At 59.1% G+C, this 113,183-nt stretch carries 107 protein-coding genes, 1 other RNA gene, 1 pseudogene and 1 riboswitch (2 of these 110 running past the window's edge); of the genes and pseudogenes, 49 read left to right on the top strand and 60 right to left on the bottom strand.

From position 1 onward, the window contains the following. Both yejK and KGB18_RS18240 read left to right on the top strand, forming a co-directional pair. A protein-coding gene (yejK, locus tag KGB18_RS18245; protein WP_038981666.1) for a nucleoid-associated protein YejK crosses the window boundary here: on the top strand, window positions 1-692 show its 3' portion. Its footprint begins 313 nt before the window's first position; 692 of the gene's 1,005 nt are visible here — the last part of the coding sequence; its start codon lies off the left edge, out of view; it ends in the stop codon at window positions 690-692. After that, window positions 692-1,042: a glutaredoxin family protein gene (locus tag KGB18_RS18240; RefSeq protein WP_123719445.1), complete on the top strand. Its 351-nt coding sequence runs from the start codon at window positions 692-694 to the stop codon at window positions 1,040-1,042. The genes yejK and KGB18_RS18240 overlap by 1 nt, the downstream gene beginning before the upstream one ends. 148 nt (window positions 1,043-1,190) lie before the next feature. Here the strand turns inward: KGB18_RS18240 and KGB18_RS18235 are convergent, their stop codons facing one another. The 5 genes from KGB18_RS18235 to KGB18_RS18215 all read right to left on the bottom strand — a co-directional run bounded on the left by KGB18_RS18235 (window position 1,191) and on the right by KGB18_RS18215 (window position 5,118). After that, entirely contained in the window at window positions 1,191-2,126 is a 936-nt protein-coding gene (locus KGB18_RS18235; protein ID WP_201062261.1) for a glutathione S-transferase family protein, read from the bottom strand. 88 nt (window positions 2,127-2,214) lie between these two features. Continuing rightward, window positions 2,215-2,535, bottom strand: a complete 321-nt coding sequence (locus KGB18_RS18230) for a GIY-YIG nuclease family protein (RefSeq protein ID WP_223570318.1) — start codon at window positions 2,533-2,535, stop codon at window positions 2,215-2,217. Between the two features lie 39 nt (window positions 2,536-2,574). Next, on the bottom strand, window positions 2,575-3,045 hold the full coding sequence (locus tag KGB18_RS18225) for a nuclear transport factor 2 family protein (protein WP_223570317.1): 471 nt from the start codon (window positions 3,043-3,045) through the stop codon (window positions 2,575-2,577). A gap of 113 nt (window positions 3,046-3,158) precedes the next feature. Further along, a complete protein-coding gene (locus KGB18_RS18220) occupies window positions 3,159-4,469 on the bottom strand; it encodes a CynX/NimT family MFS transporter (protein ID WP_123719448.1) in 1,311 nt (436 codons plus the stop codon). Beyond that, window positions 4,459-5,118 carry a FadR/GntR family transcriptional regulator gene (locus tag KGB18_RS18215; protein WP_038981661.1) on the bottom strand — a complete coding sequence of 220 codons (660 nt, stop codon included), beginning with the start codon at window positions 5,116-5,118 and terminating at the stop codon, window positions 4,459-4,461. The genes KGB18_RS18220 and KGB18_RS18215 overlap by 11 nt, the downstream gene beginning before the upstream one ends. Window positions 5,119-5,283: 165 nt before the next feature. Between KGB18_RS18215 and KGB18_RS18210 the strand changes: the two genes are divergently transcribed. Together KGB18_RS18210 and KGB18_RS18205 are read left to right on the top strand one after the other, a co-directional pair. Further along, window positions 5,284-5,595 carry a type II toxin-antitoxin system MqsR family toxin gene (locus tag KGB18_RS18210; RefSeq protein ID WP_223570316.1) on the top strand — a complete coding sequence of 104 codons (312 nt, stop codon included), beginning with the start codon at window positions 5,284-5,286 and terminating at the stop codon, window positions 5,593-5,595. Then, window positions 5,592-6,080, top strand: coding sequence for a type II toxin-antitoxin system MqsA family antitoxin (locus KGB18_RS18205; RefSeq protein WP_123719450.1), 489 nt, complete (start codon window positions 5,592-5,594; stop codon window positions 6,078-6,080). Before KGB18_RS18210 ends, KGB18_RS18205 begins: the two co-directional genes overlap by 4 nt. Window positions 6,081-6,138: 58 nt before the next feature. On the opposite strand, the gene KGB18_RS18200 is transcribed toward KGB18_RS18205, so the two are convergent. From KGB18_RS18200 to KGB18_RS18185, 4 genes are all read right to left on the bottom strand, one after another. Then, a complete protein-coding gene (locus KGB18_RS18200) occupies window positions 6,139-6,903 on the bottom strand; it encodes an amino acid ABC transporter ATP-binding protein (RefSeq protein ID WP_123719451.1) in 765 nt (254 codons plus the stop codon). Window positions 6,904-6,931: 28 nt separating this feature from the next. Continuing rightward, window positions 6,932-8,029 (bottom strand): amino acid ABC transporter permease, encoded by a 1,098-nt coding sequence (locus tag KGB18_RS18195; RefSeq protein ID WP_123719452.1) that lies wholly within the window; start codon window positions 8,027-8,029, stop codon window positions 6,932-6,934. Window positions 8,030-8,039: 10 nt separating this feature from the next. Beyond that, window positions 8,040-9,221, bottom strand: coding sequence for an amino acid ABC transporter permease (locus tag KGB18_RS18190; RefSeq protein ID WP_123719453.1), 1,182 nt, complete (start codon window positions 9,219-9,221; stop codon window positions 8,040-8,042). 65 nt (window positions 9,222-9,286) lie between these two features. Continuing rightward, complete coding sequence (locus KGB18_RS18185; protein WP_123719454.1) at window positions 9,287-10,318, bottom strand: amino acid ABC transporter substrate-binding protein; 1,032 nt, start codon at window positions 10,316-10,318, stop codon at window positions 9,287-9,289. Between the two features lie 469 nt (window positions 10,319-10,787). Between KGB18_RS18185 and KGB18_RS18180 the strand changes: the two genes are divergently transcribed. From KGB18_RS18180 to KGB18_RS18160, 5 genes are all read left to right on the top strand, one after another. Then, a complete protein-coding gene (locus KGB18_RS18180; RefSeq protein WP_123719455.1) occupies window positions 10,788-11,444 on the top strand; it encodes an alpha/beta hydrolase in 657 nt (218 codons plus the stop codon). An 85-nt stretch (window positions 11,445-11,529) separates the two neighbouring features. Beyond that, window positions 11,530-13,017 carry an ATP-dependent RNA helicase RhlB gene (gene rhlB / locus KGB18_RS18175; RefSeq protein WP_223570315.1) on the top strand — a complete coding sequence of 496 codons (1,488 nt, stop codon included), beginning with the start codon at window positions 11,530-11,532 and terminating at the stop codon, window positions 13,015-13,017. Between the two features lie 138 nt (window positions 13,018-13,155). Beyond that, entirely contained in the window at window positions 13,156-14,103 is a 948-nt protein-coding gene (locus tag KGB18_RS18170; RefSeq protein ID WP_223570314.1) for an ornithine cyclodeaminase family protein, read from the top strand. Window positions 14,104-14,255: 152 nt separating this feature from the next. Further along, window positions 14,256-15,383 (top strand): NAD(P)/FAD-dependent oxidoreductase, encoded by a 1,128-nt coding sequence (locus KGB18_RS18165; protein WP_123719457.1) that lies wholly within the window; start codon window positions 14,256-14,258, stop codon window positions 15,381-15,383. 99 nt (window positions 15,384-15,482) lie between these two features. Beyond that, window positions 15,483-16,124, top strand: coding sequence for a transcriptional regulator (locus KGB18_RS18160; protein WP_038981650.1), 642 nt, complete (start codon window positions 15,483-15,485; stop codon window positions 16,122-16,124). Window positions 16,125-16,248: 124 nt separating this feature from the next. Here the strand turns inward: KGB18_RS18160 and KGB18_RS18155 are convergent, their stop codons facing one another. Continuing rightward, window positions 16,249-17,025, bottom strand: a complete 777-nt coding sequence (locus KGB18_RS18155) for an ABC transporter substrate-binding protein (protein WP_201062264.1) — start codon at window positions 17,023-17,025, stop codon at window positions 16,249-16,251. A 234-nt stretch (window positions 17,026-17,259) separates the two neighbouring features. Further along, a complete protein-coding gene (hmpA, locus tag KGB18_RS18150; RefSeq protein ID WP_201062265.1) occupies window positions 17,260-18,441 on the bottom strand; it encodes an NO-inducible flavohemoprotein in 1,182 nt (393 codons plus the stop codon). 147 nt (window positions 18,442-18,588) lie between these two features. On the opposite strand from hmpA, the gene norR reads away from it, so the two are divergent. From norR to KGB18_RS18125, 5 genes are all read left to right on the top strand, one after another. Then, window positions 18,589-20,142 (top strand): nitric oxide reductase transcriptional regulator NorR, encoded by a 1,554-nt coding sequence (gene norR / locus KGB18_RS18145; RefSeq protein WP_201062266.1) that lies wholly within the window; start codon window positions 18,589-18,591, stop codon window positions 20,140-20,142. Window positions 20,143-20,344: 202 nt separating this feature from the next. Next, entirely contained in the window at window positions 20,345-21,247 is a 903-nt protein-coding gene (locus KGB18_RS18140; protein ID WP_007905472.1) for a chemotaxis protein CheV, read from the top strand. 27 nt (window positions 21,248-21,274) lie between these two features. Beyond that, window positions 21,275-21,733 carry a GNAT family N-acetyltransferase gene (locus KGB18_RS18135; RefSeq protein ID WP_123719461.1) on the top strand — a complete coding sequence of 153 codons (459 nt, stop codon included), beginning with the start codon at window positions 21,275-21,277 and terminating at the stop codon, window positions 21,731-21,733. Window positions 21,734-21,881: 148 nt separating this feature from the next. Further along, the gene (locus KGB18_RS18130) at window positions 21,882-22,208 is read left to right on the top strand and encodes a hypothetical protein (protein ID WP_123719462.1); all 327 of its coding nucleotides are present in this window, start codon (window positions 21,882-21,884) and stop codon (window positions 22,206-22,208) included. 83 nt (window positions 22,209-22,291) lie between these two features. Next, complete coding sequence (locus KGB18_RS18125; RefSeq protein WP_201087481.1) at window positions 22,292-23,041, top strand: YkgJ family cysteine cluster protein; 750 nt, start codon at window positions 22,292-22,294, stop codon at window positions 23,039-23,041. Window positions 23,042-23,196: 155 nt separating this feature from the next. Here KGB18_RS18125 and KGB18_RS18120 read toward each other — a convergent pair whose 3' ends face one another. Next, the gene (locus tag KGB18_RS18120) at window positions 23,197-23,454 is read right to left on the bottom strand and encodes a hypothetical protein (protein ID WP_007905458.1); all 258 of its coding nucleotides are present in this window, start codon (window positions 23,452-23,454) and stop codon (window positions 23,197-23,199) included. Window positions 23,455-23,823: 369 nt separating this feature from the next. Continuing rightward, complete coding sequence (locus tag KGB18_RS18115) at window positions 23,824-24,186, bottom strand: DUF6124 family protein (RefSeq protein WP_201062269.1); 363 nt, start codon at window positions 24,184-24,186, stop codon at window positions 23,824-23,826. A gap of 592 nt (window positions 24,187-24,778) precedes the next feature. Between KGB18_RS18115 and KGB18_RS18110 the strand changes: the two genes are divergently transcribed. From KGB18_RS18110 to KGB18_RS18085, 6 genes are all read left to right on the top strand, one after another. Continuing rightward, a complete protein-coding gene (locus KGB18_RS18110) occupies window positions 24,779-25,939 on the top strand; it encodes an efflux RND transporter periplasmic adaptor subunit (protein ID WP_223570313.1) in 1,161 nt (386 codons plus the stop codon). After that, complete coding sequence (locus tag KGB18_RS18105; RefSeq protein ID WP_223570312.1) at window positions 25,936-29,049, top strand: multidrug efflux RND transporter permease subunit; 3,114 nt, start codon at window positions 25,936-25,938, stop codon at window positions 29,047-29,049. Before KGB18_RS18110 ends, KGB18_RS18105 begins: the two co-directional genes overlap by 4 nt. A gap of 9 nt (window positions 29,050-29,058) precedes the next feature. Next, window positions 29,059-29,736, top strand: a complete 678-nt coding sequence (locus KGB18_RS18100) for a heavy metal response regulator transcription factor (protein WP_123719467.1) — start codon at window positions 29,059-29,061, stop codon at window positions 29,734-29,736. Then, a complete protein-coding gene (locus KGB18_RS18095; RefSeq protein ID WP_223570311.1) occupies window positions 29,726-31,108 on the top strand; it encodes a heavy metal sensor histidine kinase in 1,383 nt (460 codons plus the stop codon). The genes KGB18_RS18100 and KGB18_RS18095 overlap by 11 nt, the downstream gene beginning before the upstream one ends. A gap of 288 nt (window positions 31,109-31,396) precedes the next feature. Further along, window positions 31,397-31,621: a hypothetical protein gene (locus KGB18_RS18090; RefSeq protein WP_223570310.1), complete on the top strand. Its 225-nt coding sequence runs from the start codon at window positions 31,397-31,399 to the stop codon at window positions 31,619-31,621. A gap of 309 nt (window positions 31,622-31,930) precedes the next feature. Next, a complete protein-coding gene (locus KGB18_RS18085; protein WP_123719470.1) occupies window positions 31,931-33,424 on the top strand; it encodes a sensor domain-containing diguanylate cyclase in 1,494 nt (497 codons plus the stop codon). A 207-nt stretch (window positions 33,425-33,631) separates the two neighbouring features. Here KGB18_RS18085 and lpxC read toward each other — a convergent pair whose 3' ends face one another. From lpxC to rsmI, 18 genes are all read right to left on the bottom strand, one after another. After that, window positions 33,632-34,543, bottom strand: coding sequence for a UDP-3-O-acyl-N-acetylglucosamine deacetylase (lpxC, locus tag KGB18_RS18080; RefSeq protein WP_007939852.1), 912 nt, complete (start codon window positions 34,541-34,543; stop codon window positions 33,632-33,634). A gap of 112 nt (window positions 34,544-34,655) precedes the next feature. Beyond that, window positions 34,656-35,849: a cell division protein FtsZ gene (gene ftsZ / locus KGB18_RS18075; RefSeq protein WP_007904318.1), complete on the bottom strand. Its 1,194-nt coding sequence runs from the start codon at window positions 35,847-35,849 to the stop codon at window positions 34,656-34,658. A gap of 67 nt (window positions 35,850-35,916) precedes the next feature. Continuing rightward, window positions 35,917-37,176, bottom strand: coding sequence for a cell division protein FtsA (gene ftsA / locus KGB18_RS18070; RefSeq protein ID WP_007904319.1), 1,260 nt, complete (start codon window positions 37,174-37,176; stop codon window positions 35,917-35,919). A 15-nt stretch (window positions 37,177-37,191) separates the two neighbouring features. After that, window positions 37,192-38,058 (bottom strand): cell division protein FtsQ/DivIB, encoded by an 867-nt coding sequence (locus tag KGB18_RS18065; RefSeq protein WP_123719471.1) that lies wholly within the window; start codon window positions 38,056-38,058, stop codon window positions 37,192-37,194. A 4-nt stretch (window positions 38,059-38,062) separates the two neighbouring features. Next, window positions 38,063-39,031, bottom strand: a complete 969-nt coding sequence (locus KGB18_RS18060; RefSeq protein ID WP_223570309.1) for a D-alanine--D-alanine ligase — start codon at window positions 39,029-39,031, stop codon at window positions 38,063-38,065. Next, window positions 39,028-40,488: a UDP-N-acetylmuramate--L-alanine ligase gene (gene murC, locus KGB18_RS18055; RefSeq protein ID WP_123719473.1), complete on the bottom strand. Its 1,461-nt coding sequence runs from the start codon at window positions 40,486-40,488 to the stop codon at window positions 39,028-39,030. The genes KGB18_RS18060 and murC overlap by 4 nt, the downstream gene beginning before the upstream one ends. Beyond that, a complete protein-coding gene (murG, locus tag KGB18_RS18050; protein WP_052966285.1) occupies window positions 40,481-41,551 on the bottom strand; it encodes an undecaprenyldiphospho-muramoylpentapeptide beta-N-acetylglucosaminyltransferase in 1,071 nt (356 codons plus the stop codon). The genes murC and murG overlap by 8 nt, the downstream gene beginning before the upstream one ends. Continuing rightward, complete coding sequence (gene ftsW, locus KGB18_RS18045) at window positions 41,541-42,758, bottom strand: putative lipid II flippase FtsW (RefSeq protein ID WP_123719474.1); 1,218 nt, start codon at window positions 42,756-42,758, stop codon at window positions 41,541-41,543. Before ftsW ends, murG begins: the two co-directional genes overlap by 11 nt. Beyond that, window positions 42,755-44,101 carry a UDP-N-acetylmuramoyl-L-alanine--D-glutamate ligase gene (gene murD, locus KGB18_RS18040; protein ID WP_123719475.1) on the bottom strand — a complete coding sequence of 449 codons (1,347 nt, stop codon included), beginning with the start codon at window positions 44,099-44,101 and terminating at the stop codon, window positions 42,755-42,757. Before murD ends, ftsW begins: the two co-directional genes overlap by 4 nt. A gap of 5 nt (window positions 44,102-44,106) precedes the next feature. Further along, window positions 44,107-45,189 carry a phospho-N-acetylmuramoyl-pentapeptide-transferase gene (mraY, locus tag KGB18_RS18035; protein ID WP_008037292.1) on the bottom strand — a complete coding sequence of 361 codons (1,083 nt, stop codon included), beginning with the start codon at window positions 45,187-45,189 and terminating at the stop codon, window positions 44,107-44,109. Further along, a complete protein-coding gene (locus KGB18_RS18030) occupies window positions 45,189-46,556 on the bottom strand; it encodes a UDP-N-acetylmuramoyl-tripeptide--D-alanyl-D-alanine ligase (protein WP_223570308.1) in 1,368 nt (455 codons plus the stop codon). Before KGB18_RS18030 ends, mraY begins: the two co-directional genes overlap by 1 nt. Then, entirely contained in the window at window positions 46,549-48,012 is a 1,464-nt protein-coding gene (locus KGB18_RS18025) for a UDP-N-acetylmuramoyl-L-alanyl-D-glutamate--2,6-diaminopimelate ligase (RefSeq protein ID WP_123719477.1), read from the bottom strand. Before KGB18_RS18025 ends, KGB18_RS18030 begins: the two co-directional genes overlap by 8 nt. After that, a complete protein-coding gene (locus tag KGB18_RS18020) occupies window positions 48,012-49,751 on the bottom strand; it encodes a peptidoglycan D,D-transpeptidase FtsI family protein (RefSeq protein ID WP_187326384.1) in 1,740 nt (579 codons plus the stop codon). The genes KGB18_RS18025 and KGB18_RS18020 overlap by 1 nt, the downstream gene beginning before the upstream one ends. After that, a complete protein-coding gene (ftsL, locus tag KGB18_RS18015) occupies window positions 49,751-50,044 on the bottom strand; it encodes a cell division protein FtsL (protein ID WP_038981628.1) in 294 nt (97 codons plus the stop codon). The genes KGB18_RS18020 and ftsL overlap by 1 nt, the downstream gene beginning before the upstream one ends. Next, on the bottom strand, window positions 50,041-50,988 hold the full coding sequence (gene rsmH / locus KGB18_RS18010) for a 16S rRNA (cytosine(1402)-N(4))-methyltransferase RsmH (RefSeq protein WP_052966291.1): 948 nt from the start codon (window positions 50,986-50,988) through the stop codon (window positions 50,041-50,043). Before rsmH ends, ftsL begins: the two co-directional genes overlap by 4 nt. Then, window positions 50,985-51,440: a division/cell wall cluster transcriptional repressor MraZ gene (gene mraZ, locus KGB18_RS18005; RefSeq protein ID WP_003205355.1), complete on the bottom strand. Its 456-nt coding sequence runs from the start codon at window positions 51,438-51,440 to the stop codon at window positions 50,985-50,987. The genes rsmH and mraZ overlap by 4 nt, the downstream gene beginning before the upstream one ends. 354 nt (window positions 51,441-51,794) lie before the next feature. Beyond that, window positions 51,795-52,148, bottom strand: an RNA gene (gene rnpB / locus KGB18_RS18000) — RNase P RNA component class A. Between the two features lie 74 nt (window positions 52,149-52,222). Next, window positions 52,223-53,128 (bottom strand): 16S rRNA (cytidine(1402)-2'-O)-methyltransferase, encoded by a 906-nt coding sequence (rsmI, locus tag KGB18_RS17995; protein WP_162130595.1) that lies wholly within the window; start codon window positions 53,126-53,128, stop codon window positions 52,223-52,225. A 177-nt stretch (window positions 53,129-53,305) separates the two neighbouring features. Between rsmI and KGB18_RS17990 the strand changes: the two genes are divergently transcribed. The 4 genes from KGB18_RS17990 (at window position 53,306) to KGB18_RS17975 (ending at window position 56,752) form a co-directional block, all read left to right on the top strand. After that, window positions 53,306-55,117 carry a penicillin-binding protein activator gene (locus tag KGB18_RS17990; protein WP_123719479.1) on the top strand — a complete coding sequence of 604 codons (1,812 nt, stop codon included), beginning with the start codon at window positions 53,306-53,308 and terminating at the stop codon, window positions 55,115-55,117. Next, window positions 55,117-55,479: a YraN family protein gene (locus KGB18_RS17985; protein WP_007904371.1), complete on the top strand. Its 363-nt coding sequence runs from the start codon at window positions 55,117-55,119 to the stop codon at window positions 55,477-55,479. The genes KGB18_RS17990 and KGB18_RS17985 overlap by 1 nt, the downstream gene beginning before the upstream one ends. A gap of 104 nt (window positions 55,480-55,583) precedes the next feature. Next, window positions 55,584-56,177 (top strand): phosphoheptose isomerase, encoded by a 594-nt coding sequence (locus tag KGB18_RS17980; RefSeq protein ID WP_007904374.1) that lies wholly within the window; start codon window positions 55,584-55,586, stop codon window positions 56,175-56,177. Continuing rightward, entirely contained in the window at window positions 56,174-56,752 is a 579-nt protein-coding gene (locus KGB18_RS17975) for a BON domain-containing protein (protein ID WP_052966293.1), read from the top strand. Before KGB18_RS17980 ends, KGB18_RS17975 begins: the two co-directional genes overlap by 4 nt. Before the next feature lie 177 nt (window positions 56,753-56,929). Here the strand turns inward: KGB18_RS17975 and KGB18_RS17970 are convergent, their stop codons facing one another. The 7 genes from KGB18_RS17970 to rplM all read right to left on the bottom strand — a co-directional run bounded on the left by KGB18_RS17970 (window position 56,930) and on the right by rplM (window position 61,817). Further along, the gene (locus KGB18_RS17970) at window positions 56,930-57,343 is read right to left on the bottom strand and encodes a ClpXP protease specificity-enhancing factor (RefSeq protein WP_201062279.1); all 414 of its coding nucleotides are present in this window, start codon (window positions 57,341-57,343) and stop codon (window positions 56,930-56,932) included. A gap of 16 nt (window positions 57,344-57,359) precedes the next feature. Then, window positions 57,360-57,977: a glutathione S-transferase N-terminal domain-containing protein gene (locus KGB18_RS17965; protein WP_007905304.1), complete on the bottom strand. Its 618-nt coding sequence runs from the start codon at window positions 57,975-57,977 to the stop codon at window positions 57,360-57,362. Between the two features lie 150 nt (window positions 57,978-58,127). Beyond that, window positions 58,128-58,910 carry a cytochrome c1 gene (locus KGB18_RS17960; RefSeq protein WP_123719480.1) on the bottom strand — a complete coding sequence of 261 codons (783 nt, stop codon included), beginning with the start codon at window positions 58,908-58,910 and terminating at the stop codon, window positions 58,128-58,130. Beyond that, window positions 58,910-60,121: a cytochrome b gene (locus KGB18_RS17955; protein WP_030129766.1), complete on the bottom strand. Its 1,212-nt coding sequence runs from the start codon at window positions 60,119-60,121 to the stop codon at window positions 58,910-58,912. The genes KGB18_RS17960 and KGB18_RS17955 overlap by 1 nt, the downstream gene beginning before the upstream one ends. Beyond that, window positions 60,121-60,714 (bottom strand): ubiquinol-cytochrome c reductase iron-sulfur subunit, encoded by a 594-nt coding sequence (gene petA / locus KGB18_RS17950; protein ID WP_007905300.1) that lies wholly within the window; start codon window positions 60,712-60,714, stop codon window positions 60,121-60,123. Before petA ends, KGB18_RS17955 begins: the two co-directional genes overlap by 1 nt. Before the next feature lie 267 nt (window positions 60,715-60,981). Continuing rightward, entirely contained in the window at window positions 60,982-61,374 is a 393-nt protein-coding gene (gene rpsI, locus KGB18_RS17945; protein ID WP_002555064.1) for a 30S ribosomal protein S9, read from the bottom strand. Window positions 61,375-61,388: 14 nt separating this feature from the next. Continuing rightward, window positions 61,389-61,817: a 50S ribosomal protein L13 gene (gene rplM / locus KGB18_RS17940; RefSeq protein ID WP_007905295.1), complete on the bottom strand. Its 429-nt coding sequence runs from the start codon at window positions 61,815-61,817 to the stop codon at window positions 61,389-61,391. Window positions 61,818-62,062: 245 nt separating this feature from the next. Between rplM and KGB18_RS17935 the strand changes: the two genes are divergently transcribed. Beyond that, window positions 62,063-63,103, top strand: coding sequence for an NADP(H)-dependent aldo-keto reductase (locus tag KGB18_RS17935; protein WP_123719481.1), 1,041 nt, complete (start codon window positions 62,063-62,065; stop codon window positions 63,101-63,103). A 103-nt stretch (window positions 63,104-63,206) separates the two neighbouring features. Here the strand turns inward: KGB18_RS17935 and KGB18_RS17930 are convergent, their stop codons facing one another. Beyond that, on the bottom strand, window positions 63,207-64,343 hold the full coding sequence (locus tag KGB18_RS17930) for an acyl-CoA dehydrogenase family protein (protein WP_038981619.1): 1,137 nt from the start codon (window positions 64,341-64,343) through the stop codon (window positions 63,207-63,209). A gap of 244 nt (window positions 64,344-64,587) precedes the next feature. On the opposite strand from KGB18_RS17930, the gene KGB18_RS17925 reads away from it, so the two are divergent. The 5 genes from KGB18_RS17925 to KGB18_RS17905 all read left to right on the top strand — a co-directional run bounded on the left by KGB18_RS17925 (window position 64,588) and on the right by KGB18_RS17905 (window position 71,059). Beyond that, window positions 64,588-65,484 (top strand): GlxA family transcriptional regulator, encoded by an 897-nt coding sequence (locus KGB18_RS17925; protein ID WP_173667540.1) that lies wholly within the window; start codon window positions 64,588-64,590, stop codon window positions 65,482-65,484. A 263-nt stretch (window positions 65,485-65,747) separates the two neighbouring features. Further along, window positions 65,748-67,694, top strand: coding sequence for a flavin monoamine oxidase family protein (locus KGB18_RS17920; RefSeq protein WP_223570307.1), 1,947 nt, complete (start codon window positions 65,748-65,750; stop codon window positions 67,692-67,694). A 194-nt stretch (window positions 67,695-67,888) separates the two neighbouring features. Further along, window positions 67,889-68,776 (top strand): nitrilase family protein, encoded by an 888-nt coding sequence (locus KGB18_RS17915; protein ID WP_123719483.1) that lies wholly within the window; start codon window positions 67,889-67,891, stop codon window positions 68,774-68,776. A gap of 16 nt (window positions 68,777-68,792) precedes the next feature. After that, on the top strand, window positions 68,793-70,001 hold the full coding sequence (locus tag KGB18_RS17910; RefSeq protein ID WP_123719484.1) for a hypothetical protein: 1,209 nt from the start codon (window positions 68,793-68,795) through the stop codon (window positions 69,999-70,001). A 77-nt stretch (window positions 70,002-70,078) separates the two neighbouring features. Continuing rightward, window positions 70,079-71,059 (top strand): asparaginase, encoded by a 981-nt coding sequence (locus KGB18_RS17905; protein WP_223570306.1) that lies wholly within the window; start codon window positions 70,079-70,081, stop codon window positions 71,057-71,059. Window positions 71,060-71,138: 79 nt separating this feature from the next. Here the strand turns inward: KGB18_RS17905 and zapE are convergent, their stop codons facing one another. The 3 genes from zapE to KGB18_RS17890 form a co-directional block, all read right to left on the bottom strand. Beyond that, the gene (gene zapE / locus KGB18_RS17900) at window positions 71,139-72,233 is read right to left on the bottom strand and encodes a cell division protein ZapE (protein ID WP_008004987.1); all 1,095 of its coding nucleotides are present in this window, start codon (window positions 72,231-72,233) and stop codon (window positions 71,139-71,141) included. A gap of 90 nt (window positions 72,234-72,323) precedes the next feature. Further along, entirely contained in the window at window positions 72,324-73,679 is a 1,356-nt protein-coding gene (locus KGB18_RS17895) for a tryptophan--tRNA ligase (RefSeq protein ID WP_007905282.1), read from the bottom strand. A gap of 24 nt (window positions 73,680-73,703) precedes the next feature. Further along, complete coding sequence (locus KGB18_RS17890) at window positions 73,704-74,348, bottom strand: alpha/beta hydrolase (RefSeq protein WP_123719486.1); 645 nt, start codon at window positions 74,346-74,348, stop codon at window positions 73,704-73,706. Between the two features lie 144 nt (window positions 74,349-74,492). Between KGB18_RS17890 and KGB18_RS17885 the strand changes: the two genes are divergently transcribed. Then, entirely contained in the window at window positions 74,493-74,927 is a 435-nt protein-coding gene (locus KGB18_RS17885; RefSeq protein ID WP_030129754.1) for a YhcB family protein, read from the top strand. Between the two features lie 268 nt (window positions 74,928-75,195). Here the strand turns inward: KGB18_RS17885 and KGB18_RS17880 are convergent, their stop codons facing one another. The 7 genes from KGB18_RS17880 to KGB18_RS17850 form a co-directional block, all read right to left on the bottom strand. After that, on the bottom strand, window positions 75,196-75,921 hold the full coding sequence (locus KGB18_RS17880) for an OmpA family protein (protein ID WP_123719487.1): 726 nt from the start codon (window positions 75,919-75,921) through the stop codon (window positions 75,196-75,198). Between the two features lie 118 nt (window positions 75,922-76,039). Continuing rightward, on the bottom strand, window positions 76,040-76,681 hold the full coding sequence (locus tag KGB18_RS17875) for an MBL fold metallo-hydrolase (protein ID WP_123719488.1): 642 nt from the start codon (window positions 76,679-76,681) through the stop codon (window positions 76,040-76,042). Between the two features lie 85 nt (window positions 76,682-76,766). Continuing rightward, window positions 76,767-79,505, bottom strand: coding sequence for a LuxR C-terminal-related transcriptional regulator (locus tag KGB18_RS17870; RefSeq protein WP_123719489.1), 2,739 nt, complete (start codon window positions 79,503-79,505; stop codon window positions 76,767-76,769). 375 nt (window positions 79,506-79,880) lie between these two features. Further along, the gene (locus KGB18_RS17865; RefSeq protein ID WP_123719490.1) at window positions 79,881-81,245 is read right to left on the bottom strand and encodes a DUF1329 domain-containing protein; all 1,365 of its coding nucleotides are present in this window, start codon (window positions 81,243-81,245) and stop codon (window positions 79,881-79,883) included. Between the two features lie 28 nt (window positions 81,246-81,273). After that, the gene (locus KGB18_RS17860; protein WP_123719491.1) at window positions 81,274-83,163 is read right to left on the bottom strand and encodes a DUF1302 domain-containing protein; all 1,890 of its coding nucleotides are present in this window, start codon (window positions 83,161-83,163) and stop codon (window positions 81,274-81,276) included. 334 nt (window positions 83,164-83,497) lie between these two features. Continuing rightward, window positions 83,498-85,180 carry a fatty acid--CoA ligase gene (locus tag KGB18_RS17855; RefSeq protein WP_123719492.1) on the bottom strand — a complete coding sequence of 561 codons (1,683 nt, stop codon included), beginning with the start codon at window positions 85,178-85,180 and terminating at the stop codon, window positions 83,498-83,500. 297 nt (window positions 85,181-85,477) lie between these two features. After that, complete coding sequence (locus tag KGB18_RS17850) at window positions 85,478-86,107, bottom strand: LysE family translocator (RefSeq protein WP_123719494.1); 630 nt, start codon at window positions 86,105-86,107, stop codon at window positions 85,478-85,480. A 337-nt stretch (window positions 86,108-86,444) separates the two neighbouring features. Here KGB18_RS17850 and KGB18_RS17845 point away from each other — a divergent pair, with 337 nt between their 5' ends. From KGB18_RS17845 to KGB18_RS17835, 3 genes are all read left to right on the top strand, one after another. Next, complete coding sequence (locus KGB18_RS17845) at window positions 86,445-87,410, top strand: 2-hydroxyacid dehydrogenase (RefSeq protein WP_123719496.1); 966 nt, start codon at window positions 86,445-86,447, stop codon at window positions 87,408-87,410. Window positions 87,411-87,443: 33 nt separating this feature from the next. Further along, window positions 87,444-88,442 carry a class I SAM-dependent methyltransferase gene (locus tag KGB18_RS17840; RefSeq protein ID WP_123719497.1) on the top strand — a complete coding sequence of 333 codons (999 nt, stop codon included), beginning with the start codon at window positions 87,444-87,446 and terminating at the stop codon, window positions 88,440-88,442. A gap of 195 nt (window positions 88,443-88,637) precedes the next feature. Next, window positions 88,638-88,760: riboswitch (yybP-ykoY riboswitch) on the top strand. Window positions 88,761-88,852: 92 nt separating this feature from the next. After that, window positions 88,853-89,437, top strand: coding sequence for a TMEM165/GDT1 family protein (locus KGB18_RS17835; RefSeq protein WP_032836242.1), 585 nt, complete (start codon window positions 88,853-88,855; stop codon window positions 89,435-89,437). 148 nt (window positions 89,438-89,585) lie between these two features. Here the strand turns inward: KGB18_RS17835 and KGB18_RS17830 are convergent, their stop codons facing one another. Beyond that, entirely contained in the window at window positions 89,586-90,404 is an 819-nt protein-coding gene (locus KGB18_RS17830) for a M48 family metallopeptidase (protein WP_223570305.1), read from the bottom strand. A gap of 274 nt (window positions 90,405-90,678) precedes the next feature. On the opposite strand from KGB18_RS17830, the pseudogene KGB18_RS30130 reads away from it, so the two are divergent. Continuing rightward, window positions 90,679-91,965 (top strand): annotated as a pseudogene (locus KGB18_RS30130) (HAMP domain-containing protein); the annotation flags it as partial. Window positions 91,966-91,977: 12 nt separating this feature from the next. Continuing rightward, window positions 91,978-92,820 carry a methyl-accepting chemotaxis protein gene (locus KGB18_RS30125; RefSeq protein WP_411736824.1) on the top strand — a complete coding sequence of 281 codons (843 nt, stop codon included), beginning with the start codon at window positions 91,978-91,980 and terminating at the stop codon, window positions 92,818-92,820. Window positions 92,821-92,925: 105 nt separating this feature from the next. Here KGB18_RS30125 and KGB18_RS17820 read toward each other — a convergent pair whose 3' ends face one another. The 3 genes from KGB18_RS17820 to KGB18_RS17810 are packed head-to-tail and all read right to left on the bottom strand — an operon-like array spanning window position 92,926 to window position 94,040. After that, on the bottom strand, window positions 92,926-93,549 hold the full coding sequence (locus tag KGB18_RS17820; protein ID WP_038981601.1) for an SOS response-associated peptidase: 624 nt from the start codon (window positions 93,547-93,549) through the stop codon (window positions 92,926-92,928). 35 nt (window positions 93,550-93,584) lie between these two features. After that, window positions 93,585-93,845, bottom strand: coding sequence for a putative signal transducing protein (locus KGB18_RS17815; RefSeq protein ID WP_123719500.1), 261 nt, complete (start codon window positions 93,843-93,845; stop codon window positions 93,585-93,587). 12 nt (window positions 93,846-93,857) lie between these two features. After that, complete coding sequence (locus KGB18_RS17810) at window positions 93,858-94,040, bottom strand: CPXCG motif-containing cysteine-rich protein (RefSeq protein ID WP_123501273.1); 183 nt, start codon at window positions 94,038-94,040, stop codon at window positions 93,858-93,860. 142 nt (window positions 94,041-94,182) lie between these two features. Here KGB18_RS17810 and KGB18_RS17805 point away from each other — a divergent pair, with 142 nt between their 5' ends. Beyond that, complete coding sequence (locus KGB18_RS17805) at window positions 94,183-95,346, top strand: 1-acyl-sn-glycerol-3-phosphate acyltransferase (protein ID WP_187326381.1); 1,164 nt, start codon at window positions 94,183-94,185, stop codon at window positions 95,344-95,346. A 165-nt stretch (window positions 95,347-95,511) separates the two neighbouring features. On the opposite strand, the gene KGB18_RS17800 is transcribed toward KGB18_RS17805, so the two are convergent. Further along, window positions 95,512-95,790 carry a hypothetical protein gene (locus tag KGB18_RS17800; RefSeq protein WP_038981598.1) on the bottom strand — a complete coding sequence of 93 codons (279 nt, stop codon included), beginning with the start codon at window positions 95,788-95,790 and terminating at the stop codon, window positions 95,512-95,514. Window positions 95,791-95,983: 193 nt separating this feature from the next. Between KGB18_RS17800 and KGB18_RS17795 the strand changes: the two genes are divergently transcribed. Beyond that, window positions 95,984-96,190 (top strand): hypothetical protein, encoded by a 207-nt coding sequence (locus KGB18_RS17795; RefSeq protein ID WP_007939788.1) that lies wholly within the window; start codon window positions 95,984-95,986, stop codon window positions 96,188-96,190. A gap of 328 nt (window positions 96,191-96,518) precedes the next feature. Next, window positions 96,519-96,896 (top strand): DUF6124 family protein, encoded by a 378-nt coding sequence (locus KGB18_RS17790; RefSeq protein ID WP_223570304.1) that lies wholly within the window; start codon window positions 96,519-96,521, stop codon window positions 96,894-96,896. Window positions 96,897-97,061: 165 nt separating this feature from the next. Here the strand turns inward: KGB18_RS17790 and KGB18_RS17785 are convergent, their stop codons facing one another. Next, window positions 97,062-97,646 carry a YajG family lipoprotein gene (locus tag KGB18_RS17785; RefSeq protein WP_007905851.1) on the bottom strand — a complete coding sequence of 195 codons (585 nt, stop codon included), beginning with the start codon at window positions 97,644-97,646 and terminating at the stop codon, window positions 97,062-97,064. Between the two features lie 205 nt (window positions 97,647-97,851). Here KGB18_RS17785 and KGB18_RS17780 point away from each other — a divergent pair, with 205 nt between their 5' ends. Continuing rightward, window positions 97,852-98,085 carry a hypothetical protein gene (locus KGB18_RS17780; protein ID WP_123719503.1) on the top strand — a complete coding sequence of 78 codons (234 nt, stop codon included), beginning with the start codon at window positions 97,852-97,854 and terminating at the stop codon, window positions 98,083-98,085. A 739-nt stretch (window positions 98,086-98,824) separates the two neighbouring features. Then, window positions 98,825-100,333: a malate dehydrogenase (quinone) gene (gene mqo, locus KGB18_RS17775; RefSeq protein ID WP_123719504.1), complete on the top strand. Its 1,509-nt coding sequence runs from the start codon at window positions 98,825-98,827 to the stop codon at window positions 100,331-100,333. A gap of 153 nt (window positions 100,334-100,486) precedes the next feature. On the opposite strand, the gene KGB18_RS17770 is transcribed toward mqo, so the two are convergent. Both KGB18_RS17770 and KGB18_RS17765 read right to left on the bottom strand, forming a co-directional pair. Continuing rightward, window positions 100,487-100,774, bottom strand: a complete 288-nt coding sequence (locus KGB18_RS17770; protein ID WP_123719505.1) for a PA4642 family protein — start codon at window positions 100,772-100,774, stop codon at window positions 100,487-100,489. 63 nt (window positions 100,775-100,837) lie between these two features. Then, complete coding sequence (locus KGB18_RS17765; protein WP_123719506.1) at window positions 100,838-101,323, bottom strand: hypothetical protein; 486 nt, start codon at window positions 101,321-101,323, stop codon at window positions 100,838-100,840. A gap of 151 nt (window positions 101,324-101,474) precedes the next feature. On the opposite strand from KGB18_RS17765, the gene dauA reads away from it, so the two are divergent. Then, window positions 101,475-103,196, top strand: coding sequence for a C4-dicarboxylic acid transporter DauA (dauA, locus tag KGB18_RS17760; RefSeq protein WP_223570303.1), 1,722 nt, complete (start codon window positions 101,475-101,477; stop codon window positions 103,194-103,196). A 100-nt stretch (window positions 103,197-103,296) separates the two neighbouring features. On the opposite strand, the gene KGB18_RS17755 is transcribed toward dauA, so the two are convergent. Beyond that, the gene (locus KGB18_RS17755; RefSeq protein ID WP_052965782.1) at window positions 103,297-103,854 is read right to left on the bottom strand and encodes a hypoxanthine-guanine phosphoribosyltransferase; all 558 of its coding nucleotides are present in this window, start codon (window positions 103,852-103,854) and stop codon (window positions 103,297-103,299) included. 175 nt (window positions 103,855-104,029) lie between these two features. On the opposite strand from KGB18_RS17755, the gene upp reads away from it, so the two are divergent. Continuing rightward, window positions 104,030-104,668, top strand: a complete 639-nt coding sequence (gene upp, locus KGB18_RS17750; protein ID WP_008011992.1) for a uracil phosphoribosyltransferase — start codon at window positions 104,030-104,032, stop codon at window positions 104,666-104,668. Between the two features lie 2 nt (window positions 104,669-104,670). Continuing rightward, the gene (locus KGB18_RS17745; RefSeq protein WP_123719508.1) at window positions 104,671-105,945 is read left to right on the top strand and encodes a uracil-xanthine permease family protein; all 1,275 of its coding nucleotides are present in this window, start codon (window positions 104,671-104,673) and stop codon (window positions 105,943-105,945) included. 161 nt (window positions 105,946-106,106) lie between these two features. Here the strand turns inward: KGB18_RS17745 and hemH are convergent, their stop codons facing one another. Together hemH and KGB18_RS17735 are read right to left on the bottom strand one after the other, a co-directional pair. Continuing rightward, on the bottom strand, window positions 106,107-107,132 hold the full coding sequence (gene hemH, locus KGB18_RS17740) for a ferrochelatase (RefSeq protein ID WP_223570302.1): 1,026 nt from the start codon (window positions 107,130-107,132) through the stop codon (window positions 106,107-106,109). 8 nt (window positions 107,133-107,140) lie between these two features. After that, window positions 107,141-108,049 (bottom strand): TIGR01777 family oxidoreductase, encoded by a 909-nt coding sequence (locus KGB18_RS17735; RefSeq protein ID WP_223570301.1) that lies wholly within the window; start codon window positions 108,047-108,049, stop codon window positions 107,141-107,143. A 196-nt stretch (window positions 108,050-108,245) separates the two neighbouring features. Between KGB18_RS17735 and KGB18_RS17730 the strand changes: the two genes are divergently transcribed. The 5 genes from KGB18_RS17730 to KGB18_RS17710 form a co-directional block, all read left to right on the top strand. Beyond that, window positions 108,246-109,232, top strand: a complete 987-nt coding sequence (locus KGB18_RS17730; protein WP_123719511.1) for an NAD(P)/FAD-dependent oxidoreductase — start codon at window positions 108,246-108,248, stop codon at window positions 109,230-109,232. Between the two features lie 154 nt (window positions 109,233-109,386). Next, a complete protein-coding gene (locus tag KGB18_RS17725) occupies window positions 109,387-110,346 on the top strand; it encodes a YbgA family protein (RefSeq protein ID WP_201062291.1) in 960 nt (319 codons plus the stop codon). Continuing rightward, on the top strand, window positions 110,346-111,287 hold the full coding sequence (locus KGB18_RS17720; protein ID WP_201062292.1) for a MerR family transcriptional regulator: 942 nt from the start codon (window positions 110,346-110,348) through the stop codon (window positions 111,285-111,287). Before KGB18_RS17725 ends, KGB18_RS17720 begins: the two co-directional genes overlap by 1 nt. 33 nt (window positions 111,288-111,320) lie before the next feature. Next, the gene (gene phrB / locus KGB18_RS17715) at window positions 111,321-112,769 is read left to right on the top strand and encodes a deoxyribodipyrimidine photo-lyase (RefSeq protein ID WP_223570300.1); all 1,449 of its coding nucleotides are present in this window, start codon (window positions 111,321-111,323) and stop codon (window positions 112,767-112,769) included. A gap of 67 nt (window positions 112,770-112,836) precedes the next feature. Continuing rightward, window positions 112,837-113,183 carry the 5' portion of an SDR family NAD(P)-dependent oxidoreductase gene (locus KGB18_RS17710; protein WP_123719514.1) on the top strand. Its footprint extends 430 nt past the window's final position, so the window shows 347 of its 777 coding nt (coding positions 1-347); its start codon is at window positions 112,837-112,839; its stop codon lies beyond the right edge, outside the window.

The following is a 113,183-nucleotide window of genomic DNA, read 5'->3' as shown; positions in this document are numbered from 1 at the left end:
ACGTGCTGTTCGCGCATTACCAGCAGGGCATGACCGATTACCTCGCCATCGCCCTGCTGCACCACAGTGAAGGCGTGGCAGTGACCGATCAGCTGGACGTGACCCCTTCGCGACACCTGGACCTTGGCCAGTTGCACCTGGCAGCGCGGATCAACGTCTCCGAGTGGCAGAACAACAAGCAGTCCAAGCAGTACATCTCGTTCATCAAAGGCAAGAACGGCAAAAAGGTTTCGGAGTACTTCCGCGACTTCATCGGCTGCCAGGAAGGCGTCGACGGCCCCGGCGAAACCCGCACCCTGCTCAAGGCCTTCAGTGACTTCGTCGAAAGCGAAGACCTGCCGGAAGAGTCCGCACGCGAGAAGACCAAGACCCTGGTGGATTACGCCAGCAGCCAGGCAAAAATGGGCGAGCCCATGGGCCTGGAAGAACTGTCCGAACTGATCGACGAAGAGCGCCCGAAAGCTTTCTACGATCACATCCGCAACAAGGACTACGGCCTGTCGCCTGAGATCCCTGCGGATAAGCGCACCCTGAACCAGTTCCGCCGCTTTACCGGCCGCGCCGAGGGCTTGTCCATCAGCTTCGAAGCGCACCTGCTGGGCTCGAAGATCGAATATGACGAAGAAGCCGGTACGCTGATCATCAAAGGCCTGCCGACCCAATTGACCGACCAGCTCAAGCGACGCAACTGATGCTCGGCGGCGTATTGAAGAAATGCCTGCTGATCTTGCTGGTGGTCGTGGTTTACCAGAACTGGGGCAAGATCGAGCGCGTGTTTCACCCCTCGCAAGTGGTGTCCGAGCAGACTCAGGCCAAGGCCAATGTCGTGCTCTACGCCACCGATTGGTGCGGCTACTGCAAGCTGACCCGGCGCTTTCTCGACCAGAAGGGCATTCCGTACAAGGAATTCGATATCGAGAAAGATGCGCAGGCGCGCACGGCCTATGAGGCGCTGGGAGGACGCGGGATTCCGCTGATCGATGTCAACGGAACGTTGATACGCGGGTATGACCCGGACAAGGTTCTTGCGGCGCTGGAATAGCTCTTCAGGCCCGACCCCGTCCCTTGTGGGAGCTGGCTTGCCTGCGATAGCGCAGTGTCAGGCAACATCAATATTGCTGGGCTGACCTCATCGCAGGCAAGCCAGCTCCCACAGGTTAGTGCATGGCCAGAAAATCAGTGGTTAGCACCTAGAGCGCTTCGATGCGAAACCCGAACCGCGGAAAGTGCACATGCACCACGCCGGCCCGCTCGTCCTCGCGACGCAAAATCAATTCTTCGCTACCCGCAAACAACAATTCACCCGCCACCGGATCAACCCCATAATCAGTCGCGGCAATCACCACCTGCTGACCAACCTCGAACCCGTTCGGCTCCTCAAACTGCTCATCCGGCAACGCAGCCGGTGTGGCGTTGCGCGCGACTTCAAGCGCTTCCTCAGAAGTCATCTCGCTGAACGCGCCATGACCAAACCCCATCACACGGCCAAACCACGCCAAAACCGCCGGATAAGCATCCACCAACGGTGATGTCACGTGCGTCGCTTTGAGGAACCACAACGAGTGGGCCAGGGCAAAGTCGGCAATCGATGGCTCACCGAACAGGAAGTCCCCCTGCTCACGCTGAAGTTGCTGCTCCAGACGCGCCATGATCGTTGGCCATTGATGCCGAGCCTGTTCGGCAGACGGCCGTGTGGCACTGCCACCGCTGAATAATCCGGCGCGATCGGCCAGGAAGGCCTTGATCGCTTCCGGTGACAACTTGCCAAAGCGCACCGCCACCGACGCCGGCTGGAACACCAGGCTGACCGCATGCTGGAACACCACCGAATCGGCCCACGCCGCGAAGGTTGCGGTAATCATTTCCTGACCTTCCGGGAAGAACGCCGGCAAGGCTTTTTCCTGCTCCAGACGACGAGCCATCAGCGCGGTGTCGCAATAGACATCAGCACCAATCTGCAACACCGGCGTCTTGCGGTAGCCGCCGGTCAGGGCAGTCAGATCGGGTTTTGGCATCACTGGCGAGATGTTCACCGAGCGCCAGGACAGCCCCTTGAAGCCCAGCAGCAAGCGGGCCTTTTCGGCGAAAGGGGACGTCGGGTAGTGATGAAGAATCAACTCGGACATGCTCGGCTCCGCCGCTCGGATAAGGAGCTCGCAGCTTAACGCGCAATCCACAAGCAGCCTACCCATCTGCCTGATGGGCGCTTATCAGTCAGATTGATAAGCCCGTAGCCGCGCTCGCGACCAGACATTCCTTGGCGCTTTTCTTGAGTTTTTTGATCAGTCGTTCCTGGCGCAGTGCTTCGCTTTTATCGCGACAGACTTCGGTGTAGACCAGTGCCACAGCCGGGCTGGACAGGAAGAAGCGTGCGCCTTTGCCACTTTGGTGGGTGGCGAAACGGCGGACGGGATCGTCGCTGATCCCGCAGTAGAGCGAACCATTGGCCGCGCGAACGAGGTAGACGAACCAGGGTTTGCTGACGGGCAGCGGCGGTTCGGCGGCAATGACGGAAGATTCGCTCGAGGTGTTCACGTGACGATCAAGGCTTGTAGGAAACAAGCCGCGATCTTATCAGCGACTGGCCTGAAATGCCTTCAGCCCCTTCAAGGCCTGAGCGCGCACGGCGTTTTTCACCACCGGCGTCCAGCCCAACAACAGCCCTTTGAGACCCAGCGCCTGACGCGACCAGTGCCACAGATCAAAGCTGTCGTGATGCTCGCAGATCTTGCCGTCGCGAAACACGAAACGCGCCTGGATATCGTTGACCACGGTATTGCCGGTCTGGCTGAACAGGTACGTCGCCACCCAATGGGCACCGCCGGTGCGCTCATCACTGCGCACGTTATCGAAGGTCAGGGAGAAGTCCTTGGCGCGGGTGGTGAGCATGCGCCACATGTCGCCGGCATCGCGCCCGCGCAGTTCGCCGAACGCCGGATCACTGAACACCACGTCGTCGGTGTAGCAGGCACTCATGGCCTCGGCGTCCAGTCGTTGGAAGGCTTGGTAGAACCGGGTGATCAAGGCGTTGTGGGCATCACTCATGGGCAGGCTCTCTGGGTTGCAAAGTGGCGTCGAAAGATTGCCTGCACGATAGTCAACAAATGCGCAGAACACTATCGGCATTCGTGGCCCGAATACCGACAGTGCGCAGAACGTCAGACTCTCTCGCTTTGAACCTGAACGTACAACGAACGCCCGGCACCGAGGCCGGCGATGATCGCGCCGAGGCCGATGACGCCGAAGATCCAGCCCAGGGAACTCCAGCCGCCGGTCCAGTCATGCACCACGCCGACCGCGAACGGCCCCATGGACGCCAGGGTGTAACCGAAGCCCTGAGCCATGCTCGACAGATTGGCCGCGACATGAGCATCCCGCGAGCGCAGCACGATCAGGGTCAACGCCAGGCTGAACGTGGCGCCCTGCCCCAACCCCAGCAGGATCGCCCAGCCCCACAAGCCATCAATCGGCGCATAAAGGCAACCGAACAAACCGCCGAGGGTCATTGCCATGACGATCACGATTGCCAGCCGCTGATCCTTGCCGCGCGTCGCCAGCCAGGGTGCTGCCAGCGAGCTGATCAACTGGACAATCACCGAACCCGACAACACCAGCCCAGCCTGGGTTGGCGTCAGACCGCGGCCGATCAGAATCGACGGCAGCCAGCCAAACACGATGTAGGCCAAAGACGATTGCAGACCCATGTACAAGGTCACTTGCCAGGCCAGCGAATCACGCAGCAGGCCTCGGACCCGATAGGCAACATGATGCGCGCCGTGCTTCTGACCGACTTGCGGCAGCCAGAAAATCGCCGCGACCAACGCTGGAACCACCCAGAAGCCGAGACCCAAGGGCCAGCTTTTGTCGAAATGTTCGCTCAACGGCACGGTTGCCCCTGCCGCCATGGCCGCGCCCAGGCACAGTGCCATGGTGTAGACACCGGTCATGGTGCCGGCCTGTTTCGGGAAGTCGCGTTTGACAATGCCGGGTAGCAACACGCCGATCACCCCGATGCTGGCGCCGGCCAGCACGCTGCCGGCGAACAGGCCGACCTCGCCGAATGAACTGCGCAAAATGATCCCGCCGGCCAGCATCAGAAGAATCCCCAACACCACTCGCTCGGCACCAAAACGTCGTGCCAGCACCGGCGCCAATGGCGCGAACAGACCGAGGCAGAGTACCGGCAAGGTCGTCAGCAACCCGGCTTGGGCGGCCGATAGCCCCAGCGTCTTCGAGATTTCGCTGAGCATCGGCGCCATGCTCGACAACGCCGGACGCAGGTTCAGCGCCACCAGAATCAGGCCGAGCAACAACAGCCATGGCCGCCGCAGGACCGGGTGAGTTTGCTGAACCTGTTCGTCATCGGCCTCGGCGTCGATCAACAGCTCTTCGAGCTCCGCCGTACGCTTGAGCTCAGTGATGCTGCTGACCTGCTGGGTGGACATGGGGTTCTCGGTTTCAAGGTTCATTGATCAACTGCCTCGACAGGGCTTTGGCCCGTTCCGGGTCGCGTTGCTCGACGGCATCGAGCAGTTCGACATGAAGGTCGAACACCGCTTGGCGTCGGGGTGAGATGTTCAGGGTCTGGCGCAAGTGCGCGCCGACGATGCTGGAGAAATAGCGATACAGCTCGCTGAGTGTCGGGTTGTGCGCCGCATCCACCAGTCGACGGTGAAACACCAGATCGCAGGCGATGTAGGTGTCGAGATCGCCGTGGTAATGACTGCCACTGACACCTAGCGCCTCGCGCAATGCCACCAGGTCTTCATCGGTGCGGCGTAACGCCGCGAGGCCGATGGCTTCGACTTCCAGAATGTGCCGGGTTTCCCGAGCCTGTTCCTGGGTGCAACGGGACAGCGCCTTCATGGTGTCCAGTGGATCAATCACCGCCCGCAGATAACTGCCGTCTCCCTGGCGAATTTCGATCAACCCGGAAAACGCTAACACGCGCATGGCTTCACGCACCGTGTTGCGGCTGATGCCCAGCTCAGTCGCCAGTTCCGGCTCGGTGGGCAAGCGCTGGCCGACCGTCCAGACCCCTTGATTGATGCGCAGACGTAACTGGTCCAGGGCCTGATCGACCAGGGATCGTTTAATTAATGGAGAAATGTCTGACATAGGATTCGCCCTTTCATCCAATCATAGGATGAATTTTCTGACATGTTAGTCAGCTTCGTCCGAGAGGACAACCGCCTAGGGTTAGAAGGCAGGAAACAAAGCGGGATTTTCGATTGTTAAAATTACCCTTTAAGGGTAATTTTCATCTCAGAGTTGAAGTGTCTTATGGAAAAGAACACGCCTCATTACGACTTGGCGGTGGTCAAGGCGGAGGTTGCCAGGATGGGGGTCCACGCTTTTACTAACCAAGCGTTGGAGACAGGCCGGAGCATGGGACTCAATTACCAGAACATGCAAAAGGTCATTTATGCATTGGAGGGAAGGATGCTCTACAAATCCATGACCACTTATTTGGATCACCGAACCTGGCAGGACGTCTACCACGCGCAACTTAATGATCAGGAGATTTACATTAAAGTGACCTACTGCCCCGGCGGTGGCGCCCCAGTGATCTCCTTTAAGGAGAAAAATCAATGAACATACGGCAATGCATGAGCTGTGGCGCCCACGACGGCATGCATCACTTCATCGATCGCAGTCTCACCGTCAATTACAAAAAAATGTCGCGACTGGTGCCTGATCTTGCTGGATGGGAGTGCAAGGTGTGCGGTGAAATCATCTTCGATGACACCACAGACAGCGCCCAGCGATATGTCGATACAGGCGACAAGCTGCTGGAAGACTGCTTTCAAATCATGGGGTCCGAGATAAAACGTATCCGCCGCAAATTGCACCTCACACAGAAAGAAGCGGTGAAGCTACTCTCCGGCGGTGGGCACAATGCTTTTTCCCGCTATGAGCGCGGCGAGTTAGCCCCGCCTCAGCCGCTGTTTACGCTGATGCGCTTGCTTGACCGTCACCCACACCTGATGGCCGAGGTGCACGCGCTCAGTGAGGGCGCCGATTTAAAGCAGCTGTTGGCGACACATCATCCGGAACAAGAAACCGTACTGACGCAATAACCCCAGACAAAAATAAACCCGGAACATAGTCCGGGTTTATTTCACTGCCTGGTGCCAATCAATGCAAAATCTGGCTCAGGAACAGCTTCGTACGCTCGTTCTGCGGGTTGTCGAAGAAGTCGTTCGGCGCCGCCTGTTCGACGATTTCACCCTTGTCCATGAAGATCACGCGGTTGGCCACGGTACGGGCGAAGCCCATTTCGTGGGTAACGCAGAGCATGGTCATGCCGTCTTCGGCCAGGCCGATCATGGTGTCCAGAACCTCTTTCACCATCTCTGGGTCGAGTGCCGAAGTAGGTTCGTCGAACAGCATGATTTTCGGTTTCATGCACAGGGCACGGGCAATCGCCACACGCTGTTGCTGACCGCCAGACAGTTGCCCCGGGTATTTATGCGCCTGCTCCGGAATGCGTACGCGCTCCAGGTAATGCATGGCGATTTCTTCGGCCTTGCGCTTGGGCATCTTGCGTACCCACATTGGCGCCAGGGTGCAGTTCTGCAGGATGGTCAGGTGCGGGAACAGGTTGAAGTGCTGGAACACCATGCCGACTTCACGGCGGATCGCTTCGATCTGCTTGAGGTCGTTGGTCAGTTCCACGCCATCGACCACGATGCGGCCTTGCTGGTGTTCTTCCAGACGATTGAGGCAGCGGATGGTGGTGGATTTGCCGGAACCCGACGGGCCGCACAAAACGATACGCTCGCCCTGCTTGACGTTCAGGTTGATGTCTTTCAACACGTGGAACTGGCCGTACCACTTGTTCACGCCCTGCATCTGAATAATGCCTTCGGGGCTCACTGTCTTTTTGATTGCTTCGCTCATCACAAAACTTCCTAAATTAGGTACTGCTTTAGCGCTTGTGGCCAGTGTCCAGCTTGCGTTCCAAATGCATGGAATAGCGGGACATACCAAAACAGAAAATCCAGAACACCAGGGCCGCGAACACATAGCCTTCAGTGGCCATGCCCAGCCATTTCGGGTCGGCGGCGGCTTGCTTGACGCTGTTGAGCAGGTCGAACAGGCCGATGATGATCACCAGGCTCGTGTCCTTGAACAGCGCAATGAAGGTGTTGACGATGCCAGGGATCACCAGCTTCAGGGCTTGCGGCAGAATCACCAGGCCCATGCTGCGCCAGTAACCGAGGCCCATCGCTGCAGCCGCTTCGTACTGACCTTTGGGGATCGCTTGCAGACCGCCACGCACCACTTCAGCGATGTAGGCCGACTGGAACAGGATCACTCCGATCAGCGCCCGCAGCAGTTTGTCGAAGTTCATGCCTTCGGGCAGGAACAACGGCAACATCACCGAAGACATGAACAGCACCGTGATCAACGGCACGCCGCGCCAGAATTCGATGAAGGTCACGCAGACCACACGAATCGCCGGCATGTTCGAACGCCGGCCCAGGGCCAGAACGATACCCAGCGGCAATGCGCCGACGATACCGACGGTAGCAATGACCAGGGTCAGCATCAGGCCGCCCCACTGGCTGGTCGGCACTTCGGTCAGACCAAACCAGCCACCGTGCAACAAGGTGTAGGAAATGATCGGATAGAGCACCAGAAAGCTCAGCCCGTAGACCGCCTTGCGCGGGAAGCGCGAAATGAACAACGGCGCCACACCAATCACTGCCAACCACACGGTCAGGTCCACGCGCCAGCGCAGGTCTGTCGGGTAGTAGCCATACATGAACTGGCCGAAGCGCTGCTGGATGAACACCCAGCAGGCGCCCTCCTTGGTGCAATCGGCGCGAGTGGTGCCGACCCAGTTGGCGTCGAGAATCGCCCAGCTCACGATAGGCGGAACTATCAGGTAAATCAGATAGAACGCGAACAGCGTCAGCAGGGTATTGATCCAGCTGGAGAACATGTGCGCCCGCATCCACGCCACGACACCGATGCTGCTGCTCGGTGGTGGCATGTCGGGTTTGAAAGTATGAGTCGTCATGCGCTTTTCCTCACCGCTCGATCAGCGCAATGCGCTTGTTGTACCAGTTCATCAGCAGGGAAATGCTGATACTGATCGCCAGGTACACGCTCATGGTGATGGCAATGACTTCGATCGCCTGCCCGGTCTGGTTCAGCACCGTACCGGCAAACAACGACACCATCTCCGGATAACCGATACCGGCCGCCAGCGAGGAGTTCTTCGCCAGGTTCAGGTATTGGCTGGTCAGCGGTGGAATGATCACGCGCAGGGCTTGCGGGATGATCACCTTGCGCAGGGTCGGACCGTTGCGCAGCCCCAACGAGTGGGCGGCTTCGGTCTGGCCGTGGCTGACCGACTTGATGCCCGAACGCACGATCTCGGCGATAAACGCAGCGGTGTACACCGTCAGTGCCAAGGTCAGCGCCAGCAGTTCCGGGATCAGCACCCAGCCGCCTACAAAGTTGAAACCTTGCAGCTGTGGCATTTCCCAATGCAACGGAGCGCCGAAGATCAATGCGCACAGCGCAGGGATTACCAGGAACAGCGCCAGGCCTACCCAGAATTTGTGGAACGGTACGCCGGTCGCTTCGAAACGCTTGTTGGCCCAGCGGCACATCAGCACGATCGCGACGATGGCCACGACGACACTCACCACAAACGGCCAGAAACCATCCGCCGCCAACGCTGCGGGCATGTTCAGGCCGCGGCTGCTGACAAAGAAGGTGTCGCCGAAGTTATGGCTGTTGCGCGGCCCTGGCATGGTCAGGAACACTGCGAAGTACCAGAACAGGATTTGCAGCAGCGGCGGAATGTTACGGAAGACCTCTACATACACCGTCGCCAGCTTGGCAATGATCCAGTTCTTCGACAGCCGTGCCACACCGACGATGAAACCGAGGATCGTCGCCAGGATCACACCAATAAAGGTGACCAGCAGGGTGTTGAGCAGGCCGATGACAAACACCCGGGCATAGCTGTCCGATTCGGTGTAGTCGATCAGGTGCTGAGCTATGCCGAAACCGGCACTGCGCTCAAGAAAGTCGAACCCCGAGGTGATGCCCCGGTGCTGGAGGTTGGTTTGAGTGTTGTCGAACAGAAACCAGCCCAGCGAGACCACCGCCACAATGGTGATGATCTGGAATACCCACGCACGCACTCGTGGATCGCTGAGGCTGAGCCTCTGCTTTGGTGCGCCGATTGAATTTTGCATGAAGTGCCCCGGAAATAATGGAACAGAACATCACCCGGTGGTTGGCCCACCGGGTGATAGAACCATCAGCGCACTGGTGGTGCGTATTGAATGCCGCCAGCGTTCCACAAGGCGTTCAGCCCGCGGTCGATTTCCAGCGGAGTGCCCTTGCCGAGGTTTTTCTCGAACACTTCACCGTAGTTACCGACTTGCTTGACGATTTGCACGACCCAGTCTTTCTTCACTTTCAGGTCTTTGCCGTATTCACCGTCAGTGCCGAGCATACGAGCCACATCAGGGTTCTTGGTGGCCTTGGCTTCGGCTTCGACGTTCTTCGAAGTGATGCCTGCTTCTTCAGCGTTGAGCATGGCGTAGCCAGTCCAGCGCACAATGGACAGCCACTCGTCGTCGCCATTACGCACGACCGGGCCCAGCGGTTCCTTGGAAATGGTTTCCGGCAGAACTACGTAGTCTTTCGGCGAGGCCAGCTTGCTGCGCTGGGCAAACAACTGGGACTTGTCGGAGGTCAGTACGTCGCAACGACCGGATTCCAGCGACTTGGCGCTTTCATCGGAGGTGTCGAAAGTGATCGGGGTGTATTTCAGACCATTGCCGCGGAAGTAGTCGGAAACGTTCAGCTCGGTGGTGGTACCGGCCTGGATGCAGATGGTCGCGCCATCCAGCTCTTTGGCGCTCTTGACACCCAGCTTGTTGTTCACCAGGAAGCCGATGCCGTCGTAGTAGGTGATGAAGCCAGGAAACTTCAGGCCCATGCCCGCGTCACGGGAACTGGTCATGGTGGTGTTTCGCGACAGAATGTCGATTTCACCGGACTGCAGCGCGGTGAAGCGCTCCTTGGCGTTCAACTGGCTGAATTTGACCTTGGTCGCATCGCCGAAAACGGCAGCGGCCACAGCGCGGCAGAAGTCAGCATCGATACCAACGATCTTGCCGGTAGAGTCCGGAACCGAGAAGCCCGGCAGACCGTCACTTACACCGCACTGTACGAAACCTTTCTTCTGCACTGCATCCAGGGTTGCACCCGCCTGAGCGAACCCACTGACACCGAGCACTGCGGCTGCAGTCACGATGGCCAGGGTGGATTTCAATAACTTCATTCAAACCTCCAGTTTTGCTCTTGTTGTGTCGGAGCTTGAGCCCTGTCGCACCCTTATGAGGCGTTGTTGACCCGTGTTGGCTTTTTTTAGGGTCAACCGACGCAGGACCGTCGCTATGAGTCTAGTAGGAGAAAATCCACATCATGGACAACTCCCTTCTCACCAATCGGCCGAACGGGCGGTAGCCCTTTCACGTTCGCGAAGCCCGTAGCGGCCTTTGGCGAACATCCATCACCGGATTCTTTGCTATCCCACGACCAGCCGTACACTGATAGTGTTACCGCCAGGCATGAGATTGGTTGCACAGGCTTCCCTATAGCAAACCCCGTACCAGACCGCTCGCCAAAGCGATTCAGCGGCAGGTCAATAGCAAAACTTGTAGCCTTGCGACATCTTCTTAACTGATCAACCCGTTGCGCACTCGAACCTCGCACTTAAATGAGAGCACACGCACAAATATGGAGCACCCATGACCGAGCCCTTGATTCTGCAACCCGTCAAGCCCGCAGACGCCTGCGTTATCTGGCTACACGGGCTGGGCGCCGACCGCTACGACTTCCTGCCGGTGGCTGAAGCGCTGCAGGAAAGCTTGCTGACCACTCGCTTCGTCCTGCCCCAGGCACCGACTCGCGCCGTCACCATTAATGGTGGCTACGAAATGCCGAGCTGGTACGACATATTGGCCATGAGCCCGGCGCGCGCGATCAGTCGCGAGCAGCTGGAAGCGTCCGCGCAACGTGTGTTTGATTTGATCGAAGAGCAGAAGGCCAGCGGAATAGACGCCTCGCGCATCTTTCTCGCCGGATTTTCCCAGGGAGGTGCAGTGGTGTTGCACACGGCCTTTCTGAAATGGCAGGGACCGCTGGGTGGCGTACTAGCTCTCTCTACTTACGCACCGACTTTCAGCGATGAACTGGAGCTTTCCGCCAGCCAGCAACGCATTCCGGTGCTGTCATTGCACGGCCAGTACGATGACGTGGTTCAAAACTCCATGGGCCGGACCGCCTACGAGTATTTAAAGCAACATGGTGTCACCGTGACATGGCAGGAATACCCAATGGGCCACGAAGTGTTACCCGAAGAAATCCGCGACATTGGCGTCTGGCTCGCCGAGCGTTTGCGTTAAAAGCTACCCATTGATCCATCCCACTACGCCGCGCCCGATTCTTGCATTACACTGGCCGGCGTATATTCCTTAATCAATTGATGAGATGACCGTGCTCAAAGCACTCAAGAAAATGTTCGGTAAAAGCGAGACTGAGCAGCTCGCGCCAGTCTCCAGCGCTCCTTCTCATACTCCCAGCCACCGCACCGACGGTAATCAGCCTGGCCGGACCGCAACCGTAGCGGCACCGAAACACGAGCCGGTGACCACACCGACCGCCCCCGCAGCCGAGGCCATCGCCTCTGAGCAGCCGCGCAGCGAAGCCCCGAAACCGGCAAAACCGCGTCGCGAACCAAAGCCAAAAGCGCCGGTTATTCCCTGGAAACTCGAAGACTTCGTCGTTGAGCCCCAGGAAGGCAAAACCCGCTTCCACGATTTCAAACTCGCCCCCGAACTGATGCACGCCATTCAGGACCTGGGCTTTCCGTATTGCACGCCGATCCAGGCGCAGGTGCTTGGCTTCACCCTCGCGGGCAAAGACGCCATCGGTCGCGCCCAGACCGGCACCGGTAAAACCGCCGCCTTCCTGATTTCGATCATCACTCAGCTGCTGCAAACCCCGCCGCCCAAAGAGCGCTACATGGGTGAACCGCGGGCACTGATCATCGCCCCGACCCGGGAACTGGTGGTGCAGATCGCCAAGGACGCAGCCGACCTGACCAAGTACACCGGCCTCAACGTCATGACATTTGTCGGCGGCATGGACTTCGACAAGCAACTCAAGCACCTCGAAGCCCGTCACTGCGACATCCTGGTGGCCACTCCGGGCCGCTTGCTCGACTTCAACCAGCGCGGCGATGTGCACCTGGACATGGTCGAAGTGATGGTGCTGGACGAAGCCGACCGGATGCTCGACATGGGTTTCATCCCACAAGTGCGTCAGATCATTCGCCAGACTCCGCCGAAGAACGAGCGTCAGACGCTGCTGTTCTCCGCGACCTTCACCGAAGACGTGATGAACCTCGCCAAGCAATGGACGACCGACCCGTCGATCGTCGAGATCGAAGCGCAGAACGTGGCCAGCGAAAACGTCGAGCAACACATCTACGCGGTGGCCGGTGCCGACAAATACAAATTGCTCTACAACCTGGTCAACGATAACGGCTGGGAACGGGTGATGGTCTTCGCCAACCGCAAGGATGAAGTGCGGCGCATCGAAGAACGCCTGGTACGCGATGGCGTCAACGCGGCACAACTGTCTGGCGATGTGCCGCAGCACAAGCGCATCAAGACCCTCGAAGGTTTCCGCGAAGGCAAAATCCGCGTGCTGGTGGCCACCGATGTGGCCGGTCGTGGCATTCACATCGATGGCATCAGCCATGTGATCAACTTCACCCTGCCGGAAGTCCCGGACGACTACGTGCACCGCATCGGTCGTACCGGCCGTGCCGGCGCGGATGGCGTGTCCATCAGTTTTGCCGGTGAAGACGACTCCTACCAGCTACCGTCCATCGAGGCGTTGCTGGGTCGCAAGATCAGTTGTGAAACGCCACCGACGCATCTGCTGCGGGCGGTTGAGCGCAAGCGCCCGTAACTCGGGCCTTTCAGAAAGAGGCGCAGCCGGCAACGGACTGCGCTTTTTTTTCGTCCGGCTTTTCAACAGGAGCTTGCTAGAGACGACTAAAAGTCCATAATGGACAAATTAGTTTACTTTCAGCGCCCGGAGCCGACCATGCCCAGCACGCCTTACGTGATCACCCAATCTCAAGCCCGCGAACTGCTGGCACAAGTTGACGTGCCGCAGATCCTGCGCAAGCTGTTCCGTGACCTGGCCGCCGGGCAAGCCGTGCAACCGGCGCAACAGTTGGTGGAATTCCCGCAGGGTGCCGGGGACTTCATCAACTACTTGGGTGTGCTGGGCGAAGACGGGGTATATGGCGTCAAGACCTCGCCTTACATCGTGCGCGAGCAAGGCCCGCTAGTAACCGCCTGGACGCTGCTGATGTCGATGCAGACCGGCCAGCCGCTGCTGCTCTGCGATGCCGGTGAACTGACCACCGCACGCACCGCCGCGACGACGGCGGTGGCGGTCGATGCCCTCGCGCCGCTGAAGGCCCAGCGCCTGGCGATCATCGGCAGCGGCAAGGTGGCCCAGGCGCACCTGCACTACGTCAAGGACCTGCGAGACTGGCAAAGCATCAGCCTCTACTCACCGAGCCTGAGCGACAAGAATCCCGAAGCGTTGGCACAGCTCAAAAGCCTCGATCCACGGCTGACCCTCGCCGACAGTTGCGAAGCTGCGATTCAGGATGCCGACGTGATCATGCTCTGCACTTCGTCTGCCGGTCCGGTGATCGACCCGTCGAACTTAAGCAAACCGGCGCTGATCACCTCCATCAGCACCAACGCCCCACGCGCCCACGAAGTGCCGCCGCAGAGCCTCAATGACATGCAGGTGTTCTGTGACTATCGTCAGACCACTCCGGGTTCGGCCGGTGAAATGCTGATCGCCGGAGAGCAGCATGGCTGGGACAAGCGTTCGATTGTCGGCGACCTGCCCGACTTGCTCAGCGAAAAAGTCCAGCGCCCCGAATACGATCGCACGGTGTTCTTCCGCTCCATCGGCCTGGGCCTGGAAGACATCGCACTGGCCAATGCCCTTTACCAACTACAGCGCTAACACCACAAACCCCTGTAGGAGCTGCCGAAGGCTGCGATCTTTTGATCTTGCCTTTAAAAAGCAAAGTCAAAAGATCGCAGCCTCGTTTCACTCGTCAGCTCCTACAGGGGAACTCCACAATTTCGGCATTTGCGCCCCCACAGGAGACGTTCATGAGCCAGGCAGATTTCATCATCATCGGCGGCGGGATTGCCGGCGCTTCCACCGGTTTCTGGCTGTCGCAGCACGGGCGGGTGATTGTGCTCGAACGCGAATCCCATCCGGCCTATCACTCCACCGGACGCTCGGCGGCGCTGTTCACCGCCGCCTATGGCACACCGCAGGTTCGGGCATTGACTCAGGCCAGCCGCGACTTCTTCGACGCACCGCCGCCCGGTTTCTGCGAACACCCGCTGCTGACCCCGCGCGGCGAGATGACCGTCGACTTCACCGGCGATCCGGCCGAGCTGAGCAATCAATACCTGAGCGCCAAAGCCACGGTGCCGGAAATGCAATGGCTCAGCGCCGACGAAGCCTGTGCGCGCCTACCAATCCTGCGTCGGGAAAAAGTCCATGGCGCGATCTACGATCCGACCGCCAGCGACATCGATACCGATGCTCTGCATCAGGGCTATCTGCGCGGTATCCGACGCAATAAAGGTGAGGTTCATACCGACAGCGAAGTGTTGAGCCTGAGCCGTGATGTCGAAGGGCAATGGCAGGTTCAAACCAACACTCAGACCTTCAGCGCCCCGATCATCATCAACGCCGCCGGTGCCTGGGCCGACAAGATTGGCGAGCTGGCCGGCGCCCAACCGCTGGGCTTGCAACCCAAGCGCCGGGCAGCCTTTATCTTTGCCGGCCCCGAGGGCCTGGATATCCATGACTGGCCAATGCTGGTCAGCCTCGATGAATCCTTCTACATGAAGCCTGACGCCGGCATGTTCCTCGGCTCACCGGCCAACGCCGACCCGGTAGAACCGCACGACGTGCAGCCCGAAGAGCTGGACATCGCCATGGGCATTTACCAGATCGAAGAAGCCACCACCCTGACCATCCGCCGCCCGACCCGCACTTGGGCCGGTCTGCGCAGTTTTGTGCGCGACGGGGATTTGCTGTCCGGCTTCGATCAGCAGGTGCCGGGGCTGTTCTGGGTCGCGGCGCAAGGCGGCTACGGCATCCAGACGTCGCCGGCCATGGGCCAGGCCAGCGCTGCACTGGTACGCGGTGAAGCCTTGCCCGAGCAGCTCACCCGTTTCGGCCTGGACGCCGAGATGCTCTCCCCCGCCCGCCTGAGCTGATCCTGATCCTGCCTCTCAGGTGACGTGTCCACACGATTGCGGCAAACTTCCAGCGCCCCCTTTTTTAACGGGCGCTGACGCTGCCTGGAGTTCCACTGTATGAACGCACCTGAAAAAGACTCGGCCCTGGACGCTACGTCCATGGACAACTTCCGCGCGATTGCCGATGCGATCGCCACGTTGTTCTTCCCTCATGCCGAGGTGGTGCTGCACGACCTGCGCACGCAAAAGGTCGATTACATCGCCAACAACCTGTCCAAACGGGAAATCGGCGACGACTCCTCGCTGGAAGACATGCTCAGCGAAGAGGTCAGCGAACGAAACATCGGGCCGTACGAAAAGCTCAACTGGGACGGCCAGAAGATTCGCAGCCTCAGCAGTGTGCTGCGCGACAGCGAGGGTCGTCCGCTGGCGGTGCTGTGCATCAACCTGAATATCTCGCTGTTCGAGAACGCGAAAGCGGCGCTGGATTTGTTCCTGTCGCCGACCAAGCTGATCCCGCAACCGGACTCACTGTTTCGCGATGACTGGCAGGAACGGATCAACACCTTTCTGCACGCCTGGCTGCGCGAGCGTCAGTTGAGCCTGAACGTGCTGACCCGCGACCACAAACGCGAACTGGTGCTGGCGCTGCACGCCGAAGGCGCCTTCAAAGGCAAAAGCGCCTCCAACTATGTGGCCAATGTGCTGAACATGGGGCGAGCGACGGTGTACAAGCATTTGAAGGAATTGAAGGGCTAAAGATTTGTAGTGAATGTTCCGGCCTCATCGCAGGCAAGCCCGCTCCCACAGTGTCCGTGTCGTGCACAAAACATGAGTACACCGCAGAACCTGTGGGAGCGGGCTTGCCCGCGATGGCGATCAATCAGTCACCGTAGATATCCGACTTGAAATACTTCTGCGAAATCTTCTGATACTCGCCATTGGCGCGAATCTCGTCGATCGCCTTGTTCAGATCCGCCACCAACTGCGTGTTGCCCTTGCGCACGGCAATCCCGGCGCCCTCGCCCACGTATTTCGGATCCTTGAGTTCCGGCCCGACAAACGCGTAACCGGCGCCACGAGGCATCGACAGGAAGTCACTCAACGGGATGGTGTCGGCAAAAATCGCATCGAGACGACCTGCGGCCAGATCCATGTAGATCTCTTCGTTGTTACCGTAGCGCTTGACGTTGATGCCCTTGGGTTCGAAAACCTCGGTGGCGTAACGGTCGGTGGTGGTTGCGCGCTGCACGCCGACATTCTTGCCCTTGAGGCTGGCGTACTGGTCATCCACCACTGCGCCGTCTTTCATCACCAGACGCGATGAGGTGAAGTAATACTTGTGAGTGAAATCCACCGATTTCTTGCGGTCTTCGTTGATGGTCATGGACGATAGCGCCATATCGATTTTCTTCACTTTCAGGGAAGGAATCAGACCGTCGAACTCGCCTTCGACCCACTCACACTTGACCTTCATCTGCGCGCACAGGGCATTGCCGATGTCGTAGTCGAAACCGACTATTTTGCCTTCTTGGGTTTTGGACGCGAACGGCGGATAAGCCGCTTCGATGCCGATGCGCAGGTTTTTCTCGGCGGCGAACAAGCTACTGCACGCCAACAGGCTCAGGGCCAGACCGGTGATGAGGGGGAATTTCTTCATATTCGTTCTCTCGCGGGTTGTTGTTGGTTTGGCAAGACAGAAGAAGCTGAAACAGGGGAAGCACTTTTTTGTACTTATAATTCCATACTGGACTTTTACGTATTATCCGTCAATCGGGCAGACAGCCTTATACCCGGCCTCTGGTCGGGTGCTAGCCAAATGCAAAAAAGGCCGGGTCGGTGCTTCGCAAAACAAGCGAAACACCGACCCGGCCCTCAGGAACCGCCCAGACAGTTATTCCAGCGCGGCAGCCGGCCCGAAGAACTCGTAACGGCTCTGCTTCTCTGGCACACCCAAAGCCTTGAGGTGACGCTTGATCGCCGCCATGAAGCCTTTAGGCCCCAGGAAGTAGGCATCCACATCGCGCTCTTCCGGCAACCACTCGCCAAGTTGCGCCTGGCTCAACAGGCCAACCTTGTCCGCCGCCGGGCTGACGCCATCGTCTTCGGCGTAGCAATAAAAACGCTTGAGCTGCGGATGACGCTCGGCCAGGCCATCGATCCAGTCACGGAAAGCATGCACGCTACCGTTGCGCGCGCAGTGGATAAAGTGCACCGGCCGCTCGGTCGCCAGCGCCGCTTCGAGCATCGCCAGCGTCGGGGTGATGCCGACGCCGCCACTGATCAGCACCAGCGGTTTGTCGCTGGCGGTCAGGGTGAAATCGCCCGCTGGCGGGAACAGCATGATGCTCGCGCCGACGTGCAGTTGATCGTGCAAATGGTTGGAAGCGCGGCCGCCGGTTTCGCGCTTGACGCTGATGCGGTACTGGCCCTTGTTGGCCAGCGCCGACAGCGAATAGTTACGTCGAATTTCTTCGCCATCGAGGATCAGTTTCATGCCGATGTACTGGCCAGGCTCTGCCGCGAGAATCGGGCCCTTGTCCGCCGGTTCGAAGTAGAACGAGGTGATTTCCGCGCTCTCCTCGACCTTGGCCGCCACGATGAACTCCCGCGCGCCACGCCAGCCGCCCGGCGCCTGCGCTTTTTGGTCGTAGATGCTGGCTTCGGCGCCGATCAGGATCTCGGCCAATTGACCGTAGGCCGCGCCCCAGGCACTCATCACTTCAGGCGTGGCAATCTCTTCGCCGAGCACTTCGGAGATCGCTCGCAACAGGCAGCTACCCACAATCGGGTAATGTTCCGGGAGGATTTGCAGTGCCACGTGCTTGTTGATGATCTTGGCCACCAGGTCGCCCAACTGATCGAGCTGGTCGATGTGCCGCGCATACATCAATACACCGTTGGCCAAGGCGCGAGGCTGATCGCCGCTGGCTTGGTGTGCCTGGTTGAACAGCGGGCGGACTTCCGGGTATTCGGAGAGCATCATGCGGTAGAAGTGAGTGATCAACGCTTCGCCGCCGCTTTCCAGCAACGGCACGGTGGACTTGACGATGGCACGGTCTTGAACGCTAAGCATAAGAGCAACCCCTGGGCTTTATATGAATAGCCTTTACGTATCAGTTTCCATGCCAACAGTTAAATCCTTATAAATCATATAGTTAATAACATAGTAGTCATATCGACACGCGACGCTTTATAGTCACACCGACTACACGGAGTCATTATGACTGCAAAATTACTGCTCACGACCCTGCTGCCCCTGGTCTCCGACCTGTCCCGCGAATTGCCTGAAGGCGAACGCTACCGACGCCTGCTCGAAGCCATGCGCGCCCTGCTCCCTTGCGACGCTGCGGCCCTGCTGCGACTCGATGGCGAATGGTTGGTGCCGCTGGCCGTGGACGGGTTGAGCACTGACACCCTCGGTCGACGTTTCAAGATCAGTGAACATCCGCGCTTCGAAGCGTTGCTCAGCAGTCCCGGCCCGACTCGCTTCGCCGCCGACAGCGATTTGCCCGATCCTTATGACGGCTTGATCGATGGCCTGCACGATCACCTGGAAGTCCACGACTGCATGGGCTGCCCGCTGTTTATAGACGAGCGCCCATGGGGTTTGCTGACCCTCGACGCGCTCGACCCTGAGCGTTTCGAACCGATCGAACTGGACGCCCTGCAAGCCTTCGCCAGCCTCGCCGCCGCCACGGTCAACGCCGCCGAGCGCATTGAGCGGCTGGCCAATCGCGTCGAGGACGAACATCAGCGCGCCGAGGTTTACCGTCAGGCCAGCGGCCAACAGAACCGCGAAATGATCGGCCAGAGCAAGACTTACAAACGACTGGTGGAAGAGATCAGCCTGGTGGGCGGCAGCGACCTGACGGTGCTGATCACCGGCGAAACCGGAGTCGGTAAAGAGCTGGTGGCCCAGGCCATCCACGCGGCATCCCCACGGGCCGACAAACCGATCATCAGCCTCAATTGCGCCGCCCTGCCAGACACGCTGGTGGAGAGCGAATTGTTCGGCCATGTGCGCGGTGCTTTCACCGGCGCAACGAATGATCGGCGCGGCAAGTTCGAACTGGCCAATGGCGGCACGCTGTTTCTCGATGAAGTCGGCGAACTGTCGCTGACGGTGCAAGCCAAATTATTGAGGGTGCTGCAGAGCGGGCAATTGCAGCGCTTGGGGTCGGACAAGGAGCATCAGGTCGACGTGCGATTGATCGCAGCGACCAACCGCGACCTGGCCGAAGAAGTGCGCAGCGGTCGCTACCGTGCCGACTTCTATCATCGCCTGAGCGTTTACCCGTTGCTGGTGCCCGCACTGCGCGATCGCGGTCGGGATGTGCTGCTGCTCAGCGGCTACTTCCTGGAACAAAACCGCTCACGAATGGGCCTCAACAGCCTGCGCCTGACCAGCGATGCGCAAGCGGCGCTATTGGCGTATGACTGGCCAGGGAACGTGCGGGAGCTGGAGCATTTGATTGGTCGCAGTGCGCTGAAGGCGTTGGGTAACTGCAAGCAACGGCCGAAGATTCTCAGCTTGAGCGCGGCGGATCTGGACTTGCCCAATGGCAGCGTTGAACCCGCGCCAGAACCGGCGGTTGCTGCGCCGGCGGTTGCATTAATTGCAGGGGATTTGCGTGAGGCCACCGAGCATTATCAGCGCCAACTGATCAGCGCATGCCTGGAACGGCACCAGAACAACTGGGCCAGCGCGGCGCGGGAGTTGGGTCTGGATCGGGCGAACCTTGGACGGATGGCCAAGCGGCTTGGCATGAAATAAGCCAAGATCGCAGCCTTCGGCAGCTCCTACAGGTTTACGCCAATCCCTTGTAGGAGCTGTCGAGCGAAGCGAGGCTGCGATCTTTTGATCTACCCAACATTCATTGGCACTAAAGCCTGCCCCCAACAAGTCGATAACCCGGCATCGATAGCTGTTGGCGATCTTCACAATCGCCCATCACCTTTTTCCACAGAAGGTTTTTATGTCCTCCAACAAAGCCCGCGCAGATTCACTTTCGCTTCTGCTGTTTACCTTGCGCAGCGGCAAGCTGATGGCGATCAACCTGCTGAAAGTCAGCGAAATCATCCCCTGCCCGCCGCTGACCAAGCTGCCGGAGTCGCACCCTCACGTCAAAGGCATCGCCACCCTGCGCGGGGCATCGCTGTCGGTAATCGACCTGAGCCGCGCCATCGGCGAGCGACCGCTGGAAGACCCGAACGGTGGCTGCCTGATCGTCACCGACGTCAGCCGCTCCAAGCAGGGCCTGCACGTTCAAGCGGTGAGCAAGATCGTCCATTGCCTGACCACCGACATCCGTCCACCACCCTTCGGCTCCGGCGGCGTGCGCTCGTACATCACCGGCGTGACGTCGGTCGACGGCACGCTGGTGCAAGTGCTGGACATCGAAAAGGTCATCCACGGCATCGCTCCGGCGCAGATCGAAACGGCCCCGACCGAACTGAGCATGGAAGACGCCGAAGTACTCGGCAACGCGCGGATTCTGGTGGTCGATGACAGCCAGGTCGCCCTGCAACAATCGGTGCACACCCTGCGCAACCTCGGCCTGCAATGCCACACTGCTCGCAGCGCCAAGGAAGCCATCGACTGCCTGCTGGACCTGCAAGGCACCGCCCAGCAGATCAACCTGATCGTCTCGGACATCGAAATGTCGGAAATGGACGGCTATGCCCTCACCCGCACATTGCGCGAAACGCCGGACTTCTCGCACCTCTATGTGTTGCTGCATACGTCGCTGGACAGCGCGATGAACAGCGAGAAGGCTCGACTGGCCGGGGCCAACGCGGTGCTGACCAAATTCTCCTCACCGGAGCTGACCAAATGCCTGATCGCGGCGGCCAGGGCCGTCGCCGAACAAGGTCACTGAGTTTTGGCTGAGGTTTTTTGTTTTCTGATGCGGCGCAACCTCGCTGAGGATGTGCCGCCTTTCACTTGGCCAAATGGCATTGAGTTGACCGAGTACCGTCCCGAACTCGCCGAAGCCGTTCATCACTTGATGGAACTCGGTTATCGGGAAGGTAGCGGTCGGGTACCGGCGCTGGAAGTCTGGCAACGGCGCTTCGAAACCGATCCTGAATACGATCCGTCCCTGTGCTTTATTGCCCTGGATGCCGAAGGAATCGTCGGCGTCGCCCAGTGCTGGACCAGCGCTTACATCAAGAGTCTGGTGGTGCACCCGCGCGCTCAAGGCCTCGGACTTGGTCGTGCGCTGCTGCTTAATGCATTCAACGTGTTTCGGCAACGCCGCGAAGGCTTTGTGGATCTGAAGGTGCTGGAAAACAACCTTCGGGCCCAGCGTTTGTATGAAAGTGCCGGGATGTATGTGGTCCGCCGGGAACCGGTTCCAACCTGACACCGCCTTCGCGGGCAAGCCTCACTCCCACAGGATTTAGGTGATCCCCGTGGGAGCGTGGCTTGCCCGCGAAGAGGCCCGCATAACCAATCCAAAACCATCAGGCATACTCCGACCTCGGCCACTACACGCCAAGGATGCCCAAACCATGAAAGCCACCACCCTGACCTTCCTCTGCCTCACCGCCCTCGCCACCCAAGCCCACGCCTCCAGCCCCGACGCCTGGGCCGCCTACGACAAAGCCGTGCTCGCCAGTTGCACCAAAACCAGCGGCCTGAAGAACGTCAAACCCGTCGGCAACGCCGCGCAATTCGATGACCGGGTCGGTTATACCGCGCTCCTGCTGCAAGGCCAGTACCCGCAAAAACACATGAAAGGCCAGCAAGGCACCGAGCTGTGCCTCTACAACAAGAAAAGCAAAACCGCCTACGTGACCGAATGGGACTCCATCCGCCCAACAGCAAAAGCGCAGTGAATGGCGCATAACTTGCTTCGGCACAGGCCTTTGCGGTGGCTTTTTGTCGCCATTTCATGCCCCCACAGGTGACTGGCCGTTCGATGAATACAACGTTTTCCTGCATAGGTTGTGGCAAATGCTGCAACGACCACCACGTGCCCCTGACACTGGCCGAAGCCCGGATGTGGGCGGCCGATGGCGGTCAGGTGATCGTGCTGGTGGAGGCCTTCCTCGCCAATGGCCTGGGCCTGCCCACGCAGCAACGCGAACACGCCGAACGCCGTTCGGTGGTAGTTCGAAGCGGCGCCTGCGAGGCACATGTGGCGATCACCTTCGCCGCCTATAACGTCGGTCGCTGCCGGAATCTTGACGAAGACAACCTCTGCCGCATCTACGAACGCCGACCGTTGGTGTGCCGCATCTACCCGATGGAAATCAATCCGCACATCCCGCTCAACCCGGCGATCAAAGAATGCCCGCCCGAGTCCTGGGAAACAGGGCCGGATTTGATCATTGGGGGTGAGCTGGTGGATCAGGAACTGGCAGGATTGATTCAGCGCTCGCGTCAGGCGGATCGTGATGAGATTCAGACCAAGGATGCGATTTGCGCGTTATTGGGGATTCGGACGACAGCGTTGAAGGGCGATGGATTTACTGCTTATCTGCCGGACATGACAGCGTTTGCCATGGTCATTGATCAGGTGGCGCAACAGCCGTTGGCGGGATCGGGCGGTGAATGGGTCTTTCATGTGTCAGGCGATGATATTGCCGGGCAAGTGCTGGCAGCCGGGGCGCAGGTGGCGACTGAAGCGCCAGTGAACTATGCGTTTATTTCGTTGAGGGTGGCCTGAGCCCGAGGTGTGTGCTGTATGTAATGGCCTCATCGCGAGCAGGCTCGCTCCCACAGTGGATTTCGTCGTACACAATATCTGTGTCTCATGAAGATCAAATGTGGGAGCGAGACTGCTCGCGATGACGATAGATCAGGCACCGCAGAGGCAAAAACTCAGCGTTTACCCATCGAACGACGAGTGCCAGGAGGCGCTGCACCCGGAGTCTTGGTGTGACCATTCTTGGCGCCGTTCTTGTACCAAGGCTGGCTGGCATTCTTCGCCGCGGCCAATTCACCCGGCTTGAACGGAAATTTGAACGCTGGAATCGCCGCTTTGGTTTCGCTGTCTGCGCTGGAGTCGACGCTGTCTGGCAGGTCTGCCTGGTCGTCGCTCAAAGCGTCGGCAACCGGCGGTTGTGTCGGGGAAGTCATGAAAGCTCCGGGTGATGCTCAAAGAGTCGGGCCCGGTAGGCGAGCCGCGAAAGGCGGCAGTATACCTGTGTCGGGGGCCGCAAGCTTCACGCCGCAAGCGAGTCCGTCGGGTTTTGTGCTGACCGACCTGCCGCCATCGCGGGCAAGCCCGCTCCCACAGGGACAGCGGTCATATACAAAATCTATGTATGACACAAATCCTGTGGGAGCGGGCTTGCCCGCGATAGCGGTGTGTCAGTCACAGGGATGTTGGATGTGCCGCCGTCATCGCGGGCAAGCCTCCCACAGGGGGCAGTGGTCATATACAAAATCTGTGTATGACACACATCCTGTGGGAGCGAGCCTGCTCGCGATGAACGATAACGCGGTCTACGCCGGATCGACGTTATCCAGCGCCCGATTCACCGCCAGCTCTGCCAGCATGATGACCTGCTGGATCGCCAACGCCGTATGGCGCTGCGGGCCGATCAGATTGTTGGCGAAATCGGTGGCCAGGACACTCGCTGAGGCCAACGATTCGTAGGCGTGGGCCAGCAGGCTTTCGGTGCCGGCACCCGGGGCGACCATGAACATGGTGCTGGGGCGACGGGGCTTTTCGGTGTATTGCGCCGGGGGATCGAGGTAGTAGTCGAGGGCGCGCTTTATGGCTTCGCGGTCTTTGAGTAATTCTTCAGTGCACAGGGTGTCGGGGTTGGCTTTGTTGAATTTCGAATCAGAATTATCGTTTTCCATTTGTAGCTCCTAATCTCAATTGGAGCCATCACTTGCCGTTATGGTCGTGAGGCTTTCGCCTACTCGTTTCGGGGATCTCACGCCCGGTCGCTGAATGTGCAGCGACAGCCAAAGACTAAAGAGCCTGCTTCCGACGGACAACCTGAAAAATGCGTGGGAAAGATCTGCGTTCCGACACATCGATTAAACATTCAAAAACAGCACTCACCCACCAATCCCACGTCTGACACTCATTGCTGTAGGAGCTGTCGAGTGAAACGAGGCTGCGATCTTTTGATCTTGAAAATCAACGTCAAAAGATCGCAGCCTTCGGCAGCTCCTACGTGGAGTTGTGTACACCCGCGATAGATTGGTCGGCTGCCGGGCCGCCTTCGCGGGCAAGCCCGCTCCCACAGTGGAGCGGTGTGCACCAGCCCCTCACCACTCATTACCCCACCTGCCGCTTTTGATCACGGGAATCAGCATCCCTCCAAAGAGGTCCAAACTGACAGCGCCGTCAGTTACCAGTCACTCTCCTGACGGGCTAACAGGTTTATAAAGGAAGGTATAAACCTGACAAAATTCCGACCACTCTGCCCGGCGCCCCGCTCGCATGCGAACTCAGAAAAAAACCGCCCTGTTCGCCGCCCTTCTGATCACCCTGGCAGCGCTGGGCGTGTGGTACGTCGCCAAACCCGCCACGACCAAACTGGCCACCTCCACCGCCATCCCCGTGCGAGTGGTCAGCGTCGCCGAAAAAGACGTGCCCCGCTACATCAGCGGCATCGGCTCGGTGCTGTCGTTGCACAGCGTGGTCGTGCGTCCGCAGATCGACGGCATCCTCACCAAGCTGCTGGTCAAGGAAGGCCAACTGGTGAACAAAGGTGATCTGCTGGCTACCATCGATGACCGCTCGATCCGCGCCAGCCTCGATCAGGCTCGCGCCCAACTCGGCGAAAGCCAGGCGCAACTGCAAGTGGCACAGGTCAACCTCAAACGCTACAAACTGCTGAGCGTCGACGACGGCGTGTCCAAGCAGACCTACGACCAGCAACAAGCGCTGGTCAACCAACTCAAAGCCACCGCGCAAGGCAATCAGGCATCGATCGACGCCGCTCTGGTGCAGCTTTCCTACACACAGATTCGCTCCCCGGTCACCGGTCGCGTCGGTATTCGCACAGTGGATGAAGGCAACTTCCTGCGCATGACTGACACTCAAGGCTTGTTCACAGTGACCCAGATCGACCCGATCGCCGTGGAGTTTTCCCTGCCGCAACAAATGCTGCCGACCCTGCAAGGCCTGATCAACGATCCACAGCACACGCCGGTCAAGGCTTACATCGGGGCCGACACAGACGGCGAAACCGGCAACCTGCTGGGCGAAGGTCATCTGACCCTGATCGACAACCAAATCAACGCCAACACCGGGACCATCCGCGCCAAGGCCGAGTTCGCTAACCCCGCACAGAAACTCTGGCCGGGCCTGCTGGTTACGGTAAAGATTCAGACAGCGTTGGATAAAAATGCGCTGGTGGTGCCGCCCACCGTCGTACAACGTGGCCTCGATCAACATTTCGTCTACCGGGTCAACGGCGACAAAGTCGAAGCCGTTCAGGTGCAGATGGTTTATCAAAGCAGCGGGCAGGACATCATCAAAGGCGTGAAACCGGGCGATGTGCTGGTCAGCGACGGCCAGTCGCGGCTCAAACCGGGTTCGACCGTGCAGGTAGTGACCGACCCGCCGCAAGTGGTGCAATCGGAGCCGAAACCATGAAGGGCCATGGCTCGATTTCCGCGTGGTGCATCGATCATCCGGTGGCGACGGCCCTGCTGACCTTTGCCCTGGTACTGCTGGGGGTGATCGCCTTTCCACGGCTGTCGATTGCGCCACTGCCGGAAGCGGAATTCCCGACCATCCAGGTGGCCGCGCAACTGCCTGGCGCCAATCCCGAAACCATGGCCTCGTCGGTGGCCACGCCGCTTGAAGTGCAATTCAGCGCCATCCCCGGCGTGACCCAGATGACCTCGAGCAGCGCCCTGGGCTCGACCATCCTGACCCTGCAATTCACCCTCGACAAAAGCATCGATACAGCCGCGCAGGAAGTCCAGGCCGCGATCAACACCGCCGCCGGCAAGCTGCCCAAAGACATGCCGAACCTGCCGAACTGGAGGAAGGTCAACCCGGCCGACAGTCCGGTGCTGATCCTCAGCATCAACTCGCCGCAAATGCCCGGCACCGAGGTCAGTGACCTGGTGGAAACCCTGCTCGCCCGTCAGATCAGCCAGATCGACGGCGTGGGCAATATCAACATCACCGGTCAGCAACGTCCGGCGATCCGCGTGCAGGCCTCGGCGGACAAACTCGCCGCCATTGGCCTGACGCTGGCGGACATTCGCCTGGCGATCCACCAGACCAGCCTCAACCTGGCCAAGGGTGCGTTGTATGGCGAGTCGAGCATTTCGACCTTGTCCACCAACGACCAATTGTTCCACCCCCAGGAATACGGTCAGCTGATTGTTTCCTACAAGGACGGCGCACCGGTTCATCTCAAGGATGTAGCCAAAGTCGTCAACGGTTCGGAAGACGCCTACATTCAGGCCTGGGCCGATGGTCAGCCGGGGGTGAACCTGGTGATTTTCCGCCAACCGGGGGCCAACATCGTCGAGACCGTCGACCGTATTCAAGCGGCCCTGCCGACGCTGGAGGCCATGCTGCCGGCCTCGGTGCAGGTCAAGGTGTTGATCGACCGCACCCAGACCATCCGCGCTTCGCTGCATGAAGTGGAAGTCACCCTGCTGATCGCGATCCTGCTGGTGGTGGCGGTGATGGCGCTGTTCCTGCGGCAGTTGTCGGCGACCCTGATCGTGGCGTCGGTGCTCGGTGTGTCGCTGATCGCCAGTTTTGCGCTGATGTACATCATGGGCTTCAGCCTGAATAACCTGACGCTGGTGGCGATCGTGGTGTCCGTCGGGTTTGTGGTGGACGATGCGATTGTGGTGGTGGAAAACATTCACCGCCATCTGGAGGCCGGCGACGGCATGCGTGAGGCGGCGATCAAGGGCGCCGGCGAGATCGGCTTTACCGTGGTTTCCATCAGTTTCTCGCTGGTGGCGGCGTTCATTCCGCTGCTGTTCATGGGTGGCGTGGTCGGGCGGCTGTTCAAGGAATTCGCGTTGACGGCCACCTCGACCATCATGATTTCCGTGGTGGTGTCCCTGACGCTGGCGCCGACCCTGGCCGCGCTATTCATGCGCGCGCCGGTACATCACGCCCACGGCAAACCGGGTTTCGGCGAACGCTTGCTGGCGCTGTATGAGAAAGGCCTGCGCCGCGCCCTCGCCCATCAAAAGTTGACGATTGGTGTGTTCGGTCTGTCGCTGGGGTTGGCCATCGCCGGTTACATCTTCATCCCCAAAGGCTTCTTCCCGGTGCAAGATACCGGTTTTGTCCTCGGCACCACCGAAGCTGCTGCGGACATTTCCTACGGCGACATGGTGAAAAAACACTTGGCGATGGCCGAAATCGTCGCCGCCGATCCTGCCGTCGAGACGTTCTCCCACTCGGTCGGTGTTTCGGGCAGCAACCAGACCATCGCCAACGGACGGTTCTGGATTTCGCTGAAAAAACGTGGCGACCGCGATGTGTCCGCCAGTCAATTCATCGACCGGATTCGCCCGCAACTGATGAAAGTCCCGGGCATCGTGCTGTACCTGCGCGCCGGGCAAGACATCAACCTCAGCTCCGGCCCGAGCCGTGCTCAGTACCAATACGTGCTCAAGAGCAACGACGGGGCACTCCTGAGCACCTGGACCCAGCGCCTGACGGAAAAACTGCGCAGCAACCCGGCGTTCCGCGACATTTCCAATGACCTGCAACTGGGCGGCAGCATCACCCACATCAGCATCGACCGTAGTGCTGCGGCGCGTTTCGGCCTGACCGCCAGCGATGTTGATGAAGCGTTGTACGACGCCTTCGGCCAGCGCCAGATCAACGAATTCCAGACCCAGACCAACCAGTACAACGTGATTCTGGAGCTGGACACCAAGCAGCGCGGCAAAGCCGAAAGCCTCAACTATTTCTACCTGCGCTCGCCGCTGAGCGGGGAAATGGTGCCGCTGTCGGCCCTGGCGAAATTCGATGCGCCAACTATCGGCCCGTTGTCTATCGCTCACGACGGGATGTTCCCGGCGGCCAACCTGTCGTTCAACTTGGCGCCCGGCGTCGCGTTGGGTGATGCGGTGATCATGCTCAATCAGGCCAAGACCGACATCGGCATGCCGGTAGCCATCAGCGGTAATTTCCAGGGCGCGGCCCAGGCCTTCCAGAGTTCACTGGCCAGCCAGCCGTGGCTGATTCTGGCGGCGCTGGTGGCGGTGTACATCATTCTTGGCGTTCTGTACGAAAGCTTCGTGCACCCGCTGACGATCATCTCGACCCTGCCCTCGGCGGGGCTCGGGGCGGTGATCATGCTGTGGATCTGCGGCCAGGACTTTTCGATCATGGCGCTGATCGGGCTGGTGTTGCTGATCGGCATCGTCAAGAAGAACGGCATTCTGATGATCGACTTCGCACTGGAAGCCCAGCGCAACCGTGGCTTGCCGCCGGAAGAGGCGATCTATGAGGCGTGTATGACGCGGTTCCGGCCAATCATCATGACCACCCTCGCCGCCCTGCTCGGCGCCCTGCCGCTGATGCTCGGCTACGGCACCGGCGCCGAACTGCGCCAGCCATTGGGCATCGCGGTGGTCGGCGGTTTGCTGGTGAGCCAGGCGCTGACACTGTTCACTACGCCGGTCATATACTTGTGGCTCGAGCGGCTGTTCCATCGACACTCTCTCCCACCAGCATCAGCACCGCTACCGGCGCTGGCGACCACAGACTGAGGCGGGGTCATGCGCGTTCTGATTATCGAAGACGAAGAAAAAACCGCGGACTATCTGCATCGCGGCCTGACGGAACAGGGTTACACCGTGGACGTGGCTGGCGATGGTGTCGAAGGCCTGCACCTGGCGCTGGAAAGCGACTACGCGGTGATTGTCCTCGACGTCATGCTGCCAGGCCTCGACGGCTTCGGTGTATTGCGTGCGCTGCGGGCACGCAAACAAACGCCGGTGATCATGCTCACCGCCCGCGAGCGGGTTGAAGACCGCATCAAAGGCTTGCGCGACGGTGCCGACGATTACCTCGGCAAACCGTTTTCCTTCCTCGAACTGGTGGCGCGTCTGCAAGCGCTGACCCGTCGCAGCGGTGGCCACGAACCGGTGCAGGTGAGCATCGCCGACCTGTGGATAGATTTGATCAGCCGCAAGGCCACTCGCGCCGGCACTCGCCTGGACCTGACCGCCAAGGAGTTTTCGTTGCTCAGCGTACTGGCGCGGCGACAAGGGGAAATCCTCTCGAAAACCGCCATCGCCGAGATGGTCTGGGACATCAATTTCGACAGCGACGCTAACGTGGTCGAAGTCGCGATCAAACGCCTGCGGGCCAAACTCGACGGGCCGTTCGAAGAGAAATTGCTGCACACCATTCGCGGCATGGGTTATGTGCTGGAGAGCCGTGGTGTCCAGTAATTCGATCGCGCTACGCCTGAGCGGGATGTTTACGCTGGTGGCACTACTAGTGTTCCTGTTGATCGGCGGTGCGCTGTATCAACAGGTCGACAAGGGTCTGGGCCTGCTGCCCGAAGCCGAACTCGATGCGCGTTACAGCGTGCTCGAATCGGCGCTCAACCGTTATGGCACGCCCGAGCATTGGGTGAAGATCAACGCCAAGCTCAAGCTGCTGAGCGAAGAAGACAAGCGCATCCGCTTTTGGGTAGTCAGTGGCAATCCCGGTTATGAATACGGCCAGCCCGACGCGCCGATCCGCACTTTCGCCCAAGGCCCGTTGGGTATGCGCGACATGGAATTGCCCGACCATCCGTACCCGCTGAAAGTGCTGGTCACTGAGTTGCCGGCCAAGGACCAACGCCCGCCGCTACGCTTCATGATCGGCATCGACACCGAAACCTTTTACGAGACGCAGCATCACTTGCTGATCGCCCTGATCAGCCTGGCGATCGTGGGTGTATTGCTGGCCTCGCTACTCGGTTACTGGGTGGCGCGGATCGGACTCAAGCCGCTGATCAAGTTGTCGCAGGAAGCCCAGCGACTGGCCCCACCAAGGTTGTCCGGACGACTGCAATTGTCACCATTGCCACCGGAACTGAATCAGTTTGTCAGCTCGTTCAACGCTACTCTGGAACGGGTCGAACAGGCCTACTCGCGGCTGGAATCGTTCAACGCCGACGTGGCCCATGAACTGCGCTCGCCGCTGACCAACCTGATCGGCCAGACCCAGGTTGCGCTGACACGCGGGCGTTCGGCCGAACACTATTTTGAAGTGCTGCAATCGAACCTCGAAGAACTCGAGCGGCTGCGCTCGATCATCAACGACATGCTGTTCCTCGCCAGCGCCGACCAGGGCAGCAAGGCCACTAAACTGACGTCCACCTCATTGGCCGACGAAGTGGCGACCACGTTGGAATATCTGGATTTCATTCTTGAGGATGCGCAGGTTCAGGTCGAGGTCAGTGGCGATGCGCAGGTACGAATCGAGATCGCCCATCTGCGCCGGGCATTGATCAACTTGCTGAGCAACGCGGTGCAGCACACCGAGCCCGGGCAAGTGATTCAGGTACGGATCGAAGTCGAAGAGCATCAGGTCAGCATCGGCGTCGCCAACCCGGGATCGCCGATTGCCAATGAGCATCTGCCGCGATTGTTCGAGCGCTTCTACCGGGTCGATGCATCGCGCAGCAACAGTGGCAACAGTGGCAACAGTGGCAACAATCACGGTCTGGGACTGGCAATCGTCAAGGCGATTGCGCTGATGCATGGCGGGGATGTGTTTGTGCGCAGTGATCATGGGATGAATACGTTCGGGATTCACCTCCCGGTTTAATCCCTCTGTGGCGAGGGGGCTTGCCCCCGTTGGGCTGCGAAGCGGCCCTTAAAACATCCAACCGCGTTACATCATTCACACCGCGCAAGCCGGTTTTACGACTGCTTCGCAGCCGAACGGGGCGATGCGGCGTTCCGACAAGCCCCCTCGCCACAGGTGTCCTTCTTCGCACTACCACTCTTACCTAAAGCGCAACAGTCCTTTCTGCAACCCGCTCTTTTTCCCCTCGCCCAAGCCCCTTATCGTTGCCCCATCAAACAGCACTTGCCAAGCAAGAAGGGTTTAAAGATGTCCAGCAGTATGGGTATTGCCAGCGCTTTTGTTTTGTCTTCCTTGTTTCTGTCTCCGTTCGCCATGGCTGAAGAGTCGCAGACATTCGTCGCGCAAAACGCGGTGCGAACCAAGGCTTACGAACAGTTTCAAAGCGAACTGACGGCCAAGACCCAGGAAGCTGCGCAAATCCCTCAAGCGTCGAGTACTCAAGCCCTGCCACAGGTTGAGAAAGACAGCTGATCCTTACGTATCGCCCTATTTCCCTCGACACTTTTCATCGGCTCTTCCCTTTGAAAAGTTGTTTTCAAAGCCGCTGCTATCAGCGGCTTTTTTTTGTTGTGGTGTTGAACCTGCTCCGTCGGTTTTCGGTAATTGTCGACGACCCGATGAATGTCTTCTAAGCTTCAATTAGCAAAAGGCCAGCATGTTTTGCTGGCCTTTTTTTTATCCGGCATTTATATAGGCGCTCTGGACGCGACCGGTTTCTGGGACTCTGCCCGATTCTTGTAAAAGAACTTTCATAACGCCTTATTTGCAGAAGTCAGAACCATGAGTGTGAGCAGTGCGAAATCTCAACATCCGATCCGTTCGACACGATCGGAGCGGCTTCTGGTTCTCGGTAGTTTGTTGTTGGTGATTGCGATACTCAGCATCGTGACCTTTCTGCTGATCCGTGAACGCGCCAATGCCGAATTGTCCGCTGCTCGCGCCGCCAACAATATCGTGCAATTGATCGATGCCGACGTGCTGCGCAATGTCGAACTCTATGATGTGTCCCTGCTGGGTTTGATCGCTGCCTCCCAGCGAGAAGACCTCAAGAGCGTTTCTCCAGCCGTTCGCCATCTGGCCTATTTCGACCGCGCCACTGCCGCGCCGTACAAGGGCAACATTTTGTTGCTCGACAACAAGGGCGACGTGATCGCCGACTCGGCCTCAGTGGAGCCCATGCAGGGCAACTATGCCGATCGCGAATACTTCCAGTCCCACGTGAATAACCCGGACCCGGGCATGTTCATCAGTCCCCCCTTCAGAGCCAGGTCGCCCGAACAGGATTGGCGGATCAGTTTCAGCCGCCGGGTGAACGGCTCCCAGGGTGAGTTCCTGGGCGTGGCCGAAGCTGCCATGCGGTTGAGTTACTTCGATCAGTTGTTCAACAGCTTGAACATCGGTCGTGATAGCACGGTCAATCTGATCAGCAAGGATGGGACTCTTCTGGCTCAGCAACCACGCCTTGCCGAAGAGCTGATCGGCAAGAACTTCAGTAACCGCCCCAATTTCCAGCGCATCGTCAAAGAAGGCAACGGCAGCTTCACAAGCATGTCCGATCGATACCAGGCCAAGCGTTTGTACACCTTCTCCAAGGTCGGGAACTTGCCGTTGATCGTCATCGTTGCGCTCTCGAGCGAAGAGGTCTTTGCGGCCTGGAAGCGCACTGCGGTGGTGGTCAGCTTTGCGACCATTGCCCTCTGCGTGAGCCTGTTGTGGCTGACCTGGTTGCTCTGCCGGGAATTGCGTCGGCGCCAAAGTGCCGAGCAGGAATTGGCGCAACTGGCCGCCACCGATCCCCTGACCGGTCTGGCCAACCGTCGAAGCCTGGATCAGGCCCTGCGCCATGAATGGTTTCGCGCCCAACGTTCCGGCCTGCCATTGTCGTTGCTGATGATCGATGTCGATCACTTCAAGGCGTTCAATGATCGCCATGGCCACCAGGGCGGCGACGATGCCTTGCGCTGGGTGGCCAAGGTGATCGGCACTCATGTTCGACGGCCGGCGGATCTGGTCGCCCGTTACGGTGGCGAGGAGTTTTCGGTGATCCTGGCCGAAACCGACAGCGCCGGCGCACAACAGATTGCCGACAACGTCCGCGCAGCGGTGGAGCAGTTGCCGTTGGTGGGGGGCGATACGTCGCCGATTACTGTCAGTATTGGTATCAGTACCTGGACGACGGCGGCCGATATCAGCCTGGAGCAGTTGCTGTTTGCGGCGGACAAGGCGCTGTATCAGGCCAAGGAAAATGGGCGCAATCGGGTGGTTGCTACGTAGTGAAATTTGCGTTGTGACGACTGGCCCTATCGCGGGCAAGCCCGGCTCCCACAGGTTGTGCGTCGTGCCCGAATCCGCGTCAACCGCACAACCTGTGGGAGCGGGCTTGCCCGCGATGGGGTCATAACAGACACCACACCACTTTCCCGAAGCCATAAAAAAAGGCCACCCGAAGGTAGCCTTTAAAAACTAGAGAGGTTTTTTTGCTTACACGGCCGCAACAGGACGCATGTAAGAGATCGGTGCAGTGCTGGCGTCTTCGAAAGTCACGACTTCCCAAGCATCTGTCTGCTCAATCAACTTGCGCAGCAGCTGGTTGTTCAATGCATGTCCGGACTTGAAGCCCTTGAACTCACCAATCAGGCTATTGCCCAGTAGGTAGAGATCACCAATTGCATCGAGGATCTTGTGCTTCACGAATTCGTCTTCATAGCGAAGGCCGTCTTCGTTCAGTACACCATCCGCGTCGACCACAATAGCGTTTTCAACGCTGCCGCCGAGTGCGAGGTTGTGCTTGCGCAGGTACTCGATATCACTCATGAAACCAAAGGTACGGGCGCGGCTGACTTCTTTTACGAACGAAGTGCTGGAAAAATCCACGCTTGCACTTTGTGTGCGGTCACGGAAAACCGGGTGATCGAAATCGATCTCGAAGCTCACTTTGAAACCTTCGAAAGGGACGAAAGTGGCGCGCTTGTCGCCGTCTTCCACTGTCACTTCCCGCAAGATCCGGATGAACTTCTTGGCGGCGTCCTGTTCTTCCAGGCCGGCCGATTGAATCAGGAATACGAAGGGTCCAGCGCTACCATCCATGATCGGGACTTCGGACGCGGAGAGCTCGACGTAGGCGTTATCGATGCCCAGGCCAGCCATGGCCGAGAGCAGGTGCTCCACCGTGTCCACTTTGACGTCACCGTTAACAAGCGTGGTCGACATAGTGGTTTCGCCAACGTTTTCCGCGCGGGCAGGAATCTGCACCACAGGGTCGAGGTCAGCACGACAAAACACAATGCCGGTGTCGACGGGCGCTGGCTTGAGGGTCAGATAGACCTTCTCCCCGGAGTGCAGGCCGACACCTGTGGCACGGATAATATTCTTCAGGGTGCGTTGTTTTATCATGGCATGGGCCGCTTCAGCGCAAATTGCGAACTGGTATCAACAAAGGCTGGCGATGATAGCAGACCAGACCTTTGCTGAACACCAATCACCCTAATACCCCTGATACATTTCATCAATCGGCCTGACGACGCAGGAAAGCCGGGATGTCCAGGTAGTCCAGGTCATCTTGCGGGTTCATCTTCGCGGCAGTCGCAGCACCGGCCTGAGCCTGGTTGCGCATGACGGTCGGACGATCCAGGTCACGGTAGTTCACCGCAGGCTGTTCTTGACGAACAGGGGCTTGTTGTTGTGGCTGGGAAGCCATCGAGGTGTGAACGGTATTGTCGATGACCTTCACAGGCTTCTCGATTTTAGCGCCTAAACCAGTGGCAACAACAGTCACGTGCAGCTCGTCGCGCATGTCCGGATCGATAACGGTACCGACCTTGACCATTGCGTGCTCGGAAGCGAAGGCTTCGATGATGCTACCCACGTCGGAGTACTCACCCAGGGACAGGTCAGGACCGGCGGTGATGTTCACCAGGATGCCGCGTGCGCCTTGCAGGTTCACGTCTTCGAGCAACGGGTTGCGAATGGCCGCTTCGGTGGCCTCACGTGCACGGTTCGGACCGCTGGCGCAGCCAGTGCCCATCATCGCCATGCCCATTTCGCTCATCACGGTACGCACGTCGGCAAAGTCGACGTTGATCATGCCCGGACGCTTGATGATGTCGGAGATACCGCGAACGGCACCGGCCAGTACATCGTCGGCCTTGGCGAAAGCCGACAGCAGGCTTGCGTCTTTACCGAGGATGGTCAGCAGCTTCTCGTTGGGAATGGTGATCAACGAGTCGACGCTTTCAGACAGCAGACGAATACCTTCGTCGGCGATCTGCATACGCTTGCGACCTTCGAACGGGAAAGGACGGGTCACCACCGCAACGGTGAGGATCCCCATTTCCTTGGCCACTTCGGCAATGATCGGCGCAGCACCGGTACCGGTACCACCGCCCATGCCGGTTGTGATGAACACCATATTGGTGCCCTGCAGGACTTCGGCAATGCGCTCACGGTCTTCGAGAGCGGCCTGACGACCTACTTCAGGGTTGGCGCCGGCGCCCAGGCCTTTGGTCACGCCGGTACCCAGTTGCAGGATGGTCCGCGCGCCGATGCTTTTCAGCGCTTGGGCATCAGTGTTGGCGCAGATGAATTCAACGCCTTCAATGTTGCTCTTGACCATGTGATTGACAGCGTTGCCGCCGCCACCGCCAACACCGATAACTTTAATTACCGGGCTTGCGGGGATGTTGTCTACGAGTTCGAACATTTTCCCTCTCCTTACATTCTCTAGTTTTTTCGCCTACTGCTGTTTGAAGCGGTGTTGCGGTAAAGCTTTAGAAATTGCCTTGTACCCAGCTCTTGAAGCGATCGAGCAAGGCGACTTTCGGTTCGTCATTGCTGTAGCTGTCGCGGCTGCCGATGCCCGAGAACGAAATCCCGTCGGACTGCTTCTGCAGGCCGTACATCAACAGGCCAACGCCGGTGGAATAAATCGGGTTGCGGACCACGTCGTCCAGGCCCTTGACGCCATGCGGCACGCCCAGGCGAACCGGCATGTGGAAGATCTCTTCGGCCAGTTCGACCGCGCCTTCCATCTTCGAGGTACCGCCGGTCAGCACGATGCCGGCCGGGATCAGGTCTTCGTAGCCACTGCGGCGCAGTTCAGCCTGGATCAGGGTGAACAGCTCGTCGTAACGCGGCTCGACCACTTCGGCCAGGGCCTGACGGGACAACTCGCGCGGTGGACGGTCGCCGACGCTCGGCACCTTGATGGTTTCACCGGCACCGGCCAGTTTGGCCAGGGCGCAGGCGTAGCGAATCTTGATTTCTTCGGCGTACTGGGTCGGGGTGCGCAGCGCCATGGCGATGTCGTTGGTCACCTGATCGCCCGCAATCGGGATCACCGCGGTGTGACGGATCGCACCTTCGGTGAAGATCGCGATGTCGGTGGTGCCGCCGCCGATGTCCACCAGGCACACGCCCAGCTCTTTCTCGTCGTCGGTCAGAACCGAGTAGGCCGAGGCCAACTGCTCGAGAATGATGTCGTCGATTTCCAGACCGCAGCGGCGCACGCATTTTTCAATGTTCTGTGCGGCGTTGACGGCGCAGGTGACCACGTGAACCTTGGCTTCCAGACGCACGCCGGACATGCCCAGCGGCTCACGAACGCCTTCCTGGTTATCGATCACGTAATCCTGCGGCAGGGTGTGCAGCACGCGCTGGTCAGCCGGAATCGCCACAGCCTGGGCGGCGTCGAGAACGCGCTCAAGGTCGGCGGAGCTGACTTCGCGATCACGAATCGCCACGATGCCGTGGGAGTTCAGGCTGCGGATGTGATTGCCGGCCACGCCGACAAACGCCGAGTGGATTCGGCAACCGGCCATCAGCTGCGCTTCTTCGATCGCGCGCTGGATCGACTGGACGGTGGACTCGATGTTCACCACCACGCCTTTTTTCAGGCCGCGGGACGGATGAGTACCGATCCCGACGATTTCGAGCGTGCCGTCGTCCGAGACCTCGCCGACCAGCGCCACCACCTTGGAGGTGCCGATATCGAGACCGACGATCATTTTGCCGCTTTGCACGTTTGCCATGGGTCCTGCCTCTTCTTAATTCTTCGCGACAGCGGGTTGGGCTGTCGTGGGCGCTACAGGTTCCCGCCAGCCAACAGCAAGGCCGTTGGCGTAGCGCAGATCGATGCGCGCAATGTTCGTAATCTGCTCTTTGAGCGTCTTGTCATAGATGGCAATGAAGCGGCGCATCTTTTCCACCAGGTTGCCGCGTCCCAGCAGCAGTTCGATTCCCGGGCCCGCGCTGCCGGCGCCGGTGGTCAGGAACCAGCTGCCTCGTTCACGCAACTCCAGGCGTGCAATCGAGAAGCCCAATGGCCTGAGCATCTGGCTCAGCACCTGGTATTGCTGCATCACTTGCTGCTGGGCCCGTTGTGGGCCGAACAGCTGTGGCAAGTGTTCGTAGTTCGCCAGCTCACGCGGGGTGAACGCCTGCCCCTGGTTGTTCAACAGCGACTCATCGCCCCAACGGGCCACCGGCAGTTGTTCTTCCAGGCGAATCACTACTTGATCCGGCCATACCCTGCGCACTTCGGCGTGGGCAATCCATGGCATCGTTTCAAGCTCGGTACGCATGCTCTCCAGGTCGATGGTGAAGAAGCTCGACGCCACGTAGGGGGCGATCCGCTGCTGCACCGCTTGCTGGCTGATGTAACTCAAGTCGCCCTGCACCGCTATTTTGGTGATCGGCCGATCGGCGTACGGCAGCAAACGCTGTGCGCCTTCATAAGTGCCGAACCCCAATGCAACCAGCAGCACGGGCCAGAACAGGCTTTTCAGAAAACCGAAGTTGGCTTTCGGCAGGCGCGCGGACATCGGCTCTTTGGCAACCATTCGGCTGGCACCCCGCGGCACCGGCTTGCGGCCGGGTGCGGAGGGCTGATGACGTAGCTGAGCGCCTTGCATGGTCTTAACCTCGCGGCTCGTTGTTGCCGGCAATGCTTGCAGCCAGAATCGCCAGAACCAGTTGCTGGAAATCCAGGCCAGCGGCACGGGCCGCCATCGGAACCAGACTGTGATCGGTCATGCCCGGTGCGGTATTGACTTCCAGGAACCAGAACTGCCCGTCGGCGTCCTGCATCACGTCTGCCCTTCCCCAACCGGCGATACCCAGCGCCTCACAGGCTTTGGCCGTGAGGTCCATGAGTTCTTTTTCTTTGTTGCTGTCCAGGCCACACGGAATCCGGTACTGGGTATCGGAAGCCACGTACTTGGCGTCGTAGTCGTAGAAAGTGTGTGGCGTGCCCAAGGCAATCGGAGGCAACACCTGGTCACGCAGGGTGGCGATGGTGAACTCCGGACCTTGAATCCATTGCTCGACCAACACTTGCGAATCGTAGGTACTGGCCGCTTTCCACGCGTCGATCAATTCAGACGCGCAAGTCACTTTGGCCATCCCGATACTGGAACCTTCATGGGCCGGTTTGACGATCAAAGGGAAGCCCAGTTCCGTGGCCGCCGAAATACAATCGGCCTCAGAGCTCAGTACCGCATGGCGTGGCGTCGGAATACCGAGGCTGTGCCAGACCTGCTTGGTGCGCAGTTTGTCCATGGCCAGTGCCGAGGCCAGAATGCCGCTGCCGGTGTATGGAATACCCAGGCATTCGAGCAGGCCCTGCATGCTGCCGTCTTCACCGCCACGACCGTGGAGGATGATGAAGGCGCGATCGATTTTTTCGCTCATCAGACGCTGCAGCAGGTCATCGCCCACATCAAGACCGAAGGCGTCCACACCGGCGCTTTGCAGTGCTTCGAGCACCGCGTTACCCGATTTCAGGGAGACCTCACGCTCGGCACTCTTGCCGCCGAACAGCACGGCGACGCGGCCGAAGTCTTTCGGCGCGATAGTGGAGACGAGGTTGGCGTAAGCAGCAGTCATTTCAACTTCCCCACGCTTGGCGCGGCAACCGCGCCAGCGAACAACGGACTATTCAACAATTTCGGTGCGAGACCGCCGATATCACCGGCGCCCTGGCACAGCAGAATGTCGCCGGCACGCAGCAGCGGCTTGACGATTGGCGCGAGGTCGATGCCGCGCTCGATGTAGATCGGGTCGAGCTGACCGCGCTGACGAATGCTGTTGCACAGCTTGCGGCTGTCGGCGCCCGGGATCGGCTCTTCGCCGGCCGGGTAAACTTCCATCAGCAACAGCACGTTGGCGTCGGCCAGTACATTGACGAAATCGTCGTACAGATCGCGGGTGCGGCTGTAACGGTGCGGCTGGTAAACCATCACCAGACGTCGCTCCGGCCAACCACCGCGCACGGCTTTGATCACGGCCGCGACTTCGGTCGGGTGGTGACCGTAGTCGTCCACCAGCATCACGTTGCCGCCTTCAACGGGCAGTTCGCCGTACACCTGGAAGCGACGACCGACACCCTGGAACCCGGACAGGCCCTGGACGATAGCTTCATCGCTGACGCCTTCGTCGGTGGCGATGCAAATGGTCGCCAGCGCGTTCAACACGTTGTGGTTGCCCGGCATGTTCACCGAGACATCCAGCGGCTCACGGTCCGGGCGCAGCACGGTAAAGAAGGTCTGCATGCCTTGTTGGCGCACATTGATCGCGCGCACGTCGGCATCGTCGCCAAAGCCATAAGTGACCGTCGGACGTTTCACCTGCGGGAGGATTTCACGCACCACCGGATCGTCCAGGCACACCACCGCCAGACCGTAGAACGGCAGGTTGTGCAGGAACTCGACGAAGGTTTTCTTCAGTTTGTTGAAGTCGCCGTCGTAGGTCGCCATGTGGTCGGCGTCAATGTTGGTGACCACGGCTACCAGCGGCTGCAAGTGCAGGAAACTGGCATCGCTTTCGTCGGCTTCAGCAATCAGGTAACGGCTGGTGCCGAGCTGGGCATTGGTGCCCGCGGCATTCAGACGACCACCGATCACGAATGTCGGGTCCAGGCCACCGGCGGCGAACACCGAGGCGATCAGGCTGGTGGTGGTGGTTTTGCCGTGGGTACCGGCGACGGCAATGCCGTGGCGGTAGCGCATCAGTTCGGCCAGCATCTCGGCACGCGGCACCACCGGAATCCGGCGTTCCAGGGCCGTGGCCACTTCCGGATTGGAAGTGTTCACGGCACTGGAGGTGACCAGCACATCGGCGTTCGCGGTGTTCTCGGCACGGTGGCCGATATAGATGTGGGCACCGAAGGATTCCAGGCGCTCGGTCACCGGCGATGCTTTCAGGTCGGAACCGGACACTTCATAGCCCAGGTTCAGCAACACTTCAGCAATGCCGCACATGCCCACGCCGCCGATACCGACGAAGTGGATGCGACGGATGCGGCGCATTTCCGGGTGCGGCATGGCTTTCTTGTTCTCAACCATGGGCCACCTCCAGGCAGGTATCGACCACATTACGAGTGGCATCGGGTTTGGCCAGGCGGCGTGCCGCGGTGGCCATGTCGTTGAGTCGTTGCGGTTGCATCAAGACCTCTGTCAGGCGAGCGGCAAGATCCGCTGCGCCAGTCGTTCTTTGCGGCATCAGGAAGGCAGCGCCTTCACGGGCCAAATAATCGGCGTTGCGGGTCTGGTGATCGTCGATCGCATGGGGCAAAGGCACCAGCATCGAGGGCAGACCGGCAGCCGCCAGTTCACTGATGGTCAGCGCGCCTGCGCGGCACACCACCAGGTCGGCCCAGCCATAGGCTTGGGCCATGTCTTTGATGAAAGGCTGCACTTGCGCCTCGACGCCAGCTGCGCGATAGCGCTCTGCAGTTACTTCATCGTGGTTTTTGCCGGCCTGATGAAACACGTCCGGACGCAGGTCGGGGGCGACTTGCGACAGGGCTTCAGGCAGCAACTTGTTCAACGGCTCTGCGCCCAGGCTTCCGCCCAGGATCAGCAAACGCGCCTTGCGACCGGCCAGGGCAGGTCGCGGTGTTTCGAGGAACAGCTCGGTGCGCACCGGGTTACCGGTGGTGCGACGGCTGTTCGACAGGGTAAAGGTGTCGGGGAACGCTTCACAGACTCGGGCGGCCAACGGCACCAGCAACCGATTGGCGGTACCCGCCACAGCGTTCTGTTCATGAACGATCACCGGTACGCCAGCCAGTTTGGCTGCAACGCCGCCGGGGCCGGTCACGTAACCACCGAAGCCGACCACGCACACCGGCCGCAGCTGACGAATAATCGCCCGCGCCTGCCAGATCGACTTGAGCAACATGAACGGTGCCTTGAGCAGGGACAATTTGCCCTTGCCGCGCAAACCGCTGGCGTTGATCCGATGCAATTCAAGACCGGCCGCCGGCACCAGATCGTTTTCGATCCCGCGCGGCGTGCCGAGCCAGTGCACGGTGTACCCGCGGGCCTGGAACTCCCGAGCGCAGGCCAGTGCCGGGAACACGTGGCCCCCGGTGCCGCCGGCCATGATCAATACGTTAGCGCCCATGGTTCGGCTCCTCGGCGAAGTCGCTCTCATGGAACTCCATCTCTTCACTGCCCAAGTGGGTTCGACTCTCCCACTCGATGCGCAGCAACAAGCCAAGACAGGCACAGCAGATCACCAACGAACTGCCGCCATAACTGAGGAATGGCAGGGTCAGACCCTTGGTTGGCAGCAGGCCGACGTTCACGCCGATGTTGATCAGGAACTGACCAATCCACAGGAACGACAAGCCGTACGCGATGTAGGCGGCGAAAAATTGCTTGGCTTTCTCGGCCCAATAACCGATGTACATGCCACGAATACAGACAAAGACGAACAGCGCTACGGTGCACAAAGAACCCACGGCACCCAGCTCTTCGGCCAGGACCGAGAACACGAAGTCAGTGTGGGCTTCCGGCAGGTAGAACTGTTTCTGCACGCTGTTGCCCAGGCCAACGCCCAGCCATTCGCCGCGACCGAAAGCGATCAAGGCTTGAGACAACTGATAGCCAGCGCCGAACTGGTCGGCCCACGGATCCGCAAAGTTGGTCAGTCGCGCCATTCGATACGGCTGCATTTGAATCAACAACACCACCGCACCGACAGCCAGGACGACCATCAAGGAGAAACGGAACAGCCCGACCCCGCCGAGGAACAGCATCGCCGCCGCAGCCCCCATCATCACGACGGTGGCACCGAAGTCCGGTTCCATCAGCAACAGTCCAGCCATCGGCAGCAGAACGATGAACGGCTTGAAGAAGCCCATCCAGCTTTCACGCACTTCTTTCTGGCGACGCACCAGATAACCGGCGAGGTAGATCACCACGAATACCTTGGCGATCTCGGAAGGCTGAACGTTGAAGAAACTGAAGCCGATCCAGCGCATCGAACCGTTCACTTCACGGCCGATCCCGGGGACGATCACCATCACCAGCAAACCGAACGCACCAATCAGCATCAGCCAGCCCAGGCGTTGCCAGGTAGCGATCGGAATCATCATGGTAACGATGCAGGCACCAAGGCCCAGCACCACATAGATAAGGTGGCGAATCATGTAATACAGGGCACTGCCCGACTGCACCGCCGCCACTTCGGTCGATGCCGATGCAATCATCACCAGCCCAAGACCCAGCAGCGCAAGGCAACCGGCGAGCATCGGGAAATCGAGGTCGATGCCGCGCCCGGTGATGATCGGCGACGGGTACGGCTTGATGATATTCAGGAGGCTCATGCCAAGTCCTCCACGGCGCGGACGAACTGGTGACCGCGATCTTCGTAGTTCTTGAACATGTCGAAACTGGCGCAGGCCGGTGACAGCAGCACCGCGTCGCCCGGTTCGGCGATGGCGCGGCATTGCGCGACGGCTTCGTCCAGCGAATTGACGCGAATCAGCGGTACGCCATCGCCGATGGCTTGGGCGATCAGCTCGGAATCCCGGCCCATCAGCACCACCGCACGGCAGTTGGCCGCGACCGGATCACGCAGGTCCTTGAACTCGGCACCCTTGCCATCGCCACCGGCGATCAGCACGAGTTTGCCGTCGATGTCTGCACCCAGACCTTCGATGGCGGCCAGTGCGGCACCTACGTTGGTGGCTTTGGAATCGTTGTAGTAGCTCACGCCGTTCAGGTCGCGAACCCATTGGCAGCGATGCTCGAGGCCGGCGAAAGTACGCAGGCTCGAGAGCATGGCGTCGAACGGCAGCCCCACGGCGTGGCCCAGCGCCAAGGCCGCCAGGGCGTTGGACTGGTTATGCGCGCCACGAATCTTCAACTCGCGCACTGGCATCAGGTTCTGGAATTCGAAGGCCAGGTATTTCTCGCCATTCTCTTCCCGGATACCAAAGGCCTTGAAGTCGGGTTTGCTCAAACCGAAGGTCCAGCACGGTTGGCCTTCGCCCATCAGCGGACGGCTCAGGGCGTCCTGACGGTTGACCACAAACTGCCTGGCGCCCCGGAAGATCCGGTGCTTGGCCAGGTGATAAGCCGGCAGACCGCTGTAGCGGTCCATGTGGTCTTCGCTGATGTTGAGCACGGTCGCCACTTCGGCGTTGAGTTGATCGGTGGTTTCGAGCTGGAAGCTCGACAGTTCCATCACGTACAACTCGACGTCGTCGCTGAGCAAATCCAGCGCCGGCGTACCGAGGTTGCCGCCGACGGCAACACGCTTGCCGGCCGCAGCCGCCATCTCGCCGACCAGGGTGGTAACGGTGCTTTTGGCGTTGGAACCGCTGATGGCGACAATCGGTGCCTTCGCGTTACGCGCGAACAGCTCGATGTCGCCGGACAACTTCACGCCACGGGCGGCAGCAGCCTGCAGGGCCGGGGTCGCCAGCGCCAGGCCGGGGCTCACGTAGAGCTCGTCGGCACGGCACAGGAATTCGACGTCCAGCTCGCCACAACGCACTTCCACGTGCGGATAGTCACGCTTGAGCGTGGCCAGTTCCGGTGGATTTTCCCGCGTATCGGCGACAGCAAACGACACGCCCCGGTTCGCCAGGAAGCGAACCAGGGACATGCCGCTCTTGCCGAGGCCGACAACGATGCGGAAGTGGTCAGAAGCGATCAGAGACACTCGTTCTACCTCAGCTTCAGGGTGGCAAGGCCGACCAGTACCAGAATCACGGTGATGATCCAGAAACGGACGATCACACGCGGCTCGGGCCAGCCCTTGAGTTCAAAGTGGTGGTGTATCGGTGCCATGCGGAACACACGGCGACCGGTCAACTTAAAGGAGGCAACCTGGATGACAACCGACAGGGTCTCCATCACGAACACGCCGCCCATGATGAACAGGACGATTTCCTGACGGACGATCACCGCGATGGTGCCCAAGGCCGCGCCCAGCGCCAGTGCGCCGACGTCGCCCATGAACACTTGGGCCGGATAGGTGTTGAACCAGAGGAAACCCAGGCCCGCGCCGATCAACGCGCCGCAGAACACGATCAACTCACCCGCGCCCGGTACGTAAGGAATCAGCAGGTATTCGGCGAATTTCACGTTACCCGACAGATAGCAGAAGATCCCCAAGCCGCCGCCGACCATCACGGTAGGCATGATCGCCAGACCGTCGAGGCCGTCGGTCAGGTTGACCGCGTTGCTCGAGCCAACGATTACGAAATAGGTCAGGACGATGAAACCCGCGCCCAGCGGGATGCTGTAGTCCTTGAGCATCGGCAGGATCAGGGTGGTTTCTACCGGCGTTGCCGCGGTCATATAAAGGAAGATCGCCGCGCCGAGGCCGAACACCGACTGCCAGAAATACTTCCAGCGGCTCGGAAGGCCTTTAGAGTTTTTCTCGATCACTTTGCGGTAGTCATCGACCCAGCCGATGGCGCCGAACAGCAACGTCACCAGCAACACGGTCCAGACATAACGGTTGCTCAGGTCGGCCCAAAGCAACGTACTGACGCCGATGGACGACAGAATCAGCGCGCCGCCCATGGTCGGGGTGCCGGATTTGGACAGGTGCGATTGCGGGCCGTCGTTGCGAACGGATTGACCGATCTGACGGTTCTGCAAGGTGCGGATCATCCAGGGGCCATAGCACAGCGACAAGACCAGCGCAGTCAGCACACCGAGAATCCCGCGCAGGGTCAGGTACTGAAAGACCGCGAAGCCTTTGTAGAACTGTTGCAGATACTCCGCTAGCAGCAGCAGCATTAATGTTTCTCCAGACGGGTCCCGCACAAAGCGGCGACGATGTTTTCCATCGCGGCGCTGCGCGAGCCCTTGATCAAAATGGTGGTGTTTGTGTCCTGCTCGGCTTCCAGGGCCTTGATCAGCTCAGCCTGAGTGCTGAAGTGAAAAGCCTGCTCGCCGAAAGCGTTTACGGCGTGGGTCATCATTGGCCCGACCGCGTAAAGCGCGGAAACCTTGCCGCGAGCGTACTCGCCCACATCGCGGTGCCCCTGCTCCGCCCAATCGCCCAACTCGCCGATATCTCCGAGCACCAAAACGGTGCGGCCGGAAAAGCCGGCGAGTATATCAACGGCGGCGCACATGGAGGTGGGGTTTGCGTTGTACGTGTCATCGATCACGCGCATACCGTTAGTTGCCAGTTGCGCGACGGTGCGACCCTTGACCGGTTGCACGGCGCCGAGACCGGTGGCGATGCCGAACAGCGACACGCCCAAGGCATGGGCTGCAGCGGCGGCGGCCATGGCATTGGCGACGTTATGGGTGCCGAGCAGGTTCAGCTGAACCCGTTCCACACCTTCAGGGCTGTGCAGGTTGAACGCCGGGCAACCGCGGGCATCGCGGTCCAGATCGCTGGCGTAGAAGTCGGCGCTGATGTTGCTCAGGGCAAACGTCAGCACTTTGCGACCGGCGGTTCGGGTTTTCCAGATTTCAAAAGCCTTGTCGTCGAGATTCAGCACGGCGACGCCATCGGCATCCAGCCCTTCGAGAATCTCGCCCTTGGCTTCAACGATTTTTTCCGGCCCGCCGAACTCGCCGACGTGGGCGGTCCCAGCGTTGTTGATAACAGCCACGCGGGGCTTGGTCATGCCGACGGTGTAGGCAATCTCGCCGAGCCGCGAAGCGCCGAGTTCGATCACGGCAGCGGTATGTTCCGGTGCCAATTCGAGCAGGGTCAGCGGAGCACCCAGGTCATTGTTCAGGTTGCCTCGGGTCGCCAACACCGGACCGCGCGTGCGCAGGATGCTCGCGAGCATTTCCTTGACCGTGGTCTTGCCGCTGGAACCGGTGATGGCCACGACCGGCTGAGTGAATGCCGCACGGTTCATCGCGCCCAATTGGCCGAGGGCCTGGCGGGTGTCCTTGACCAGCAGTTGCGGCAGCGCGCTGTCGGCAACTTCGCGCTCGACCAGGGCACCCACGGCGCCTTTGGCGGCGACGTCATTGAGGTAGTCATGGCCATCGAAACGCGGGCCGGCCAGAGCAATAAACAGCTGGCCGGGCTTGATTGCGCGGCTGTCGATGCTGACGCCGTCGAAGCTGGCGTCGCTGGCAATCAGACGGCCATTCAATGCGCTGGTCAGTTCGCTCAGTTTCAAGGCTTTAAGCATGGGCCACCTCCCACGCGGTCAGGGCGTGATCGGCCTCGACCAGATCGGAGAAAGCGTGGCGCTCGCCGTTGATTTCCTGATAGTCCTCGTGACCTTTACCGGCCAGGACAACCACATCATCCGCCGAAGCACTGCCGATCAATTGGGCAATCGCCTGGCCACGGCCGGCGACGAAGGCAACTTTATCCACAGCGGTGAAACCGGCGCGGATGTCGTCGAAAATCACGGTAGGGTCTTCGGTGCGCGGATTGTCATCGGTGACCAGTACGCCATCGGCCAGACGCTCGACCACTTCCGCCATCAGCGGACGCTTGCCACGATCGCGATCACCACCGCAACCGAACAGGCACAGCAACCGGCCTTTGGCGTGAGGACGCAGGGCCATCAAGACTTTTTCCAGCGCATCCGGTGTGTGGGCGTAATCGACCACCACCAACGGCTGGGTACCGCCGCCCAGGCGCTGCATGCGACCGGCCGGGCCTTCGAGTTTCGGCAGCACTTTGAGAATTTCATCCAGCGCGTAGTCCAGCCCGAGCAAGGCGCCGACCGCAGCCAACACGTTGCTCAAGTTGAAACGACCGAGCAAGGTGCTGCGCAAATGGTGCTCGCCTTGCGGCGTGACCAGCGTGGCGCGCACGCCTTCGTCATCGAACTGCGCTTCGCGGCAATACAGGTAGGCGCTGGAATCTTCCAGGCTGTAAGTGATCAGTCGCGACTCGCCTTTATCGGCAGCCAGTTGCCGACCGAAATCGTCGTCCAGGTTGACCACCCGGCACTTCAGATCATTCCAGGCAAACAACTTGGCCTTGGTTTCGCCATAGGCCTGCATGGTGCCGTGGTAATCCAGATGATCGCGCGACAGGTTGGTCATCACCGCCACATCGAATGCCAACGCAGTCACGCGGCCCTGATCCAGACCGTGGGAAGAGACTTCCATGGCCACGGCCTTGGCGCCGGCTTTTTTCAGGTCGGCGAGGGTCGCTTGCACCGCAATCGGGTTCGGTGTGGTGTGCAGACCGCTTTCCAGCGAGCCGTAGAAACCGGAGCCCAGGGTGCCGACAATGCCGCAGTGCTGACCAAGCAGGTCGAGCGCCTGGGCAACCAATTGGGTCACGCTGGTTTTACCGTTGGTGCCAGTCACGCCGATCAGGTTCAAATGACGGCTCGGGTCGCCATAAAAACGCCCGGCGATGTCCGACAGCTGCGCCGCCAGGCCTTTGACCGGAATCAATGGCACGTCGGTAATCGGCAGCACAGTCGCGCCTTCGACTTCATAAGCCACGGCAGCAGCGCCACGTTGCAAGGCGTCGGCGATGTGCGCACGCCCGTCGAACTTGCCACCAGGAACCGCGAGAAACAGATCGCCTGCCCGTACGTTACGGCTGTCCAGCGCCAATTCGCGGATCAACAGATCGCGGCCGGCGTGGGCGAAAATCTTGTTCAGGCTCAGCGACATCAGCCGCGCCCTCCATTAGCTTTCAGCGGAACGACCGGTGCGGCGTTCGCTTGTTGAGTGGCAGGCAGGTTGTCCGGGGTGACGTTCATCAGGCGCAGGGTCCCGGACATCACTTTGCTGAACACCGGCGCCGATACCAGACCACCGAAGTAACCGGCCTTGGTCGGTTCATCGATCACCACCACGATTGCGTAACGCGGATCGCTCATCGGGCCGAAGCCGGCGAACAGCGAGCGGTAGGAATTCTCGGCGTAGCCCTTGGTGCCGACCGACGTTTTACGTGCAGTACCCGACTTGCCGCCCACGTGATACGCCGGCACCTGCGCACGGAATACACCGCGCGGGGCTTCGATCACTTGTTGCAGCATGGTTTGCATGGTTTTCGCGACGGCTTCCGGCAACACCTGTGTGGTTTGCGGCGCCTTGTCGGTTTTGATCAGGGTCAGCGGCGCGAGGCGACCATTGTTGGCCAGGGCCGAGAAGGCGTGGACCAACTGGATCGCGGTCACGGAAATACCGTAGCCGTAGGACAGCGTCGCGGTTTCAGCTTTGCGCCATTCGCGGTAGTTCGGCAGGTTGCCAACGCGCTCGCCCGGGAAGCCGAGGCCGGTGTCCTGGCCGAGGCCGACTTTCTGCGCCAGGCGGAAAATCGTTTCGCCGCCAATATCGAACGCGACCTTACTCATGCCGACGTTACTGGAATTGATCAGAATACCGGTCAGGTCGAGTACCGGGCCTTCACTCTTGGATACGTCCTTGATGGTGTACTTACCAATCTGCAAGGTGCCTGGATACACCTCAACGGTATCGGTCGGCTTCCAGCGGCCGGTTTCAATCGCGGCGCTCATGGAAATCGCTTTCATGGTCGAACCCGGCTCGAACACGTCGATCATCGCGCGGTTACGCATCATCGCCGGCTGCAGGTTGCGACGGTTGTTCGGGTTGTAGGTCGGCTGGTTGACCATGGCCAGGATCTCGCCGGTCTTCACGTCCATGATCACCAGGCTGCCAGCCTTGGCGCCGTTCTCGATGATCGCGTTGCGCAGTTCACGGTTGGCCAGGTATTGCAGACGCAGGTCAATGGACAACGCCAAGGGCTTGCCGGCCTTGGCGTTTTTGGTGACCTGGACATCTTTGATCAGCCGGCCGCGCCGGTCCTTGATCACCTGTCGCTTGCCGGGCACGCCGGCCAGCCATTCGTCGTAGGCAAGCTCGACGCCTTCGCGTCCGTGGTCATCGATGTCGGTAAAGCCGACCATGTGAGCGGTGACTTCGCCGGCCGGGTAGAAACGCCGGAACTCTTCGATGCCATAAACGCCCGGCACTTTCAGATCGAGCACAGCCTGGCCTTGCTCGGGGGTCAGCCCGCGCACCAGATAAATGAATTCTTTATTGGCCTGGGCTTCGAGACGTTCGGCCAGGGCTTTCGGGTCCTGCCCCAGGGCAGCCGCCAGTGCCGGCCACTTCTCTTTGGCCGTTTGCATTTCCTTGGCGTTGGCCCACAGGGTGGTGACCGGGGTACTCACGGCCAACGGCTCGCCGTTACGGTCGGTGATCAGACCACGGTGAGCCGGAATTGGAATATGACGAACGCTGCGCGCATCGCCCTGACCTTTAAGGAAGGCACGGTCGACCACTTGCAAATCAATGATGCGCCAGGCAATCGCCGCCACCATGATGCCGAGCAACCCGACCACCAGACGGAACCGCCATGGAAAGAGCGCGCCTTCGAGTTTCATCATGGCGCCACCATCTGCACTTCAGCGGCGCCGGGAATGCGCATCTTCAGTTGCTCGGTGGCCAGGACTTCGATACGGCTATGGGCGGTCCAGGTGCTCTGCTCGAGAATCAACCGGCCCCACTCCGCCTGCGCCTTGTCGCGCACACTCAATTCGCCGTACAGAGAATTCAGCAACTGACGGTTCCAGTGCGCGCTATAGGACACGCCGATGGCCGACACGAGCACGCCGACAAACAGCAGCAGCATGAAAAAGCTTCCGCCCGGAAGTGGCTTGGCGAAAAGCTTGCTCACCGCAACTTCTCCGCGACACGCATGATGGCGCTACGGGAACGTGGGTTGGCTTTGAGTTCGGCCTCGGAGGCGGACTGCGCTTTGCCATGGATTTTGATTTTCGGTTCGAAAGCGACGTGACGGACCGGCAGGTTGCGCGGCAGGTTGTCGGCTTCGCCTTTCACCAGTTTGCGCATGAACAGTTTGACGATGCGGTCTTCCAGCGAGTGGAAGCTGATGACGACCAGACGGCCGCCCACTTCCAGGCATTCCAGCGCGGCTTCGAGGCCAGCTTCCAGATCGCCCAGTTCGTTGTTTACGTGGATACGCAGGCCCTGGAATGCACGGGTGGCCGGGTTCTTGCCCTTTTCCCATGCCGGGTTGGCGACTTTCAGCACTTCAGCCAGATCGCCAGTGCGCTCGAACGGCTTGATGTCGCGACGCTCGGCCACGGCACGTGCCATGCGACCGGAGAAACGCTCTTCGCCGTATTGCTTGAACACCCGGGCGATTTCTTCCACCGGCGCGGTGTTGACGAACTCGGCGGCGCTGATCCCGCGGGACGGGTCCATGCGCATGTCCAACGGACCGTCATTGAGGAAACTGAAACCGCGCTCAGGGTCGTCGAGCTGCGGCGAAGACACGCCGAGGTCGAGCAGAACGCCGCTGACCTTGCCGGCCAGACCGCGCTCGGCAACTTCCGAACCGAGCTCGGCAAAGCTGCGCTGCACAACGACAAAGCGGCCGTCTTCGGCCGCTAGCGTTTGCCCGGTGGCAATCGCTTGAGGATCTTTGTCGAATCCGAGCAACCGGCCATCAGGCCCGAGCTGGCTGAGGATCAACCGACTGTGTCCGCCACGTCCGAACGTACCGTCCAGATAGCAGCCATCAGGACGTACGGCGAGAGCCTCGACGGCTTCGTCAAGCAGTACGGTGATGTGGTTAAAGCCGCTATCAATAGTCACAGGATCAAATCACGCAGTTCATCAGGCATAGCGCCCGGTTGTTGAATAGCAGCCAGGTCAGCGGCAGAAACCGCATTCCAGGCATCCTCGTCCCACAATTGGAACTTGTTCAGTTGGCCTACCAACATTGCGCGCTTATCCAACTTGGCATATTCGCGAAGACGTGGTGGAACCAGAAAACGACCACTGCCATCGAGCTCGAGGTCGACGGCATTACCAATCAGTAAACGTTGCAGGCGGCGGTTCTCTTCGCGAAGCGAAGGCAGTGCGCGCAGTTTGGTTTCGATAATTTCCCACTCATCGAGGGGATAAACACACAAACACGGATCAACGGCATCGATGGTGACGATTAACTGACCGGAACTTCGCGAAACCAGCTCGTCACGGTACCGGCTCGGCATAGCGAGACGGCCCTTTGCATCGAGACTGATAGCGTTAGCTCCGCGAAACACGTCAGCGTTTCTCCAAATATTAGCGTTTTACGCTCAAAAAACCCACTTCATGCCACTTTCCGCCACTTGCGCACACTATAGGAATGCGCCCACCACACCGTCAAGGCGCGGATTAAAGGAAAAGCCTTACAGAACGGAGATTTAGGAGCGTAAAAGGAGGGTTAACGAGAATCTGACGGATGAATTCGCTCAATAACTTGAATCAGCACAGAAGGCTGCGTTCAGAAGTTAAAGTAGTTTGTTAAGAGTAAGATTTTTTCGGTATTACAAAAGCGCTTCTGCTATTGATTCAGCAGGGAGGGAAATTGCCATTACACACATCGCTGCCAATGACTCGGCAGAGAGGAAAAAAAGGTGGAGAGTCGATCTGTAAGCCGGGTTCTGTCTTGAACAGTCATTCGTCTACGATGGCCATCACTGGACATCTTTAGCAACCTACCCGGTCCCAGCGCGGGCCACGCCTTGGGACCCTATTTGGTCTTGCTCCAAGTGGGGTTTACCTAGCCACGAACTGTTGCCAGACGTGCGGTGCGCTCTTACCGCACCTTTTCACCCTTACCGGCGCCGAAGCGCTTAGGCGGTTATTTTCTGTGGCACTTTCCGTAGGCTCACGCCTCCCAGGCATTACCTGGCACTTCGCCCTATGGAGCCCGGACTTTCCTCCCCCCCCTAATTTTCATAGAGGGCAGCGACTGTCCGATCGACTCTCCGCCGCGAAGATTAACGGCAGAGCGGCCGAAGAACAAGCGCTAAAAGCCTCTGGCCGGCGCTGCATGTCGGTTTTACTCGCCCTTCTGTTTATCCAGCGCGACCTGATAAAGCACATTCTTGCGTTCGCCGGTAATTTGCGCGGCCAATGCCGCCGCACGCTTGAGCGGCATCTCTTCGAGTAACAGATTGAGAATGCGCATGGCCTCACTGCTGACAGCGTCTTCCGTCTCAGGGGCAGTCCAGCCCGCCACCAGCACCACACACTCGCCACGCTGTTGATTGCTGTCCGATTCGACGAACTCGCGCAACTCGGCCAACGGCAAGCCTTTAAGGGTTTCGAAGGTCTTGGTCAGTTCCCGCGCCAGCAATGCCGGACGCTCAGCACCAAATACCAGCTCCATGTCTTGCAGGCATTCAAGGATGCGATGCGGTGCTTCATAGAAAATCAGCGTGCGCGGTTCTTCTTTAACGAGTTCCAGACGAGCACGTCGGCCGACAGCCTTGGCCGGCAAAAACCCTTCGAAGATGAAACGGTCGGACGGCAGCCCCGCCGCCGACAACGCCGCAATCAATGCACATGCACCCGGAACCGGCACCACATTGATTCCTGCGGCACGGGCCTGACGCACCAAGTGATAACCCGGATCGGAAATCAGTGGCGTCCCGGCGTCGGAAATCAACGCCACATCGTCGCCCGCCAGCAGACGCGTGATAAAGCGGTTACCCTCCTCCCGCTCGTTGTGTTCATGGCAGGCCGCCAGCGGCGTGGGAATACCGAAATGCTGCATCAATCGCTGGGAATGGCGAGTATCTTCGGCCGCGATCAAGGCGACCTCGCGCAGGATCTTCAGCGCACGCGCACTGATATCGTCCAGGTTGCCGATGGGCGTCGCCACCACATAAAGCGAGCCAGCAGCGGAATTCAAAGCACCTGGAGCAGTCAAAGCGCACACCTCATGATCGGTAAAAGGCGACATTGTAGCGCGTAGCGGCGCTTGCGATACGCCTTGCCCTCCCCGGGTTTTCCAGCCTTTTGTGCAGCGCTGCAACATTTGCACGAGCTAAATTGATCGATTCACGCCAGTAACATCGCGCCCCGGCCAGTGCTTGGGTACAATTCCACGCTAATTTGATCGAGTATCAGGAACACTTACATGATCGCTTGCCTGCGGCTGTTCACTGCCCTCTGCCTCGCTGCCTTGCTGGCGGCTTGCGCCAGCTCGCCCTCTTCCAGCCTTGGCGAACTTCCACGGACCCCGGACGCCAGTATCGAGCAACTGCTCGAACAGGCCACTAAAAGTAAAGATCCGGAAAAAGCCGCTCTATTGCGCTTGAGCGCAGCAGACCTGGCTTATCGTCAGGGCAATGCCGGCCAGTCCGCGCAAATCCTGCAACAGGTCCCGGTGGAACAACTCAAGCCTGGCCAACAAGTCTTCGCCAGCACCCTGGCGGCTGAACTGGCCATGGCCCGCAATCAGCCCAAAGCGGCGCTGACTGCCCTGAGCCATCCGAGCCTGCAACGCCTGGGCGAACTGCCCGTCGAACAACAAGTTCGCACCGGCACCGTTCATGCTCGCGCCCTTGAGGCCGACGGCCAGACCCTGGCCGCCGCACGGGAGCGCATCTTTATTGCCCCGATGCTTGAAGGTGAAGCAGCCAGCAAAAACCACGAAGCGATCTGGACCCTGATCGCTTCGCTGCCGACCGATCAATTGCAGCCGACCACCGACGACGACCTCGGCGGCTGGATACGTCTGGCGCTGGCGGTGAAAACAGCCGGCACCCTGGAACAGCAGCAAGCTGCGATCGACAACTGGCGCGAACAGAATCCAAAGCACCCGGCTGCCATCCAGCTGCCGTTGCCACTGACCAAACTCAAGGAGCTGGCCAGCCAGCCCCTGAGCAAGATCGCCCTGCTGCTGCCGCAAGACGGCCCGCTGGGTTCAGTTGGCAAAGCACTACGCGAAGGCTTCATGGCCGCTCACTACCAGGCGCAACAAGCCGGGCAGAAGCCGCCAGCCATCGAGTTCTATGACAGCTCGCGCCTGACCTCCCTCGACGAGTTCTATCGCAAGGCCCAGGCTGATGGCGTGCAACTTGTAGTCGGCCCGCTGGAGAAGCCGCTGGTCAAACAGCTCAGCGCACGCCCACAACTGCCGATCACCACCCTGGCGCTGAACTACAGCGAAGGCGAACAAGGTCCGGCCCAACTGTTCCAGTTCGGCCTTGCTGCTGAAGACGAAGCCCGCGAAGTGTCCCGTCGTGCGCGCGCCGATGGCCTGCACCGCGCCGCCATCATGGTGCCGAAAGGCGAATGGGGTGATCGCGTACTCCGGGCGTTCAGCCAGGATTGGCAAGCCAACGGTGGCAGCATCGTCGCCACTGAACGCGTCGACCAGCCAGTGCAACTGGCCCAGCAGATTGCCGACATGTTCCAGCTGCGCCAGAGCGAAGGCCGCGCCAAGAGCCTGCAAAGCACCGTTGGCTCGCAGGTTGCCGCACAACCTTCGCGCCGCCAGGACATCGAGTTCATCTTCCTGGCCGCAACGCCGCAACAGGCTCAACAGATCAAACCGACCCTGAACTTCCAGTACGCGGGTGACGTGCCGGTTTACGCCACCTCCCACGTATTCAGCGCCAGCGGCGACCAGAACCAGTACAACGACATGAACGGTATTCGCTTCTGCGAAACCCCATGGCTGCTGGATGCCAACGACCCGCTGCGCAAACAAGTCACTGCACAATGGCCACAAGCCGGCGGCAGCTTGGGCCGCCTGTACGCGATGGGCGTGGACGCCTATCGCCTGGCACCGCGCCTGGGGCAACTCAAGGCCTTGCCGGACAGCCGCATCCAGGGCCAATCGGGTAGCCTGGGCATGACTCAGAATCAACGGGTCGAGCGTCAGTTGCCATGGGCAGAGTTCACCAACGGTCAGATTCAACGCCTGCCGGATACCTCGCGCTGATGCCTGACAGGTCACGCCAGCAAAGCGGTAAAGATGCCGAGCGTCATGCGCTCGAGCATCTTCAACAACAAGGTCTGCGCCTGCTGGCGCAGAACTGGTTGTGTAAACGCGGCGAGCTTGATCTGGTCATGCTTGATGGCGATACAGTAGTATTCGTCGAAGTCCGCTACAGAAAAAACACCCAATGGGGTGGCGCGCTCGATAGCATCGATGGGCGCAAACGGCAGAAACTGATTTTCGCCGCGCAGTATTTTCTTCAGCGCGAGTCGCGTTGGGCCAATTCCCCCTGCCGCTTCGACGTGGTTGCCATCGACAGCAACCTTGATCAGTTGAACTGGTTGCAGAATGCCTTCGACAGCTGATCGCGCGCACCCCAAACCGGACACCTTCACCCAACACTTTTGCTCTTTGCTTTGCGGGCTGCACATTCATGTGCCGAGTAGCCGCGCTAATTAAGGTCACACAGATGGACATGCAATCGCGAATTCGCCAGCTTTTTCAGGCCAGTATCGACACCAAGCAACAGGCGATGGACGTACTTGCACCGCACATCGAGCAAGCCAGCCAGGTCATGGTCAACGCCCTGCTCAACGAGGGCAAAATGCTGTCCTGCGGCAACGGCGGCTCCGCCGGTGACGCACAGCACTTCTCATCCGAGCTGCTCAACCGCTTCGAGCGCGAGCGCCCGAGCCTGCCCGCCATCGCGCTGACCACCGACAGCTCGACGATCACCTCGATCGCCAACGATTACAGCTACAACGAAATCTTCTCCAAACAGATTCGCGCCCTCGGCCAGCCGGGTGATGTTTTGCTGGCGATTTCCACCAGCGGCAACTCGGCAAACATAATTCAAGCGATCCAGGCCGCACATGATCGCGAAATGATTGTCGTAGCATTGACCGGTCGTGATGGCGGCGGCATGGCGTCACTGCTTTTGCCTGAGGACGTCGAGATTCGCGTACCGGCCAACGTCACCGCACGTATTCAGGAAGTCCACCTGCTGGCGATCCATTGCCTTTGCGATTTGATCGACAGCCAACTGTTCGGGAGTGAAGAATGACCCCTAATCGCCTAGGCCTTCTGGCCTTGACCCTGTGCCTTGGCATCAGCGGCTGCACCTCGGTGGTTAACGCCAGCCGTGAAGCACCGATCGATGATGACCGTGGCACCCGCACCTTCGGTAGCAAGATCGACGACTCCCTGATCGAAACCAAGGCCGGTGTAAACATCGCCAAGGCCGATCCAGACCTGGACAACAACTCGCACATCGTCGTCACCAGCTTCAATGGTGTGGTGCTGCTCGCCGGGCAAACCCCTCGCGCCGACCTCAAGGCCAAGGCCGAACAGGTTGCCTCGGCCGTTCAGCGGGTAAAGAAGGTGCACAACGAGCTGCAAGTACTGGCGCCCTCCTCGCTGCTGGCGCGCCAGAACGACACCTGGCTGACTACCAAGATCAAGACCCAGATGCTCACCGACGCTTCCATCCCGGGGTCGCGCATCAAGGTTGTGACGGAAAACGGCATCGTCTATCTGCTGGGTCTTCTGACCAAGCAGGAAGCAGCCCAGGCGACCAATCTGGTACAAGGCGTTTCCGGCGTGCAGAAGATCGTGAAGTTGTTTGAGTACATCGACTGATACTTGCTTACCGGCGATGGCATCCTCGAGATTGCCACCGCCCTGTAGGAGCTGCCAAAGGCTGCGATCTTTTGATCTTGAAAAACAAAGTCAAAAGATCGCAGCCTTCGGCAGCTCCTACCCGTTTGAAGGTGGTGAAGTAAAAAAAAAGGCGATCCATTCGGATCGCCTTTTTTTTTACTTCACCACCTTCAAACTCGGTCGACCGCTGGGACGCGGCGGCTCGCTGTCGGGTGGCGGAACATCATCATCCGCCTCGATATCTTCCTCGTCTTCCAGAGGCGATTCCATATCGAACACCATGCCCTGACCGTTCTCCCGAGCGTAAATGCCCAGGATCGATGCGATAGGCACGTACAGGGTGTGCGGAACGCCACCGAAGCGCCCCTCGAAACTGACTGCCTCGTTGTCCATGTGCAGATGACGCACGGCTGCCGGGGAAACGTTCAGGACAATCTGTCCGTCACTGGCAAAACCCTGAGGCACCTGCACCGATGGATACTCGGAATTAACCAGCATGTGCGGGGTGCAATCGTTGTCCACAATCCACTCGTAGAGCGCGCGGACCAGATAAGGTCGACTGGAGTTCATAGCGGCTCCTTAAGCCTTAGCGCATATCGCGTTCGACACCAGACAGACTCGCCTGGAAAGCCTCACGCGCAAACGAGCGCTCCATATAATCAAGCAGCGGCTTGGCAGGCCGCGGCAGTTCAATACCCAGAATCGGCAATCGCCAGAGTATTGGTAATAGGCAGCAATCCACCAGACTTTGTTCCTCACTGAGGAAAAACGGCTTGTCGGCAAACAACGGCGACACGCCTGTCAGGCTTTCGCGCAGCTCTTTACGAGCCACGACACGGGCTGCTTCCTTGGTCCGCGAATCCAGAATCAAATCCACCAGACCACACCAGTCACGCTGAATGCGATGAATCAGCAGACGACTGTTGGCACGCGCCACAGGATAAACCGGCAGCAATGGCGGGTGCGGGTAACGCTCATCCAGATACTCCATCACCACGGTCGACTCCCACAACGCCAGGTCACGATCGACCAGGGTGGGTAGACTTCCGTAAGGGTTCACCTCAATCAGTTTAGGCGGCTGGCGACCAGCTTCCACGTAAATGATCTCGGCGCTGACACCCTTCTCTGCAAGTACGATGCGCACTCGGTGGGAATAGTGGTCGGCGGGGTCGGAGTAACAGGCCAACCGATTGGTCACGCCCATGGCGGTCCTCCTCGCTTGTTGAAATTATCGGAAACGGAAAAACACGCGCGCCCAGAGGGCGCCTCCCGTAACGCCTGGATCACCAGACTCGTTACACCTTCAGAGACGCCCTTGGGCGCGCGCGATTAACAGCAATGGCTTACAGCTTTATCAATGGACGTCTTTCCAGTATTCACGCTTGAGCAAGTAAGCGAATACGAAGAAGAACGCCAGGTACAGCAACACATAGGTACCGATGCGCTGATGCTGCAGCTTCACCGGGTTGGCCGAGTAGGCCAGGAAGGTCACCAGGTTCTTGACCTTCTCGTCGAACTGCTCTTCGTTCAGCGTGCCGGTTTTCGGCAATACAGTCAGTTGATCGCAGGCTTCATGGGTCAAAGCGGTGCCGGTCAGCGGATCGTATTGCTTCTTGCCGTCTTCGACGATTTGAACTTGCTTACAGCCTACCACCTGACGACCCTGTAGGCCGACCAGAACGTTAGGCATGCCGACGTTCGGGAACACCTTGTTGTTCACGCCCCAAGGACGCGACGGGTCTTCATAGAAGGAACGCAGGTAGCCGTAGAGCCAGTCTGTGCCACGAACACGAGCCACCAGCGTCAGGTCGGGCGGCGCCGCACCGAACCAGGTCTTGGCATCAGCCGGCTGCATGCCGATGTTCATGTGATCGCCAATCTTGGCGCCGGTGAACACCAGCTTCTCGAGCATCAGCTCATGAGGAATGCCCAGGTCATCGGCAACACGCTCGTAGCGCTGGAACTTGGCGCTGTGGCAGCCCATGCAATAGTTGGCGAACGTACGTGCGCCGTCCTGCATGGCAGCCTTGTCAGAAACGTCGATATCGACCTTTTCCAGCTCCGGGCCACTCGATGTCGATGCGAAAGACAGTACAGGCATCGCCGCAAGAATCATTACAGCAAATAGCTTTTTCATCAGCCAGTCACCCTTTCCGGAACCGGTTTGGTCTTCTCGAGCCTGGTGTAGAACGGCATCAGAATGAAGTAGGCGAAGTACAGGAAGGTACATACCTGCGACAGCAACGTACGGCCTGGCGTTGGTGCCAGAACACCCAACACACCCAGGATCACGAACGAGATGCAGAACACCCAGAGCCAGATCTTGCTCAGCCAGCCTTTGTAGCGCATCGACTTGACCGGGCTGCGATCGAGCCACGGCAGGACGAACAGCACAGCGATGGCCGCGCCCATGGCGATTACGCCCAGGAGCTTGTCCGGAACCGCCCGCAGAATCGCGTAGAACGGTGTGAAGTACCAGACCGGAGCGATGTGCTCAGGGGTCTTGAAGGCGTTCGCCACTTCAAAGTTCGGCTTCTCGAGGAAGTAGCCGCCCATTTCCGGGAAGAAGAATACGATCGAGCAGAAGATGAACAGGAACACCACCACGCCGACGATATCTTTCACGGTGTAGTACGGGTGGAAGGCAATGCCGTCCAGCGGTACGCCGTTTTCGTCTTTGTGCTTCTTGATGTCGACGCCATCCGGATTGTTCGAACCGACTTCGTGCAGCGCCAGAATGTGCACCACCACCAGACCGAGGATCACGATCGGCAGCGCAACCACATGCAAGGCGAAGAAGCGGTTCAGGGTAATACCGGAAATCAGGTAGTCACCACGAATCCACTGGGTCAGGTCGTTACCGATGACCGGGATCGCACCGAACAGCGAGATGATCACCTGGGCGCCCCAGTAGGACATCTGGCCCCACGGCAGCAGATAACCCATGAAGGCCTCAGCCATCAACGCCAGGTAGATCAGCATGCCGAACACCCACACCAGCTCACGCGGCTTCTGGTACGAACCGTAAAGCAGACCACGGAACATGTGCAGATAGACCACGATAAAGAACGCCGAAGCGCCGGTGGAGTGCAGCAGACGCAGGATCGAGCCGTACTCGACGTCGCGCATGATGTATTCGACGGAAGCAAACGCTTCTTCCGCCGACGGGGTGTAGCTCATCGTCAGCCAGACACCGGTAACGATCTGGTTGACCAGAACGAGCAGTGCGAGGGAGCCAAAGAAATAGAAGAAGTTGAAGTTCTTCGGGGCGTAGTACTTGCTGAGATGGTCTTCCCACATTTTGGTCGCGGGGAAGCGCGCATCAACCCAATCCATGAACTTGCTCATCACGCTTTCTCCGTATCGACGCCAATGACAATGATGTCATCGGTCTCATAGGAATGCGGGGGAACTGGCAGGTTCAAAGGCGCAGGTTGCGACTTGTAGACGCGGCCAGCCAAATCGTAATGGGAACCGTGGCAAGGGCAGAAATAACCACCTACCCAATCCTTGCCCAGGTCGGCAGGTGCCACTTCTGGACGGAAGGTCGGAGAGCAACCCAGGTGAGTGCAGATACCGATCAGCAGCAGAACTTCTGGCTTGATCGAACGCGTCTCCGGGTCGACATAGGTCGGTTGCGTAGAGTTCTTGGAGGTCGGGTCAGACAGCTGGCCCTCGATCTTTTTCAGATTCCCCAGGATTTCCTCCGTACGGCGGACAATGAACACCGGCTGGCCGCGCCACTCAGCAATCATCTGCTGACCTGGCTCGATTTTGCTGACATTCACTTTCACCGGTGCACCTGCAGCTTTCGCCTTGGCACTGGGAAACCATGACCCCACGAACGGGACCGCAGCCCCCACCGCTCCTGCAGCACCCACCACGGATGTGGCTGCTACCAAGAAGCGACGCCGGCCTGCATTCACGCCGTCATTGCTCATTCAGTCCTCTCCCATCAGCTTTGTGGCCTGTTAAATCAGGCGTCTACTAAGTAAAAATCTGAACTTATAAAAATTTTGCCGAATGGTAATGAAAAGCCCCAATTCTGACAAGGTAATTACCGAGGGGCTCCACTGCCAAGCCTTGCAGTATAGGGCTTCTGCGGATGTGGCAAGTTGTCACAGCGCAATTCATTGATAAATCGCGCCCATAAAAAAACGCCCAGCTTCGCGAGGAAACTGGGCGTTCTTTTTGAACGCGAAAGCGAATTAACGCTTCGAGTACTGCGGACGCTTACGCGCTTTACGCAGACCAACTTTCTTACGTTCAACTTCACGAGCATCGCGAGTAACGAAGCCAGCTTTGCGCAGAGCGCCACGCAGGGTTTCGTCGTACTGCATCAGTGCGCGAGTGATACCGTGGCGGATTGCGCCAGCTTGACCACTTACACCACCGCCGATCACGGTGACGTAGATGTCGAACTTCTCGACAGTCTCAGTCAATTCCAGCGGCTGACGAACTACCATGCGGGCAGTTTCGCGGCCGAAGAAATTATCCAGCGAACGGTTGTTGATGGAGATGTTACCAGTACCCGGACGCAGGAAAACGCGTGCGGTTGCGGTCTTGCGACGGCCAGTGCCGTAATTTTGAGTCGCCGACATAATGAACTATTCCGTTAAAACTTCAGTTCTTGGGGCTGCTGAGCAGTATGAGGGTGTACAGCGCCCGCATAGACTTTCAGCTTACGATACATGTCGCGACCCAGCGGGTTCTTAGGCAGCATGCCTTTGACCGCGGTCTCGATCACGCGCTCAGGGGCTTTAGCGATCAGCTTTTCGAAGTTGATCGACTTGATGCCGCCCGGGAAACCGGAGTGGGAGTAGTAGATTTTGTCGGTGGTTTTAGCACCGGTTACACGAATCTGCTCGGCATTGATAACGACGATGTAATCGCCGGTGTCAACGTGAGGAGTGTACTCAGCTTTATGCTTGCCACGCAGACGGCTCGCGATTTCGGTGGCCAGACGACCCAGGGTCTGACCTGCAGCGTCGACGACAAACCAGTCGCGCTGTACTGTTTCCGGTTTAGCAGTAAAAGTTTTCATTCTTTATAGCCTCAGGGGCCGCCCTGTAAATTAGACGGCGGATCTTACTGAATAGTGCGTACTTTGACAAGTCAAAGGCAGCCGGATACAGACGCTTTCGGGGGCTCGGGTCGGCGCGTCCGTTCAACGGCAAGATTCTTCGGCGGCGGCGCATCACTTCCACTGCAGAAAGAGGTGCGCAATTATGCAGATTGCGAAAAATAATTCAACCTGCTTTTATGATTGTTTTGCCCAAGGAGCACCCGATGGACTATCGCCAGCTAGGCCGTACCAATCTGAACGTGAGTGCAATCTGCCTCGGCACCATGACCTGGGGCGAGCAAAACAGCGAGGCTGAAGCCTTCGCCCAGATCGAACGGGCCAAGAGCGCGGGCATCAATTTCATCGACACCGCCGAAATGTACCCGGTGCCGCCCAAGGCCGAAACCTATGCCACCACCGAGCGTTACATCGGCAATTACTTCAAAAGTCGCGGCGATCGCGCCGACTGGATCCTGGCAAGCAAGATCGCCGGCCCCGGAAATACCATCGACTACATCCGCGACAAAAACCTCAAGCACAACCGCGAGCACATCGTCCAGGCCGTGGATGCGAGCCTCAAGCGCTTGCAGACCGACTACATCGACCTCTATCAGTTGCACTGGCCGGAACGCAGCACCAATTTCTTCGGACAACTGGGCTACAAGCACACGAGCGAAGTCAACCTCACGCCATTGGAAGACACCCTCGAAGCACTGGACGAACAGGTCAAGGCCGGCAAGATCCGCCACATCGGCCTGTCCAACGAAACCCCATGGGGCACCATGCGTTTCCTCGCCCTCGCCGAAGCCCGTGGCTGGCCGCGCGCCGTATCGATCCAGAACCCCTACAACCTGCTCAATCGCAGCTTCGAAGTCGGCCTGGCGGAAATCGCCATCCGCGAACAGTGCGGCCTGCTCGCTTATTCACCACTGGCGTTCGGCTTCCTGTCGGGCAAATACGAAGGTGGCGCGCGTCCGCCCAAAGGTCGCCTGAGCCTCTACAGCCGCTTCAGCCGCTACTTCAATCCTCAGTCAGAGGCAGCGTGCAGCCGTTATGTGGCATTGGCTCGTGAACACGGTCTGGATCCGGCGCAGATGGCACTGGCATTCGTCACACAGCAACCGTTCGTCACCAGCAACATCATCGGCGCCACCACGCTCGAGCAACTGGACAGCAACATTGCCAGCTTCGAGCTCAAACTTTCCGACGAAGTGTTGGCTGGGATCGAGGCGATTCACCAGGATCATCCGAATCCTGCTCCTTGATTGATCTTTAGATCCAATCGCGGGCAAGCCCGCTCCCACAGGTGCAGCGCAATCCTTGTGGGAGCGGGCTTGCCCGCGATGGCGTCCGCCCAGTCACTGCAAATTACAGCGACCGCGCAATAATCTCCTTCATGATCTCATTGGTCCCGGCATAGATCCGCTGCACCCGCGCATCTGCCCACGCCCGGGCGATCGGGTATTCCCACATGAATCCGTAACCGCCATGCAACTGCACGCATTCATCGAGCACCTTGCATTGCAGGTCGGTGCCCCAGTACTTGGCCATTGCCGCTGTCGGCACGTCGAGTTTGCCTTGCAGATGCAGTTCCAGGCAGCGATCGACGAAAACCCGGCCGATCTGGATTTCGGTCGCCATTTCAGCGAGTTTGAAGCGGGTGTTCTGGAAGTCGGCGATGGCCTTGCCGAAAGCCTTGCGCTCACGGGTGTAATCCAGCGTCCATTGCAACGCCGCTTCGGCTGACGCCAAGCCACCCACCGCGACCGTCAGACGCTCCTGCGGCAGTTCCTGCATCAGGTAAGCGAAACCCATCCCGGCCTGGCCCAGCAGATTTTCCTTTGGCACCCGAACGTCCTGGAAGAACAGCTCCGAGGTGTCCTGAGCCTTCATGCCGACCTTTTCCAGACGCTTGCCCTTGGCGAAGCCCGGCGTATTGGCCTCCACCAGAAACAGACTGGTGCCCTTCGCCCCTGCCTTCGGATCGGTCTTGGCCACGACGATCACCAGGTCAGCCAGAAAGCCATTGGTGATGAACGTCTTCGAACCGTTGATCACGTATTCGTCGCCATCCAGCACAGCGGTGGTTTTCACTCCTTGCAGGTCGGAACCAGCACCCGGCTCGGTCATGGCAATCGCGGTGACCATCTCGCCAGACACCAGTTTGGGCAGGTATTTGTGTTTCAACGCTTCACTGCCGTAATGCAGGATGTAAGGCGCCACAATGTCCGAATGAAGAGAAAAGCCGATGCCGGTCAGACCCAGGCGACCGACCTCTTCGATCACCACCGCGCTGTAGAGAAAGTCCGCCCCCAGCCCGCCGTATTCTTCCGGCAAATGCGAACAGAGCATCCCCGCCTCCCCCGCCTTGTTCCAGAGTTTGCGGTCGATATAGCCTTGTTTTTCCCATTGTCCATGGAACGGCACGGCCTCTTTTTCGAGGAACGTTCGCACGCTATCGCGAAAAAGTTCGTGCTCGGAGCTGAACAAGGTTCTGGGGATCATGCGGCACCTGTGGTTATTGTTAGCCGGAATTGACCTCTAGAGACTAAGCCTCGCTTCCGATACAGGACACTGGACACATCCGACAAAAAATAAGACGATCCAGCCGTCTGGTGACCACTTTCCCCTATAAGAATAAAGTTGAATTATGTCTAACCAAGTCTCCACGCCCTTGCGGCGCGTCAGCATCCTGGCTATCGACCGGGTTTTCGCTTCCACCCTCATGCAAGCCAAGGATTTCTTCCATCTGGCCAGCCTGCGCTATGGCAAACAACTGGGCCACGGCCTGACACCGGCGTTTGAAACCCGGCTGGTCAGCCCCGACGGCAAACCGGTGAATAGCTTCAGCGACGTGATCATGCCGGTGGACGGCGGCCTGGAAAATGCCGACGTCATCATCCTTCCCGCCTTCTGGGACGATTTCGATACCCTCTGCAAACGTTATCCACAGGTCCTGCCGTGGCTGCGTCAGCAGCATGCACGCGGTGCCGTGTTGTGTGGCGAAGCGACCGGTGTGTTCTGGCTGGCCGAGGCCGGGCTGCTCGATGGCAAGGAAGCGACGACCTACTGGCGTTTCTTCAATGCGTTTGCCGAGCGCTTCCCGCAGGTCCAGCTCAATCAGGACAAACACCTGACTGACGCCGACAACCTGTATTGCGCCGGCGGCACCACCTCGGCCTGCGATCTCTACATTTACCTGATCGAGCGTTTTTGCGGCGCCAACGTGGCCCAGGCCGTGGCCCGCGACATTCTTTACGAAGTGCAGCGCAGCTATGCGCCGGGGCGGATCGGTTTCGGCGGGCAGAAGCTGCACCAGGACGTGATCATTCTGCAGATCCAGCATTGGCTCGAAGAACACTTCGCCGACAAGTTCCGCTTCGAAGACGTGGCCCGCGAACACGGCATGAGCATCCGCAATTTCATGCGTCGTTTCCAGACCGCTACCGGCGACAAACCGCTGCACTACCTGCAGCGACTGCGCATCGAGACGGCCAAGGGCTTGTTGTCCGGCAGCCGCAAGAGCATCAAGACCATCAGCTATGAAGTTGGTTACGATGATGCGAGCTTCTTCGCGCGACTGTTCCGCCAGCACACGGAGTTGTCCCCGAACCAGTATCGGCAGCAGTTTCAGCAAGCGGCGTAATACTCAAATCCAACACACATCCCAAGTAGGAGCGAGCCTGCTCGCGATAATGACGGCACATCCAGCATTGATGTGACTGACACATTGTTATCGCGAGCAAACTCGCCCCCACATCAAGTTTTGCGTGCGCAATTCTTTCGCTATGCATTTTCCTACGCAAAAAGCGGAATACAGAGCGCCAGAGCATTCGATTCTGCTCACAGACCCCGCCCCTTAAAAACTTCAACATCGTTCCCTAAAAACACCATCAGGGAAGATCAACAGTGACCATCGGATCAAGCTACAACTACCCGTCATTCGTAGCAAAGGAAGCCGCTCGAACCAAGCGCTCGGCTGAAAACAAATGGGCGACCCGCTTTCCGAATCCACCCGACTTGTGCTTCGACTATCGAGCTTTGGTTGAACAGGAAAACGGCATCGCCAAGGCAACTGACCCACAACATAAAATTTGCATTATTGGCGCCGGTGTCACCGGACTGACTGCTGCCAGAGAACTTTATCGTTGCGGGTTCACCCACATCACCCTCATAGAACAATCCAGACGCATCGGTGGCAGGCACCTGACCGTTCCTGGAAGCCCGCACTCGCCGATGAGCCATACACCGTTTGAAATGGGGGCCATGCGCATGCCCTTCTTCAACCGGGCGGGCGAGCCACCGACAGAGGGCCGGTCACTGATGGCTTACTACGCAAAGGCGTTCGACCTGGCGTTTTCGGATTTCGCCAATCCCGGAAGCCAGTGGGTCACCTCGACCGGCATCTATCTGCGAGAAGGCAGCATGTGCGGCGGACCGACTCCGCAGATGCTGATCTGGAAAAATGAAGATGGCCAGACACCACCTCCCGGTGAAGAACTGCAAAAAGTTTATGCAAAGTGGAAAGCCTTTGCCGATCGCATGACCCGGCACGTCGCAGAGGTTTACGCCAGCCAGGAATGGGAAGCCATGTGGGCCGCTATCGTTGAAAAATACGAGAGTGTTTCGTTTCGCGATCTGGTCAGCATGCCCGCTCTGCAAGCCTGGGATGAACGTTCACCGGGGGACTTTGGCGGAATGGGAATGTCCGCACAGGAGTCCGCGATTTTCTATGCCATTGGCATCGGCGACGGTAGCTGGGGTGCCTTTTACGATGTCTGCTCCCTTTACCCCCTGCGCACTGCCATTTTTGGATTCAGCAGCCAACTGCAATTGATCCATGGTCGGGTGGACTCAACTGGCGATCCGATAGATTCACCCTACCTGCACAACGAAGCCGTTTTTGACTCGATGGGGCTGAGTTTCGACAGACCCCGCTACATCGGGCTCTCTGCGCTGGACGAATGCCTGCTGTTCATGAAAACCGACGAAACCGGAAAGTCCTTCTACGAACACTGCCGGGAAAGGAACAACGGTTTGCTCACGGACTCCTCCGTTACAAAACTTCAAAAACTGACGAACCAGAAAACACGCGTCTACTACAACTGGAAACACAGCCAACCCGAGCAAATCCAGGAGCACTTCGATGACTTTGATTCGGTCATCATGACCCTTCCCTCGTGGCTGATAGAAACTCGCATCAAGCTTGAAAACTTCACGCCACAGATGCTGCCGTTCGAGACGATCAATGCCTACAAAACCGCGCATTGGGAAACCAGTTGCAAAGTCTTCGCACCGTTAAAAAAATCCTTCCTTTCAAAAAACAGCAAAATCCCGCAAGCCATCGTCACTGACAGTTTCATTCATGACGTCTACACCTATCGCTACAACGATAACTATAGCTATGACTGCATCCTTTTAAGTTACACATGGGAGGATGACGCCACCAAACTGGCCTCATTCACCGACAAGGAATTGGTGTACAAGTGTGCCAAAGAGCTGGACCGGATCCTCATGAATTCCGCCAACATCCAGGAGAAAATCTCTTCGTATATTGGCCTTGATCAAGCAGTGGTCCAACGTTGGATGACCGATAAAAATGCGTTGGGTTGCGCAAAGTTATACCGACCTGGCACCTACTACGACGCCGTGAGCCTGATGAAGTACAACCGGGACTTCGCGCATGTTTCAGGTCTGTATTTTTCCGGGGAGTCATTTTCAGTTGATGCCGGCTGGACCGAGCCATGCTTTCGGGGCGCCGTCGATGCGGTCATCCATATCTGCAACAAAACTGCCGCGGCCTTCCAAGGCGGTTTTTCCATGAGCGACTACCCGCACTATAACGTCGGAACCTGATCCCCCCTTCAGAGCCATGCACGGCGTGCATTGGCTCTGTCTTCGCCCCCACAAACCAAGCGCCTCGCCCTTTCATCTTGGGATACGGACTACACCCTAAACGGAAATGGCTGACTTACGCCCTCGCGCCGATTCGACTCTTATGAATACGCAATTAAACAGCGTGAATAACAATAAAAAAGAGGTCATCGGGAATGAGCGAGCCAACAAGCCCTGTTCGTGTAGCAGTCGTGCAATTCGATCCACAAGTCGGCATGAAAAATCACGAAACAAATCTGCGTCGTAGCCTGGAATTGGCTCTGGAAGCGGCAAATGATGGTGCGAATCTCATTGTCCTGCCTGAGCTTTCAAGCACAGGTTATTTCTTCAGCAGCCGACAGGATGCGTTCGAACATTCGGAGGAGGTTCCTGGCGGGCCGAGCGTGCAGAGCTGGATGGACTTTGCCCGTCAGCACAAGGTTTATCTGGTCGCCGGTTTGACAGAACGCGACGGCATGCGCCTGTTCAACACCGGCGTTCTGGTCGGACCGGACGGCTTTATCGGCAAATATCGAAAAGCTCATTTATGGAATATGGAGAAACTGTGGTTCACGCCGGGCGATCTGGGCTTCCCGGTTTTCGACACCCCAATCGGTCGCATAGGGTTGTTGATCTGCTGGGACATCTGGTTCCCGGAAGTACCGCGCATTTTGAGTCAGCAAGGCGCCGACATCATTTGCAGCCTGAACAACTGGGTCTGGACCCCGCCGCCTCTATTCGATGACGCCGGCAAGTGCATGGCGTCGTACCTGACGATGACGGCTGCTCACGTCAACAATGTATTTATTGCGGCCGCAAGCCGGATCGGCGAAGAGCGCGGTGCACGTTACCTGGGCTGCTCGCTGATCGCGGGCACCAACGGCTGGCCGATTGGCCAAGTAGCTTCAGCGGACAAGCAGGAAATCCTGTTTGCCGACATCGACCTGACCAGCTCGCGCAGCGCGCCCATCTGGAACAACCTGAACGATTTGCATCGCGATCGTCGAGCCGATCTCTACGATCAGATGCTCGGTTACACCCTGCACCCTTGTCTGCCGCGCTGATAAGGGGGCATGACTGATGGGAACCACAAATGAAAAACCGCAAAACCAGCTTGCCGCCAGATCGACGCTAGATATAACGATCATCTGGTTGATGCTCGGCACGACACTGTTAGTCATCTGGCTTTCATTCACCTACCGCATATCCTGGTCAGCCCATTGGCCAGACTACAGTCACATGGTATCGAGCCTTCCGGAGCCGAGCGCCTGGTTGCGCTGGGTCCTGGGAGACATCAGCGAGGTTGCGTTCTATAAACACGAATTCGCTTCGATCGGGCTGTTGGCAGGTGCCTATCTGGCCTACTGGGCGAATCGAACGGGAAAAGCCTGGCAAGGCTTTACCATTTGTTACGGCAGCGGATTATGGCCATGGCTCGTCACCAGTTCGTTACTGGGCCTGTTGCTGAGCAACCTGCTGTGGGGCTGGACGGTCACGGCCACCAGTTGGCAACCCACGTTTGCAGCCTTTGTTTCATTGCCGGCGGCAATGGTGCTGATGTTTGGCGGCGGCTGGAAGGTCACGATCAATGGCGCAATCATGGGCGCCGTCTTCGTCACTCCGATGTGCTTGCTGATCGTCAATTACGTCTGCAATCCCCTCGGATTGCCGGCTGTGATCGGCAATGTCACGGGCATGGCGGTCGCCAGTGTCGGCGCTTTTCTGCTCTGCCGTTACCTGCCGAGCCTGGTGAAGTCCGCCCCATCCAAGAAACCGTCCGCCCCTGTGCTCGCACCCGCCATCACCAAAACGCCTGATTATGGTGTCGTGTGGAGCCTTCGCCGGGTGTTGGCCGACTTTTCGGAAGCGCCGTTCTTTGGCAATGAATGGGCCAGTCTCGGCTTGATAGCGGGTGCCTTGCTGGCTTACACCTTGAACCCGACAAGCCCGGTGTACGGCACGGGCTTGCTGCCGCAACTGATCGCCGCGCAGGCGTTGACCTCGGCGCTAGGGGTGGTGATCTGGCGTCGGCAATGGATATTGCGCGGCTGGTATCCGACCTACGTTCCGTTGGTGTCAGTCGTGCCGGCGGCCGTTCTGACGTATGGGGGCAGTTGGCAGGTCATCGCCTCAAGCGCACTGCTGGGGGCCCTGATTGCGCCACCGCTGGCGTGCGCAATTGCCAAGCGGTTGCCGGCCGACATGCATGGTTTCATCGGCAATGTACTAGCCATGGCCATCAGTACGTTGCTGATCATTCCGTTCATAGGGCTGCTGATAGCCAGCTGAAGAGTGTCGCGATTGGGCTGTATCACGGACCAGCTCCGGATACAGCCACTTCTCATCACAAGCAAATGAGGTATCACATGGACCTGCCCAAACTCGCCATCGCGGCGCTCGGCGGCACCGTGAGCATGCAAGCCAGCAACGCCGCCGAAGGGGTGATCCCGACCGTCAGCGGCGAAATCCTGCTGGCCTCGGTACCAGAGTTGACGACGCTGGCACGGGTCACCGTAGAAACGCTCGGACTGTTGCCCAGCGCCTCGCTGGATTTCGAGTTCTTGTTGAGTGTTCTTGCTTGGGCGAATTTTCAGGTCAAGCAAGGCGCTGCAGGTGTTGTCATCACTCAGGGGACGGATACCCTGGAAGAAACGGCCACATTTTTCGATTACTTGTGGGATCACGACGAACCTTTGGTCCTGACCGGCGCCATGCGTTCGGCAAATCAGGTAGGGGCCGATGGTCCGGCGAATCTACTGGATGCTTGCCGGGTCGCACTGGCTGAAAACAGCCGTCAACGAGGCGTTCACGTGGTGATGAACGGGCAGATTCATTCAGCGAACGCCGTCCGCAAAACCGATTCATTGGCATTGCAGGCTTTTTCCTCCCCTATCGTTGGTCCTGCCGGCATGCTGATGGAAAACACCGTCAACTATCTGCGCTTGCCGGTTCAGCGCAGGGTTCTACCATTGCCTCAGCAGACCACACAGAAGATTGCCCTTCTGGAAGCGTCGCTTGGCGCCGATACCCTGTTACTCGAGAACATCCTCGAACTGGGCTACGACGGGCTAGTGATTGCGGGTTTCGGTGCAGGACACGTTTGCGCGAGCTGGTCGGAGGTGATTGAAACCATTGCCAGAAAAATCCCTGTCATCGTCGCCACCCGGACGGGTTCGGGCAGCACGGCTCAATCGACCTACGGGTTTATTGGCAGCGAGATGGACCTGATCCGTAAAGGTGCATCGATGGCTGGATTTCTCTGTCCACGCAAAACCAGAATCTTGCTGTGGCTGCTCATTGGCTGCCAGCAACAAGATGAACTGGCGCGCTTTCTCGTTCAGAACTGACAAAACAGCGCGCAAAAAAAGGGCCTGCATTGCAGGCCCTTTCTATTTTCCGAAAAGTTCTACTTATTTTTGAATAGCTCTACGGCTTATGCGCCCGAGACAGGAATTCGTGTGACTGCATTTCCAGCAAACGACTAAGCGTGCGCTGGAACTCAAAGTTCAGGCGACCGCCGGTGTAGAGGTCTTTGAGCTCGACTTCGGCAGAAATGATCAGCTTCACGTTACGGTCGTAGAACTCGTCGACCATGTTGATAAAGCGGCGGGCGATGTCGTCGGTGGTGACGCTCATCTGCTCGACGTTGCTGAGCAACACGGCGTGGAAGATTTTACCCAGTTCGATGTAATCGTTCTGGCTGCGTGGGCCGTCGCAGAGTTCGCGGAAGTCGAACCAGGCCACGTCATCGCAGGTGCGCACGGCACGGATTTCACGGTTCTCGATCACCAGCACGTCGTTCTCGATGGCTGCCGTGCATTCCGGCGTCAGGGCCCGGAAGCTCTTGCGCAGGCTTTCCTGGGCAGCGTCATCCAGCGGAAAGTGGAACAGCTCCGCTTGCTCGAGGTGGCGCAGACGGTAATCGACGCCGCTGTCGACGTTGACGATCTCGGTGTTCTGCTTGATCAGCGCAATGGCCGGCAGGAAACGCGCACGCTGCAGGCCGTCCTTGTACAGGCCGTCCGGCACGATGTTCGACGTCGCGACCAGGGTCACGCCGTTCTTGAACAACTCTTCCATCAACGTGCCAAGAATCATCGCGTCAGTGATGTCGGAGACGAAGAACTCATCGAAACAAATCACTCGCGACTCGTCGGAGAAACGCTTGGCGATGATGGTCAGCGGGTTTTTCTCGCCGCCGAGGGTCTTCATCTCTTCATGCACGCGCTTCATGAAGCGGTGGAAGTGAGTGCGAGTCTTTTCCTTGAACGGCAGCGCTTCGAAGAAGGTATCGACCAGGTAAGTCTTGCCGCGACCAACGCCGCCCCAGAAGTACAGGCCCTTGACCGGCACCTGGTCTTTCTTGCCAAACAGTTTGCCGAGCAGGCCCGGTTTGTTCTGCGAGGCCGCGACCAGATCGTCGTACAGACGCTGCAAATGACGCACCGCCGTTTCCTGGGCAGCATCGTGGAAGAATTCCGGGCGTTTCAGATCAGCTTGATATCGTTCTAGGGGCGTCATAATTCGTTAGCAAGGCAACAAAAACGGGCCGTCACTGTAGCGACGGCCCGTGGGAATGGCAATCGGCCCTTGGTCGGACCGAGCCGTTGATTATTCCTGAACCGGTGTCAGGGCAACGCGCAAAGCACCGATGGCAGCATCGCGAGCAGCGCTGTCGGCGAAGGCCGGACTGTCGGCAACGCACTCGCCTTCCAGCCAGACGCTGAAGCTCAGGTCTTCACTGCGCACGTCCAAGGCCTGACCGGATTGCAGTTGCTTGGTCACTTGCCCTGCGGTTTTACCATCGGCGAAGTTGCGCGACAGCAACAGTTGCTCGCCATCGGCCGCCAGCAGACGGAAGCGGAAACTGCCGTCGTCTTCACGGAAGCTGACGAAGCGCGCGGCTTTCGCAGCTTTCTTCTTGGTGGTCGCTGCGACTTGGGTCTGAGCGACGAAAGAACGCAGGCCGACCGCCTCACGCAGTTCGTGGAGGAACGGCGTCGCCACCGAACGGGCCTTTTTGGCGCCGATCTGCAGCATGTCTTCCAGATCCGCCGGGCGTTCGATCAGCTGGTGATAACGCTCGCGGGATTCGCCCAATTCGCTGTCGAGCAGTTGGAACAGACGATTCTTCGCCTCGCCCCAACCCAGCCCCTGAAGCAATTCGCTGCGGAATTCGTCGGATTGTGCCGGCGTAGCGAAGGCCTGGAACAAGGTGAACAGGTGCGAATTGTCCGGATCCTTGGCTTCACCCGGGGCACGGGAGTCGGTGACGATCCGCGAAATCGCGTCTTTCATCTCTTTGGCGCTGCTGAACAACGGAATGGTGTTGTCGTAGCTCTTCGACATCTTGCGACCGTCGAGCCCTGGCAAGGTGGCGACGCTCTCCTCGATCAGCGCTTCGGGCATGGTGAAGAACTCTTTGCCCTGGCCGAACAAGTGGTTGAAGCGCTGACCAATATCCCGCGCCATTTCCACGTGCTGGATCTGGTCACGACCGACCGGCACCTTGTGGGCGTTGAACATCAGAATGTCCGCCGCCATCAACACCGGGTAGCTGTACAAGCCCATGGTGATGCCGGCATCCGGGTCTTCACCGGTCTCGACGTTCTTGTCCACCGAGGCCTTGTAGGCATGGGCGCGGTTGAGCAGGCCCTTGGCGGCCACGCAGGTCAGCAGCCAGGTCAGTTCAGGGATTTCCGGGATGTCGGACTGGCGATAGAAAGTCACGCGGTCCACGTCCAGGCCACCGGCCAGCCAGGTCGCGGCGATTTCCAGACGCGAGCGCTGGATGCGCAGCGGGTCATCGCATTTGATCAGGGCGTGGTAGTCGGCCAGGAAGTAGAACGAATCGGCATTGCTGTCACGGCTGGCGACGATCGCCGGACGGATAGCGCCGGCGTAGTTGCCCAGGTGCGGCGTGCCGGTGGTGGTGATGCCGGTGAGGATACGGGTACGAGTCGTCATGGGTAATCGCTTGTCAGACTGCAATCAATTCGAAAGACGCGGCAGGATCAGATCCTTGAGATCGGTCAGCTTGCCATGAAAAAAGTGTCCGCATTCTGCCACTTTCAGCAGCTCATGGGGGCGATCGAGTGCGTCGGACCAGTCGTAAACGAGCTGTGGATCGATGACTTCGTCGGTTTCCGGCTGGATCAGGGTCAATGTACCTTGTTGCGGCAGTTGATCCTGATCGCCCAGACGCATGACGGCGGGCGCGACCATGAACAAATGCTTGAGTTGTTCGCCCTTGGCTTCCAGGCGTCCGCCGAGACTTGCTGCAACAAATCCGCCGAAGGAGAAACCGAACAGGGTCAGGGGTAAGTCAGGATGTTTGGCTCGCAGCCACTCGGCCGCTGCCTGGGCATCGTCGACTTCGCCAGTGCCCATGTCGTGCGAGCCTTGGCTGGTGCCGACGCCACGGTAGTTGAAACGCAAAGTAATCAAACCGGCGTCGCGCGCGGTGCGCTGCAAGGTCGAGACGACTTTGTTGAGCATGGTGCCGCCCTGCACCGGGTTCGGGTGGCAGATCAGCGCCAGGCCGCGGGGCTGCTCGTTATCCGGCCCCTCGCTATTTAAGTACAGGGCTTCCAGTTGGCCGACCGGGCCATCAATCACTACAGGGGTTTCGCGCATAAGCAAGGAAGGAACTCCGTGACCTCGAATCGGGTCGACTCGTCTAGCAAATTGTCTGTGCCAATCTATTGCGAGTGAATCGCGGTATACAGCGCAGGTTCGAGCCGTTAACGTAAAGCAAAGCCGTTTATAGAGGAAGGACTCGTGGAACACTCGCTCTTAGTTTGGTTGTTGCCGACTCTTGCCCTGGTTGTGGGTGTCGCCATTGGATTCCTGATCGCTCGCCTGGTGCCGAATGCCGCGCCTAACCGCACGCAACGTCAGCTGGATGATATTCAGGAACGTTTTGACAATTATCAGAACGAAGTGGTCACCCACTTCAACAGCACTGCAACACTGGTCAAGAAACTGACTCAGAGCTATCAGGAAGTGCAAGATCACCTCGCCGAGGGCGCCAACCGTCTGGCCCTGGACGAGCAGACTCGCCAACGCTTGCTGGCTGCCCTGCACGCCGACGCGGCACAGGCTCCACGGGAACGCCTGACGCCACCGCGCGATCAGGAACCGCCTCGCGACTACGCCCCTAAAATGCCGAACGCGCCGGGCATGCTTGATGAGCATTACGGCCTGAAGAAGTAATCAGGTTTCGCGCGACACAAAAAGCCCTCGGATGAGTGATCGTCCGAGGGCTTTTTTGTTTCTTATCCAATATCCCTGGTGTCTGTCAGGGCCTCTTCGCGGGTAAGCCCGCTCCCACAGGATTTGTGTTTGGCCACTATCTTGTGATCGACGAAGAACACTGTGGGAGCGGGCTTGCCCGCGAAGAGGCCGTGTCAGTCGAGATTAATGTCGACTGACACACCGCTTTCGCGAGCAGACTCGCTCCCACTTTTTTATTGCACAGGTGTTACTGATACTGCTGAACAGGCTGGCCCTGCTGCTGATATTCCTGACCCGGAATCGCCTTCAGGTTGACCTCGACGCGACGGTTCTGCGCCCGGCCATTCACATCACCATTGCTGGCAATCGGGTTATCCGGCCCGGCACCACGCGCCGACAGGTTGGCGCCGCTGACACCCTGGGAGGTCAGGTAAGTCGCCACACTCTGGGCGCGACGCTGGGACAGGTCCATGTTGTGCTGACGGCTGCCGGTGCTGTCGGTGTAGCCAACAATCTCGATCTGGTTCTGGTTGAACTCCTTGAGCGAGCCCGCCAGGTTGTTCAGCGGCTGGTAGAAGCCCGACGCGATGTTCGCCGAATCAGTGGCGAATGTGATGTTGCCCGGCATGATCAGCTTGATCTGATCGCCTTGGCGCTGCACTTCAACCCCAGTGTTAGCCATGCTGGCCCGCAGTTTTTTCTCCTGCTGGTCGGCGTAGTAACCGTAACCGGCGGCAGAAGCCCCCACCACGGCGGCGCCAATCAGCGCGCCCTTGCCACGGTTATCGTGACTGATGGCAGCACCGGCCAGTGCACCGGCCAAGGCGCCGAGGCCACCGTATTTGGCGGTTTTGCTCATGCCCGTAGAACCGCCATCAGCCTGACCCTGGTTGTCATAAGGGTTTTGCGATGCGCAACCGGACAACAAAGCCACAGCAGTAGCGACAATAATCAAACGACGCGAGGTGAACATGGAGAGCTCCTACTTTTTTTTGCATTCTGTGGTGCAGCGGACTTAAGCAATGAACCTTTGCGGGCGTTGGATCATGGCCAACGCCAAAAATTCCGTCGTGCCTTTCACAACTGCATCTTCAGGCTCGTACAAAGGGGTTACCGCGCATTTCATCGCCCAGACGAGTATCCGGACCATGACCGGTCACCACCGTCGCCTCTTCGTCGAGGGTATACAACCGTTGTTTGATCGACCGCACGAGAGTCGCCTGATCGCCTCCCCATAAATCCGTGCGCCCTACCCCACGCTTGAACAGCGTATCACCGGCAATCAGCAGCTTAGCCTCTGAAAACCAAAAGCTCATGGAACCTGGTGTATGACCCGGCGTGTGCAACGCCACCCCACACCCGCAAGCCAGCTCCTCGTCGTCGGCCAACCAGCGATCTGGCGATGGCACGGGGGTGTAAGGCACACCGAACATCTGGCACTGCATCTCCAGGTTGTCCCAGAGGAATTGATCTTCTTTATGCAGATGCAGCGTCGCGCCGGTTTTCTCCTTGAGCTGCCCGGAAGCCAGGAAATGATCCAGGTGCGCGTGGGTGTGAATGATGCTGACCACCTTCAGGCCCAACGCATCGAGGCGCGCGAGGATCAGTTCGTGGTTGCCGCCCGGGTCGACGACGATGGCTTTTTTGGTGATCGGGTCGCCGATGATTGTGCAGTTGCACTGCAACGGCCCGACGGGAAAGGTTTCGCGGATGAGAGTGGGTTGCTGGGACATCGGGGCACGCTCGGAAAACAGGAATGGCCAATTTTGGCACAGAATTGCCCTGAGCCATTTACCCCATATGCATCGTTAAAATGCGTTATGCCAACACCCCCAACTCCTTCGCCCGTGCCACCGCCTGCGTGCGCCGCTCAACCCCCAACTTACTGTTGATATGACTGGCATGGGTCTTCACCGTATGCAGCGAAATAAACAACTGCTCGCTGATTTCCTGGTTTGAACACCCTTGGGCGATCAGTCGCAGAACGGCCAGTTCACGCGCACTGAGTTGTTCGGCAGCAGGCGATGACTCCACCACCGGGCGGGAGGCCAGGGCCGGAAGTTTTTCCGAGAGACTCTGCGAAACAGCCGTCGGCGCACAGAGTTGAAGTTGCCCGCGCAGCCAGTCCGGGTGTTCGGTCAACAATGGGTCAAACGGTTGCAGGACACCACCGGCGGCCGCTTCCAGAGCCTGGGCCAATGCCTTGCGGGCCTCGGATTCGCGCCCACCCGCCAGCAACAGGATGATTTTCTGACTTAGCGCCATCACGCTGAGCATCTGCCGGCCGCTGTGCTGACCGTGTTCATGCAACGCGTTCAAGCGCCCTTCGGCAAGCATGGACTGGCCTTTCATCATGTCCAGCACCGCCTGTTGCAGTTCAATGTGCAATGGCAGTTGCGGATGGAATTCCGGGGGGGCTGCCGGATGCTCGCCGTTGTAGGTCTGACCCAATCGCGTGAGCCAGGCTTCGGCGAGGTCGGTGCGGCCCTGGGCCAGCCAGAGTTCGCATTTGACCAGGGTGATCATCGCCAGGTAGTAAATCGGCGGTACGTCCCAGATGTGCATCAGGCGCTCGGCCTCGGCGAGTTCGGCGAAGGCTTTGGCGAACTCGCCGCTGCTGCCCTCCAGACGGGCAATCACGCAGTGGCCGATCAGCACGCTGATGTCGCGACAGGCCCGCGCTTCACCCAAACCCGCGAGCAAACGTGCCCGCGCGGCCTGGGGTTGCAAACGCAGCGCCAGCAAAAAACCCTCGTATAAGGTCAGGCGCGCGCGCACCGCATACAGCCGTTGCGGGGATAAACCTTGCAGGCGTTGCAGCCCTTGGCGGACTTCATCCAGTGAGCGAAGAATCTCACCGCGCGCTTGCAGCACGCGAGCGCGGTCGTAATGGGCCAGCGCCTCGAACAGCGGATTGCCGACCCGTTGTGCCAGTTCAAGGGACTCACGATTCAACCCCCGTGCACGCCAAAGGTCGCTGTCGGCAATGGCCAGGTTAGACAATGTCGAGAGGCACATCAGGCGCTGCCCATAGCGTTTGGCCGGCAGGCTCTCCAGCGCTTCGGTGCAATAGAGCAACGTCAGCTCGCGATTGCCTCGCCCCCGGGCAATGATGCCGCTCAGGGCCAGCCATTGCGCCAGCATGGATTTTTGCGCAGTGGCCGACGGGGCCGGCAGGAAGCGGCTCAAGTGGCTGGCCAGTTCCTCGGCGGCGTCCAGTTGGCAGGCCAGCCCCAACGCCCAGCTGTAGAGCACGATCAGCCGAGGCGTGCTGATCAGCAGGCTGTCGGGCAAGTCCATTTTCCAGCGCAGCAGCATGCCGACGTTCTGCTCGGCCAGCAGCTGTTCTTCAGAGAGGTTTTGTACCAGATTCGCTGCAACGTCCAGATGCCCGGCACGCAACGCCTGCTCTACCGCCTCATCGAGTAACCCTTGGGCGTTGAACCAGCGGCAGGCACGCAGATGCAGGCTGGCCGTCGGTACCATCGCCTGGGCTGTGGGCCGGCTGCGCAGCAGGTCGGAAAACAGGTGGTGATAGCGGTACCAGTGACCGTGTTCGTCCAGCGGCACCAGAAACACCTGATGCGCCAGCAGGAAACGCAGGATCTCGGCACTGTCATGGGCTTCGCGCACGGCGTCGCACAACTCGCTGCAAAAGCGCTCTTGAGGCGCGGTCTCGTACAGGAATGACTGCACCTCGGCGGGCAGGCAATCGATGACTTCTTCGAGCAAGTAATCGCGAATCAGCCCTTCCCCACCGTACAGCGATTGGGGCAAGGCGCCCTCGCTGCCCGCCTCGGAGGCCGCCAGCAGCCAGAAACGCAGCCCTGCCACCCAGCCTTCGCTGCGCTGGATCAAACTCTCCAGCGCCTCGCCACGCAATGAAATGCTGTGCCGATCAAGCAGGCTCAGGGCTTCATCGTGGGTCAGTCGAAGATCCTGCTCATGCAATTCGAGCAGTTGCCGCGACAGTCGCAGGCGTGCCAGATGCCAGTCGGGACGTTGCCGACTGGTGACCATGACCAGCAGGCCATCGGGTAAATGATTGAGAAAAAATTGCAGGCAACGATCAAGCACCGGGCCCTGGGCCAGATGATAATCATCAAGTACCAGCAACAGCGGTGTAACGGGTGAAAGGTGCACAGCCAGTTCATCGAGCAAACCGTCCAGCCATTCTTCGAAAGCGAATGGCTGATGACGTTGGCGCATTTTCAGCAGCCCCAGCGCCTGGCTGCCCAGTTGCGGAAAATACTCTTGAAGTCCTTCAAGCAGGCGTTCAAGAAAACGACCGGGATCGCTGTCCCGAGGGCTCAACCCTAGCCACAGGCTTTGCCAGTGATCCGGCAACCCCTGGCAAAACTCCACCGCCAATGAACTCTTGCCGAACCCCGCTGGCGCGCTGACCAGCAACAGCCTGCCACCGAGGCCGGCGCTCAGGCGCTCGCACAAACGCGGCCGCAGCACATGGCCGTCGGGCAGCGGAGGCCGGAAAAAGCGCCCGTCCAATGCGGCGACGGCAACGCTTGCAGGGCCCGGAAGTGGGGACAGATCAGTCATGGCCGGCTCTTGTTTGAAAGGCTGATGGCGGCGTTACAGATGTCCGCAGCCTAGCGGTAAACGAAGAGCTATTGAAGGTTATTGCTACAAATGGCTACAAAAAGACTACAAGCAGAAGTGTCGGTAAACCGGACAGCCACACCAGCTCGTAGCAGCTGTCGAGCCTGCGAGGCTGCGTTCGGCTGCGAAGCAGTCGTAAAACCTGAATGCAATATTGTCCTGAAACACCGCAGCGCTTTATTTCACGACTGCTTCGCAGTCGAACGCAGCCTCGCAGGCTCGGCAGCTGCTACAACGATCTTTATGAACTTCCAAAAAAACGCCCCGAACCAGTCGGGGCGTTTTTTCGAGGATGCGGCCTCGATTTACAACGTATTAGCGAACGCCTTCCTGACGCAAGGCTGCCGGGGTGAAGTCTGCGGTGCTGGCAGTGAAGCCGAAGTTATAGGCCGACTTCTCTTCGTTCTTCATGCCTAGGGCCAGGTAGCGGCCCGATTGCAGGTCGTACAGGGTTTCGAGGGTGTACCACGGCACTTGCTTGTCGTAGTAGTTCTGGGAGTGAGCCTCGGCGACGCGCCACAGTTGCCCGCGACCGTCGTAGTGGTCGACCACCGCCGCCTGCCAGGTGTCTTCGTCGATGTAGAAGTCACGTTTGGCGTAGATGTGACGCTGACCTTCCTTCAGGGTCGCGACCACATGCCAGACCCGACGCAGTTCATAACGAGCCAGGTCCTGATTGATGTGACCGGCCTTGATGATGTCGGCGTACTTCAGTTGTGGCGAATCGAGCTTGTAGCTGTCGGAGGCGATGTACATCTCTTTCTTGCCTTCGAGCTTCCAGTCATAGCGATCCGGCGCACCGTTGTACATGTCCAGGTTGTCGGAGGTACGCAGGCCATCGGCAGCGGTACCCGGCCCGTCATAGGACACTTGCGGCGCACGACGTACACGGCGTTGCCCGGCGTTGTAGACCCACGCCGAACGCGGTTCTTTAACCTGGTCGAGGGTTTCGTGTACCAGCAGCACACCACCGGCCAGACGCGCCGGTGCGGTCACTTTCTGCTTGAAGTAGAACAGGATGTTGCCCGGATTTTTCGGGTCGTAATCCTTCATCTTGTCGCGGAACACGAACTGGTCCTCGAAGTACACGAGGCTGAACGAGCCGTTCGGCTGCGGTGTGGCCTGGGTTATCAGACGGGTCACACTGCCGCCGCGATAACGGGTGATGTGGTTCCAGATGACTTCAACGCCACTTTTCGGAATCGGGAACGGGATTGCGGTTTCGAAGTTCTCCAGACCGTTGCCGCCGGACACCAGGTTAGTGTTGGTGGCGTTCTTCTTGATGGAGGCGAACACGTCATCCGGCACGGTGGCACCGCGATGGGACGGGTAGACCGGCATCTTGAAGGTTTCCGGATAGCGCTTGAACATCGCGTACTGGCCCGGCGCGAGCTTGTCCTTGTACTGGTCGACGTTCTGCGCGGTGATGGTGAACTGCGGTTTTTCACTCGCGAACGGATCAGACAGAAAACCCTTGCTATCCACGCTACCGGCGTTTTTCGCCATGGGTTTCCAGGCAGGGATCGAGCCGTCGGCGTTGCCCGCCATCTCGGCGCCCATCGGGGTCAGGCTCTTGCCCAGCTTGTCCGCTTCGGCCGCAGGGACCGCCGCCATGACACCGGTTGCCAGCAGCGACAGCCCCAGAACGCCAACGTGGAACAGACTCTTTGTTATTTTCATAAATGTGTTCGTCCTGAAAATACAGTGCTTAGAAGTTCACGCCGAAGCTGAGCGCAACGAAGTCGCGATCATCCACGGTGGTGTACTTGCCGTCGAAGAAGTTGGTGTACGCCAGGCTCGCGGTGTAGGTGTTCTGGTATTCGGCATCGACACCCAGGCTCACCGCTTTACGACCTTCCTCGAAGTTGCCGCCAGGGCCAGGCGAGTAACCGCTCACGTCATGGGACCAGGCCACGTTCGGCTTGAGGTTCACACCGGCGAACACGTCGTTGTAATCCCAGATGGCGCGACCGCGATAACCCCACGACATCGATGTGGTAAAGCCATCGTCCTCGCAGTTGCGGCTGCGGTTGTTGGTAGCAGCACCCGCGCCGGCACCGTTGATGGTGCTGGTGTTAAGGATCGCCGAGCAGGTGTTGAGGCCGCCGGTAGCCGGCAGTTCACCAGGCCCGTAGACCGGGTCACGGCCGTAACGGACATCAGAGCTGCTTTCCAGGCCGCCAACATGGGTGACGCCCACTTCGCCCACCAGGGTCAGACGACTGGCGCCCATGACCTGATCGAAGAAGTGCGTCAGAGTTGTCTGGAACTGGGTGACTTCCTTGCGGCGATAGCCGTGCAGATCCTGACCCGGTACACCGGGGAGCAGCGAAGCATTGGTCAGGGCGCCACCCAATGGGCGTACGCCGGCAAACAGGATGTCGGTGGAGTTGAGTTGCACCGGCGCGTTCGGACGATAGCTGATCTCACCGCTCCACGCCGTACCGGTAGGCAGGGTAGTGGAGAAGCTCAAGCCGTAGAGGCGGATATCTTCCGGGTACTCGACGAAGTACTCGGAATTACCTGCGACCACCAACGGCGCCAGAGCGCGAAGCGCCCCTGGCAAAGCCGCTGCCCGGGCGTAGGCCGCCGCTGGAGCACCGGTGGCGCTGAAGATCGGCGCACGACTGTGATAATTCATGAAATAGGCACCGAACTCGGTGTCTAGCGGCTCGAACATGTATTTGAGGGACGCGCCCCACTGGCCGCTGTCCCGCGCATCGCGATCCGCCCCACGACGCACCAGCACACCTTCATCGTTCACGTCGACGCCCAGCCTGGTCAATGTAGGCAGGGCCGCGGCCGGAATGGTCGAGCGCTTGTTCAGCACGCGCAGGTTGTTGTCGCAACCGTCGGCAATGATGTCTGGCTGGGAGAAAAAGGTGCCGCAGTTATCGACAACCGTCTGGTCCCATTCCAGCTGATAGAAGGCTTCGGCCGACAGATTGTCGGTGAGGCTCTGGGACACGTAGAACATGTTGACCGGGATCAGACCTTCCTTGACCTCGGCACCGGGACGACGGAATGCGGACACATCGATCGGGTTGATCGAGTTGATGCCACCGCCGATGAAAGTACTTTCACCCCAGCTCACAACCTGTTTGCCCAGACGCACGGAACCCGGCTGATCGGCAATGGCGTAGTTGTGGTAGACGAAGGCATCGAGGATCTGGCCGCCGGCGGACTTGGCGCCTTCCTTGCGGTTGCTGTCACTGATGTCCTTGAACTCGCGGCTTTCATCCTTGAGTTCGAAGTCGTACCAGTATTTGCCCCGGACGAAGACACCGGTGTCGCCGTATTTCAATTCAAGGTCATGGATGCCCTTGAAGATCTTCGAAAAAGTTTCGCCGCTCTTGAAGTTGTTGTGACCGTCATCGGACGTCTGGGACAGGCCGTGGCCCCCGTTATTGACGCCGATAAGATTCTTGTTGGGGCTCTGAGTAGACCAACTGGCTCCGATCGACAGGGATGAGTCAAATTGACCTTCGATCTCACCGACGTTGAAACTGACGCCGAATGCAGGCCCGGCGAGCGAAGAGGCGAGACTGACCGCCAGGGGCAGTTTCGCCCGGCGCCAGAACTGGTTTACTGATGTCATCGACGCTACTCCATGTGCATTATTGTTATGGCTGAGTACTTTTAAAAACGTTGTGGGTGACCGGAAGCCAAGCGGTCCGAAGTCACTCCAAAGTTGCATCGCCCCGTTTTGTGCGTGAGCTCCGTTCTTAAAAATCCTTGAGCGGACTATAGCCAGCAGGTAGTAGTGCTTGATCCCTCTAAAGTGTGATTTGCAGCTGCCGGCCACTCTGGAACAGTCCTTTCGCCAGTCCGACACATGTCGGCCCGGCAAGGATGGCTGAAAATTCGGATTTCACAAGTCAAGCGCTTGCTTGGTGGGGCTGGCGCGCCGTTTTCGGCGCGCCAGCGGACGCTTAAAGCGTCGAGAGGAAGGTACTGTTGTTAGCCTGCCATTCGGTGATGTCGACGCGGATGCGCTTCTTGTCGAGTTTGCCGACACTGGTCTTGGGAATTTCAGTAACAATGGCGATCTGGCTCGGGATAGCCCACTTGCTCAGGTGCCCCTGTTCAACGAACGGTTTGAGGTGCTCCTTGAGTTCCTTGGCCCCGATCTCATGCCCTTCCCTGACGACCAACAGCGCAAACGGCCGCTCACCCCACTGCGGATCGGCGATGCCCACCACTGCTACTTCGCGTACCGCAGGGTGGCGGCTGATCAGGTCTTCCAGGTCCAGGGAGGAGATCCACTCGCCGCCAGTCTTGATCACGTCCTTGATCCGGTCGCGAATGTCGATCACGCCCATGCTGTCCAGCGTCGCCACGTCGCCGGTGTGCAGCCAGCCCCCGGCCCAGAGTTCGGCGCCTTTCTGTGGCTCGTTGAAATAGCCCTCGGTAAGCCACGGCGCACGCAGCACCAGTTCGCCCTGGGTCTCGCCATCGGCAGGCAGGAAGTTGCCATCGGTGTCGATGATCGCCGCTTCGACCAATGGCCCCGGTACACCGGCTTTGATCCGGTAGGTGGTGCGTTCGTCTTCGGTGCCGGCCATCAGCTCATCGTTAAGGTGCGCGCACGATACCAATGGCCCGGTTTCCGACATGCCGTAAGCGGCGGTCAACTGAATGCCCTTGGCTTTGGCCGCTTCATACAGCGCACGGTTGAGCGCACTGCCGCCGATGACGATTTTCCAGCCACCGAAATCGATGTTTTGCGCCGCCTTGGCATTGAGGACCATTTGCAGAATGGTCGGCACGCAGTGGGAAAAGCTCACCTTCTCCTTGCGCCACAGTTCCACCAGATACTCGGGATCGTAACGGCCAGGGTAGACCTGTTTGAGCCCGAGCATGGTTGCTACATATGGCAAGCCCCAGGCATGCACATGGAACATCGGGGTGATCGGCATGTACACGTCGTTGGTGCCCAGCAGGCGCACGCTGTCGATGGAACCCATGATGGTCGACACGCCCATGGTGTGCAGCACCAGCTGGCGATGGGTGAAATACACGCCTTTGGGGTTACCGGTGGTGCCGGTGGTGTAGAACGTGGTGGCGACCGAGTTTTCGTCGAAATCTTCAAAGTCGTACTGCGGGCTCGCAGCGGCCAGCAATTGCTCGTACTCGCCAATCAGGTTTGGCAGGTCGGCGGTTTTTTCCGGCAAGTCGGTCAGCAGCAGGGTTTTCTCCACAGTAGTCAGGTGCCCGGCAATCGCCTTATACAGCCCGACGAACTCGCTGTTGACCAGCACGAAGCGGTCCTCGGCGTGGTTCATGGTGTAGAGAATCTGTTCTGGCGACAGGCGCACGTTGATGGTGTGGATCACCGCGCCGATCATCGGGATGGCAAACATGCATTCCAGGTAGCGATGGCTGTCCCAGTCCATCACTGCCACGGTATCTCCGGCCTTCACGCCGGCGGCCGTCAGCACGTTGGCCAGCCGCGCGACCCGCTCGATCAGAGTCGGATAGCTGTAGCGCAATTGATCGCGATAGATGATCTCGCGGGTTTTTTCATAACGGGCGCCGGACATCAGCAGCCGTTTAATCAACAGCGGATACTGGTAAGCGCCCTCGGCTGGGGGGATAACGCGAGTCTGCAACATAAGAGTCCCTTTTCTGACTGCACGGTCTTGGCTTTTAAAGCTAAGCACTCTAGAGCCCTTGAACGCCAGCCAAATCAGCCAAAGGGATGATTTGCAGAGCCGTATAAATGCTAGCTTTGCGCCATTACTTGCAGGAATTCGTTATCTCTATCGGATGCGCTGCTGAATCAGGCGTAGGAGCTGCCGAAGGCTGCGATCTTTTGATCTTGGGCGATTTCGATATCGCAGAAGATCAAAAGATCGTAGCCTTCGGCAGCTCCTACAAGGGACCGCGCCGTTTGGCAGAGTAGTGTTTGATCAATGCATCTCGGTGAACGCTAGCTTCACGCCGATGGCGATCAGCACCGCGCCCATGGTCCGGTCGAACCAGTGGCCCATGCGGGCGAAACCGGCGCGCACGCGTTGTTGGCTGAACAGCATCGCCACCAGGCAGAACCAGACTGCCGTCGCCGCGGCCAGATAAATCCCGTAACCGGCCTGTACCGCCAATGGTGTGTGCGGGCTGATCACCACGGTGAACAGCGACAGGAAAAACAACGTGGCTTTCGGGTTCAGGCCATTGGTCACGAATCCCGAGGTGAAAGCGCCACGCGCGGTACGTTCGCCGGCCTCCTGATGCAGGTCGTCAGCCACAGGTGGGGCCGGTTGCGCGCGCAAGGCCTTGAAGCCGATGTACAGCAGATACGCGGCGGCGGCCCATTTCAAGGCGTTGAACAGCACGATCGACTGGGACACGATCAATCCGATACCCAACAGCGAATAGCCAACGTGCAGGAAAATCGCCGAGCCGACGCCCAGCGCCGTCCAGGTCCCGGCACGGCGACCGTGGGTCACGCTCTCACGCACCACTACGGCAAAGTCCGGGCCGGGGCTGGCGACGGCCAGCAGGTGAATCAGGGCAACGGTCAAGAACTCTGTCCAGTACATGGGGGCTCCTTTTGGGCAGGGCGATCAATAAAAAATTCTGAGGCCGACTTCGCCTCTGTGCCAACTCTCAAATCTGTGGCATCCGCCAAACATGTGGCGAGGGGGCTTGCCCCCGTTCGGCTGCGAAGCAGTCGCTAAACCGGATGATGCGTTCTGCCTGACGAAACAATGTCGCCTGGTTTGGGGCCGCTTCGCGACCCAACGGGGGCAAGCCCCCTCGCCACAGCAAGCTCCCTCGCCACAGGTTTGTGCCAGGCCAGACAATGCGTAACTGTTTATTTCATCTGGTAGGCTCGGCAGATTACGCCTTCAGTTCAATGCACAAAAGGTACAGTTGATGACGAACTCTCGCCGCGCCGTTTTCCTCGACCATCCGTCCCTGGACCTCGGCGATCTCGATCTCAACCCACTTCGTGAGTGCTTCAGCGACTTGCAGCTGTTCGCGCAAACCACGCCTGATCAGGTGATCGAACGCCTCAAGGGCGCCACCGTCGCCATCAGCAACAAAATCCTGATCGATGCGGCGGCCATGGCGGCCAGTCCCGAGTTGAAGCTGATCCTGATCACCGCCACTGGCACCAATAACGTCGACCTCGCCGCCGCCCGTGCTCACGGAATCACTGTCTGTAACTGCCAGGGTTACGGCACGCCGTCGGTGGCTCAGCACACGATCATGTTGCTGCTGAATCTGGCGACGCGCCTGACTGACTATCAAAAAGCCGTCGCCGAAGGTCGCTGGCAACAGGCGAAACAATTCTGCCTGCTTGATTACCCGATCGTCGAACTCGAAGGCAAAACCCTCGGCCTGCTTGGCCACGGTGAACTGGGCAGTGCCGTGGCGCGGTTGGCCGAGGCGTTCGGTATGCGCGTGTTGCTGGGGCAGATTCCGGGGCGTCCTGCCCGGCCGGATCGTTTGCCGCTGGATGAGCTGCTGCCGCAAATCGACGCCCTGACCCTGCACTGCCCGCTCAACGAACACACTCGCCACTTTATCGGCGCCCGTGAACTGGCCTCGATGAAACCCGGTGCTTTCGTAGTCAACACCGCGCGCGGTGGTTTGATTGACGAGCAAGCATTGGCCGACGCCCTGCGCAACGGTCACTTGGGCGGCGCGGCCACCGACGTGTTGAGCGTCGAACCACCCACCGCGGGCAATCCGTTGTTGGCCCAGGATATTCCACGGCTGATCGTCACCCCGCACAACGCCTGGGGCAGTCGCGAGGCGCGGCAGCGAATCGTTGGCCAGTTGACCGAAAACGCCCAAGGCTACTTCAGCGGTCAAGCGCTGCGGGTCGTCAGTTGATAAACTGCGGCACTTTTTTTCCAGGAGCAGAGTATGGATCCGCGCAGTGAAGTACTGCTTCGTCAGGCCGAGTTATTCCAGGGTTCGGTGCTGCTGGCCGGTTTGCCCGCCGATGATTTGCTGGGCCGCTTGCCCGATGCCCACGGCTGGTGCTGGCACGCCGGCGATCAAGCGGCGCTGGACGCCCGTTTCGCCGAGCGCAGCCATTTCGGCGTGAATGCGCCGGAGCACGAGTTCGACAGTGCCGTGGTGTTTCTGCCTAAATCCAAAGACCTGACCGACTACATCCTCAACGCCCTCGCCTCTCGTTTGGCCGGCCGTGAGTTGTATTTGGTGGGCGAAAAGCGCAGCGGCATCGAAGGCGCGGCCAAGCAACTGAACCCCTTCGGCAAACCCCGCAAGCTCGACAGCGCACGGCATTGCCAACTCTGGCAGGTCACCGTGGCCAATGCACCAGAAGCCAAGTCGCTGGAAAGCCTGGCACAGACCTACGAACTGCCGTTGGCCGAAGGCCCATTGAAAGTCATCAGCCTGCCGGGCGTGTTCAGCCACGGTCGCCTGGATCGCGGCAGCGCCCTGCTGCTGGAACATCTGGACAAACTGCCGAGCGGCCACTTGCTGGACTTCGGTTGCGGCGCGGGTGTGTTGGGGGCGGCGGTCAAGCGGCGTTATCCACACAACCAGGTCACCCTGCTCGATGTGGACGCGTTTGCCGCTGCCAGCAGTCGCCTGACTCTGGCCGCCAACGGCCTGGACGCGGAGGTAATGACCGGTGACGGCATCGATGCCGCGCCCATGGGTTTGAGCGCGATTCTGAGCAATCCACCGTTCCATGTCGGCGTACACACCGACTACTTCGCCACCGAGAACTTGCTGCGAAAAGCAGCTAAACATCTGAAAAACGGCGGTGAACTTCGACTGGTAGCGAACAGCTTCCTGAAGTATCAACCGCTGATCGAGGAGCACCTGGGCGTGTGTGCGATCAAGGCTGAAGGACAGGGTTTCCGAATCTACCGGGCCAAGCGCGGCTGAAAACACTTTTGCAAAACAGGCTTGCCCTGGAGCGACGAAGAACCTGTGGGAGCGTGGCTTGCCCGCGAAGAATGCACCGCGGTTTTTCAGGTATTACGCGTCATCGTTCTTCGCGGGCAAGCCACGCTCCCACAGGTTCTGCAACTTAACTACCGCCATTGGGGCTTGCCCAATCGGATTTGCCTAGGCAGAATCCGCTCCGTCCTAGGGGAGTAGTCTCCCACGAGCACCATGCTCGTCCGGCATACGTCAACATACTTGGTCCTCAGACCATGGCGTATGCGACCCAAGCGTCCGCATCAGACGGATCGCAGGGTTTGACAAGACCTATGACACGAACACCTTACCCGGGGCGGGAAGGCTGTACGTGTCATAGCCGTGTCGACCCGCCCCTTAGGAAAACCCTGATGATGCTGGACTCTCTGCTCGTTCCCACCGCAATCGTTGCCTTGGCCGAAATCGGCGACAAGACGCAACTGCTCGCGCTCATTCTCGCTGCCCGCTTTCGCAAACCCTGGCCAATCATCGCCGGCATCGTCGCCGCGACCCTGGCCAACCATGCGGCAGCCGGTGCGGTAGGCGCCTGGTTCGGCAGCTTCTTCTCGAATGCGACGTTGCACTGGATCCTCGCCGCGAGCTTTACCGCCACGGCCCTGTGGACGTTGGTGCCGGACAAGATGGACGAAGACGAAGCCAGCACCGCCCGCAAATTCGGGCCATTCCTGACTACGTTGATTGCGTTCTTCCTCGCGGAAATGGGCGACAAGACCCAAGTCGCAACCGTGATGCTTGCCGCGCAATACCCGGATCTGTGGCTGGTGATCATCGGCACCACCGCCGGGATGTTGATTGCCAACGTGCCGGTGGTACTGGCAGGTAACTTTGCGGCAGACAAACTGCCCTTGACCCTGATCCGTCGCCTGGCGGCGTCGGCGTTCCTGATCCTGGCGATTGTTGCGGTGTACAAGGCGATGGAGAGCAGTGGGTGGGTTTGATGCGGTAGGTCGGTAGACCGCGTTATCGTTCATCGCGGGCAAGCCTAGCTCCCACAGGTTTTCGGTCGATTACATAATGTGTGTACGACACAAAACCTGTGGGAACGGGCTTGCCCGCGAAGGCGTCAGCGGTATCAATGCATATCTATCAGGATTTCGGTGCCTTCTCGTACAACGGCATCACCTTCGGAATCGCCGCCTGCAAGGCAGCAATCCGACTGGCCGACGCCGGGTGAGTGCTCAAGAACTCTGGCGGCGCGCCATTCGAGGCTTTGCTCATTTTGTTCCACAGGGTGATCGCCGCGTTCGGGTTGTACCCGGCGCGGGCGGCCAATTCGAGGCCGATCAAGTCTGCTTCGTTTTCATTGCCGCGACTGTTGGGCAAGGTCATGCCGTATTGGGCTACGGTGTCCGCCAGGGCCAGGCTGCCCTCGCCCAGACCGAACAACGCACCAGCACCCTGCTTGGCCATTTCGATACCGTAAGCCTTGGACATCGCTTCGCGACCGTGCTCGCGCAAGGCGTGAGCGATTTCATGGCCGATGATGGCGGCGATTTCGTCGTCGGTGAGTTGCAGGGTGTCGATCAACCCGGAGTAGAAAATGATCTTGCCGCCAGGCCCGCAGGAGGCATTCAGATCGTCGCTCTTGATCAGGTTCACTTCCCATTGCCACTGGGCCGAATCCGGACGGAACACCGGCGCCTGGGCAATCAGCCGCCTGGAGATCGCCTGCACGCGCTTCGCATCGTTACTGGTTTTGTCCAGCACGCCTTTGCTGCTCGCCTCACCGACGGTCTTTTGATAAGACTGGGCGTACATCTGGTTGACCTCGGCGGTCGACAACATGCTGAACATGTATTGCTTGCGCTCAACGCCCACGGCGCCACCGCTGGTGGTGTTGACCGACTGACAACCGGCGAGCAGCAAACCTGCGCTCAGTGCACACAAAACCAATGTCTTATTCATCAAGAAGCTCCCTGGAAACATGCCGCGTATCCTAGGTGGGGATTTGTATCGGCGCCAGATACAACGGACGTGTAGCACGTACATTTCAGATAAAGCCCTTATCACCGTAGGAAAAAATTCACATACCAGCGCCCGCCACGGCCGATCACGGCCAGCAATGATTCATTTACGACATCCAGCACTCCAAAACAGCCAATTCGTGACACCTCGTTCATGACCCTCCGCCAGCCTGCCGATACAGCACCGCAGACGTCCTCTTGCGTGCGGAGCACTCATGAAATTCAAGTCGATCCAGTTTTCCGTTGCCGCCCTGGCCGGCGCTATTGTGCTCAGCGTCGTGGCAGCCCTGGTGCTGTATGCGCTGTTTTCCGGCGCCCGGACCCAAGACATGGTTCAGGAACGGACTCAGGCGCAGTTCGAGCAAGTCATCGAACAACGCCTGACCTCGTTGGCACAAACCCAGGTCAGCCAGATCCAGCGCGAACTCGAAGCACCGCTGCTGATCGCCGGTGGCCTGGTGCGGGTGAACGCGTTGATCGGTACCCCGGGCGTCGATGGTCAGCCACAGTTGAGCCTGAGCCGTGAGCACCTGATCAGCCTGATCAAGGAAAACGTCGCCCGGAACCCGAAAATTCTCGGCACCTACATCGGTTGGGAAAAAAACGCACTCGACCACAATGATGCGGCCTACGTCGACACCCCAGTGGTCGGCATCGACGCCAGCAACGGGCGCTTCCTGCCGTGGTGGTTCCGCAACGAAGACGGCAGCCTGGGCCTGGACAAACTGGTGGACGTCGATGACCAGAAAACCCTGTCCACCGGTGTGCGCGCCAGCGAGTACTACCTGTGCTCCAAGGAAACCCAAAAATCCTGCGTGATCGATCCGGCGCCCTATAAGGTCGGCGACAAGATCGTCATGCTTGCTTCCTTCATTGAACCAATCATGCTCGACGGCAAATTCCAAGGCATTGTCGGCGCCGACCTGTCGGTGAACTTCATCCAGGAAATGCTCCTGGGGGCGAATCAGAAACTGTACAGCGGCGCCGGTGAAATGGCCCTGATCGGCGGTAACGGCCGGATCGTCGCCTACACCAAGGACCCGAGCAAATTCGGCGAAAAGGTCAGTGACATTCTCGACAGCAAGCAGATTGCCAACATGGCCAATCTCAAGCGCGGCGAAGTGACTTACACCGTCGACAAGGCCCAGGGCCGGATCGAGTTGTACCTGCCCTTCGGCATCGGTCAGACCGACGCCCGCTGGACCTTGATGCTGCAATTGCCGCTGAACGCGGTGATGGCCGATCTGCAAAAACTTCAGGGCGATCTGAACGCACAGCGCAAATCCGACACCTTTGGCATGGCCATGGTCGGCCTGTTGATCGCCGGTATCGGTTTGTTGGTGATCTGGCTGGTGGGCCACGGCATTGCTCGACCACTCAAGCAAATGGTCGCGATGCTTGATGATATTGCCCAGGGTGAAGGCGACCTGACCCGCCGTCTGACCAGTGACCGTGCCGACGAATTGGGCTCGATCGCCAAAGGCTTCAACACCTTTCTCACCAAGTTGCAGGCAATGATCACCCAGGTGGTGACGTCGGTGCAGAGCGTCAGTGATTCCTCGGAACACACCGCCGACATCGCCATTCGCACCAACATCGGCGTGCACAAACAAATGGCCGAGATCGATCAGGTCGCGACCGCCGTGCATGAAATGACCGCCACCGCCCAGGATGTCGCGCGCAATGCGACCCAGGCCGCGCAAGCCGCAAGCCATGCGGATCAGGCAGCGGCGCAGGGCATGCAAATCGTCCGTGACACCTCGAACTCGATCGGCGTGTTGGCGGTGGAGATCAGCAAAGCCGTCGGCGTGGTGCAGACCCTGGCCAAGGACAGCGAAAACATCAATGCGATCCTGACGGCCATTCGCGGCATCGCCGAGCAAACCAATCTATTGGCCTTGAACGCGGCCATCGAAGCCGCCCGTGCCGGTGAGCAGGGTCGTGGGTTTGCAGTGGTGGCCGATGAAGTGCGCAACCTGGCCCAGAAAACCCAGAAGGCCACTGAAGAAATCCAGACCATGATCCAGCATCTGCAGCAAGGCACCCGCGATGTGGTGCGGGTCATGGAAGACAGCCAGAACCGCACCGACGAAAGCGTGCAACACGCGGCGAAAGCGGCCGAGGCGCTGGAGACCATTACGCAGGCGGTGTCGGTGATCAACGACATGAACACCCAGATCGCCAGCGCGGCCGAGGAGCAGAGCGCGGTGGCCGACGACATCAATCGTAATGTGATCAACATCGGGCAAGTGGCCAATGAAGTGGCCGGCGGCGCAGATGAATCGAGCGCGGCCAGTGCGGATTTGACCAAGTTGGCGGAACAGCAACGGCGGTTGATCAATCAGTTCAAGGTTTGATCCAGAGACCCCATCGCGGGCAAGCCCGCTCCCACAGGTTTTGTGAACGCCACAAAACCCTGTGGGAGCGGGCTTGCCCGCGAAGACGTCAGCCCAGACAACTCATCAGCCGGGGGTCAAACACTCCGGCCCATTAAGCTTCGGATCATTCACCAGGTTCGCCAGCACCCGCTCACGCAACGCCGCGGGCTCGCTGGCCAGCAACGCCTGCAAGGCATGCAACGGCGTTTCGGGGTTGAGCCAGGCTTCCTGCCCCGCTGCATCCAGAATCAACGGCCGACGCTGACTCGAAGCCGGCTGGGTGATCACTGCCGTGCTCAGCCACACCTGCTCCTGCACCGGATACGCCTCCCAGATTGCCGCGAAGAACAGCGCCGAGCCCTCCCCCGGGGTCAGCCAGTACGGACGTTTGCGCGTGGTGCCGCGCCATTCGTAGAAACCATTGGCTGGCAGCAGGCAACGACGCAGGCGCAAGGCTTCGCGAAACATCGGTTGTTCGGCAACGGTTTCGGCGCGGGCATGGGCCGGGGTGCGGGACAGGTCGGTCAGCCACGGCGGCGTCAGGCCCCAGCGGGCGCGGGCCAACTCACGTTGCCCGTCTGCGCCGGCACGCAGCATCAACACCGAATCGTTGGGGGAAATATTCCACTGGGCCTGCTGATCGGCGGGGAATCCGGGCAGGGCCGCGAAAGCGGGGTTCCAGCGAAACAGGGCATAACGTCCACACATGGGGCAATACGACTCTTGATCAAACGAACGTCAGCCTAACAGACCAGCGTGCCGGGAAAACTGTCCGGTTCATCGCCGGGCAGCGGCAGCGCGGCATTGTACGCGGTGATCAGCTCCCGGGCGTATTCGGCCTGATCGTTATCGACCGATAAGCCCAGCAGGCCGAACATCGGCAACTCCCCGGTGCCGCCGACCAAATCGCGCCCAACCAGATGCGCCTCGATGCCCTCACTGGCGAGCATGCTCTGCAGCAATTCGCCTTCCATCAGGTTTTCCGGTTCGTAGATGCGCTGCATGGGCCGTCCCTCTCATTCATTTTCGCTGCGGACTTCGAGATGCCATTCCTCTCCGTGAACCTGCAACACAAACGTAATCGGCCGACAACACACCTGACAGTCCTCGATATAGGTCTGATCGCCTCCTGACAGGTCTACAGAAGTCTCAACCACTTCACCACAATACGGACATTCATACTGCGCAGTTTCCAGCATCGCGGTCTCCCAGGTGACTTGTGCGTATAATCGCCGGTCTATTTGCAGGGCTATTTTCGTCTGGCTACCTTTTCAGACCGTGCCCCGTTGGTTTTTTATCAAAACCTTTACTTACCCTAGCCGTTTCTAACAAGAGAGCATGATGGGCGAATTCGATGCCATCCGACCTTACGACGACAGCGAAGTCCCGGCAGTACTGAACCGGTTGCTTGGTGACAAGGCGTTTCTAGATATCCTCATCCACTTCCGCTTCCCGCGCTATGCCGGTGCCTTCGGCTGGATGCTCAAACCTCTTATAGCTCATCGGCTGCGCCGTGAGTTCGCCGGTGTTACGTCGGTGGCCACGTTGCAAGATAAAGTCGAGATGTACGTCGACCACACCATCGAGCGAGCCACGGACGGTGTGACCTACACCGGCGTGGAGCAATTCAAGTCCGGCAGCGCCTACCTGTTCATCGCCAACCACCGCGACATCGTGATGGACCCGGCTTTCGTCAACTATGCCGTGTACCACGCCGGCCTGCCGACCCCGCGCATCGCCATTGGCGACAACTTGCTGCAAAAGCCTTTTGTCAGCGATTTGATGCGCCTGAACAAGAGCTTCATCGTGCACCGTTCGATCACTGGTCGCCGGGAAAAAATGGCGGCCTATCAGCTGTTGTCGGCGTACATCAACCACTCGATCCGCAACGATTGCGCCTCGATCTGGATCGCCCAGGCTGAAGGCCGGGCCAAGGACGGCGACGACCGCACCGAGTCGGCGATCCTCAAGATGTTCCACATGAGCCGCAAGGATGAGCCGTTCGGCGAAGTCATTCGCTCGCTGAACCTCACCCCGGTGTCGATCAGCTACGAATACGACCCGTGCGACCAGGCCAAGGCCCGCGAGCTGTACATCCGCGCCACCACCGGCAGCTACACCAAGGTGCCGGGCGAGGATGACGTGAGCATCGCCAAAGGCATCACCGGTTACAAAGGCCGGGTTCACGTGAATTTCGCCGCGCCGATCACCGAACTGTTCGAAGACACCAAGCAATTAGCGATCGAAATGGACAAGCAGATCCTCAGCGGTTACCGGTTGTTCCCGGCGCACTACCTGGCGTATGCGCAGTGGAAAGACGCCGACCCGCAACTGCAGGTGCCGAAAGCGGCCGAGGTGTTTGCGGCCGACGAACTGGCCAAGGCCCAGGAAGAGTGGCAGCGCCGGCTGGATGCCTGCCCAGAGGAACATCGTCCGTTCCTGGTGCTGCAATATGCGACACCGGTGCGTAATCAGTATCGGGTGAAGGCCGGGTTGCCGCTGTAAGGCAATGGCTGGAAATGACAACGGCGCCTTCGGGCGCCGTTTCTTTTATGCAAGATCAAAAGATCGCAGCCTTCGGCAGCTCCTACATTGACCGAGTACACCCGATATCCCACCTGTATGCGCAATCCCCCGTAGGAGCTGCCGCAGGCTGCGATCTTTTGATTTTCAGACGCGAGTGCTGATCCACGACACCAGCAACGCCATCCCGAGGCAGGCGAAACCGAAGCGGTAGAAAAACCGGTTCATGCGCAGGGTCGCCCAATCCAGCGTTGGCTCTTCACTGGGACGACTTTGGCGCTGCGCCTCGATACTGGCCATGGCGCGCTGTTCGCGACGACGGGTGGCGTGCAGCAACCAGCCGCCCGGGAAGGCGAACAGCAAGGCCAGCAAGTTGATCAATTTGGCGGGATGAGAAGTAAGAAGCGAAATCAATTGCAGCGACATCACAAACCTCAGGCTAACCGGTGTAGCAGACGCCGGACCGACGACCACGGCGCGGATTCTACCGAAAGCGCTCCGACCTGCCCCGGCTTTCCGACAAATAACGAAACCATTTAACCGATTGCTGTCCTGTGTCACGGCGCCGTCATCTGAATCCGCCAGTCTGTCGCCCCTCGAAACCGACACGGACTCCGTCATGCTCCACGCCGAAAACCAGGACCGCCTCTACCTCATTGCCCAAAGCGACGAACAACAAACCTTAGTCGGCAGCCTCGCCTTCAACGTTCAGGACCGGCATTGGCTGGTGTATTGCGCGCTGGGTGGGCATCAACATGCGGACTTGCCGGAGACGGATTTGCTGACGGGGGTGAGTGTTCTGGATTTTTATTCGGAGGCGGCTTGAGCGTCCTACAAACGCAGTGATTGAAAGGGAAGATTCCGACAGGTTTTGAAGGTTGTCGCTCGGAAATGGGGTGGATAGGCTTTGGGGGTCGCTGCACATCAGCGACCGGGCGTCGCAGTCCGTTCAGTTCAGCTCATTTGGTGCATAATCGCCGACCCAAACCGGAGCGCTTCGGTGCTAGTCGTTTGGTTTGATGGTGGCTGTGCGCGGGATACCTTCGGGTATGCCGGGTTTCCGAATGGCTCGGTCTGCGACCCCGCGTACAGCTGCCTCCTTCAATCGCGTCGCAGCGATCGTGGCAGCTAAACCTTTCATTCGGAGCATCACCATGTTCAAAGAAACACCGAATCCCCCTGAAACCGACGACGTTTCCCCCTACGAATCCCTCGATTCAAAAAAACTCCACGAAGCCGCTAACCGCGCGCTCGATCACTACCTCAACCCAGCCGCCCTCAAATCACCCGTGGCCCGTAAACCGAGCACGATGTATATGGTTGCGCCGGATATCAAAGACGAAGACCTGTTGGCCCATACCTGTGAATCGTTGGCCCAGGCCAGTGTGATGGCGGGTGATTTTGCGGGGTATCTGGAAGGGCCGCACCGGCACACGGCGATGGCGATTCAACAGATCGTCATGCTGGCAGAACTGGCGGTGAACCGGATGCTGGATAACGTGGCCGTACCAAAACCCGCGCTACACAACTGATCCCTGTGGGAGCCGGGCTTGCCCGCGATGACGGATTAACATTCAACATTGATATTGACTGACACTCAGCCATCGCGGGCAAGCCTCGCTCCCACAATGAATATGCAGGCACAAAAAACCCGGTGCCATCACTGACACCGGGTTCTTTAAACAAGCCGCAAACCGTTACTCGGCAAGCACCTGACCAATCGTCGGATCCTTGAACAAGCGGGTCAACGCATCACTCAACACATCACTGACCAGCTTGGTATTGGTTTCCTGATTCGGCGCCATGCCAAAACGCTGATCCAGCGACGCACCATAGCGACCGCTGTAACGACGGTTGGCATTCTGCACATCCGAACGGAACGTCGCGCCAATCGTTGCCTCAGTCACATACAGGCCTTCCTTGGGCGACTGATACTTCAGCTCGGCCAGGGTCACGGTCAATTGCGGTGCATTCAGCGCATTGGCCGTCGGGGTAAAGCCCAGCAAGCGCACGGCCGCTTCAGCCTGAGCCTGCAGCTTCGGCAGAATCTGCGCGCCCTGCACGGTGATCGCACTGGTCTCCGGATACAGACCACCACGAGTCCCCAGCGTTGGCGACGGACGACCGTCCACCACACGCACCACCACCGGCTGACCACGGCCGACCGGCGCCAGCTGAGCTGTCAGCTTGGGTTCCGGGTTCAGTTGTTGCGGGCTGTGGGCGCAGCCGACGAGGGTCAAACTGGTCACAGTGATCAAACCGAACAACAGGCGTTGCAACATGCTCTTCTCTCCAGAATCAGGCACAAACAGGCCCGCAGTATAGCGGTGCGCCACTGCGGCGAACTAGCTTCGCACAACGATTACTGAAATCTCTGACAAACCCGGCGCAGTGCGGTTCCTGTCACACATCTGTCATCACCCATACACATGCATGTCATGGCTCACTGGCAACCTTCACTGCAGTCAACCCACAAGGTACTTTGCCATGCGTGTTCTCATCTCCCTGTTCGCGCCACGCCCACTGCATCGCTGCTTTGCCCTGCTCGACCGCGACGGCCGTTGCCAGGCATTCAAACAGTGCAGCCTTCAGCCCATGGGCGATGGCTGGGTCGAAATCGAAGAAATCCGCCTCAACTGGCTGCACCATCCCCTGCCCGCCAGCGCCCGTGTCAGCCAGCGCCAGCCACGTGCTCGTGCGCAACAACTGTTGACCACCTGACCGGACGCCTAATAAAAGTCATTAAACACGACCATTTCCCTGCGTTTCTTAGATACAATCTCCCCCCGATTATAAGGACGTCTCCTGATCGGGCCTCGCAGCATCGTTAATGCCTCGGTATTGACACCCCCGCACCGCCCACAGAGAGCCGCCCACACAGATCGAGTGAAGCTGGCGCGCTTGCTGTTCTCTAAGCAAAAACACCACTTTTCGCGAATCTGCAGAGCTGTCATTACGCTCGGTCACTGAGCTGTTTGCCCGTTTTGCTTGTCATGTATCCCATGGCGGCAATCCATCCGGGCACGGTGCCAGGCTGGGACAGCCCTTTTTGAGGTTCACGTCTTCAAAAGAGCGTGAAAAAAACGGGTTTTCACAACTTCACAAGAGTGTGGCGAGCAAATGAATAGTTTTGCGTCTGAACATGCACCATTAGCGTCTACAACAGCCCAACGACACAGGACCGAGTATTCCTCGAACACCGGAGCCTGAAGCCTGTCCGCTACGGATTTGGTTGCACAAACGGATGTCTCGACCATAAGTCGAATTGCCAGCCGCGTGCCGAAATGAGTTCATGTGACTCTTGAAGCCAGGCCGCATGCATCCGTCGAAGTTGCAAAAAATTGCGAAGATTCGGACATGGCGATCCTGGCCATGGGTACCTGGGGCATCACTGACACGCCCCGTCACTCCTGGCAGCTATGCCGACAATTTGGTGCTGCAGATTTTGGAGACGCGTTAAATGGCGCATAACGAAGCAGTCGACGTAGTACTGGTTGGGGCCGGCATCATGAGTGCCACCCTTGCTGTACTGCTCAAAGAGCTCGACCCCGCGATCAAGCTGGAAGTCGTCGAGCTGATGGATTCCGGTGCCGCGGAGAGTTCCAATCCGTGGAACAACGCCGGTACCGGTCACGCCGGGCTGTGTGAGCTGAACTACACGCCACAGGCCGCCGACGGCGCCGTCGACATCAAGAAAGCCGTGCACATCAACACCCAGTTCGAGGTGTCGAAGCAGTTCTGGTCCTACCTGACCAAGAAAGGCACGTTCGGCTCGTGCAAGTCGTTCATCAGCCCGGTGCCGCACCTGAGCTTCGTGCAGGGCGACGACGGCGTCTCCTTCCTCAAGGAACGTTTCAAGACGCTGAGCAAGCACCATGCCTTCTCGGACATGGAATACACCGAAGACAAGGCCACCATGGCCGAGTGGATGCCGTTGATGATGCCGGGCCGCCCGGCTGACGAAGTCGTCGCCGCCACCCGCGTGATGAACGGCACCGACGTCAACTTCGGCGCCCTGACCAACCAATTGCTCAAGCACCTGACCAGCGCACCTGATGCCCAGGTCAAGTACTGCAAGCGTGTGACGGGTCTGAAGCGTAACAACGGTGGCTGGACTGTCAGCATCAAGGACGTCAACAGCGGCAATACCCGTGAGGTCGATGCGAAGTTCGTGTTCCTCGGCGCCGGCGGTGCCGCACTGCCACTGTTGCAAGCTTCGGGCATCGAAGAAAGCAAAGGCTTCGGCGGTTTCCCGATCAGCGGCCAATGGCTGCGTTGCGATAACCCGGAAGTGGTCAAGCACCACCAGGCCAAGGTCTACAGCCAGGCCGCGGTAGGTTCGCCACCGATGTCGGTGCCGCACCTGGACACCCGTGTGGTCGATGGCAAGAAGTCCCTGCTGTTCGGGCCTTACGCCGGTTTCACCACCAAGTTCCTCAAGCACGGTTCGTTCATGGACCTGCCAATGTCGGTCCGCGCCGGCAACATCGGCCCGATGCTGGCCGTGGCCAAAAACAACATGGACCTGACCAAGTACCTGGTCAGCGAAGTGATGCAGTCGATGGAACAGCGCCTGGAATCCCTGCGTCGCTTCTATCCACTGGCAAAAGCCGAAGACTGGCGCCTGGAAGTGGCCGGCCAACGGGTGCAGATCATCAAGAAAGACCCGAAGAAAGGCGGCGTTCTGCAGTTCGGTACCGAACTGGTCGCAGCCAAGGACGGTTCCCTTGCCGCCCTGCTCGGCGCGTCCCCAGGCGCTTCGGTGACTGTTTCGATCATGCTTGAGCTGATCGAAAAATGCTTCCCGAACAAAGCGTCCGGTGAATGGGCTGCCAAACTGGCGGAAATCTTCCCGGCTCGGGAAAAGGTTCTGGAAACCGACGCTGCGCTGTATCGCAAGATCAACGCGCACAACAACGTCGCGCTGGAACTGGTTGAAGCCAGTAACGAGACCGAAAGCTACGCTTGATTCGGCCTAAAAAAACGCCCCGTCCTCATTGAGGGCGGGGCGTTTTTTTGTGCCTTAAAAGATCGCAGCCTCGCTACGCTCGACAGCTCCTACAGGTATGAGCGAACCATCTGTAGGAGCTGTCGAGCGTAGCGAGGCTGCGATCTTTTGATCTTAACCGCGAGCCTTGCTGATCAGCTCGATGTACTCGGCCGCGTTGCGCTGATCCTTGATCAGGGCGACGAAGTCATTGCCGTGCTCATCCTTGCCATCCAGGTCATAGCCGGCTTCAACAAAGAACGTCAGAAAACGCTCGAAGTCATCGATGCGCAGGCCACGGTACGCCTTGATCAGTTTGTGCAGCGACGGTGAAGTGGCGTCGACCGGCTCAAAATCGAGGAACAGCTTGATCTGCTCATCGCCGATCTCGTCACCAATCACTTGCTTCTTATCTTTACGCATTGCCGACTCCAGCTCGCAGACATTTCACGGGGCGGGCAGTTTACCCCTGCGCAGGCGCCAGGCTCAACGCGGACGAACGCTGCCTGTGTGCAAATCGGCCCAGATATGGCCGTTGGCGTAACTGAGGAACTGGCAATACACCGTGTCATTGCGCAACAAGTCGATCACCACCCGGTATTGGGCCAGCGGGTAATAGAGGGTCAGGGTTTTGCTTTTTTCGTCGTAGATCGGCTTTTTCAGGCTTTTGCTTTCGCCATCGAAGTTGACCAGCACCTGGCTGATGGTCGCGCCCTTGTTCAAGGATTTGCCCTTGAGGCGGATCAGCAATGGCGATGTGACCGGGATCGGCTGTTGGTTGGACTGGCGCTGGCTACCGATCACCACCGAATACTCGGTGATCTGCAACAATTGCTGCTGCTCGGGTTCGGCATCACGCAGAGTCAGGTCGTCCGGGGGCAAAAACTGCGCATGCATCGGCGACGGGGCGGCGGCCAGGGGCAGGCTAACGGTCAGCAACAGGGCGGCGCAGCTGCGGATCAAAAGGCTCATGGATGGCTCCGGGGACGGGGCCGAGCACTCTAGCATGAGGATCTACCCGGCGAATAACCGATCAAGGTCAATACTCTGGAAGACAAGGCTGGGCATACTGAAAGAGCTTTCAGCCCCATTTCGACAGTGCACCCTCTGTTGTGGAGTACCCATGTCATTCTCCATGCCCCCGTTATTCGCCGCCTGGCGTCAGACTTGGCGCGCAGGTTATAGCCTCAGACGTTTGCGCGGCGATATCAGCGCCGGGGTGACAGTCGGGATTATCGCCATCCCTCTGGCCATGGCCCTGGCGATTGCGGTGGGGGTAGCGCCCCAGCAAGGTCTGTATACGGTGCTGATCGCCGCGCCCCTGATCGCCCTGACGGGAGGCTCGCGCTTCAATGTCAGCGGGCCGACAGCCGCGTTCGTGGTGATACTGCTGCCGATCACCCAACAATATGGTCTGGGTGGCCTGCTGCTGTGCACCATGCTTGCCGGGGCAATCCTGATTGCCTTGGGGCTGATTCGGGCTGGACGGCTGATTCAGTACATTCCTTATCCGGTGACCTTGGGCTTTACCGCCGGGATCGGCATTGTCATCGCCACCCTTCAATTAAAGGATTTGCTGGGCCTGAGTACCACCGGGCATGCCGAACATTACATCGAGCAATTAGGCGGGGTGCTCCAGGCGTTACCCAGCGCTCGTCTGGGGGACGGGATCATCGGTGTCATGTGCCTGGCGGTTTTGATCGTCTGGCCGCGTTTTGTGCCGAGGATTCCGGGGCATCTGGTGGCGCTGGCCGTCGGCGCATTGCTGGGGGTGGCACTGGAAAGCGGCGGGTTACCGGTTGCGACACTGGGGGAGCGCTTCAGCTATATCGTCGATGGCGTCAGCCATCCCGGCATACCGCCGTTTCTGCCGAGCTTCGACTGGCCGTGGGATCTGCCGGGGCCCTACGGCCAGCCGCTGCACCTGTCTTACGACCTGATCCGCCAATTAATGGCGCCAGCCTTTGCCATCGCCATGCTCGGTGCCATCGAATCATTATTGTGCGCGGTGGTGGCCGACGGCATGACGGGCAGCAAACACGACCCTAACGCCGAACTTCTGGGTCAAGGCCTGGGCAATCTGGTCGCACCGCTGTTCGGCGGCATTACCGCCACTGCGGCAATCGCCCGCAGTGCCACCAACGTGCGCAGCGGAGCGTTTTCACCATTAGCGGCGATTATCCACAGTGCGGTGGTGTTGCTGGCGATACTCGCCCTCGCGCCCCTGTTCAGCTACTTGCCGATGGCGGCGCTGGCGGCATTGCTGGTGATGGTGGCGTGGAACATGAGCGAAGCCCGGCACGTCGTGCACACCTTGCGCATTGCACCGCGCAGCGACGTGCTGGTCTTGCTGACCTGCCTGAGCCTGACGGTGCTGTTTGACATGGTGCTGGCCGTCGCCGTCGGCCTGCTGCTGGCCGCCGGTTTGTTCATCAAACGCATGAGCGACCTCACGGACACCGCCGAACTGCCTCGCGAGTTCCATCAAGCCTTACAGGATATGCCGGAGCATGTGCGTTGCTATGCGATACGCGGACCGCTGTTTTTCGGTGCTGCGGAAAAAGCCCTGGGCGTGCTGCGCAAATTCAGCCCGGAGGTCAAAGTGGTGATTGTCGAGATGAGTGCCGTGCCCATGCTGGACATGACGGCGTTGGCGGCCTTCGACAATATCCTCAGGGATTACCGCACCGACGGCATCGGCCTGATTCTGGTCGGAACCGCTCCACGGGTACGCCTGAAACTCAGGCGCGCGGGCATCCATCGGGAACAGCGACAGTTGGCCTACGTGAATAATCTGGAACAGGCTCGACGCAAAAGCGAACGCTGGCTCGCCGGACAGGGCTGAGCGCGCAGCTCAAGCAAACTGCGCACGCATCCTGATGTGAGGCCTTGTATTCAAGCCTCAACGCGCCTGACGGCCAATCGCCCCCAGACAGTCAGCCTGCTTACATGCCTTTAACGGCAAAAATCCCGTTGGCGTTACGCCAGTAGCCTTTGTAGTCCATGCCGTAACCGAAGATGTAACGGTCGATGCACGGCAGGCCGACGAAATCGGCTTTCAGGTCCGGGCGAGCCTTGCGGTCGTGGTCCTTGTCGATCAGCACGGCGGTGTGCACAGCGCGGGCGCCGGCGTGTTTGCAGAAGTCGATGATCGCGCCCAGGGTGTGACCTTCATCGAGGATGTCGTCGATGATCAGTACGTCACGGTCGATGAACGAGACTTCCGGCTTGGCTTTCCAGAACAGGTCGCCGCCGCTGGTTTCGTTGCGATAGCGGGTGGCGTGCAGGTAGGACGCTTCCAGCGGGAAGTTCAGATGCGTCAGCAACTTGCCGGAGAAAATCAGCCCGCCGTTCATCACGCAGAACACCACCGGGTTGCGTTCAGCCAGCTGATCGTTGATTTGTGCACCAACGCGGGCGATGGCCGCCTCGACTTCAGCTTCGGTGTACAGGCAGTCAGCCTCTCGCATGATTTGACGGATATGCTCGAGATCAGCGGACATGGCGCTCTCCTGGGGGTGGTAACGGGGGGACTAAGTGAGGAAAAGCGGGCAAAGGTACGCATCAAGCGAGGCCAGATCAAGCGTTTGTGGACTAACGTTCTGAATGTCTATAGGACAACACCCTCGGATAGATTAATCTAGGCCGGTTTTTTTGCCCGCCGCCGGAGCCTTTCCCATGCCCATTCTCGAGATCCGCCATCCGCTGATCCGTCACAAACTTGGCCTTATGCGCCGCGCCGACATTAGCACGAAGAATTTCCGTGAGCTCGCTCAGGAAGTCGGTGCCTTGCTGACCTATGAAGCCACCAAAGACCTGCCACTGGAAAGCTACGACATCGAAGGCTGGTGCGGCACGGTGTCGGTCGAGAAAATCGCCGGCAAGAAAATTACCGTGGTGCCTATCCTGCGTGCCGGTATCGGCATGCTCGAAGGCGTGCTGAGCCTGATCCCGGGCGCCAAAGTCAGCGCCGTGGGCGTGGCCCGCAATGAACAAACCCTGCAGGCCCACACCTACCTGGAAAAACTGGTGCCGGAAATCGACGAACGCCTGGCGATGATCATCGACCCGATGCTCGCCACCGGCAGTTCCATGGTCGCCACCATTGATTTGCTGAAAAAGGCCGGCTGCAAGGACATCCGCGCGATGGTCCTGGTGGCCGCCCCTGAAGGCATCGCCGCGGTGGGGAAGGCTCACCCGGACGTGATGATCTACACCGCTTCCATTGACGAAAAACTCAACGAACACGGTTACATCATCCCAGGCTTGGGCGATGCCGGTGACAAGATCTTCGGCACCAAGCAGAAGGACGCTTGAGCATGCAGCAAGAGTTCAACGATCCGCTCTGGCGCACAGTGCTGTCGGGTGCGCAGATGCTGTTCGTGGCCTTTGGCGCGCTGGTGTTGATGCCGTTGATTACCGGCCTCGATCCCAACGTGGCGCTGTTCACCGCAGGCCTTGGGACGATTCTGTTCCAGATCGTCACCGGGCGTCAGGTGCCGGTGTTCCTCGCCTCGAGCTTTGCCTTCATCACGCCGATCATTCTCGCCAAGGGCCAATTTGGCCTCGCGGCGACCATGGGCGGTGTGATGGCGGCGGGTTTCGTCTACACCTTCCTCGGCCTCGCAGTGAAGATCAAAGGCACCGGGTTCATCGATCGCCTGTTGCCACCGGTGGTGATTGGTCCGGTGATCATCTCCATCGGTCTGGCCATGGCGCCGATCGCAGCCAACATGGCGATGGGCAAGGCTGGCGACGGCACCGAGCTGATTCCTTACCAGACGGCGATGTTGATCTCGATGCCGGCGCTGCTGACCACCCTGATCGTCGCGGTGTTCGGCAAAGGCATTTTCCGCCTGGTGCCGATCATCTCCGGCGTGTTGGTGGGTTTCACCATGGCGTTCTATTTCGGGGTGGTCGACACCGCGAAGATTGCTGCTGCACCGTGGTTCGCGATTCCACAGTTCACGGCGCCGGAATTCAACTGGCAGGCGATTCTGTTCATCGTTCCGGTTGCCCTGGCCCCGGCGATCGAGCATATCGGCGGCGTAATCGCGGTCGGTAGCGTGACGGGTCGCGATTACCTGAAAAAGCCCGGCCTGCACCGCACCCTGCTCGGCGATGGCATTGCCACCACTGCTGCCGGCCTGTTTGGCGGCCCACCCAACACCACCTACGCCGAAGTGACTGGCGCGGTGATGCTGACCAAAAACTACAACCCGAAAATCATGACCTGGGCGGCGATCTTTGCGATCAGCCTGGCGTTCATCGGCAAGTTCGGTGCCCTGCTGCAAAGCATCCCGGTACCGGTGATGGGCGGGATTCTGTGCCTGTTGTTCGGTTCGATCGCTGCGGTGGGGATGAACACAATGATTCGCCACAAGATCGACTTGGGCGAAGCACGCAATCTGGTGATTGTCTCGGTGACGTTGGTGTTCGGGATTGGCGGTGTGCTGGTCGGCACCGGCACCGGCCCGGACGATTTCGGCCTCAAAGGCATCGCGTTGTGCGCGGTGGTGGCGATTGCGCTGAACCTGTTGCTGCCGGGCCATGACAGCTGGAAGCACAAGCAGGCGGAAGAGCCGTTGTTGTAACAGGCGACTCAATCCCCTGTGGCGAGGGAGCTTGCTCCCGCTTGAGTGCGCAGCACTCACAAAATCCTCATCGACTGCAAAGATTTTGGGGCCGCTTCGCGACCCAGCGGGAGCAAGCTCCCTCGCCACAACAAGCCCGCCTTCACTTCAAGGTGTGTTTCCTACAACGCCAACGGCGCTCTTTCACACAATACGTTCAACGCCTCGGCCCATTGCGGATCATCGTTGAGGCACGGCACCAGCACCAACTCCTCCCCTCCCGCTTCGCGGAACTGCTCCTTCCCGCGATCACCGATCTCTTCCAGGGTTTCGATGCAATCGGAGACGAACGCCGGGCACATCACCAGGACTTTCTTCACGCCGCTTTTGGCCAACTCATCAAGGCGCGCTTCGGTGTAGGGTTCGATCCACTTGGCCCGGCCCAGACGCGACTGGAACGACACCGACCATTTGCCATCCGGCAAGCCCAGGAGCCGGGCAAACTCTGACGCAGTGCGCAGGCATTGAGCACGGTAGCAGGTGGCTAATACTTCCGGTGAAGCGTTCTGACAGCAATTTTCGCTTTTAAAGCAATGGTGACCGGTGGGGTCGATCTTGGTCAGGTGCCGCTCCGGCAAACCATGAAAGCTCAGCAGCAGGTGATCGTAATCCTGCTGCAAATATGGCGTAGCGCTGGCCACCAGGGCATCGAGGTATTCCGGCTGATCGTAGAACGGCTGGAGAATCGAGAACTGCACGTCGAGTTTCTTCTCCCGCACCACTCGCTTGGCTTCTTCGATCACCGTGGTCACGGTGCTGTCGGCGAACTGCGGATAGAGCGGCGCCAGGGTGATTTTTTTGTGACCCTGAGCCGCCAGACGAACCAGCGCAGACTCAATGGATGGCTCGCCGTAGCGCATCGCCAGTTCCACCGGCCCGTGGGTCCACTGCGCGGTCATGGCCCGTTGCAGACGACGGCTGAGCACCACCAATGGCGAGCCGTCCGCCCACCAGATCGACGCATAAGCGTGGGCCGATTGCTCTGGGCGCTTGATCAGAATCAACGACACCAGCAAACGCCGCACCGGCCACGGCAGGTCGATCACATACGGGTCCATCAGAAATTGATTGAGGTAGCTGCGCACATCCGCCACCGAGGTGGAAGCGGGTGAACCCAGGTTGACCAGAAGCAACGCGTGATCGGTCATGCAACGTCCTATTTCTTAAGGCGGCTGGACAGATCGTCCAACGCCGCGCGCAAATCGGTGAACTGGAAAGTGAAGCCCGCTTCCAGCAAGCGAGCCGGCATGGCCTTCTGGCCCCCCAGCAGCAACAATGACAACTCGCCCAGGCCCACCTTCAACACGAGGGTTGGCATCGGCATGAACGCCGGACGATGCAACACGCTACCCAACGTTTGGGCGAATTCGCGATTGCGCACCGGCTTGGGCGCGCAGGCATTATATGGACCGCTGGCCTCATTGCGGTGCAGAAGAAAATCAATCAGGGCGATTTGATCCTTGATATGAATCCACGGCATCCACTGCCGACCACTGCCGAGCGGCCCGCCTAGCCCTAGTTTGAACGGCAACAACAGCCGTGACAAAAAGCCGCCCTCGGCGGACAGTACCAACCCGGTACGAATGAGGATAACGCGAATGCCCAAGGCTTCGGCGCGCTGCGCGGTTTCCTCCCAGGCGACGCACAACTGGCTGGCGAAATCATCAATGACCGGTGGAGATTCTTCAGTCAACTCCCGCTCACCACCGTCGCCGTACCAACCGATCGCGGAGCCAGAAATCAATACCTGCGGTTTCTGCTCGCGGCTTTCGAGCCAGGTCAATAGGGTTTCGGTCAGGGTAATCCGGCTGCTCCACAACAACGCTTTGCGTTTATGAGTCCAGAGCCGATCGGCAATCGGTGCCCCCGCGAGGTTGATAATGGCATCCACCGGTTCTTGACCCAAGTCCTCAAGCCGTGCGATTCCACGAACCTGAGTGCCACAGACTTTGGCGACTTTGGCAGGCGTGCGACTCCAGATCGTCAGGCGATGTCCCTGGCTCAACCAGTGTTGGCAGAGTTGACGTCCTATCAAACCAGTACCGCCGGTCAGCAATATGTGCATGACATCTTCCTCGCGTGGCGTTTTACCCTGATCACTAGTCTATTTTTATAAGCAGGGATCTTTGGTATCGGGCAGGCTCTGTGCTTAACAATAGGCCAAGCTGTCAGAACGAGAACGCTAAAAGTTATACCAAAAAACAATATTGTACAGGTTTGAACCACGGCGTAGTCTGTACAGAAAGGTAAACGAGGCCCCTATGACTGTACCTATCGCAATCATCGGCACCGGCATCGCCGGACTCTCAGCCGCCCAGGCCCTTACGGAGGCCGGGCATGTCGTTCAACTTTTCGATAAAAGCCGCGGCAGTGGCGGACGCATGTCGAGCAAGCGCAGCGATGCGGGTGCTCTGGACATGGGCGCGCAATATTTCACTGCCCGCGACCGCCGCTTCGTCACCGAAGTCCAGCGCTGGCAAGCCAACGGCTGGGTCGCCGTATGGACGCCGCAGCTCTATACCTTTCACGGCGGCCAGCTCAGGCCTTCGCCGGACGAACAGACACGCTGGGTCGGCACACCACGCATGAGCGCGATCACGCGCGGCCTGCTCGGTGATCTGGAAGTGCATTTCGCTTGCCGCATCACCGAGGTCTATCGCGGTGAAGAACACTGGCACCTGCAAGACGCCGAGGGTTTCACTCACGGTCCGTTCAGCCATGTCGTCATCGCCACGCCCGCCCCTCAGGCGACCGCACTGCTGGCGGCCGCGCCGAAACTCGCCGGGGCCGCTGCCGGGGTAAAAATGGAACCCACCTGGGCCGTCGCGCTGGCGTTCGACACGCCACTGGAAACCGCCATCGAAGGTTGCTTCGTGCAGGACAGTCCTCTCGACTGGCTGGCGCGCAACCGCAGCAAGCCGGGACGCGACACCACCCTCGACACCTGGGTGCTGCACGCCACCAGTCCCTGGAGCCGGCAGCATATCGACCTGCCCAAGGAAGCGGTGATCGAGCAATTGCACGGAGCCTTTGCCGAACTGCTGCACGACGCCATGCCTGCTCCGACTTTCAGTCTCGCTCACCGCTGGCTGTATGCCCGGCCGGCCAGCAGCCATGAATGGGGTGCCCTGGCCGATGCCGATCTGGGCCTGTATGTGTGCGGTGACTGGTGCCTGTCTGGCCGTGTCGAAGGTGCCTGGCTCAGTGGTCAGGAAGCAGCCCGCCGGCTGCATGAACACCTGCAGTGAATTGAATCAAGTCCTGCCCATCGCTGCTGTCGACATGGGCAGCAGCCCCGCAAAAACCTATACAAAAAATTTGACTTGTACACCTTTGAATCTATGATGAAGTCATGTTGTACAGACCTAATTATCTGTACAGATCTGGATTCGAGGCGCTCCGATGCCCCCTACAGCCATGAAACCCAAAATCGCCATCAGCGCCTGCCTGATGGGAGCCGAAGTGCGTTTCAACGGCGGGCACAAAGCATCGCGGCTGTGCAGCATTACCCTCATCGATTATTTCGATTTCGTCCCGGTGTGCCCGGAAGTCGCCATTGGCCTGGGTATCCCTCGCCAACCAATCCGGCTGGTCGGCAACCCTGCACATCCGGAGGCTGTCGGCACGATCCATCCGGAGATCAACGTCACCCGACCGCTGGCCGAGTACGGTCAAAAAATGGCGATGGAGTTGGGCGACATCTGCGGCTATATCTTCATGCAGAAATCCCCTTCGTGCGGGCTGGAACGGGTCAAGGTCTACCACGACAATGGCGCGCCAGTGGACGGCGGTAGCCGTGGCATCTACGCCCAAGCCTTCTGTGCGTTGCATCCTGATCTACCGGTGGAAGAAGACGGCCGCCTCAACGACCCGGTGCTGCGGGAAAACTTCCTCACCCGCGTGTTCGCCTACAGCGCCTGGCAGCAGTTGCTGCACACAGGCCTGACCCGGCGCAGCCTTACTGACTTTCACTCGCGCTACAAATACCTGTTGATGGCCCACAACCCGGTGCAATACAAAACCCTGGGCAACTTGCTGGGCAACATGGGCCAGTCCGATCTCGAAGAACTCGGCCCGCGCTATTTCAGCGAGCTGATGGTGGCCCTGAAAAAATGCGCCACACGCCGCACCCATACCAACGTGCTGCAGCACCTCAGCGGCTATCTCAAACAAGTCATCAGCCCTGAAGACAAACAGGAAGTGCAGCACGTCATCGGCCAGTATCGCCAGGGAATCGTGCCGCTGGTGGTGCCATTGACGCTGCTCAAACACTACTTTCGCCAACACCCGGATCCATATATTGCGCAACAGGTTTACCTGCAACCGCACCCGGAAAACCTCAGCCTGCGAAACGCGATTTAATGAAAAATCCACCGGACACCAGCGCCAGCGAAGACCTTGGCAGCGACTTCAAGAAGGCCTTGGACGCTGGTTGGCTGCCTATTCGTGAAGTGGCCCGGCAGACCGGGGTCAATGCCGTCACCTTACGCGCCTGGGAACGGCGCTATGGGTTGATCGTGCCCCAGCGTACGCCCAAGGGACATCGGCTGTTCTGTGCCGAACACGTTCAACGGATCCTGACGATCCTCACCTGGCTCAATCGCGGCGTGGCTGTCAGCCAGGTCAAACAACTGCTCGACACGCCTCAGGGGCTTACCGATCCCATCGGGAACGATTGGCTGGTGCTGCGCCAGACACTGCTGCAAGCGGTCACTCAGCTGGCCGAACGCACCCTCGATGACACGGTGAATCAGGCGATGGCGCTGTATCCGCCACGCACCTTGTGTGAAAAATTGTTGATGCCGTTGCTGGCGGAACTGGAACAACGCTGGCAAGGCCAGTTCGGCGCGCAGATGGAGCGGGTGTTTGTTTATTCCTGGTTGCGCAGCAAATTCGGCGCGAGGATCTACCATAACAATCGTCAGTTACGCACCGCGCCGCTGCTGCTGATCAATCACTCGGACCTGCCGCTGGAGCCTTATCTGTGGCTCACCGCCTGGCTGATCAGCAGCGTCGATTGCCCGGTGGAAGTCTTCGACTGGCCGCTCCCCGCTGGCGAACTTGCGCTGGCGGTCGATCACCTGCAAGCCCGCGGCGTACTGCTGTATTCCAGCAAAGCCATGAATCTTTCGCAGCTGACGAAACTTTTGAATGGCGTCAGCTGCCCAAAAATGATTGCCGGATCAACGGTGCGTATTCACCACACCGAGTTATCCGCAAGAACCGCCGCCATCGCTGACTTGTCCCTGGCCGAAGACCCGTTGTCGGCCCATCAGGGCCTGATTCAGCGTGGGCTCATTTAAATCGGATTTTTAATGGATCGCGCGGATACCACCATGCAATTGATCTGGCTGCGCAGCGACTTGCGTCTACATGACAACACCGCCCTCTCGGCCGCCGCAGCGCGCGGCTCGAGTGTGGCTGTGTATTTGCTGAGTCCGCAGCAATGGCTGGCGCATGACGATGCGCCGTGCAAAGTGGATTTCTGGCTGCGCAACCTGAGCGAATTACGCCATGCGCTGGGCGCCCTGAACATCCCGCTGCTGATTCGCAAGGCGTCCCGTTGGGATGAGGCACCGAAAGTCCTGCTCGAGTTGTGCCAGCAATTGAAGATCGACGCAGTGCACGTCAACGAGGAATACGGCATTCATGAAACCCGTCGTGATGCTGCGGTGGCCCAAGCCCTGAAAGCCCAGGGCATCGACTTTTACAGCTACCTCGATCAACTGCTGTTCAAGCCTGGCACCGTGATGTCCAGAACCGGTACCTATTTCCAGGTCTTCAGCCAGTTCCGCAAGGTCTGCTACGAACGTTTGCACGCATCATTGCCGAGATTGGTTACCGCCCCCGCCATTCAGGCGTCACTGGGTATCGCCAGCGACGAACCGCCCTCTCGTGTCGAGGGTTTCGACACGCCCAGCGACAGTTTGCGTGCTCTCTGGCCGGCCGGCGAAGCCGAGGCCCGACGCCGCCTCGAGACCTTTACCGACGCGCAGATCGACTATTACCACAGCGAGCGCGATTTCCCGGCAAAACCCGGCACCAGCCAACTCTCGGCCTATCTCACCGCTGGGGTCATCTCCCCGCGCCAGTGTTTGCACGCCGCGTTGCGAAGCAATCAGGGGGAGTTCGAAGGCGGCAAGGTCGGTGCGGTCACCTGGATCAACGAGTTGCTGTGGCGCGAATTCTACAAACACATTTTGGTGGGCTACCCACGGGTCTCTCGGCACCGCGCCTTTCGCCCGGAAACCGAAGCCCTCGCCTGGCGTGACGCCCCGGAAGACCTCAAGGCCTGGCAACAAGGCCGTACCGGCCTGCCGATCATTGATGCCGCCATGCGCCAATTGCTGGAGACCGGCTGGATGCACAACCGTTTGCGCATGATCGTGGCAATGTTCCTGACCAAAAACCTGCTGATCGACTGGCGTGAAGGCGAGCGTTTCTTCATGCGGCATCTGATTGACGGCGATCTGGCGGCGAACAACGGTGGCTGGCAGTGGAGTTCGTCCACCGGCACCGATTCGGCGCCCTACTTCCGGATTTTCAACCCACTGAGCCAGTCGGAAAAATTCGACGCCGACGGGGTTTTCATCAAGCATTGGTTGCCGCAGATCAATGAAATGAGCAAAAAAGACCTGCACAATCCCGCGAGACTCGATGGATTATTCGGTGTAACGGATTATCCATCGCCTATCGTCAACCTGAGCACTTCCCGCGAACGGGCCCTGGCCGCGTTCAAAAACCTGCCATCCCGACAGGGTTTATCACCACCGGAATTAAGTTAATGCCGCCGCATTGCGTTATAAATACGGTGTTGAGCCGGGAAATTATCTGGTTAAAAAGGGAATTGGGATGAGTCGCACACCTCCAAGGCGATACTGGTTGACCGGTGCCAGCAACGGTATTGGTGCCGCGCTGGCCGAAGAAATACTGAAAGCCGGTGCCCATCTGGCCATCAGCTCCCGCTCATTGGCGCCATTGAAAGCCCTGTCTCAGCGTTATCCCGGACAAGTGCTGGTGGTCGCGGGTGATTTGACCAACGGCCAACAGGTGCGCGAAATCGGCGAGCAGATTGCCAACGAATGGGGTTCTCTGGACACCATGATCCTCAACGCGGGCACCTGCGAATACGTCGACGCCCATCAGTTCGACTCGTCAATTATCGAGCACATCGTGCGTACCAACCTGCTTGCCAGCAG

It is taken from the genome of Pseudomonas sp. BF-R-26 (assembly GCF_019947395.1).
Taxonomy (GTDB): domain Bacteria; phylum Pseudomonadota; class Gammaproteobacteria; order Pseudomonadales; family Pseudomonadaceae; genus Aquipseudomonas; species Aquipseudomonas farris.
This window is presented reverse-complemented; position numbering and strand designations above follow the sequence as displayed.

Bases quoted from the DNA above. Each gene is read 5' to 3' on its own strand.
- KGB18_RS18240 (WP_123719445.1), top strand. From the start codon at position 692: ATGCTCGGCGGCGTATTGAAGAAATGCCTGCTGATCTTGCTGGTGGTC.
- KGB18_RS18235 (WP_201062261.1), bottom strand. From the start codon at position 2,126: ATGTCCGAGTTGATTCTTCATCACTACCCGACGTCCCCTTTCGCCGAA.
- KGB18_RS18225 (WP_223570317.1), bottom strand. From the start codon at position 3,045: ATGAGTGATGCCCACAACGCCTTGATCACCCGGTTCTACCAAGCCTTC.
- KGB18_RS18220 (WP_123719448.1), bottom strand. From the start codon at position 4,469: ATGAACCTTGAAACCGAGAACCCCATGTCCACCCAGCAGGTCAGCAGC.
- KGB18_RS18215 (WP_038981661.1), bottom strand. From the start codon at position 5,118: ATGTCAGACATTTCTCCATTAATTAAACGATCCCTGGTCGATCAGGCC.
- KGB18_RS18210 (WP_223570316.1), top strand. From the start codon at position 5,284: ATGGAAAAGAACACGCCTCATTACGACTTGGCGGTGGTCAAGGCGGAG.
- KGB18_RS18205 (WP_123719450.1), top strand. From the start codon at position 5,592: ATGAACATACGGCAATGCATGAGCTGTGGCGCCCACGACGGCATGCAT.
- KGB18_RS18200 (WP_123719451.1), bottom strand. From the start codon at position 6,903: ATGAGCGAAGCAATCAAAAAGACAGTGAGCCCCGAAGGCATTATTCAG.
- KGB18_RS18195 (WP_123719452.1), bottom strand. From the start codon at position 8,029: ATGACGACTCATACTTTCAAACCCGACATGCCACCACCGAGCAGCAGC.
- KGB18_RS18190 (WP_123719453.1), bottom strand. From the start codon at position 9,221: ATGCAAAATTCAATCGGCGCACCAAAGCAGAGGCTCAGCCTCAGCGAT.
- KGB18_RS18185 (WP_123719454.1), bottom strand. From the start codon at position 10,318: ATGAAGTTATTGAAATCCACCCTGGCCATCGTGACTGCAGCCGCAGTG.
- KGB18_RS18180 (WP_123719455.1), top strand. From the start codon at position 10,788: ATGACCGAGCCCTTGATTCTGCAACCCGTCAAGCCCGCAGACGCCTGC.
- rhlB (WP_223570315.1), top strand. From the start codon at position 11,530: ATGACCGTGCTCAAAGCACTCAAGAAAATGTTCGGTAAAAGCGAGACT.
- KGB18_RS18170 (WP_223570314.1), top strand. From the start codon at position 13,156: ATGCCCAGCACGCCTTACGTGATCACCCAATCTCAAGCCCGCGAACTG.
- KGB18_RS18165 (WP_123719457.1), top strand. From the start codon at position 14,256: ATGAGCCAGGCAGATTTCATCATCATCGGCGGCGGGATTGCCGGCGCT.
- KGB18_RS18160 (WP_038981650.1), top strand. From the start codon at position 15,483: ATGAACGCACCTGAAAAAGACTCGGCCCTGGACGCTACGTCCATGGAC.
- KGB18_RS18155 (WP_201062264.1), bottom strand. From the start codon at position 17,025: ATGAAGAAATTCCCCCTCATCACCGGTCTGGCCCTGAGCCTGTTGGCG.
- hmpA (WP_201062265.1), bottom strand. From the start codon at position 18,441: ATGCTTAGCGTTCAAGACCGTGCCATCGTCAAGTCCACCGTGCCGTTG.
- norR (WP_201062266.1), top strand. From the start codon at position 18,589: ATGACTGCAAAATTACTGCTCACGACCCTGCTGCCCCTGGTCTCCGAC.
- KGB18_RS18140 (WP_007905472.1), top strand. From the start codon at position 20,345: ATGTCCTCCAACAAAGCCCGCGCAGATTCACTTTCGCTTCTGCTGTTT.
- KGB18_RS18135 (WP_123719461.1), top strand. From the start codon at position 21,275: ATGCGGCGCAACCTCGCTGAGGATGTGCCGCCTTTCACTTGGCCAAAT.
- KGB18_RS18130 (WP_123719462.1), top strand. From the start codon at position 21,882: ATGAAAGCCACCACCCTGACCTTCCTCTGCCTCACCGCCCTCGCCACC.
- KGB18_RS18125 (WP_201087481.1), top strand. From the start codon at position 22,292: ATGAATACAACGTTTTCCTGCATAGGTTGTGGCAAATGCTGCAACGAC.
- KGB18_RS18120 (WP_007905458.1), bottom strand. From the start codon at position 23,454: ATGACTTCCCCGACACAACCGCCGGTTGCCGACGCTTTGAGCGACGAC.
- KGB18_RS18115 (WP_201062269.1), bottom strand. From the start codon at position 24,186: ATGGAAAACGATAATTCTGATTCGAAATTCAACAAAGCCAACCCCGAC.
- KGB18_RS18110 (WP_223570313.1), top strand. From the start codon at position 24,779: ATGCGAACTCAGAAAAAAACCGCCCTGTTCGCCGCCCTTCTGATCACC.
- KGB18_RS18105 (WP_223570312.1), top strand. From the start codon at position 25,936: ATGAAGGGCCATGGCTCGATTTCCGCGTGGTGCATCGATCATCCGGTG.
- KGB18_RS18100 (WP_123719467.1), top strand. From the start codon at position 29,059: ATGCGCGTTCTGATTATCGAAGACGAAGAAAAAACCGCGGACTATCTG.
- KGB18_RS18090 (WP_223570310.1), top strand. From the start codon at position 31,397: ATGTCCAGCAGTATGGGTATTGCCAGCGCTTTTGTTTTGTCTTCCTTG.
- KGB18_RS18085 (WP_123719470.1), top strand. From the start codon at position 31,931: ATGAGTGTGAGCAGTGCGAAATCTCAACATCCGATCCGTTCGACACGA.
- lpxC (WP_007939852.1), bottom strand. From the start codon at position 34,543: ATGATAAAACAACGCACCCTGAAGAATATTATCCGTGCCACAGGTGTC.
- ftsZ (WP_007904318.1), bottom strand. From the start codon at position 35,849: ATGTTCGAACTCGTAGACAACATCCCCGCAAGCCCGGTAATTAAAGTT.
- ftsA (WP_007904319.1), bottom strand. From the start codon at position 37,176: ATGGCAAACGTGCAAAGCGGCAAAATGATCGTCGGTCTCGATATCGGC.
- KGB18_RS18065 (WP_123719471.1), bottom strand. From the start codon at position 38,058: ATGCAAGGCGCTCAGCTACGTCATCAGCCCTCCGCACCCGGCCGCAAG.
- KGB18_RS18060 (WP_223570309.1), bottom strand. From the start codon at position 39,031: ATGACTGCTGCTTACGCCAACCTCGTCTCCACTATCGCGCCGAAAGAC.
- murC (WP_123719473.1), bottom strand. From the start codon at position 40,488: ATGGTTGAGAACAAGAAAGCCATGCCGCACCCGGAAATGCGCCGCATC.
- murG (WP_052966285.1), bottom strand. From the start codon at position 41,551: ATGGGCGCTAACGTATTGATCATGGCCGGCGGCACCGGGGGCCACGTG.
- ftsW (WP_123719474.1), bottom strand. From the start codon at position 42,758: ATGAGCCTCCTGAATATCATCAAGCCGTACCCGTCGCCGATCATCACC.
- mraY (WP_008037292.1), bottom strand. From the start codon at position 45,189: ATGCTGCTGCTGCTAGCGGAGTATCTGCAACAGTTCTACAAAGGCTTC.
- KGB18_RS18030 (WP_223570308.1), bottom strand. From the start codon at position 46,556: ATGCTTAAAGCCTTGAAACTGAGCGAACTGACCAGCGCATTGAATGGC.
- KGB18_RS18025 (WP_123719477.1), bottom strand. From the start codon at position 48,012: ATGTCGCTGAGCCTGAACAAGATTTTCGCCCACGCCGGCCGCGATCTG.
- KGB18_RS18020 (WP_187326384.1), bottom strand. From the start codon at position 49,751: ATGAAACTCGAAGGCGCGCTCTTTCCATGGCGGTTCCGTCTGGTGGTC.
- rsmI (WP_162130595.1), bottom strand. From the start codon at position 53,128: ATGTCGCCTTTTACCGATCATGAGGTGTGCGCTTTGACTGCTCCAGGT.
- KGB18_RS17990 (WP_123719479.1), top strand. From the start codon at position 53,306: ATGATCGCTTGCCTGCGGCTGTTCACTGCCCTCTGCCTCGCTGCCTTG.
- KGB18_RS17985 (WP_007904371.1), top strand. From the start codon at position 55,117: ATGCCTGACAGGTCACGCCAGCAAAGCGGTAAAGATGCCGAGCGTCAT.
- KGB18_RS17980 (WP_007904374.1), top strand. From the start codon at position 55,584: ATGGACATGCAATCGCGAATTCGCCAGCTTTTTCAGGCCAGTATCGAC.
- KGB18_RS17975 (WP_052966293.1), top strand. From the start codon at position 56,174: ATGACCCCTAATCGCCTAGGCCTTCTGGCCTTGACCCTGTGCCTTGGC.
- KGB18_RS17970 (WP_201062279.1), bottom strand. From the start codon at position 57,343: ATGAACTCCAGTCGACCTTATCTGGTCCGCGCGCTCTACGAGTGGATT.
- KGB18_RS17965 (WP_007905304.1), bottom strand. From the start codon at position 57,977: ATGGGCGTGACCAATCGGTTGGCCTGTTACTCCGACCCCGCCGACCAC.
- KGB18_RS17960 (WP_123719480.1), bottom strand. From the start codon at position 58,910: ATGAAAAAGCTATTTGCTGTAATGATTCTTGCGGCGATGCCTGTACTG.
- KGB18_RS17955 (WP_030129766.1), bottom strand. From the start codon at position 60,121: ATGAGCAAGTTCATGGATTGGGTTGATGCGCGCTTCCCCGCGACCAAA.
- petA (WP_007905300.1), bottom strand. From the start codon at position 60,714: ATGAGCAATGACGGCGTGAATGCAGGCCGGCGTCGCTTCTTGGTAGCA.
- rpsI (WP_002555064.1), bottom strand. From the start codon at position 61,374: ATGTCGGCGACTCAAAATTACGGCACTGGCCGTCGCAAGACCGCAACC.
- rplM (WP_007905295.1), bottom strand. From the start codon at position 61,817: ATGAAAACTTTTACTGCTAAACCGGAAACAGTACAGCGCGACTGGTTT.
- KGB18_RS17935 (WP_123719481.1), top strand. From the start codon at position 62,063: ATGGACTATCGCCAGCTAGGCCGTACCAATCTGAACGTGAGTGCAATC.
- KGB18_RS17930 (WP_038981619.1), bottom strand. From the start codon at position 64,343: ATGATCCCCAGAACCTTGTTCAGCTCCGAGCACGAACTTTTTCGCGAT.
- KGB18_RS17915 (WP_123719483.1), top strand. From the start codon at position 67,889: ATGAGCGAGCCAACAAGCCCTGTTCGTGTAGCAGTCGTGCAATTCGAT.
- KGB18_RS17910 (WP_123719484.1), top strand. From the start codon at position 68,793: ATGGGAACCACAAATGAAAAACCGCAAAACCAGCTTGCCGCCAGATCG.
- KGB18_RS17905 (WP_223570306.1), top strand. From the start codon at position 70,079: ATGGACCTGCCCAAACTCGCCATCGCGGCGCTCGGCGGCACCGTGAGC.
- zapE (WP_008004987.1), bottom strand. From the start codon at position 72,233: ATGACGCCCCTAGAACGATATCAAGCTGATCTGAAACGCCCGGAATTC.
- KGB18_RS17895 (WP_007905282.1), bottom strand. From the start codon at position 73,679: ATGACGACTCGTACCCGTATCCTCACCGGCATCACCACCACCGGCACG.
- KGB18_RS17890 (WP_123719486.1), bottom strand. From the start codon at position 74,348: ATGCGCGAAACCCCTGTAGTGATTGATGGCCCGGTCGGCCAACTGGAA.
- KGB18_RS17880 (WP_123719487.1), bottom strand. From the start codon at position 75,921: ATGTTCACCTCGCGTCGTTTGATTATTGTCGCTACTGCTGTGGCTTTG.
- KGB18_RS17875 (WP_123719488.1), bottom strand. From the start codon at position 76,681: ATGTCCCAGCAACCCACTCTCATCCGCGAAACCTTTCCCGTCGGGCCG.
- KGB18_RS17870 (WP_123719489.1), bottom strand. From the start codon at position 79,505: ATGACTGATCTGTCCCCACTTCCGGGCCCTGCAAGCGTTGCCGTCGCC.
- KGB18_RS17865 (WP_123719490.1), bottom strand. From the start codon at position 81,245: ATGAAAATAACAAAGAGTCTGTTCCACGTTGGCGTTCTGGGGCTGTCG.
- KGB18_RS17860 (WP_123719491.1), bottom strand. From the start codon at position 83,163: ATGACATCAGTAAACCAGTTCTGGCGCCGGGCGAAACTGCCCCTGGCG.
- KGB18_RS17855 (WP_123719492.1), bottom strand. From the start codon at position 85,180: ATGTTGCAGACTCGCGTTATCCCCCCAGCCGAGGGCGCTTACCAGTAT.
- KGB18_RS17850 (WP_123719494.1), bottom strand. From the start codon at position 86,107: ATGTACTGGACAGAGTTCTTGACCGTTGCCCTGATTCACCTGCTGGCC.
- KGB18_RS17845 (WP_123719496.1), top strand. From the start codon at position 86,445: ATGACGAACTCTCGCCGCGCCGTTTTCCTCGACCATCCGTCCCTGGAC.
- KGB18_RS17840 (WP_123719497.1), top strand. From the start codon at position 87,444: ATGGATCCGCGCAGTGAAGTACTGCTTCGTCAGGCCGAGTTATTCCAG.
- KGB18_RS17835 (WP_032836242.1), top strand. From the start codon at position 88,853: ATGCTGGACTCTCTGCTCGTTCCCACCGCAATCGTTGCCTTGGCCGAA.
- KGB18_RS17830 (WP_223570305.1), bottom strand. From the start codon at position 90,404: ATGAATAAGACATTGGTTTTGTGTGCACTGAGCGCAGGTTTGCTGCTC.
- KGB18_RS30125 (WP_411736824.1), top strand. From the start codon at position 91,978: ATGATCACCCAGGTGGTGACGTCGGTGCAGAGCGTCAGTGATTCCTCG.
- KGB18_RS17820 (WP_038981601.1), bottom strand. From the start codon at position 93,549: ATGTGTGGACGTTATGCCCTGTTTCGCTGGAACCCCGCTTTCGCGGCC.
- KGB18_RS17815 (WP_123719500.1), bottom strand. From the start codon at position 93,845: ATGCAGCGCATCTACGAACCGGAAAACCTGATGGAAGGCGAATTGCTG.
- KGB18_RS17810 (WP_123501273.1), bottom strand. From the start codon at position 94,040: ATGCTGGAAACTGCGCAGTATGAATGTCCGTATTGTGGTGAAGTGGTT.
- KGB18_RS17805 (WP_187326381.1), top strand. From the start codon at position 94,183: ATGGGCGAATTCGATGCCATCCGACCTTACGACGACAGCGAAGTCCCG.
- KGB18_RS17800 (WP_038981598.1), bottom strand. From the start codon at position 95,790: ATGTCGCTGCAATTGATTTCGCTTCTTACTTCTCATCCCGCCAAATTG.
- KGB18_RS17795 (WP_007939788.1), top strand. From the start codon at position 95,984: ATGCTCCACGCCGAAAACCAGGACCGCCTCTACCTCATTGCCCAAAGC.
- KGB18_RS17790 (WP_223570304.1), top strand. From the start codon at position 96,519: ATGTTCAAAGAAACACCGAATCCCCCTGAAACCGACGACGTTTCCCCC.
- KGB18_RS17785 (WP_007905851.1), bottom strand. From the start codon at position 97,646: ATGTTGCAACGCCTGTTGTTCGGTTTGATCACTGTGACCAGTTTGACC.
- KGB18_RS17780 (WP_123719503.1), top strand. From the start codon at position 97,852: ATGCGTGTTCTCATCTCCCTGTTCGCGCCACGCCCACTGCATCGCTGC.
- mqo (WP_123719504.1), top strand. From the start codon at position 98,825: ATGGCGCATAACGAAGCAGTCGACGTAGTACTGGTTGGGGCCGGCATC.
- KGB18_RS17770 (WP_123719505.1), bottom strand. From the start codon at position 100,774: ATGCGTAAAGATAAGAAGCAAGTGATTGGTGACGAGATCGGCGATGAG.
- KGB18_RS17765 (WP_123719506.1), bottom strand. From the start codon at position 101,323: ATGAGCCTTTTGATCCGCAGCTGCGCCGCCCTGTTGCTGACCGTTAGC.
- dauA (WP_223570303.1), top strand. From the start codon at position 101,475: ATGTCATTCTCCATGCCCCCGTTATTCGCCGCCTGGCGTCAGACTTGG.
- KGB18_RS17755 (WP_052965782.1), bottom strand. From the start codon at position 103,854: ATGTCCGCTGATCTCGAGCATATCCGTCAAATCATGCGAGAGGCTGAC.
- upp (WP_008011992.1), top strand. From the start codon at position 104,030: ATGCCCATTCTCGAGATCCGCCATCCGCTGATCCGTCACAAACTTGGC.
- KGB18_RS17745 (WP_123719508.1), top strand. From the start codon at position 104,671: ATGCAGCAAGAGTTCAACGATCCGCTCTGGCGCACAGTGCTGTCGGGT.
- hemH (WP_223570302.1), bottom strand. From the start codon at position 107,132: ATGACCGATCACGCGTTGCTTCTGGTCAACCTGGGTTCACCCGCTTCC.
- KGB18_RS17735 (WP_223570301.1), bottom strand. From the start codon at position 108,049: ATGCACATATTGCTGACCGGCGGTACTGGTTTGATAGGACGTCAACTC.
- KGB18_RS17730 (WP_123719511.1), top strand. From the start codon at position 108,246: ATGACTGTACCTATCGCAATCATCGGCACCGGCATCGCCGGACTCTCA.
- KGB18_RS17725 (WP_201062291.1), top strand. From the start codon at position 109,387: ATGCCCCCTACAGCCATGAAACCCAAAATCGCCATCAGCGCCTGCCTG.
- KGB18_RS17720 (WP_201062292.1), top strand. From the start codon at position 110,346: ATGAAAAATCCACCGGACACCAGCGCCAGCGAAGACCTTGGCAGCGAC.
- phrB (WP_223570300.1), top strand. From the start codon at position 111,321: ATGCAATTGATCTGGCTGCGCAGCGACTTGCGTCTACATGACAACACC.